At 65.7% G+C, this 113,348-nt stretch carries 99 protein-coding genes and 1 riboswitch (1 of these 100 cut by a window edge); of the genes, 48 read left to right on the top strand and 51 right to left on the bottom strand.

All coding sequences use genetic code 11. The features are described 5' to 3' along the window. Positions 1 to 409, bottom strand: partial view of a TetR/AcrR family transcriptional regulator gene (locus tag ACZ1JC_RS05310; protein ID WP_465138968.1) — the 5' portion only. Its footprint begins 263 nt before the window's first position; the window shows 409 of its 672 coding nt (coding positions 1-409); it begins with the start codon at positions 407 to 409; its stop codon lies off the left edge, out of view. A gap of 176 nt (positions 410 to 585) precedes the next feature. Here ACZ1JC_RS05310 and ACZ1JC_RS05305 point away from each other — a divergent pair, with 176 nt between their 5' ends. Genes ACZ1JC_RS05305 through ACZ1JC_RS05295 form a run of 3 tightly spaced genes read left to right on the top strand, consistent with a single transcriptional unit; the run spans position 586 to position 2,872 of the window. Continuing rightward, positions 586 to 1,143, top strand: coding sequence for a nuclear transport factor 2 family protein (locus ACZ1JC_RS05305; RefSeq protein WP_465138969.1), 558 nt, complete (start codon positions 586 to 588; stop codon positions 1,141 to 1,143). Beyond that, complete coding sequence (locus ACZ1JC_RS05300) at positions 1,140 to 2,456, top strand: aromatic ring-hydroxylating oxygenase subunit alpha (protein WP_465138970.1); 1,317 nt, start codon at positions 1,140 to 1,142, stop codon at positions 2,454 to 2,456. Before ACZ1JC_RS05305 ends, ACZ1JC_RS05300 begins: the two co-directional genes overlap by 4 nt. Continuing rightward, positions 2,453 to 2,872: a nuclear transport factor 2 family protein gene (locus ACZ1JC_RS05295; protein WP_465138971.1), complete on the top strand. Its 420-nt coding sequence runs from the start codon at positions 2,453 to 2,455 to the stop codon at positions 2,870 to 2,872. The genes ACZ1JC_RS05300 and ACZ1JC_RS05295 overlap by 4 nt, the downstream gene beginning before the upstream one ends. A 195-nt stretch (positions 2,873 to 3,067) precedes the next feature. Here the strand turns inward: ACZ1JC_RS05295 and ACZ1JC_RS05290 are convergent, their stop codons facing one another. From ACZ1JC_RS05290 to ACZ1JC_RS05265, 6 genes are all read right to left on the bottom strand, one after another. Next, complete coding sequence (locus ACZ1JC_RS05290; protein ID WP_465138972.1) at positions 3,068 to 3,424, bottom strand: putative quinol monooxygenase; 357 nt, start codon at positions 3,422 to 3,424, stop codon at positions 3,068 to 3,070. 11 nt (positions 3,425 to 3,435) lie between these two features. Continuing rightward, the gene (locus ACZ1JC_RS05285) at positions 3,436 to 3,945 is read right to left on the bottom strand and encodes a VOC family protein (RefSeq protein ID WP_465138973.1); all 510 of its coding nucleotides are present in this window, start codon (positions 3,943 to 3,945) and stop codon (positions 3,436 to 3,438) included. After that, positions 3,942 to 5,603 (bottom strand): FAD-dependent oxidoreductase, encoded by a 1,662-nt coding sequence (locus tag ACZ1JC_RS05280; RefSeq protein ID WP_465138974.1) that lies wholly within the window; start codon positions 5,601 to 5,603, stop codon positions 3,942 to 3,944. The genes ACZ1JC_RS05285 and ACZ1JC_RS05280 overlap by 4 nt, the downstream gene beginning before the upstream one ends. Before the next feature lie 38 nt (positions 5,604 to 5,641). Then, positions 5,642 to 6,433, bottom strand: coding sequence for an SDR family NAD(P)-dependent oxidoreductase (locus ACZ1JC_RS05275; RefSeq protein WP_465138975.1), 792 nt, complete (start codon positions 6,431 to 6,433; stop codon positions 5,642 to 5,644). 226 nt (positions 6,434 to 6,659) lie between these two features. Beyond that, on the bottom strand, positions 6,660 to 7,478 hold the full coding sequence (locus ACZ1JC_RS05270; protein ID WP_465138976.1) for a glucose 1-dehydrogenase: 819 nt from the start codon (positions 7,476 to 7,478) through the stop codon (positions 6,660 to 6,662). Next, positions 7,475 to 8,254, bottom strand: a complete 780-nt coding sequence (locus tag ACZ1JC_RS05265; protein WP_465138977.1) for an SDR family NAD(P)-dependent oxidoreductase — start codon at positions 8,252 to 8,254, stop codon at positions 7,475 to 7,477. Before ACZ1JC_RS05265 ends, ACZ1JC_RS05270 begins: the two co-directional genes overlap by 4 nt. Positions 8,255 to 8,404: 150 nt before the next feature. Between ACZ1JC_RS05265 and ACZ1JC_RS05260 the strand changes: the two genes are divergently transcribed. Then, on the top strand, positions 8,405 to 9,847 hold the full coding sequence (locus ACZ1JC_RS05260; RefSeq protein WP_465138978.1) for an aromatic ring-hydroxylating oxygenase subunit alpha: 1,443 nt from the start codon (positions 8,405 to 8,407) through the stop codon (positions 9,845 to 9,847). Between the two features lie 4 nt (positions 9,848 to 9,851). After that, on the top strand, positions 9,852 to 10,616 hold the full coding sequence (locus ACZ1JC_RS05255; RefSeq protein ID WP_465138979.1) for a ThuA domain-containing protein: 765 nt from the start codon (positions 9,852 to 9,854) through the stop codon (positions 10,614 to 10,616). Between the two features lie 169 nt (positions 10,617 to 10,785). Here ACZ1JC_RS05255 and ACZ1JC_RS05250 read toward each other — a convergent pair whose 3' ends face one another. After that, positions 10,786 to 11,904: an acyl-CoA dehydrogenase family protein gene (locus ACZ1JC_RS05250; protein WP_465138980.1), complete on the bottom strand. Its 1,119-nt coding sequence runs from the start codon at positions 11,902 to 11,904 to the stop codon at positions 10,786 to 10,788. 167 nt (positions 11,905 to 12,071) lie between these two features. Here ACZ1JC_RS05250 and ACZ1JC_RS05245 point away from each other — a divergent pair, with 167 nt between their 5' ends. Beyond that, positions 12,072 to 12,845 carry a helix-turn-helix transcriptional regulator gene (locus ACZ1JC_RS05245; RefSeq protein WP_465138981.1) on the top strand — a complete coding sequence of 258 codons (774 nt, stop codon included), beginning with the start codon at positions 12,072 to 12,074 and terminating at the stop codon, positions 12,843 to 12,845. Positions 12,846 to 13,163: 318 nt separating this feature from the next. Here ACZ1JC_RS05245 and ACZ1JC_RS05240 read toward each other — a convergent pair whose 3' ends face one another. Continuing rightward, entirely contained in the window at positions 13,164 to 13,520 is a 357-nt protein-coding gene (locus ACZ1JC_RS05240) for an Imm8 family immunity protein (protein ID WP_465138982.1), read from the bottom strand. Positions 13,521 to 13,697: 177 nt separating this feature from the next. After that, the gene (locus tag ACZ1JC_RS05235) at positions 13,698 to 15,332 is read right to left on the bottom strand and encodes a GMC family oxidoreductase (protein WP_465138983.1); all 1,635 of its coding nucleotides are present in this window, start codon (positions 15,330 to 15,332) and stop codon (positions 13,698 to 13,700) included. Between the two features lie 139 nt (positions 15,333 to 15,471). Here ACZ1JC_RS05235 and ACZ1JC_RS05230 point away from each other — a divergent pair, with 139 nt between their 5' ends. The 9 genes from ACZ1JC_RS05230 (at position 15,472) to ACZ1JC_RS05190 (ending at position 24,664) form a co-directional block, all read left to right on the top strand. Next, the gene (locus ACZ1JC_RS05230; protein WP_465138984.1) at positions 15,472 to 15,870 is read left to right on the top strand and encodes a Zn-ribbon domain-containing OB-fold protein; all 399 of its coding nucleotides are present in this window, start codon (positions 15,472 to 15,474) and stop codon (positions 15,868 to 15,870) included. Then, the gene (locus ACZ1JC_RS05225) at positions 15,867 to 17,039 is read left to right on the top strand and encodes a thiolase family protein (protein ID WP_465138985.1); all 1,173 of its coding nucleotides are present in this window, start codon (positions 15,867 to 15,869) and stop codon (positions 17,037 to 17,039) included. The genes ACZ1JC_RS05230 and ACZ1JC_RS05225 overlap by 4 nt, the downstream gene beginning before the upstream one ends. Positions 17,040 to 17,044: 5 nt before the next feature. Next, positions 17,045 to 18,253 (top strand): acyl-CoA dehydrogenase family protein, encoded by a 1,209-nt coding sequence (locus tag ACZ1JC_RS05220; RefSeq protein WP_465138986.1) that lies wholly within the window; start codon positions 17,045 to 17,047, stop codon positions 18,251 to 18,253. Positions 18,254 to 18,299: 46 nt separating this feature from the next. Further along, a complete protein-coding gene (locus ACZ1JC_RS05215) occupies positions 18,300 to 19,289 on the top strand; it encodes a thiamine pyrophosphate-dependent dehydrogenase E1 component subunit alpha (protein WP_465140288.1) in 990 nt (329 codons plus the stop codon). Positions 19,290 to 19,305: 16 nt separating this feature from the next. Further along, a complete protein-coding gene (locus tag ACZ1JC_RS05210) occupies positions 19,306 to 20,319 on the top strand; it encodes an alpha-ketoacid dehydrogenase subunit beta (protein ID WP_465138987.1) in 1,014 nt (337 codons plus the stop codon). A 13-nt stretch (positions 20,320 to 20,332) separates the two neighbouring features. Further along, positions 20,333 to 21,763 carry a 2-oxo acid dehydrogenase subunit E2 gene (locus ACZ1JC_RS05205; RefSeq protein WP_465138988.1) on the top strand — a complete coding sequence of 477 codons (1,431 nt, stop codon included), beginning with the start codon at positions 20,333 to 20,335 and terminating at the stop codon, positions 21,761 to 21,763. A gap of 73 nt (positions 21,764 to 21,836) precedes the next feature. After that, the gene (locus ACZ1JC_RS05200; RefSeq protein ID WP_465138989.1) at positions 21,837 to 22,382 is read left to right on the top strand and encodes a VOC family protein; all 546 of its coding nucleotides are present in this window, start codon (positions 21,837 to 21,839) and stop codon (positions 22,380 to 22,382) included. Then, complete coding sequence (locus ACZ1JC_RS05195) at positions 22,379 to 23,593, top strand: acyl-CoA dehydrogenase family protein (protein ID WP_465138990.1); 1,215 nt, start codon at positions 22,379 to 22,381, stop codon at positions 23,591 to 23,593. The genes ACZ1JC_RS05200 and ACZ1JC_RS05195 overlap by 4 nt, the downstream gene beginning before the upstream one ends. A 3-nt stretch (positions 23,594 to 23,596) precedes the next feature. Next, entirely contained in the window at positions 23,597 to 24,664 is a 1,068-nt protein-coding gene (locus ACZ1JC_RS05190; protein WP_465138991.1) for a phosphotransferase, read from the top strand. 14 nt (positions 24,665 to 24,678) lie between these two features. Here ACZ1JC_RS05190 and ACZ1JC_RS05185 read toward each other — a convergent pair whose 3' ends face one another. The 3 genes from ACZ1JC_RS05185 to ACZ1JC_RS05175 form a co-directional block, all read right to left on the bottom strand. Beyond that, positions 24,679 to 25,548 (bottom strand): exonuclease domain-containing protein, encoded by an 870-nt coding sequence (locus tag ACZ1JC_RS05185; protein WP_465138992.1) that lies wholly within the window; start codon positions 25,546 to 25,548, stop codon positions 24,679 to 24,681. A 201-nt stretch (positions 25,549 to 25,749) separates the two neighbouring features. Then, positions 25,750 to 26,706 carry a prolyl aminopeptidase gene (gene pip / locus ACZ1JC_RS05180; protein ID WP_465138993.1) on the bottom strand — a complete coding sequence of 319 codons (957 nt, stop codon included), beginning with the start codon at positions 26,704 to 26,706 and terminating at the stop codon, positions 25,750 to 25,752. Positions 26,707 to 26,976: 270 nt separating this feature from the next. Beyond that, on the bottom strand, positions 26,977 to 27,912 hold the full coding sequence (locus tag ACZ1JC_RS05175; RefSeq protein ID WP_465138994.1) for a DMT family transporter: 936 nt from the start codon (positions 27,910 to 27,912) through the stop codon (positions 26,977 to 26,979). 112 nt (positions 27,913 to 28,024) lie between these two features. Here ACZ1JC_RS05175 and ACZ1JC_RS05170 point away from each other — a divergent pair, with 112 nt between their 5' ends. Continuing rightward, complete coding sequence (locus ACZ1JC_RS05170; protein ID WP_465138995.1) at positions 28,025 to 29,539, top strand: aminotransferase-like domain-containing protein; 1,515 nt, start codon at positions 28,025 to 28,027, stop codon at positions 29,537 to 29,539. Here ACZ1JC_RS05170 and alkB read toward each other — a convergent pair. Genes alkB through ACZ1JC_RS05155 form a run of 3 tightly spaced genes read right to left on the bottom strand, consistent with a single transcriptional unit; the run spans position 29,441 to position 31,315 of the window. Next, on the bottom strand, positions 29,441 to 30,082 hold the full coding sequence (gene alkB, locus ACZ1JC_RS05165; protein ID WP_465138996.1) for a DNA oxidative demethylase AlkB: 642 nt from the start codon (positions 30,080 to 30,082) through the stop codon (positions 29,441 to 29,443). The two genes, ACZ1JC_RS05170 and alkB, sit on opposite strands and share 99 nt — an antisense overlap. After that, positions 30,072 to 30,806: a 2OG-Fe(II) oxygenase gene (locus ACZ1JC_RS05160; RefSeq protein WP_465138997.1), complete on the bottom strand. Its 735-nt coding sequence runs from the start codon at positions 30,804 to 30,806 to the stop codon at positions 30,072 to 30,074. Before ACZ1JC_RS05160 ends, alkB begins: the two co-directional genes overlap by 11 nt. Continuing rightward, positions 30,803 to 31,315, bottom strand: coding sequence for a methylated-DNA--[protein]-cysteine S-methyltransferase (locus ACZ1JC_RS05155; protein WP_465138998.1), 513 nt, complete (start codon positions 31,313 to 31,315; stop codon positions 30,803 to 30,805). Before ACZ1JC_RS05155 ends, ACZ1JC_RS05160 begins: the two co-directional genes overlap by 4 nt. Positions 31,316 to 31,794: 479 nt before the next feature. On the opposite strand from ACZ1JC_RS05155, the gene ACZ1JC_RS05150 reads away from it, so the two are divergent. Beyond that, a complete protein-coding gene (locus ACZ1JC_RS05150) occupies positions 31,795 to 32,280 on the top strand; it encodes a gluconokinase (protein ID WP_465140289.1) in 486 nt (161 codons plus the stop codon). A 99-nt stretch (positions 32,281 to 32,379) separates the two neighbouring features. Here the strand turns inward: ACZ1JC_RS05150 and ACZ1JC_RS05145 are convergent, their stop codons facing one another. Continuing rightward, positions 32,380 to 33,057 (bottom strand): FadR/GntR family transcriptional regulator, encoded by a 678-nt coding sequence (locus ACZ1JC_RS05145; protein ID WP_465138999.1) that lies wholly within the window; start codon positions 33,055 to 33,057, stop codon positions 32,380 to 32,382. A 16-nt stretch (positions 33,058 to 33,073) separates the two neighbouring features. After that, positions 33,074 to 34,420 (bottom strand): GntP family permease, encoded by a 1,347-nt coding sequence (locus ACZ1JC_RS05140; RefSeq protein ID WP_465139000.1) that lies wholly within the window; start codon positions 34,418 to 34,420, stop codon positions 33,074 to 33,076. Positions 34,421 to 34,703: 283 nt separating this feature from the next. On the opposite strand from ACZ1JC_RS05140, the gene ACZ1JC_RS05135 reads away from it, so the two are divergent. Genes ACZ1JC_RS05135 through ACZ1JC_RS05125 form a run of 3 tightly spaced genes read left to right on the top strand, consistent with a single transcriptional unit; the run spans position 34,704 to position 37,107 of the window. Then, the gene (locus tag ACZ1JC_RS05135) at positions 34,704 to 34,964 is read left to right on the top strand and encodes a helix-turn-helix domain-containing protein (protein ID WP_465139001.1); all 261 of its coding nucleotides are present in this window, start codon (positions 34,704 to 34,706) and stop codon (positions 34,962 to 34,964) included. A 26-nt stretch (positions 34,965 to 34,990) separates the two neighbouring features. Then, complete coding sequence (locus ACZ1JC_RS05130) at positions 34,991 to 36,097, top strand: Gfo/Idh/MocA family protein (protein WP_465139002.1); 1,107 nt, start codon at positions 34,991 to 34,993, stop codon at positions 36,095 to 36,097. Between the two features lie 5 nt (positions 36,098 to 36,102). Beyond that, positions 36,103 to 37,107: an SMP-30/gluconolactonase/LRE family protein gene (locus ACZ1JC_RS05125; RefSeq protein WP_465139003.1), complete on the top strand. Its 1,005-nt coding sequence runs from the start codon at positions 36,103 to 36,105 to the stop codon at positions 37,105 to 37,107. 37 nt (positions 37,108 to 37,144) lie between these two features. Here ACZ1JC_RS05125 and ACZ1JC_RS05120 read toward each other — a convergent pair whose 3' ends face one another. The 4 genes from ACZ1JC_RS05120 to ACZ1JC_RS05105 all read right to left on the bottom strand — a co-directional run bounded on the left by ACZ1JC_RS05120 (position 37,145) and on the right by ACZ1JC_RS05105 (position 41,216). Then, positions 37,145 to 37,900, bottom strand: a complete 756-nt coding sequence (locus tag ACZ1JC_RS05120) for an isocitrate lyase/PEP mutase family protein (protein WP_465139004.1) — start codon at positions 37,898 to 37,900, stop codon at positions 37,145 to 37,147. A gap of 28 nt (positions 37,901 to 37,928) precedes the next feature. Beyond that, on the bottom strand, positions 37,929 to 38,966 hold the full coding sequence (pyrC, locus tag ACZ1JC_RS05115; protein WP_465139005.1) for a dihydroorotase: 1,038 nt from the start codon (positions 38,964 to 38,966) through the stop codon (positions 37,929 to 37,931). A 103-nt stretch (positions 38,967 to 39,069) separates the two neighbouring features. Continuing rightward, positions 39,070 to 40,473: an ATP-binding protein gene (locus ACZ1JC_RS05110; RefSeq protein ID WP_465139006.1), complete on the bottom strand. Its 1,404-nt coding sequence runs from the start codon at positions 40,471 to 40,473 to the stop codon at positions 39,070 to 39,072. Then, positions 40,470 to 41,216, bottom strand: a complete 747-nt coding sequence (locus tag ACZ1JC_RS05105) for a response regulator transcription factor (RefSeq protein ID WP_465140290.1) — start codon at positions 41,214 to 41,216, stop codon at positions 40,470 to 40,472. Before ACZ1JC_RS05105 ends, ACZ1JC_RS05110 begins: the two co-directional genes overlap by 4 nt. 193 nt (positions 41,217 to 41,409) lie before the next feature. On the opposite strand from ACZ1JC_RS05105, the gene ACZ1JC_RS05100 reads away from it, so the two are divergent. From ACZ1JC_RS05100 to ACZ1JC_RS05085, 4 genes are all read left to right on the top strand, one after another. Beyond that, entirely contained in the window at positions 41,410 to 42,516 is a 1,107-nt protein-coding gene (locus ACZ1JC_RS05100; protein ID WP_465140291.1) for an efflux RND transporter periplasmic adaptor subunit, read from the top strand. Between the two features lie 4 nt (positions 42,517 to 42,520). Next, positions 42,521 to 45,772, top strand: coding sequence for an efflux RND transporter permease subunit (locus ACZ1JC_RS05095; protein ID WP_465139007.1), 3,252 nt, complete (start codon positions 42,521 to 42,523; stop codon positions 45,770 to 45,772). Positions 45,773 to 45,915: 143 nt separating this feature from the next. Further along, a complete protein-coding gene (locus tag ACZ1JC_RS05090; protein WP_465139008.1) occupies positions 45,916 to 47,331 on the top strand; it encodes an efflux transporter outer membrane subunit in 1,416 nt (471 codons plus the stop codon). A gap of 82 nt (positions 47,332 to 47,413) precedes the next feature. Then, the gene (locus tag ACZ1JC_RS05085; RefSeq protein ID WP_465139009.1) at positions 47,414 to 48,001 is read left to right on the top strand and encodes a DUF4142 domain-containing protein; all 588 of its coding nucleotides are present in this window, start codon (positions 47,414 to 47,416) and stop codon (positions 47,999 to 48,001) included. Positions 48,002 to 48,157: 156 nt separating this feature from the next. On the opposite strand, the gene ACZ1JC_RS05080 is transcribed toward ACZ1JC_RS05085, so the two are convergent. From ACZ1JC_RS05080 to ACZ1JC_RS05025, 12 genes are all read right to left on the bottom strand, one after another. Beyond that, positions 48,158 to 50,449: an acyl-CoA dehydrogenase gene (locus ACZ1JC_RS05080; RefSeq protein ID WP_465139010.1), complete on the bottom strand. Its 2,292-nt coding sequence runs from the start codon at positions 50,447 to 50,449 to the stop codon at positions 48,158 to 48,160. Between the two features lie 91 nt (positions 50,450 to 50,540). Continuing rightward, the gene (locus ACZ1JC_RS05075) at positions 50,541 to 51,422 is read right to left on the bottom strand and encodes a class I SAM-dependent methyltransferase (protein WP_465139011.1); all 882 of its coding nucleotides are present in this window, start codon (positions 51,420 to 51,422) and stop codon (positions 50,541 to 50,543) included. Positions 51,423 to 51,599: 177 nt separating this feature from the next. Further along, positions 51,600 to 52,184: a nicotinamide riboside transporter PnuC gene (gene pnuC / locus ACZ1JC_RS05070; protein WP_465139012.1), complete on the bottom strand. Its 585-nt coding sequence runs from the start codon at positions 52,182 to 52,184 to the stop codon at positions 51,600 to 51,602. Beyond that, positions 52,184 to 53,326, bottom strand: a complete 1,143-nt coding sequence (locus ACZ1JC_RS05065) for a phosphotransferase enzyme family protein (protein WP_465139013.1) — start codon at positions 53,324 to 53,326, stop codon at positions 52,184 to 52,186. The genes pnuC and ACZ1JC_RS05065 overlap by 1 nt, the downstream gene beginning before the upstream one ends. Positions 53,327 to 53,328: 2 nt before the next feature. Beyond that, positions 53,329 to 55,617 (bottom strand): TonB-dependent receptor, encoded by a 2,289-nt coding sequence (locus tag ACZ1JC_RS05060; protein WP_465139014.1) that lies wholly within the window; start codon positions 55,615 to 55,617, stop codon positions 53,329 to 53,331. Between the two features lie 31 nt (positions 55,618 to 55,648). Beyond that, positions 55,649 to 55,758: riboswitch (TPP riboswitch) on the bottom strand. A gap of 80 nt (positions 55,759 to 55,838) precedes the next feature. Beyond that, entirely contained in the window at positions 55,839 to 56,909 is a 1,071-nt protein-coding gene (locus ACZ1JC_RS05055) for a nucleotidyltransferase domain-containing protein (protein ID WP_465139015.1), read from the bottom strand. Beyond that, positions 56,906 to 58,114 (bottom strand): hypothetical protein, encoded by a 1,209-nt coding sequence (locus tag ACZ1JC_RS05050; RefSeq protein ID WP_465139016.1) that lies wholly within the window; start codon positions 58,112 to 58,114, stop codon positions 56,906 to 56,908. Before ACZ1JC_RS05050 ends, ACZ1JC_RS05055 begins: the two co-directional genes overlap by 4 nt. A 65-nt stretch (positions 58,115 to 58,179) precedes the next feature. Beyond that, positions 58,180 to 58,584 carry a hypothetical protein gene (locus ACZ1JC_RS05045; RefSeq protein WP_465139017.1) on the bottom strand — a complete coding sequence of 135 codons (405 nt, stop codon included), beginning with the start codon at positions 58,582 to 58,584 and terminating at the stop codon, positions 58,180 to 58,182. Between the two features lie 152 nt (positions 58,585 to 58,736). After that, entirely contained in the window at positions 58,737 to 59,387 is a 651-nt protein-coding gene (locus ACZ1JC_RS05040; RefSeq protein WP_465139018.1) for a response regulator, read from the bottom strand. After that, positions 59,387 to 60,979: a sensor histidine kinase gene (locus ACZ1JC_RS05035; RefSeq protein WP_465139019.1), complete on the bottom strand. Its 1,593-nt coding sequence runs from the start codon at positions 60,977 to 60,979 to the stop codon at positions 59,387 to 59,389. Before ACZ1JC_RS05035 ends, ACZ1JC_RS05040 begins: the two co-directional genes overlap by 1 nt. 7 nt (positions 60,980 to 60,986) lie before the next feature. Continuing rightward, positions 60,987 to 61,112: a hypothetical protein gene (locus ACZ1JC_RS05030; protein ID WP_465139020.1), complete on the bottom strand. Its 126-nt coding sequence runs from the start codon at positions 61,110 to 61,112 to the stop codon at positions 60,987 to 60,989. A gap of 132 nt (positions 61,113 to 61,244) precedes the next feature. Beyond that, complete coding sequence (locus ACZ1JC_RS05025) at positions 61,245 to 62,423, bottom strand: acyltransferase family protein (protein WP_465139021.1); 1,179 nt, start codon at positions 62,421 to 62,423, stop codon at positions 61,245 to 61,247. Between the two features lie 506 nt (positions 62,424 to 62,929). Between ACZ1JC_RS05025 and ACZ1JC_RS05020 the strand changes: the two genes are divergently transcribed. Both ACZ1JC_RS05020 and ACZ1JC_RS05015 read left to right on the top strand, forming a co-directional pair. Continuing rightward, complete coding sequence (locus ACZ1JC_RS05020) at positions 62,930 to 63,205, top strand: hypothetical protein (protein WP_465139022.1); 276 nt, start codon at positions 62,930 to 62,932, stop codon at positions 63,203 to 63,205. 328 nt (positions 63,206 to 63,533) lie between these two features. Beyond that, on the top strand, positions 63,534 to 65,117 hold the full coding sequence (locus ACZ1JC_RS05015; protein ID WP_465139023.1) for a sulfotransferase family protein: 1,584 nt from the start codon (positions 63,534 to 63,536) through the stop codon (positions 65,115 to 65,117). 95 nt (positions 65,118 to 65,212) lie between these two features. Here ACZ1JC_RS05015 and ACZ1JC_RS05010 read toward each other — a convergent pair whose 3' ends face one another. After that, positions 65,213 to 67,594 (bottom strand): TonB-dependent receptor, encoded by a 2,382-nt coding sequence (locus ACZ1JC_RS05010; protein WP_465139024.1) that lies wholly within the window; start codon positions 67,592 to 67,594, stop codon positions 65,213 to 65,215. A gap of 266 nt (positions 67,595 to 67,860) precedes the next feature. Beyond that, complete coding sequence (locus ACZ1JC_RS05005) at positions 67,861 to 68,874, bottom strand: sterol desaturase family protein (protein WP_465139025.1); 1,014 nt, start codon at positions 68,872 to 68,874, stop codon at positions 67,861 to 67,863. A 437-nt stretch (positions 68,875 to 69,311) separates the two neighbouring features. On the opposite strand from ACZ1JC_RS05005, the gene ACZ1JC_RS05000 reads away from it, so the two are divergent. From ACZ1JC_RS05000 to ACZ1JC_RS04940, 13 genes are all read left to right on the top strand, one after another. Beyond that, on the top strand, positions 69,312 to 69,794 hold the full coding sequence (locus ACZ1JC_RS05000) for a CopG family ribbon-helix-helix protein (RefSeq protein ID WP_465140292.1): 483 nt from the start codon (positions 69,312 to 69,314) through the stop codon (positions 69,792 to 69,794). A 150-nt stretch (positions 69,795 to 69,944) separates the two neighbouring features. Next, on the top strand, positions 69,945 to 70,991 hold the full coding sequence (locus ACZ1JC_RS04995) for a putative urea ABC transporter substrate-binding protein (protein ID WP_465140293.1): 1,047 nt from the start codon (positions 69,945 to 69,947) through the stop codon (positions 70,989 to 70,991). A 39-nt stretch (positions 70,992 to 71,030) separates the two neighbouring features. Continuing rightward, entirely contained in the window at positions 71,031 to 71,846 is an 816-nt protein-coding gene (locus ACZ1JC_RS04990) for an ABC transporter permease (RefSeq protein ID WP_465139026.1), read from the top strand. Then, positions 71,843 to 72,625, top strand: coding sequence for an ATP-binding cassette domain-containing protein (locus tag ACZ1JC_RS04985; protein WP_465139027.1), 783 nt, complete (start codon positions 71,843 to 71,845; stop codon positions 72,623 to 72,625). Before ACZ1JC_RS04990 ends, ACZ1JC_RS04985 begins: the two co-directional genes overlap by 4 nt. Positions 72,626 to 72,637: 12 nt before the next feature. Then, a complete protein-coding gene (locus ACZ1JC_RS04980) occupies positions 72,638 to 73,114 on the top strand; it encodes a CopG family ribbon-helix-helix protein (RefSeq protein ID WP_465139028.1) in 477 nt (158 codons plus the stop codon). Beyond that, positions 73,114 to 73,938 carry an urea amidolyase associated protein UAAP1 gene (locus tag ACZ1JC_RS04975; RefSeq protein ID WP_465139029.1) on the top strand — a complete coding sequence of 275 codons (825 nt, stop codon included), beginning with the start codon at positions 73,114 to 73,116 and terminating at the stop codon, positions 73,936 to 73,938. The genes ACZ1JC_RS04980 and ACZ1JC_RS04975 overlap by 1 nt, the downstream gene beginning before the upstream one ends. 17 nt (positions 73,939 to 73,955) lie before the next feature. Continuing rightward, positions 73,956 to 74,588, top strand: a complete 633-nt coding sequence (locus ACZ1JC_RS04970) for an urea amidolyase associated protein UAAP2 (RefSeq protein ID WP_395336054.1) — start codon at positions 73,956 to 73,958, stop codon at positions 74,586 to 74,588. Beyond that, positions 74,585 to 78,181 (top strand): urea carboxylase, encoded by a 3,597-nt coding sequence (uca, locus tag ACZ1JC_RS04965; protein WP_465139030.1) that lies wholly within the window; start codon positions 74,585 to 74,587, stop codon positions 78,179 to 78,181. Before ACZ1JC_RS04970 ends, uca begins: the two co-directional genes overlap by 4 nt. Then, positions 78,178 to 79,971 carry an allophanate hydrolase gene (gene atzF, locus ACZ1JC_RS04960; protein WP_465139031.1) on the top strand — a complete coding sequence of 598 codons (1,794 nt, stop codon included), beginning with the start codon at positions 78,178 to 78,180 and terminating at the stop codon, positions 79,969 to 79,971. Before uca ends, atzF begins: the two co-directional genes overlap by 4 nt. Before the next feature lie 41 nt (positions 79,972 to 80,012). Beyond that, positions 80,013 to 80,939: a Vgb family protein gene (locus tag ACZ1JC_RS04955; RefSeq protein WP_465139032.1), complete on the top strand. Its 927-nt coding sequence runs from the start codon at positions 80,013 to 80,015 to the stop codon at positions 80,937 to 80,939. Positions 80,940 to 81,179: 240 nt separating this feature from the next. Beyond that, the gene (locus ACZ1JC_RS04950) at positions 81,180 to 82,118 is read left to right on the top strand and encodes a LysR family transcriptional regulator (RefSeq protein ID WP_465139033.1); all 939 of its coding nucleotides are present in this window, start codon (positions 81,180 to 81,182) and stop codon (positions 82,116 to 82,118) included. Positions 82,119 to 82,373: 255 nt separating this feature from the next. Next, complete coding sequence (locus ACZ1JC_RS04945) at positions 82,374 to 82,766, top strand: hypothetical protein (RefSeq protein WP_465139034.1); 393 nt, start codon at positions 82,374 to 82,376, stop codon at positions 82,764 to 82,766. Positions 82,767 to 82,882: 116 nt separating this feature from the next. Beyond that, the gene (locus ACZ1JC_RS04940) at positions 82,883 to 83,224 is read left to right on the top strand and encodes a UrcA family protein (RefSeq protein WP_465169045.1); all 342 of its coding nucleotides are present in this window, start codon (positions 82,883 to 82,885) and stop codon (positions 83,222 to 83,224) included. A 184-nt stretch (positions 83,225 to 83,408) separates the two neighbouring features. On the opposite strand, the gene ACZ1JC_RS04935 is transcribed toward ACZ1JC_RS04940, so the two are convergent. Next, on the bottom strand, positions 83,409 to 83,939 hold the full coding sequence (locus ACZ1JC_RS04935; protein ID WP_465139036.1) for a TetR/AcrR family transcriptional regulator: 531 nt from the start codon (positions 83,937 to 83,939) through the stop codon (positions 83,409 to 83,411). 168 nt (positions 83,940 to 84,107) lie between these two features. Here ACZ1JC_RS04935 and ACZ1JC_RS04930 point away from each other — a divergent pair, with 168 nt between their 5' ends. Next, positions 84,108 to 86,168: a molybdopterin-containing oxidoreductase family protein gene (locus ACZ1JC_RS04930; RefSeq protein WP_465139037.1), complete on the top strand. Its 2,061-nt coding sequence runs from the start codon at positions 84,108 to 84,110 to the stop codon at positions 86,166 to 86,168. 8 nt (positions 86,169 to 86,176) lie between these two features. Here ACZ1JC_RS04930 and ACZ1JC_RS04925 read toward each other — a convergent pair whose 3' ends face one another. Next, a complete protein-coding gene (locus tag ACZ1JC_RS04925; protein ID WP_465139038.1) occupies positions 86,177 to 86,560 on the bottom strand; it encodes a reverse transcriptase-like protein in 384 nt (127 codons plus the stop codon). Between the two features lie 177 nt (positions 86,561 to 86,737). Here ACZ1JC_RS04925 and ACZ1JC_RS04920 point away from each other — a divergent pair, with 177 nt between their 5' ends. Next, complete coding sequence (locus tag ACZ1JC_RS04920; protein ID WP_465139039.1) at positions 86,738 to 88,885, top strand: PKD domain-containing protein; 2,148 nt, start codon at positions 86,738 to 86,740, stop codon at positions 88,883 to 88,885. 76 nt (positions 88,886 to 88,961) lie between these two features. On the opposite strand, the gene ACZ1JC_RS04915 is transcribed toward ACZ1JC_RS04920, so the two are convergent. Then, positions 88,962 to 90,263, bottom strand: a complete 1,302-nt coding sequence (locus ACZ1JC_RS04915; RefSeq protein ID WP_465139040.1) for a sugar MFS transporter — start codon at positions 90,261 to 90,263, stop codon at positions 88,962 to 88,964. Positions 90,264 to 90,682: 419 nt separating this feature from the next. Here ACZ1JC_RS04915 and ACZ1JC_RS04910 point away from each other — a divergent pair, with 419 nt between their 5' ends. Further along, positions 90,683 to 91,675 carry a LacI family DNA-binding transcriptional regulator gene (locus ACZ1JC_RS04910; protein WP_465139041.1) on the top strand — a complete coding sequence of 331 codons (993 nt, stop codon included), beginning with the start codon at positions 90,683 to 90,685 and terminating at the stop codon, positions 91,673 to 91,675. A 22-nt stretch (positions 91,676 to 91,697) separates the two neighbouring features. On the opposite strand, the gene ACZ1JC_RS04905 is transcribed toward ACZ1JC_RS04910, so the two are convergent. The 5 genes from ACZ1JC_RS04905 to ACZ1JC_RS04885 form a co-directional block, all read right to left on the bottom strand. Further along, positions 91,698 to 92,966, bottom strand: coding sequence for a metal-dependent hydrolase family protein (locus ACZ1JC_RS04905; RefSeq protein ID WP_465140294.1), 1,269 nt, complete (start codon positions 92,964 to 92,966; stop codon positions 91,698 to 91,700). Positions 92,967 to 93,084: 118 nt separating this feature from the next. Beyond that, entirely contained in the window at positions 93,085 to 94,245 is a 1,161-nt protein-coding gene (locus ACZ1JC_RS04900) for an NAD(P)/FAD-dependent oxidoreductase (protein WP_465139042.1), read from the bottom strand. A 1-nt stretch (position 94,246) separates the two neighbouring features. Next, complete coding sequence (locus ACZ1JC_RS04895) at positions 94,247 to 95,362, bottom strand: type III polyketide synthase (RefSeq protein ID WP_465139043.1); 1,116 nt, start codon at positions 95,360 to 95,362, stop codon at positions 94,247 to 94,249. Then, positions 95,359 to 96,591 carry a beta-ketoacyl-[acyl-carrier-protein] synthase family protein gene (locus ACZ1JC_RS04890; RefSeq protein WP_465139044.1) on the bottom strand — a complete coding sequence of 411 codons (1,233 nt, stop codon included), beginning with the start codon at positions 96,589 to 96,591 and terminating at the stop codon, positions 95,359 to 95,361. Before ACZ1JC_RS04890 ends, ACZ1JC_RS04895 begins: the two co-directional genes overlap by 4 nt. After that, positions 96,588 to 96,818, bottom strand: a complete 231-nt coding sequence (locus ACZ1JC_RS04885; RefSeq protein ID WP_465139045.1) for an acyl carrier protein — start codon at positions 96,816 to 96,818, stop codon at positions 96,588 to 96,590. The genes ACZ1JC_RS04890 and ACZ1JC_RS04885 overlap by 4 nt, the downstream gene beginning before the upstream one ends. A gap of 346 nt (positions 96,819 to 97,164) precedes the next feature. On the opposite strand from ACZ1JC_RS04885, the gene ACZ1JC_RS04880 reads away from it, so the two are divergent. Beyond that, positions 97,165 to 97,860 carry a methyltransferase domain-containing protein gene (locus tag ACZ1JC_RS04880; protein ID WP_465139046.1) on the top strand — a complete coding sequence of 232 codons (696 nt, stop codon included), beginning with the start codon at positions 97,165 to 97,167 and terminating at the stop codon, positions 97,858 to 97,860. Positions 97,861 to 97,957: 97 nt separating this feature from the next. Further along, positions 97,958 to 98,818, top strand: coding sequence for a TIGR03620 family F420-dependent LLM class oxidoreductase (locus tag ACZ1JC_RS04875; RefSeq protein WP_465139047.1), 861 nt, complete (start codon positions 97,958 to 97,960; stop codon positions 98,816 to 98,818). Between the two features lie 4 nt (positions 98,819 to 98,822). Here the strand turns inward: ACZ1JC_RS04875 and ACZ1JC_RS04870 are convergent, their stop codons facing one another. Next, complete coding sequence (locus ACZ1JC_RS04870) at positions 98,823 to 99,725, bottom strand: LysR substrate-binding domain-containing protein (protein ID WP_465139048.1); 903 nt, start codon at positions 99,723 to 99,725, stop codon at positions 98,823 to 98,825. Positions 99,726 to 99,814: 89 nt separating this feature from the next. Here ACZ1JC_RS04870 and ACZ1JC_RS04865 point away from each other — a divergent pair, with 89 nt between their 5' ends. Genes ACZ1JC_RS04865 through ACZ1JC_RS04855 form a run of 3 tightly spaced genes read left to right on the top strand, consistent with a single transcriptional unit; the run spans position 99,815 to position 103,768 of the window. Continuing rightward, the gene (locus ACZ1JC_RS04865) at positions 99,815 to 101,023 is read left to right on the top strand and encodes an acetylornithine transaminase (RefSeq protein WP_465139049.1); all 1,209 of its coding nucleotides are present in this window, start codon (positions 99,815 to 99,817) and stop codon (positions 101,021 to 101,023) included. A 13-nt stretch (positions 101,024 to 101,036) separates the two neighbouring features. Next, entirely contained in the window at positions 101,037 to 102,467 is a 1,431-nt protein-coding gene (gene astD / locus ACZ1JC_RS04860) for a succinylglutamate-semialdehyde dehydrogenase (protein WP_465140295.1), read from the top strand. Next, on the top strand, positions 102,464 to 103,768 hold the full coding sequence (locus tag ACZ1JC_RS04855; protein WP_465139050.1) for an N-succinylarginine dihydrolase: 1,305 nt from the start codon (positions 102,464 to 102,466) through the stop codon (positions 103,766 to 103,768). Before astD ends, ACZ1JC_RS04855 begins: the two co-directional genes overlap by 4 nt. A 52-nt stretch (positions 103,769 to 103,820) precedes the next feature. Here ACZ1JC_RS04855 and ACZ1JC_RS04850 read toward each other — a convergent pair whose 3' ends face one another. The 4 genes from ACZ1JC_RS04850 to ACZ1JC_RS04835 form a co-directional block, all read right to left on the bottom strand. Further along, positions 103,821 to 105,653: a DUF885 domain-containing protein gene (locus ACZ1JC_RS04850; RefSeq protein WP_465139051.1), complete on the bottom strand. Its 1,833-nt coding sequence runs from the start codon at positions 105,651 to 105,653 to the stop codon at positions 103,821 to 103,823. Positions 105,654 to 105,787: 134 nt separating this feature from the next. After that, positions 105,788 to 106,987: a cell wall hydrolase gene (locus ACZ1JC_RS04845; protein WP_465139052.1), complete on the bottom strand. Its 1,200-nt coding sequence runs from the start codon at positions 106,985 to 106,987 to the stop codon at positions 105,788 to 105,790. Positions 106,988 to 107,450: 463 nt separating this feature from the next. After that, positions 107,451 to 108,353, bottom strand: a complete 903-nt coding sequence (locus ACZ1JC_RS04840) for a glycoside hydrolase (RefSeq protein ID WP_465139053.1) — start codon at positions 108,351 to 108,353, stop codon at positions 107,451 to 107,453. Positions 108,354 to 108,433: 80 nt separating this feature from the next. Beyond that, on the bottom strand, positions 108,434 to 111,367 hold the full coding sequence (locus ACZ1JC_RS04835; protein ID WP_465139054.1) for a TonB-dependent receptor plug domain-containing protein: 2,934 nt from the start codon (positions 111,365 to 111,367) through the stop codon (positions 108,434 to 108,436). A gap of 297 nt (positions 111,368 to 111,664) precedes the next feature. Between ACZ1JC_RS04835 and ACZ1JC_RS04830 the strand changes: the two genes are divergently transcribed. Further along, positions 111,665 to 112,123: a YbaY family lipoprotein gene (locus ACZ1JC_RS04830; RefSeq protein ID WP_465139055.1), complete on the top strand. Its 459-nt coding sequence runs from the start codon at positions 111,665 to 111,667 to the stop codon at positions 112,121 to 112,123. 48 nt (positions 112,124 to 112,171) lie between these two features. Here ACZ1JC_RS04830 and ACZ1JC_RS04825 read toward each other — a convergent pair whose 3' ends face one another. Together ACZ1JC_RS04825 and ACZ1JC_RS04820 are read right to left on the bottom strand one after the other, a co-directional pair. Continuing rightward, the gene (locus tag ACZ1JC_RS04825) at positions 112,172 to 112,417 is read right to left on the bottom strand and encodes a hypothetical protein (protein WP_465139056.1); all 246 of its coding nucleotides are present in this window, start codon (positions 112,415 to 112,417) and stop codon (positions 112,172 to 112,174) included. A gap of 2 nt (positions 112,418 to 112,419) precedes the next feature. After that, on the bottom strand, positions 112,420 to 112,713 hold the full coding sequence (locus ACZ1JC_RS04820; RefSeq protein ID WP_465139057.1) for a DUF899 family protein: 294 nt from the start codon (positions 112,711 to 112,713) through the stop codon (positions 112,420 to 112,422). Positions 112,714 to 113,348 lie beyond the last annotated feature (635 nt).

The following is a 113,348-nucleotide window of genomic DNA, read 5'->3' as shown; positions in this document are numbered from 1 at the left end:
CCGCGAGTTCCAGCCAGGCCGCATAATCGCGCGTCTGCACGGAGCGCCAGTGCGCCTCGCACGCCAGTTCGATCTTCGGTTCGCCGGCGCGGCGGGACAGCGCGTTCAGGTAATCGTCCAGAAAGGCGCGCATCCGGTGATAGACCGCGTGGTCCAGCACGGCCGCCACCAGCGCCATGCGCGAAGGGAAGTGGTGGTGCATGGCCCCGCGCGAAACGTCGCAGCGGGTGGCGACGGCGGCGGTGGTAAGGCCGGGATAGCCATGCTCGACCAGACAGTCGATCGCGGCCGAGACCAGCCGCTCACGCATCCGCGCGCTCTTGCGCTGCTGCCACTTGGCCGGCGGCTCGGCGTGGATTTCCGGGGCCAGGGCGCCCAGGATGCGGTCCTGAAGGGTCTCGCTGTTCATGGCCTCTCCTTGGCGGGAAGGCTGCCTGCCAATGCCGTCCAGCGCCACCTAGCCTTAGTCGCAGGTGAGGAAGATCGCCGCCTCATACCATAAAACCGGCAGGTGAGTCGGTTTCCGATTTGCCGGACCCTCAAGACACGCCGCGAAGCGTGCAGGGGCGGAGAGGAAGGCAGACCATGACCGAGGCGCAACTGGCGCAGGAATTCGATCTCGCGGCCGAAGTGCGCGATCTTGCCGCGCGGCGCGATATTGCCGAAGCCGCGCACCGCTACATGCGCGGGCTGGACCGGCTGGACGCCGCGCTGCAGCGCCGGGCCTTTCACGACGATGCCGTGGTGGACTGTGGGCTGATGCAGGGCAGCGCCGATGAGTTCGTGGCCTTCTGTCAGGACTTTCTGGGCACCATGGAGGCGACGCATCACCTGCTGGGCCAGCACCGCATCGAGGTTTCGGGAGAGACCGCGCGTGGAGAGGCCTATTTCCAGGCCTGGCACGGCGTGCGCGAAGAGGGCGGCGGCGTGCGGGACCTGTTCGTCGCCGGGCGATATCTTGACGAATATGCCTGCCGGAACGGCGAATGGCGCATCACCGCGCGCCTGCTGGTGACCGACTGGGTCAAGGACGATCCCGGCTCACTCGATTTCTTCGCCGCAAACCCCGGCGTCGTGCGCGGCGGCCGTCGCGGCAGCGATCCCAGCGACATCGACTCCAGCCAGACAGGAGCACGTTCATGAACGTTCAGAGCAAGGTTTCCCGCTACTCGCAGGAATTCGATCCGCCGGTGCGCGGGGACACGATCACCGCCGACCGCTACATCTCCAAGGAGTGGATGGCGGGTGAGATGAAGAACCTCTGGCCCAAAGTCTGGCATCTGGGCGGCGTGCTGGCCGATCTGGAGGAGCCGGGCGACGTGATCCGGCACAACTTCGGCAAGGAATCGGTGATCATGGTGCGGCAGGAGGACGAGTCCATCCGCGCCTTCTACAACTCCTGCCCGCATCGCGGGAACCGGCTGATCCTGGCCGACGTCACCAGCGTGCCGCGCATCACCTGCGGTTATCACAACTGGACCTATGACCTCGACGGCACCTTGATCAAAGTGCAGGACCCGGACGATTTCGAGGGCGGCAGCCCCTGCGGCAAAGTCCACCTCTCCGAACTGCGGTGCGAGACCTGGGGCCCCTTCGTGTTTTGGTGCATGGACGACGATGTCGCCCCGCTGCACGAATGGCTTGCGCCTTTCCCGGAGCGCCTGGCCGGCTACGGCATCGACAACTGGGTACGCGTGCTGAACCTCTCGGCCGACTGCGAATTCAACTGGAAGATCATCCGCGACAATTTCAACGAGAGCTACCACCTGCCCACCATCCACCCGGAACTGGCGACCTTCATCAATGATGGGCTGCCGGATACGCTGTTCGAGATGTATCCGTCGGGCCACAACTCGATGTGGATGAAAGGCCATCAGGCCACGACCCGCGTCGACTATCACACTACCGAAGTGCCTGCGCCGCTGAACCAGATCGCCCAGGCCTGGGGCATCGACCCGGCCGATTATGCCGGCCATACCGGGGACTTGCGCGCGGCGGTGATCGAGGCGAAGCGGCGGCTGGGGCCGGAGCGGGGCTTTGCCAACTATGCGCAGATGAGCGACCAGCAACTGGTCGATTACTTCCACTGCACGCTGTTCCCCAACCTGACGCTGACCATGAGCCCGGAACAGCTGCAGGTGCTGCGCACCGAACCGCACCCCACCGATCCCGAGAAGTGCGTGTTCCAGCACTGGTGCCTCTATCCGCCGATCGCGGGCATGCGCGAGGTGGAAACGCCGGTGGGCACGGTGCCGCTGCGCCACGATGCCGTCGCGCGGCATTCGGTCTATGGCGACGGGGTCTCGCTGGGCTTCGTGGCGGATCAGGACTTGTCCATCGGCACCAGCCAGCAGCAGGGCCTCAATTCGCGCGGGTTCAAGGGCTGCATCCTGCCGGGTCAGGAAAAGCGCGTGCAGCGCTTCCACGAATTGCTGAACGACATGGTGCAGGGGTGATCCCTTGCCCTATCGAGGATCGGCTGGCGATCCAGGACCTGATAGTCGCCTATGCGCACGCCGTGGACAGCCTGCATGACATCGACGGGATATGCGATGTTTTCGTGGAGGATGCGGTGTTCGACCTTTCGGGCATCGGCTTTCCCAGCCTTGTCGGCCGCGCCGCGATCGGGACATTCTTTGAGAATACCTTCGCGTCGATGGCCGCCCATGCGCATTACCTGACGAACTTCGCGATCACCGCCTATGAGGGCGACCGGGCCTCCATCCGTGCTTATGTGATCGGCATGGGGAAGTACCGGGCGGGCGGCGGGATCACCGTCCACGGGCGGTATTATTTCGACGTGGTGCGCACGGCGGCGGGGTGGAAGGCGGCGCGTTACACGATGGACTTCTTGATCCCGCCGGAAGGGTGAGGGGGCGCGAAGCCGTCCGTGAGCCGCTGACCGGCACACGCGGCACCCCACGCTCCACACAGCCCCGCAAACCAAAACCTCGTCGCCCCCGCGAAGGCGGGGGCCCCGCTTTCCTTCGCGCCACGGCTCAAGAACAAGCGGGATCCCCGCCTTCGCGGGGATGACGAGAAGGGGCGGGGAGTCGTCGCGCAGGCCCTACAACGTCACCCCGAAAATCTCCTTCCGGGGCCAGCCTTCCTCGTCATAAACCGGCTCGATCCCGGCCACCGAATAGATCTGCACCGCAAAACCCGTCAACTCGTATTCGCCCAGATGCGCGCGCATCGCGGCGTAGGAGGAATGCGCGAAGTGGCCCAGCAGGTCGCGCTCGCTGTCCCATTCCTCGTAGACATGGATCACGCCGGGATCGAGCGGATCGACCGCCCAGTTGTAGGCCGTGCAGCCGTGTTCCTCCCGGCTGGAGGCGATGTGTTCGGCGCCGCCCCGGATGATGGCGGCGCAGAGGGCGTCGTCGCCCGCGAAGCGGAGCGTTCCGGCCACGATGATGCGCATTGGCGGTCCTTTCAGGCGATCGGCCGGATCAGCGGCGTCTCGTGGATTTCCAGGATTTCGAAGACGTTGCCGAAGAAATCCCGGCAATAAGTGCCCGCATAGCCGTGCTTGGTGCCGTCCGCGTCGGTGGTGATCGTCGCCAGTTCGGGCGGGGCGTGGACCGGCAGCCCGGCCGCCACGATCCGCTCGTGAACGGCGGCAAGGTCCTGCACTTGCAGGGCGATATGCGTGTAGCCGTATTCGTTGACGCCCCGGCGCGGATCCTGCGGCTGGCTCTGCTTCGGCGCGGTATATTCGAAGCACTCGATCTGCACATTGCCCAGCCGGCAGAAGAACTGTTCCGCCGCGCTGCCTTCCAGCCCGACGATCTGGTCGATGAAGGGATTGTCCGCCCAACGCAGCGGCTCCACTTCCTCCACCGCGCCCAGGATATCGAGGTAGAAGTGCCGCGCCTTGGCCAGATCGGGCACCGAAACGCCGATGTGGTGGATGCCGATCACGCCGGGGAGGGTGCCGCTCATGCCGCTACCGTGCTTTCCGCGCCGACATTGCGCTGCGCCGCGTGCCGGCCGGCAAGGTAGCCGAAGACCATGCCCGGCCCCAGCGTGCCGCCGCCGCCGCCGTAAGTCATGCCCATCATCGACCCCATGGCATTGCCTGCCGCGTAGAGGCCCTCGATCGGCTTCAGGTCCACGTCCAGTACGCGGCCGAGCGTGTCCGTCTTCGGCCCGCCCTTGGTGCCCAGCGCGCCGGACTTGACCTCGGCCGCGTAGTAGGGGCCGCCCTCGATCTTGCCGAGCGTGGCCTCCTTGCGGCCCTTGCGGTCGGGATCGCCCCAATAGAGGTCGTAGTAGCTGTCACCCCTGCCGAAATCCGCGTCCTTGCCGGTGTCGACCATCTTGTTCCAGCGTTCGACCGTGGCCTCCAGCGCGCCTTCCGGAATGCCCAGCTTGTCCGCGAGTTCGGCAAGGGTATCGCCGCGCGCGATCCAGTCGGCGGGTTCGCGCTTGTGCTCGCCGTCGCCCACGCCGATCAACTGCGTGTCGAGGAAGCCCCACTTGTCGTAGAACGTCTGGTTGAACAGGCACCAGGCCGGAAGATTGGCCCAGGAGCAGGAATTGAGATCCTGCACATGGAACGCCGCGCCGAAGGCGTTGTAGTTCGCCGCCTCGTTGGTGAAGCGCTTGCCCGTGCGATTGACCATGATGGTGCCGGGCAGCGTCCGTTCCCCGGTGAACAGCATCCGGCCCATTTCGTTGAGCGGGGCCTCCACCACCGGCATCCACCACGCTTCCCGCATGGAGGAGAGCATGGCGCCGGCCTTCATCGCCATGCGCAATCCGTCGCCGGTATTGGTGCGGATCGAGACGGGGGAGGTCAGCGGGCCGCGCAGGAAGGCGGCCTTGAACGCCTCGTTATGTTCGAAGCCGCCGGTTGCCAGCATGACGTTGGGCGCGTCGATCAGGGTGCCGTCGTCCAATTCCACGCCCTTGGTTATGCCGTCCTCGATCCGCAGTTCCTTGCCGCCGGTGCCCAGCAGGAACTCCACGTCCCGGTCCAGACAGCCGCGCAGCAGGCGGCCGACAAGGGCGTGACCCAGCCCGCGCTCGTCATTGTCGGCCCGGCGCTTGGCCTCGGCAGGGTCCAGCGGATCGGGCACGGCCTGCGCCAGCGAGGTTTCGCCCACGGTGAAGTAGACGTGCGGCCAGTAATAGGGGGAGACCTCCACCCGGTCCCGCCATTCGCCGAGGTCACCATAGGGATAGACCGCGCATTCCAGCGTGCGCCCCCCGCGCGATGCGGCGCCGGGCTGTTCGGGGTGGTAGTCCGGGAAATCGGGCACCACCATGAACTTCACCGGCGTGCGGCCTTCCAGGAAGGCCACCATCTCCACCCCGCCGTCGATATAGGCTTCTGCCATCTGCGGCTCGATCAGCCCGTTGGACATGGAGGCGAGGTAGGTCAGCGCCTTTTCGCGGCTGTCTTCCTTGCCGAAGGCCTGCTGGTGCGGGTTGCAGGGAATCCAGATCTGCCCGCCGGACCACGCCGAAGTGCCGCCCAGCTTCTGTCCTTTTTCGACCACGAGAACTTTCGCGCCATGCTCGGCCGCGGTCAGCGCAGCCGTCAGCCCCGCCGCGCCCGAACCGAGCACGACGAGATCGTATGCCTTGTTGCTCATTGTCTCTCTCCCGATGGCCTCTTCAGGGCCTCATGAAATCAGACCTGACTAAAGCCTCCGTCCATCACGAGTTCGTCGCAGGTCATGAAACTGGATGCCTCGCTGGCAAGGAAGACCACGCCGCCCGCCATTTCCTCCGGCCGGCCGAGGCGGCCGATGGGGTGGGTGGTGTTCATCGCCGCCAGCGACGCCTCGCGCGAGGGCGAGGCGCCGAGTTCGACGTAGCGGTCCATGATCGATGCCAGCATCGGCGTCTCGATCCCGCCGGGGTGCACCGAATTGACGCGGATGTTGTACTTCAGCGCCGCGAATTCGGCGCCCAGGCACTTGGACAGCATCTTGATCGCCGCCTTGCTGACGCAATAGGCCGCATTGAACGCCGCACCGCGCAGGCCGCCGACGCTGGAGAAGTTGATCACCGAAGCCCCGCCTTTGCGCGCCTTGCCCCCGGCCTTCAGCAGATCGAGCAGGATCTGTGTGCCGATGATGGCGGAATCGACGTTGATGGCGTTTATCCGGTGAAATTCGGAAAGCGGCGTATCCTCGAACTTGGTGACGATCGAGAAGCCGGCGTTGTTCACCAGCACGTCCAGCCGGCCGTAGCTTTCCCGCACCAACGCTTCCACCGCGCGCCAGTCCGCATCGCTGGTGACATCGTGCTTCAGATAGTGGTCGGCGCCTTCGATCGCGGCACTGTCCTTGAGGTCGGTGGCGATTACGGTGGCGCCGGCGGCCCTCATGGCCTTCACGATCTCGCGCCCGATGCCGCCGGCGGCTCCGGTGACGACGGCGATGGTGTCGGGAAGGGCGCCGGGTGAAGGTGCGGTCATGCTGCGTGTTCCTCTATGTCTTCGGTTGCGCCCTGCGCGCCGGGGGCTTCGACAAGCTCAGCCTGAGCGGGAATGGGGGGATCGAACAAGGTCCGCTTGGGCGTATCTAGCAAGCGCTGCTCCCGCTGAATGGGACGGGGCGTATTAAGCAAACCCCGCTCACCCTGAGCTTGTCGAAGGGTCAGGCCGGACCGTGGGCCCTCAGCAAACAGGGCGCCACGCATCGTCACTGCGCGGTCCAGCCGCCGTCGACGACCAGTTCCGCGCCGGTCATGTAGGAACTGTCGCTGGAAGCGAGGAAGAACACCGCGCTGGCGAGTTCGGACGGTTCGGCCAGCCGGCCCATCGGCGTCTTGCCGGACATCAGATCCACCAGATCCTGCGGCTTTTCCGCAACGCCCTTGTCCACCCAGCGCTGGAAGCCTTCCTTCAGCAGCGGCGTCATCACGAAGCCGGGATGCAGCGAATTGGCGCGGATCGGCATCTGCTTGCCGGCGAATTCCAGCGCGATGGACTTGGTGAACAGCCGCACCGCGCCCTTGCTGGCGTTGTATCCGGAAACCTCGCTCATGCCGACAAGGCCCATGATCGAACTGACGTTGATGATCGAGGCACCGCCCGCCACTTCCGCGCCACTCGCCGCCATCAGCGGCACGAACGTGCGCACGCCCAGGAACACGCCGTCGACATTGATGCTCATGATCCGCCGCCAGCCTTCCAGAGAGGTTTCGGCGACCGGGCCGGTCAGGTCGATGCCCGCGTTGTTGACCAGGATGTGCAGCTTGCCATGCCGCTGGGTGACTGCATCCAGCACTGCCTGCCAATCCTGCTCGCTGGTGACGTTGGCCTGCACATAGCTGGCCGCCTGACCAAGCCGGCCGAGTGTCTCGCCCACAAGCGCGCTGTCCTGCGCCTCCAGATCGGTCAGCACCACTTCCGCGCCTTCGGCCAGAAAGCGCTCCACGCAGGCCAGCCCGATGCCGCGAAGACCGCCCGAAACCAGCGCCACGCGGCCCTTCAGCCGCTGCGAACCCAGATCGCTCATACGCCCATCATCCCTGCCGTGGTTGCCCCGTCGATCACGTATTCGCTGCCGGAGACGAACTGCGATTCGTCCGATGCGAACCACGCCACCAGCCCGGCGATCTCGTCCACTTGGGCCATGCGGCCCAGCGGCGACATGCCTTCGTAGGCGGCGCGCGTGGCCGCCGGATCGCCGGAAGTTTCGATCAGGTTGCGGATCATCGCGGTCTCCACCACGCCGGGCAGGATCGCGTTCACGCGAATGCGGTACTTGCGGTTGCCCGCGTGGACCGCCGCCGATTTCACCAGCGCGACGACTGCCGCCTTGGACACCGAATAGGCCACGAAATTGCCCATCGCCCGATGCGCGTTCATGGAGGAATTGACCAAGATCGATCCCGCCGCGCCGTCCGGGTTTTTGGCCATCAGCCGCATCGCGTGCTGCACGGTGAGCATCGCGCCGGTCTGGTTGACGCCGATGACGTTTTCCCAGCCCTCCAGCGTGATATCCTCCACGCTGCCGTCGCCGTGCTCGGTCCCGGCATTGGCGAAAGCGAAGTCCAGCCGGCCGTAGTCGGCGGCGATCCGGGCGGAAAGCGCATCCCAGGCGGCGCCGTCGCGCACGTTGTGGCTGACGAATTCGGCCCCGGTCGCGGCGCAGACTTCGTCCGCGGCGCTGCGGTTGGATCCGGTGAATATAACGCGCGCGCCTTCCGCGCAGAGCCGCCGTACCGCACCCGCGCCGATGCCGGACGTGCCTCCGGTGACCAGCGCCACCTTGCCTTCAAGCCGCTTCACGGCATTCTCCCGTCTTATGCGTTGTTTTCGAACATGGCCGATCTTCGCCGGGGGGCAACCTATGATTAGAGCAAGGTGACTTCGCCTTCCCACCGGTCCAGACATGCCCCAAACAGGGAAAAACGAAACAGGTTGGGAGACCTTGGACCGATGGCCGAACGTGACCCCGAATTGGGCTCTACGCTGGGAGAAGACCGCAGCGAGGGCATCAGCTGGGCCGAACTCATGGCGCAGGATTCGCGGGCGGCCCCCGCGATCCTGACGCAGGAGAGCTACACTTATCGCGGGTCCGACCCGATCCCCGCCACCCGCTACACCAGCGCCGAATTCGCGAAACTGGAGCGGGAGCGGATGTGGCCCTACGTCTGGCAGTTCGTCGCGCGGGAGGAAGACCTGCCGGAGCCCGGCGACTTCATCGTCTATGAGAACGCCGGGCGGTCCTACCTGGTCAGCCGGCAGGACGATGGATCGATCCGCGCCATGCACAACGTCTGCCTCCATCGCGGCCGCAAGCTGCGCACGGAGGAAGGCCATGCGGACAAGTTCGTCTGCCCGTTCCACGGCTTCGCCTGGAAGAAGGACGGCAGCTTCGATTCCATGCCGTGCCAGTGGGACTTTCCGCATCTGGCCGAACAGAACCTCGATCTGCCGGAGGCCGAAGTCGGGCGCTGGGCGGGCTACGTCTTCATTCGCGAGGAGAAGGGCGGGCCCAGCCTGGAGGAATTCCTGGCCCCGCTGCCCGACCATTTCAAGCGCTGGCGGCATGAGGAATGCGCCAGCGTCATGCGCGTGGCCAAGGAAGTGCCGGCCAACTGGAAAGTGGTGATGGAGGCTTTCATGGAGGCTTGGCACACCATCGTCACCCACCCGCAACTGTTGCCGTTCACCGGCGATTCCAACGCCGCCTACTGGACCTGGGGGGACAATGTGAACGTCAACCTCGTCCCCTTCGGCGTGATGAGCCCGCATATCGAACAGGGTCAGGGAGAGCAGTGGATCGTCGACGAGTTCATCAAGTACAACGGCCGCTCCGGAGACAATTACGAGGGCGAGGCTTCGGCCAATCCCATGGCGATCCGGGTGCCCGAAGGCGTCACCGCCCGCGCCGCGCTGGGTGCGGCGATGCGTGCGGCTTATACCGAGAGCACTGGTTACGACCATGCCGAGGCGACCGACGCGGAACTGCTGGACGCGCTAGTTTACAACGTCTTCCCCAACTTCGCGCCTTGGGGCGGGTACATGCCCAACATCGTCTACAACTGGCTGCCAGGTAAGACGCCGGACACTTGCGTGATGGAAGTGCGCATTCTGGCGCGCATTCCCAAGGGCCAGCCGATCCCGCGCGGCGCGCCGCTGAAGATGCTGCGGCTGGACCAGAAGTGGACCGAGGCGCCGGAGCTGGGCATTCTGGGCGACGTGTTCGAACAGGACATGGACAACCTGCCCTTCGTTCAGGAGGGGCTGCATGCCTCGAAGACGGGCAAGGTGAATCTGGGCAACTATCAGGAAATCCGCATCCGCCAGTTCCAGGATACTTTGATGAAGTACATCGACGGCGAACTGGGCAAGACCACGCCCGAAGGGATGGCCTGACCGCATGAGCGAAACCGCTGAAAGCCGCCCGCCGCGCATCGACTGCGTGTTGATCTGCGGCGGGGTCTGGCACGACATGGACTTCGCCCGGCTGGAACTGCTGAAGCTTCTGGCCGAGGATCCTTCGGTGCGCACCCGCGTGTTCGAGGATTACGAGAACCTCGACGCGATCCGCTCCGCCCATGTGCTGATCACTTATACCTGCGACGTTACGCCCTCACTGGCGGCGCAGGAGGTGCTGCGCGACTGGCTTTCCGCCGGCGGGCGCTGGTATGCGCTTCACGGCACCAATTCGGTGCTGCGCCTATTGGAAAACGGACTCTGGGACGCGCCGCGCTGGGCGCCGCTGTTCATGGACCTGCTGGGCAGCCAGTTCGTCAGCCATCCGCCGATCGCGCCCTATACGGTGACGGTGGCCGATCCCGGCCATCCGCTGGTGGAAGGCATCGAACCGTTCGAGACGACCGACGAACTTTACCACATGGAATGCCACGGCGAGTTGCACGTGCTGCTGGAAACCGAATGCGCCGAAGAAGGCACCGGCTTCGTGGAGGCGGCTGACGCCATCGGCACGCATCCGGTGATGTACATCAAGCGTCACGGCAAGGGCGCGGTGCTTTACAACACGCTCGGCCATTGCCGGGGGCATTACGACCTTCAACCGATGCTGGATTGGTGGCCGACCGTGGACCGCTGTGCCTGGGATTTGCCGGTGTTTTATGAACTGCTGCGCCGAGGGATCGGCTGGATCAAGCAGCGGGAGGGGTGAGGTTGTAGAAAGGAAGCGGGGCCCCCGCCTTCGCGGGGGCGACGGGTGTTTTGGCGGGGCGGATTCCAATATCGAGGCAATTGCCCGTTTTGGATACAGCACATCCGATCAAAAACCCCTTCGTCGCCCCCGCGCAGGCGGGGGCCCCGCTTGTTCTTCTCCCCCCGCTTCAATTCAACAACCGCGCATAGCGATCCAGCGCTGCCTCCGGCCCCTCCGGCCAGCGGGAGAGCACCAGCAACCGCTTGTGGCCCGCGCCGATGGCCAGTTCGTCGGTCACGCCCATGCCGCCGTGGAACTGCACCATCTCATGCGCCAGCACGATCGAAGCCTCGCTGATCCACGCCCGCGCGCCGCTCACCGCTTCGGCAAAGCGGTCGCCGCCCCAGGAGACCAGCGCCAGGTTCAGCAGCGCCCGGCTCTGCTCGATGGCAGCATATTGCGCCACCATGCGGTGCTGGATTGCCTGGAACGAGCCCAGCGCCGCGCCGAACTGGTCGCGCGTGCGGACATAGTCCAGCGTGTCGTGGAACATCCGCTCCATGATGCCCAGCGCTTCGGCGCAGCGGGCCAGCGCGGCGACCTGTTGCGCCTCCTCGATCGCGGCAAGGCCGCCATCCAGCCGGTGACTTTCGGGTACGGAGACGCCTTGCAGAATCAGCGAGGCGGCAATCGACCCGTCCGCCAGCGGCCACTCGCGTCGGCACAGGCCAGGTGTGTCGGCAGGCACGAGGAATAGCGCAACGCCCTCCGCATCCGTGGGCGTACCGGACAGGCGGGCGGAGACGAGATAGCCGTCCGCCCCGCCGCCGGCGATGGAGTAGGGCTTCACCCCGTCCAGCCGATAGCCGCCGTTATCGGGCACGGCTGTGGTCTCCACCCATGCCATCCCGTCCCGTGCTTTCGCTTCGGCGTGGGCGAGGGCGAGGCGTTTTTCGCCGGTGAGCAGCCCGTCCAGCCATTCGTCCCGCAGCGCCTCGGGCGCGGTCAGCGCGAACAGGCGGCCGGCGAGCACGGACGCTTCCGCCAGCGGCTCCACCACCATGCCGCGACCCAACGCCTCGAACACCGTGGCGATGCCGGTGGCGTCGAGGCTGAGGCCGCCCAGTTCTTCCGGAAACGGCGCCGCAATCAGGCCCAGTTCGCCCAACAGCGCCCAGTTCTTGCCCGAAAACCCGCTCGGTTCCGCCAGGAACGCGCGGCGCGTGGTGTGGTCGTAAGTATTGGTGACGAAGCGCTCGGTCAGCGCCTTGAGCATTTCCTCGTCTTCGCTGAGATCGAAATTCACATGCCTCTCCCGTCTGTCACACGGGTGTAGCACCTGCCGTGGGACCATCTCCGCTGGGCAAAAGGCTAGTGTGTAAAAGGCTAGGGCAGAACGAGCCGTTTTTCGGCTTTCGGACAATTGTGCACCCCGGCGGGACGCGTTACGCTCTGTCCCAAGAGAGGAAAAACATGTCGCTGTTGTCACAGGAAAACATAGACGCCGTGCGCGTCTCTTCGCCGGCTGACATCCGCCCGGCGGCGGAGGCTCTGCACAAGATCGCCATGGACCTCGGGTACCGGGCCGCGCCGGCGCATGACATTGCCGACAAGCGTACCCCCGTCGATGGCGAGGGCAAGGTGCTGGCCATCGAAGTATTCGGCTGGGGCGATGACGAGCGGGTGTGGTGGCGCAATTCGCGCATTGCGCTCGATTCCCCGCTGACGACGGCTTGCCGCTTCGAAAGCCAGCCGTTCTGGGCCAATGCGCAGGGCTTCCGCACGCGTGAGCCGAACGCCTACCTGCAGTCGATCGACATCGCCAATTTCGAACAGCGCGCCATGACCCGCGCCTGCATCGCAGTGCCGGTGCACCTGCCGTTCGGCCAGATCGGCGCGGTCAGCTTCAACCCGCTGGACAAGGACCGGACCGACCTATCGGAAGACTTCCTGCGCCTGTCGGACGCGCTGGGGCTCTATGCCCGCACCTTCATAGCGACCTATATTCAGGTGATGGGATCCACCCAGGCCCTGCCGCCGGAATCACGCCTGTCCAAGCGCGAAGTGGAGTGCCTGCGCTGGGCGGCGATCGGCAAGACCGATCTGGAAATCAGCATGATCATGTCCCGCAGCCGCGCCACTGTGCGCTTCCACATCCACAACGCGGCGACCAAGCTGAACGCGGTGAACCGCAGCCAGACCGTCTTCAAGGCAGCGCAACTGGGGTACATCTCGCTGCATAACTAGGGTCTGGGCTAAGGCAGTGTGAACGAGGCGGATGGCAGCGTGGCGAAATTTGCGCACGGAGGCGGACGTTCCGGACACGCCGACAAAGCGGTCATACAGTGAAGTGCGACGTATCACGAAAATTGGGCTTTGCTGCAAACGCCGCATTGTCGCAGTGCTGCGGCCTACGACAATCGAATACGATGAAATCAGAAGTCTCGAAATTGATTTCGGCATACCGATAAATTCGAGGATTTCGTCAATAATGGCTAGCATGGTTTTCCATACCTAACGCCTCGAAGATGGCGACTTCATTTAAGCAGGCCGTTAGCTTCCCCTCTATTTTTGATAATCTTCATATTCCCATGCAAAAAATTTTGCCAATATATTGGACGACTCCTCGAAAGTAGGCCGGTCAGATTTGGCGATGATTTTCTCGATGGAGTCCCTAATTTCGCGGGCATCGAACCGATTTACGATCAACATATGCCTTTTGCAAACCGGCCCCTCTCTATCGATGATGTGCATTAATCGCCTTACCGAACAGACGGCTACACTATAGTCATGTGTGCCGTCTTGATCGATGGGGCCAATTCTTAGATTAACATCTATAATAAAATTTTCGTCAATTTCTGGATGATAATCTTCCAATACCTGCCATCCATTAACGTCTATGTGTTTTAAAATTATGTTCATGTCATGGCCACCAATTTCGATTCGATAGTCCGCCTACTACCTCGATACGCGGCTTTGTAAATTGTGCAGATACGTCGGCTTCCCCCAATAAAGCCGACTTTCCGCTGCATTGATACGCCGCTAGAAAGCTGACAGTCGTTCAGCGTCGGGATTTAATCATGCCACCCGGAGATCGAACTAGAACGTAATCCGGTCTTCCAGCATCAGCTTCGCGCCGCGTAGACCCAGCGCCATGGCAGGGGCGTTGGTGTTGCCGGTCACGTGGCCCGGCATCACCGAACAGTCCGCCACCCGCACGCCGGTCACGCCGTTCACCCGCAGGCGCGGATCGACCACCGCTGCGGGATCGCTGCCCATGCGGCAGGAGCGGATGGCGTGGAGGCCGCAACTGGAGAGCCGACGGAACGCGGAGAGAATGGCCGCGTCGCTGTCGATGTCTGCGCCGGGCACCAGTTCCGCGCCCACCATCTGTCCCAGCGGTGCCTCGGCCATGAAAGCGCGCATCTTGCGCACCAAGGCGACGGCGGAGCGGCGATCGTGCTCGGTCGTCAGGAAATTGTGGCGGATGTCGGCAAGGTCGCCGGAGTTCGGGCCGGTTGCCCGCACCGCGCTCTCGCTGGTGAGGCGCAGCAACTGGCCGTAGATGGTGACGCCGGGACGCGGGTCGATCTTGTCGAGCGGGACCGGGTCCTTGTCATCGCCGACCTTGAAAGTGTAGCCGCCCAGATAGAACTGCGCGTCCGTCCGCCCGTCGGGATGGGCGACATTGCAGAACGCGCCGACCTCGAAAGGCCCGGTTGCCAGCACGCCGTCATGTCGCAGCAGATAGCGCAGCATGGCCATGGCCGCGCCCACGCCGAAGAAGCTGCGGTTGGTGCCGCGCCCGTGCTCCAGTCGGTAGGGGATCGAGATCGACAGGTGCTCGATCATCCGCTCTCCCACGTCGGGCGAATGGACGAGCGGGGCGATCCCCGCCGCCTTCAGCCTTTCGGAATCGCCGATGCCCGAACGCTGGAGTAGCAGCGGGCTTTCCATGGCGCCCGCGCTGACCACGATCTCCCCACAGCAGGCGAAGTGCTGCGGTTGGCCGTTCACCACCGTATCGATCCCCGTGGCGCGGGTGCCGTCAAACACGATCCGCTCCGCCAGAGCGCCGGTTACCACCGTCAGGTTCGGCCGCCCGCGCGCTGCCGCCAGATAAGTCCGTGCCGAGGATTCACGGCGGCCATTCCGGATGTTGTGGCTGTAATAGCCGACGCGCGGGCCGGCCGCTGCGTTGAGGTCGTCCACGCGGCGCAGTCCCAGCGCTTCGCCGGATTCGATCATCCGTTCTGCCAGCGGGTAGGTGTAGCAGGCGGGGTCGACATGGACGAGGCCGCCGCTGCCGCGCATCGGTGAGGCGCCGGCGGCGTGGTCTTCCAGTTCGAGGAAGGCGGCGGTCATGCTCGCGCCGTTCCAGCCACTCGCGCCCGCGTCGCTTTCCCAGGCGTCGTAGTCTGCTGGTTCGCCCCGGCTCCAGATCATGCCGTTGATCGAGGATGAGCCGCCAAGGCCCTTGCCCCGGATCCAGACCTCGCCGCCCGCCTCGTTGGCGCCTTCCTCGCGCGGCTGGCTGACTGGATAGGCCCACATGTGTTCGGGCTTCTTCACCAGCTTTGCCACGCCCTTGGGCAGGGTGACCCAGAAGCTGTCGTTGGTGCCGCCCGCTTCCAGCAGCAGCACTTGCGCGCGGCCATCCGCGCTCAGCCGTTCCGCCATGACGCAGCCGGCCGAACCGGCGCCGACGATGATGTAGTCCCAGCTCTTTGCCATGGCTTCGTTCTCCCGCCCCACTGCGTCGCACGAACTGGCACATTGGCTACCCTAGCGTTTTGGTGAGTCACAAAGCCGGGGCGGGCACGCTTAAATCATTCACATCAACGGACTCGAAAGCCGAGAGATGGGGAGAACGATGCGCGCCATTGCCGAAGGCCTGTTCACCGACGAAACGCCGCCCCGGCTGCTGGGCGGCCGTGAGCGGACCACCGGGCGCGTGGTGTTTCCCTGCCCTGCCGGCGACGCTTGCGATCCCGTGCCATTGGCGCGCGAGGGTCGGCTCTGGTCCTACACCGTGCAGCGCTATCGCCCCAAGACACCGCCTTACGCGGGGCCGGAAGCCTTTGCGCCGTGGATCGTCGCCTATGTCGAGTTGCCGGGCGAGGTGATCGTGGAGGCGCGGCTGGTGGGCGTGGCGTTCGATGCCGTGGAGATCGGCATGCCGCTGCGCCTCGTGCAAGTGCCGCTCGACCCCGATGCGGTCGAGCCGCTGGCCATTCCGGCCTTCGCGCCGATCGAGGGAGGCAGGGCATGAGCGACGTCTGCATCGTCGGCATCGGCATCCATCCCTTCGGGCGCACCGATGGTCTGTCGGGCGTCGATCAGGGCGTCTTCGCGGTGCGGCAAGCGCTGGCCGATGCGGGCGTGGACTGGCCGCAAATCCAGTTTGCCTATGGCAGTTCGGACGCAGCCGGAAACCCGGATACGATGGTGGACCGGCTGGGGCTGACCGGCGTACAGTTCATCAATGTGCGCAACGGCTGCGCGGCGGGCGGATCGGCGCTGTTTTCGGCGCAGATGGCGATCAAGTCGGGCGAGTTCGAGCTTGGCCTTGCCGTCGGGTTCGACAAGCATCCGCGCGGCGCCTTCAACGCTCTGCCCAGCGAATACAACTTGCCGGACTGGTACGGGGAGGCGGGCTACATGGTCACCACCCAGTTCTTCGCGGCGAAGATCATGCGCTACATGCACATGTTCGGTATCTCCCACCAGACGCTGGCCCGCGTGGCGGAAAAGGCCTTTCGCAACGGCGCCCATGCGCCGCACGCCTGGCGGCGCCAGCCGGTGCCGATCGAGGAGATCCTCTCTGCCCCGCTCGTATCGGATCCCTACACCAAGTACATGTTCTGCTCTCCGGCCGAGGGCGGTGTTGCGCTGGTCCTCGCCAGCGAGAAGAAGGCGCGCGAACTGGGCAAGCCGCTGGTCCGCCTGAAGGCAGCGACCATGCGCACCCGCCCGCCGCACAGTTTCGAGGTTTTTGCGCCCAGCGTGGACGTGGTGGCGGACGACAGCGCGCCGCGCGGCACCGCCACGCGCATCGCCTCCGCCGATGCCTTCCGTCTGGCCGGGATCGGTCCGGGCGACATCGACGTGGCGCAGCTTCAGGATACCGAGGCGGGTGCGGAGATCATGCACATGGCCGAAAACGGCTTCTGCGCCGATGGCGATCAGGAACGCTGGCTGGCCGAAGGATGGACCGAGATCGGCGGGACGCTGCCGGTCAACACCGATGGCGGCTGCCTTGCCTGCGGAGAGCCGATCGGCGCTTCGGGTCTGCGGCAGGTCTACGAAAACGTGGTGCAATTGCGCGGGGACGGCGGCGGCCGTCAGGTGCCCGGCCACAGGCGGGGCGGCCCCAAGACGGCCTACAGCCACGTCTACGGCGCGCCGGGCGTATCCGCGGTGACGATTCTGGAACGATAGAACGGATGGACATCGAACTCTCCCCCGCCGACGAAGCTTTCCGTGAGGATGTGCGCGCCTTCCTGCGCGATCATCTGCCCGATGCGGTGAAGGCCGGCGCCGCCGCCACGCCTTCGGTCTTCGTCGAGCCGGACATCGGGCAGGCCTGGAACGCGGTGCTGGCCGCGAAGGGGTGGCTGGGCTATCAGTGGCCGGTCGAACATGGCGGCACCGGCTGGACGCCGCTGCAGCGTTACCTGTTCGAGAAGGAATGCGCCGCCGCCGGCGCGCCGAACCTGACCGTGCTGGGCCTGAAGCTGCTGGCCCCGGTGCTTTGGACGTTCGGCAGCGCGGCGCAGAAGGCCCGCTATCTGCCGCGCATCCTTTCCGGCGAGGATTACTGGTGCCAGGGCTTTTCGGAGCCCGGCGCGGGGTCCGACCTTGCCAGCCTGAAGACGCGCGCGGTGCGAGACGGCGACCACTACGTGGTCAACGGATCGAAGATCTGGACCACCCATGCCCACCACGCCAACGGTATGTTCACGCTGGTGCGCACCGATCCGGAGGTGAAGAAGCAGGCGGGCATCTCGTTCCTGCTGATCGACCTTGCCAGCCCCGGCGTTTCGGTGCGGCCGATCCTGACGACGGCGGGCGACCATGAGGTCAATCAGGTCTTCCTGGAAGACGTGCGCGTGCCCGCCGAGAACCTGGTGGGCGAGGAAGGGCAGGGCTGGACCATCGCCAAGTTCCTGCTTGAAAATGAGCGCGGCGGATCGTGCCATGCGCCCAAACTCGGCTACGACCTCGCCCAGATCGAGGCGGCGGCCAAAGCGGAAAGCGACGGGAACGGCGGGGCTCTGGCGGACGGCATCGAATGGCGCCGCCGCATGGCCAAGGCGCGGCTGGGCGTGGAAGCGCTGGAAATGATCGAGCTGAAGATCATCTCCGAAATCGCCAAGGGCCGGAAGCCGGGGCCACAGACCTCGCTCACCAAGCTGCTGGCATCGAACTTGCGGCAGGAGATCGACCTGCTCGCGGTAGACCTGTTCGGCATCGCCGGGCTCCAGCTGGAAACCTCACGCCCGCTCTATGGCGCCAATGCGCCGGAGCCGGTTCACTCACGCGCCGCGCAAGTCGCCGCCGCCCGTTATCTCAACAGCCGGGCCTGGACGATTTTCGGGGGGACAAACGAGGTGCAGAGCACCATCATCGCCAAGTCCGTATTGGGCCTTTGAAGGGAACCGTGAAGACATGCGGACCACAATGGGAGAGGAAGCCGGGATGCAACTGAACCGCGAGGCGCTGACGCGCGCCTATCGGCAGATGAAGCTGATCCGCGAATTCGAGGAACGCCTTCACGAGGAGATCCAGACCGGGGAAATCGCCGGCTTCACGCACCTCTACTGCGGGCAGGAAGCCGTGGCGGTCGGCGTGTGCGAACACCTGTCGGAGCGGGACAAGATCGTCTCCACCCATCGCGGCCATGGTCACTGCCTGGCCAAGGGCTGCGACGTGACCGGGATGATGAAGGAGATCTGGGGCAGCCAGGAAGGCCTGTGCAACGGCAAGGGCGGCTCCATGCACATCGCCGATATCGACAAGGGCATGCTGGGCGCCAACGGCATCGTCGGCGCGGGCGCGCCGATCGCGGTGGGCGCGGCGCTTTCGAACAAGATCGACGGGCCGGACGAGAATGGCAAGCTGGCCGTATCCATCGCCTTTTCGGGCGACGGGGCGTGCAATCAGGGCACCACGTTCGAGGCGATGAACCTGGCCGTCGTCACCAAGGCGCCGGCGATCTTCGTCTTCGAGAACAACCACTATTCGGAACATACCGGCGATGCCTATGCCGTGGGCACCGCGCAGGACATCGCCAGCCGCGCCGAGGCTTTCGGCATGAAAGTCTGGCGGGCGGACGGGACGGACTTCTTCTCGGTATTCGACACTTTCGGCGAAGTGCTGGAATTCGTGCGCACGCCCGGCAACGGCCCGGCGGCGGTGGAATTCGATACCGAGCGCTTCTTCGGTCACTTCGAAGGCGATCCCCAGCGCTATCGCGGGGAAGGGGAGCTGGACCGGCTGCGTGCCACGCGCGACTGCCTGCGCAAGTTCCGCGAGAAGGTGACCGGGGCGAAACTGCTGACCGACGCCGATCTGGACGCGGTGGATAGCGATGCGCTCGGCACCATCGAGCAGGCCGTCACGGCATCGCGCGCGGCGGCCCGGCCGAGCCCTGAGAACGTCCTCGAAAACGTTTACATCAGCTACTGACGGCGGAGCGAAACACATGGCTAAAATGATGTATCGCGACGCCATTCGCGGCACGATATTCCAGGAAATGCAGCGCGATCCGCGCGTCGTCGTGCTGGGCGAGGACGTAGTGGGCGGCATGGGCACGGCCGGAGGTCCCGAGGCGATCGGCGGCATCTGGTCCACCTCGACAGGGTTCTATGATGCCTTCGGGCCGGATCGGGTAATCGATACGCCGATCAGCGAAAGCGCGATCATGGGCGCCGCGGGCGGCCTCGCTCTGGCGGGCAAGCGGCCGGTGGCGGAGATCATGTTCGCGGACTTCATCGGCGTTTGCATGGACCAGTTGTGGAACCAGATCGCCAAGTTCCGCTACATGTTCGGCGGCAAGTCGGTCTGCCCGGCGGTGATCCGCATGCCCTGCGGCGCGGGCTACAACGCCGCCGCGCAGCACAGCCAGATGATCAGCCAGTTCGTGACCTCCATGCCCGGCCTGAAGGTCGTCATGCCCGCGACCCCGGCCGATGCCTGCGGACTGCTGCGGCAGGCGATCCGGGACGACGATCCGGTGGTCTTTTTGGAGCACAAGTTTCTCTATGCGATGACCGGCGAAGTGCCGGACGATCCGGACTTCGTCATCCCCTTCGGCCACGCGCGGCTCGCGCGGGCGGGTGAGGATGTGACGATCGTCGCCTCCGGCATGATGGTCGGTTATGCGGAGACCGCCGCCGACGACCTGGCGCAGGACGGCGTGGGCTGCGACGTGATCGACATGCGCACCACCTCTCCGCTCGATGAGGAAGCGATCCTCGATTCCGTGGAGGCGACCGGGCGGCTGGTGATCGTGGACGAGGCACCGCCCCGCTGCAGCCTTGCCACCGACATTGCCGCGCTGGTGGCGAACAAGGCTTTCGCCAGCCTCAGGGCCCCCATCGAGATGGTCACCGCGCCGCATACCCCGGTGCCGTTCGCCCGCGAGTTGGAGGGCGCTTACCTGCCCAGCCCCGCGAAAGTCGCCGCCGCCGTCCGCAAGACGCTGGCATACCGTTGAGGAGGGCGCCGTCATGAGCAGGATCCGCGCTTTCACGATGCCCAAGTGGGGCATCGAGATGACGGAAGGGACCGTGGCCGAATGGATGGTCAAGGAAGGCGACAGCTTCACGCGCGGCCAGACGCTGTGCCTGATCGAGACCGCCAAGATCACCAACGAGGTTGAGGCCGAATACGACGCCACCGTACGCCGCATCATCGTCACCGGCGGCACCGAGGCCGAGCCAGTGGGCGCGCTGCTGGCCGTGTTCGACGAGGGGGCGCACTCGGATGACGAGATCGACGCCTTCATAGCCGGTTTCACGCCCGCCGAGGGCGGCGTGGCCCAGGGCGCGTCGAAGGCGAAGGTGGCGGAGCCGATCGGCGCCATCGCTGGCACGCCCGAACGCGTGCGCGTGCCGATAGAGACCAATCGCCCGATCAGCCCGGAGGCGCTGCGGCTCGCGGAAGAGGAAAGCGTCGATATCGCTGCCATCGAGGGATCGGGGCGGGGTGGCCGCATCACTCATCAGGACGTGATCAAGGCCATGCGCGGACCGGCCAGCCCGGTGCTGAAGGGCGCTTTGGCGCTGCCCGAGGACGACGCGAAAGTCTTCGCATCCCCGCTCGCCCGCCGCATCGCCGCGCTGCACGGGATCGTGCTGGCCGGGGTCACCGGAACCGGCCCGCGTGGCCGCATTTCCAAGGCTGACGTGCTCGCGCTGGTTCCCGCGCCGGCCAATTCGGATGGCTTGGCACCGCCCGCTTTCGTCGCCGGCGCCAACCAGCCGGAGATCTTTCCCTTCGACCGCATCCGCAAGATCGTCGCCCAGCGGCTGACGCAGGCGAAGCAGGAAATCCCGCACTTCTACTTGCGCCTGTCCGCCCGCGCCGATGCGCTGCTGGACTTGCGGGGGAGCGCCAATCTGGTGCTGGGCTGCAAGGCTTCGGTGAACGACTGGGTGGTCAAGGCTTGTGCCATGGCGCTCGTCCGCCATCCGGAGGTCAACGTGCAGGTCCACGGCACGGACATCTACCGCTTTCCCCATGCCGACATTGCGATTGCGGTGGCCGGCCCCAAGGGCCTCGTCACCCCGGTGGTGCGGCAGGCGGACCGGATGCGGATCGACCAGCTTGCGGCCGAAACCCGCCGCCTGATCGACAAGGCGCAAGGTAAGGGCCTCGGCATGGAGGATATGGAAGGCGGCACGTTCTCCGTCTCCAATCTGGGCATGTTCGGGGTCGAGAACTTCGATGCGATCATCAACCCGCCGCAGGGCGCGATCCTGGCCGTCGGCGCTGCGCAGCGCCAGCCGGTGGAAACGGCCGCTGGCGGCGTGGCGTTCGAAACGCGGATCGCGCTCACGCTCTCGGTCGATCACCGCGCCATCGACGGCGCTGCCGGCGCGCAGTTCCTGCAGACGCTGAAAACCCTCATCGAGGAGCCGCAGGGCCTCTTCGCCTGAGCGCTTTTATTTGTCGCATTTTCCGAGTCGTCAGGTGTGCCACCTGACTTGAAAACGCTTTAGAGGACAAGCCATGACAAGTCCGGCCAAACCGGGACCGCTCAAAGCACTGGGGGACGTGATCCAGCTGGCCTACTTCCCCAGCGATTTCGACGCCGCGCTGACGTACTGGATCGAAACCGTGGGCGTCGGCCCGTTCTTCGTGCTGAACGACGTGCGATTGGGCGAGATGAAGTACAAGGGGCAGCCCACCGATGCCACCTTCTCGATGGCGATCGGCTACTGGGGCGATATCCAGATCGAGCTGATCCGCACCGAGAGCACAGCCCCGTCGCTCTACACCGGCGAATATGCGGTGCGCGACCGACTGCACCACGTTTGCGTCTTCGTGAAGGACATTGCCGAGGCACGCCGCGCCTGCGCCGAAGTGGGCGCCGAAGTGATCGTGGAGGGCAAAGTGGGCGACGATGGCGAGGTGATCTACGTCGATCCCGGCCAGGGCCCAGGCTTTGTGATCGAATACCTGCAGCCCATGGCCGGATCGGAGGGCCTGTTCGAGATGATGAAGGCCGCCGCGCGCGACTGGGACGGCAGCGATCCCGTGCGGGTGCTGCAATGAGCGCGCCGCTCTCCCCCTACGCCGCCGCCATGGCCGACCGCGTCGAGGCGTTCGTGCGCGAAGTCGTGGTGCCTTACGAGAACGACTCGCGCCGCGACCATCACGGCGCGCCGACCGACGATCTCGTCATGGAAATGCGCGGCAAGGCGCGCGCGGCGGGTGTGCTCACCCCGCATATCCGCGCCGACGGCAGCCACCTGACCCAGCGCGAGACGGCCGAAGTGCTGATCCGCTCCGGCCTCTCTCCGATGGGCCCGCTAGCCTGCAACACCATGGCGCCCGATGAGGGCAACATGTACCTGATCGGCCATGTCGGCTCGCCCGAATTGAAGGCGCGGTTCCTGCAGCCGCTGGTGGAGGGCAAGGGCCGTTCCGCCTTCTTCATGACCGAACCGGCCGACTGGGGCGGCGCCGGGTCCGACCCGTCGATGATGAAGACCACCTGCCGCCGCGATGGCGACCACTGGGTGATCGACGGGCGCAAGACTTTCATCACGGGTGCCAAGGGGGCGATGGTGGGCATCGTCATGGCCGCATCGGTGGATGAGGGGAGCAAGGGCGGGGCCTGCATGTTCCTGGTCGACCTGCCCGATCCCGCCATCGTGATCGACGAAGTGCCGAACACCATCGACAGTTCGATGCCCGGCGGCCATTCCACCGTGACGATCCGCGATCTGCGCGTTCCCGCCGCGCAGATGCTGGGCGAACCGGGTGAGGGCTTCAAGTATGCGCAGATCCGCCTCAGCCCCGCGCGCCTTTCGCACTGCATGCGCTGGCTGGGCGCCTGCATCCGCGCGCACGAGATCGCCGTGGACTATGCCTGCCGGCGCGAGGCTTTCGGCAAGACGCTGATCGATCACGAAGGGGTGGGTTTCATGCTCGCGGAAAACCGCATCCTGATCCAGCAGTGCCGGCTGATGATCGACTGGTGCGCTGGCGTGCTGGACACCGGATCGCTTGGCACCGTCGAAAGCTCGATGGCGAAAGTCTCGGTCAGCGAGGCTTTGATGAAGATCGCCGACAACTGCGTGCAGGTGATGGGCGGCACGGGGGTTACCGACCGGACGATCGTGGAGCAGGTGTTCCGCGAAATCCGCGCCTTCCGCATCTATGACGGGCCGACCGAAGTGCACAAATGGTCGCTTGCCAAGAAGATCAAGCGCGAATGGAAGCAGGCGCAAGAGGCCGCCCGCGCAGAGCAGGCGGCGTAAGCGATGGCCGTCGATCTCGCTGCCGACAACGCGGGCACCGTGCCCGTCCGCGAAGGCTATCGCTTCGACGAGGCGGCGCTGGCGCGCTGGATGGCGGAGCATGTCGAGGGTTTTGCCGGGCCGCTCATGGTGGAGCAGTTCAAGGGCGGGCAGTCCAACCCGACCTACCGCCTCTCCACGCCTGCGCGCAACTATGTGCTGCGCCGCAAGCCGCCCGGAGACCTGCTGCCCGGCGCGCATGCGGTAGACCGCGAGGCGCGGGTGCAGATGGCGCTGGGCACGGCGGGCTTTCCGGTCGCGCGCATCCATGGCCTGTGCACGGACGATGCGGTGATCGGCACCTGGTTCTATGTGATGGACATGGTGGAGGGGCGCATCTTCTGGGATGCGACTTTCCCTGAGGTCTCTCGCGAGGAGCGGCCGGCGTATTTCGATGCAATGAACGGGACGATGGCGGCGCTGCATGCCATCGATCCCGATGCGGTGGGGCTGGGCGATTACGGCAAGCCGGGCAATTACTTCGCGCGGCAGATCGGCCGCTGGACCAAGCAGTACCAGGCCGACGAATTAGCCGGTCGCAATGCCGACATGGACGCGCTGGTGGAGGCGCTGCCCGCGCTGATCCCGCCGGGGGATGAGACCTCGGTGATCCACGGCGACTGCCGCTGCGACAACATGATCTTCCACCCCACGCAGCCGCGCGTCCTGGCGGTGCTGGACTGGGAGCTTTCCACGCTGGGCCACCCGCTGGCGGATTTCGCCTATCACACGCTGATGTACCGGATGCCGCCGGAGATCGTGCCGGGCCTGATCGGTGCCGATCTTGCCGCGCTGAACATCCCCTCCGAGCAGGACTACGTCGCGGCCTATTGCGCGCGCACGGGGCGGGAGGGCATTGCCAACTACGAGTTCTATGTGGCGTTCAACCTGTTCCGCCTGGCCGCGATCTTCCACGGCATCAAGGGCCGGGTGCTGCGCGGCAATGCCGCTAATGCGCAGGCGGCCAGCCGGGCGGAAAGCTTTCCCGCCCTCGCCCGCATGGCCCGCGAAAGCATGGCTGCGATAGAGTGAATTCTGCGCCTGTCCTAAAGACGGGCGCGCAGTTCCGCTTCGGTGACGATTTCCAAGCCTGCGCCAGTGTTGCGCAGGCTTTCGGCCTTGCGATACTCCGCGTGAGCAGCCGCCCAGCGACCGAATGGCTGGCGCGCGCTGATGACCAGCATCGTCGTGGTCGTGCCGACGCTGGACACCACGCGCGCACCGTGCGCGGCCAGAAATTGGGCCAGGCCCTCGTCCCGCCGTTCGCCCAGGATCGCGATGCGTTGGCCCTTCAACGTGCCGGTGGAAGCGGCGCGCGGGGCCTTTCCGGGTTTTGCGGGCTTGGCCAGCCAGCCTTGCAGATCGATGCCGGTCTCCTCAATGGCGCGGAGGATGACCATGCCCGCCGCCCGCGCATCGCTGAGCGCGTCGTGATGCCGGTGGCGGACTTTCAGATGGCTGGCGAGCGTGTTGAGGCGGTGATTGGGCAATTGCGGCCACGCCCGCTTGGCCACGCGCACGCTGTCCAGCCAGGTGGTTTCGATGAAGGGCAGGCCGCCGATCCGGCAGGCCGCGGACAGCGCACCCTTGTCGAACCCGGAATGGGCGACCGTGACACGTCCGGCCAGGTGCCCTGCGACGATGCCGTGGATATCGCCAAAGGTCGGCTTGCCCGCCACGTGTTCGGGCGAAATGCCATGGATGCCGATGTTGAATGTGGAGAAGTCGTCGAGCGGATCGATCAGCGTTTCGTAGGCGAAGACCTCCTGGCCATTCCTAAAGCCGACGATGCCGATCTGGCAGATGCTGCTGACCCGCGCGCAGGCGGTCTCGACATCGACCACGACGAAGTCCGGGTTTTCGGCAGCGGGGGCATCGTCCAGAGCGAAAGGGGCGTTCGAGTCAGGAAGCTTCATGGCGATCCTGTAGCAGGTCGCCCCGGAAAGCGCGATGCGCGTGGGCTACCCATCGGGCTTGAGAATTTCCCAATGGCGACGTGCAGGAGAGTCGTTTTGCCCGTCAAAAAGGCCGCGATGGTCCTCGAGCCCGAATTACGCTTGCGTGGCTATTGCCGCTGCTTCTGGTCGGGTCGATGATGTCATTTATGGGTCCTGATCCTAGTCGCCACCCTTGTTCGCATATCGGTCCGTCGCGCGGATCAAACGATCCAGGATGCCCGGCTCCGAATAGGCATGTCCGGCGCCTTCTATCAGATGGAAATCCGCCTCGGGCCATGCCTTGTGCAGCGCCCAGGCGTAATGGGCCGGACAGGGCATGTCGTAGCGTCCGTGGACGATCGTGCCCGGAATCGCGCGAAGCTTGTCCGTATCGCGCAGAAGCTGGTCCGGTTCGAGCCAGCAGTCATTGACGAAATAGTGCGTTTCCAGACGCGCGAACGCCAGCGCGAAATGGCCATCGTCATGCTGCTGCGACGTGGCGGGATCCGGCATCAGGGTGATCACTTCACCCTCGTACAGGCTCCAGGCCCGTGCCGCCTCGATCTGGTCCTCGGTCGATCCGGAAGTCAGGCGGCGATGGTAGGCGTGCAGCATATCGCCCCGCTCGGCCTCGGGGATCGGCGCCAGGAAGCGTTCGTACTTGTCCGGGAACATCTGCGATACGCCGAACTGGTAGAACCAATCTAGCTCCGGCCGCGTGCACATGTAGATGCCGCGCAGGATCAACTCGCTCACGCGTTCAGGATGCGTCTGCGCATAGGCGAGCGCGAGCGTGGACCCCCAGGACCCGCCGAAAACCAGCCATTGGTCGACACCGGCGAGTTGCCGCAGGCGTTCGATATCGGCCACCAGATGCCAGGTGGTGTTGTTTTCCAGCGAGGCGTGCGGTGTGGACCGGCCGCAGCCGCGCTGGTCGAACAGCAGCACATCGTAGAGTTCCGGATCGAACAGGCCCCGATGCGCCGGTGAAATGCCGCCCCCCGGGCCGCCATGCAGGAAGACTGCCGGCTTGGCGCCTGGTGTTCCGCAGCGCTCGTAATAGATGCTGTGGCCGTCACCGGTATCGAGCGTGCCGGTTTCATAGGGTTCGACGAGCGGGTAGGGTTGACGTAGCATGTCCTGATCCTCGACGATTTTCCTGGCGAAGGGAAGGGTGGGGTGCCTTCGTCGATCTTTATTGGATCGGGCTCGGAGTCCGTTTGAAAAATGCCCGCAGGGGCATTTTTGAGGCGGCACCGGCCCTCTCCCCCACCCTACCACCCGCAGGATACTACCGATGGGTGGTAGGCCCCCTCAGCGAAAAGGTCCCCCGGACCTTTTCGTGTTCTTCGGAACGGGAGAGGGCCGGTGCCGCAAAATTCGCATTTCGCGAATTTTCAAACGGTCTCAGGCGAAGCGCTTCGCGCCGGCCACGCAGGCGACCACGACCAGGGTCGCAGCCAGCATCGCCGGGGCAACGTGTTCCCGCAAGAGGAAGGCGGCTAGCCCCAGTCCCAGGAACGGCTGCAGCAATTGCAATTGTCCGACCCTGGCTATCCCGCCCAGGCTGAGCCCGCGGTACCAGAACACGAAGCCGACAAGCATCGAAAAGACGGAGACATAGGCCAGCCCCAGCCAGCTTGAGGCATGTACGCCGGCCATGCCGCCCGCCGGCCAGAACGCGATCGCGCCTCCTGCGGCCAGTGGCGCGCTGAGTACCAGCGCCCAACAGATTACCTGCCACCCGCCCAGTTCCCGGCTGACCACCGCACCTTCGGCATAGCCGAGGCCGCAGACGGCAATGGCCAGGATCATCAGGCCATCCCCCAGCGCGGATGTCTCCCCGCCCTTCAGGAGAGCGAAAGAGGCGACCGCCAGGGCGCCGACGAGAGCGAAGATCCAGAACGCGTGCGAAGGGCGCTCTCCCCCACGGATCACGCCGAAGATCGCGGTGCTGAGCGGCAGCAGGCCCATGAACACCAGTGAACGCGCCGAGGACATGTGCAGCAGGGCCAGCGCCGAAAACAAGGGAAAGCCGATGACGCAGCATGTCGCCACCACACCCAGCTTCGGCCAATGGCCCCGCGCGGGGAGCGGCTGGCGCCGGCCGGCCAGCAGGAGAAATGCCAGTCCGCCCGCGATCAGGGCGCGCACGCTGGTCAGCAGGAGGGGGGCGATGTCCAGAACCGCAAGGCGCGTTGCCGGCATCGATCCGCTGAAAATCGCCACGGCCAGCAGACCGCTGCTCCAGCCGCTGCCGCGGAAATCCGCCCATCTGCTTGCGCGACCGTCTACCTGACGGCTGCTTCTGGAATTGATCTGCCCTTCGCACTGTTCCTGCACAACTCTTCCTTCGCGATCCGATGCGTGTCGATTTTAGGCGAAGGCGCTGGCGATCCCAGTGACAGAACGATACAGTATGGACAATCTGTATTGGTATAGAGAGTAACACAAAATGGGCCAAGAGACACAGACCGGGCGCGTGATGGAGGGGATTCGCAGCCGGATTGCCGCGCGTCTGCTGTGTTCGGGGGATCGCCTGCCATCGGTGCGGGCCAGCGCGGCAAGTTTCGGTGTCTCGCCGGCGACGGTGGTCGAAGCCTATGACCGGCTGGTTGCCGACGGGCTTATCGAGGCGGTTCCACGCTCCGGCTTTTTCGTCAGCCCGCTTGCCGGCGCGCCGCAAAGCCCCGCCGCACGGACGCCGCAGCGCGAGCACGCGATCGATCCGTTCTGGGTATCGCGGCAGTCGCTCGATTTCACGCAAGTGTCGGACAAGCCGGGCTGTGGCTGGCTGCCGCCGGACTGGATGCCGCAACCTGCCCTGCAAAAGGCGCTGCGCGAGGTCAGTCGGGATCCCGAACTGCTCGCTCTCTACGGGACCACGGCCGGCGATCCGGTGCTGCGCCGCCAGATCGCGCTGCGCTTTGCCGCGGAAGGGCTGACATGCGAACCGGACCGCATCCTGCTGACTCATTCAGGATCGCAGGCGCTGGACCTGATCTGCCGCCTACTACTGAAGCCCGGAGATACTGTCCTTCTGGATGACCCGTGCTACTTCAATTATCAGGCGCTGGTTGCCGCACACGATGTGCGCGCGGTCAGCGTGCCGTTCACACCGACCGGCCCGGATCCGGACCAGTTCGAGGCGATCGTCGCCGCCGAGCGGCCGCGCCTCTACATCACCAATTCGAACCTGCACAATCCGTCGGGCGCCAGCCTCAGCCTGGTTACCGCGCATCGGCTGCCGGGAATTGCGGCGGCGCACGGCATGGTGATCGTCGAGGATGACATCTTCGCCGATTTCGCCCCCGGCGCGCCGACGATGGCCGCGCTGGACGGGCTTTCGGGTGTGATCCGCATCGGCAGCTTTTCCAAGACGCTGTCGGCGGCGCTCCGCTGCGGCTACATCGCCGCGCGCCCCGAATGGATCGAGGCGCTGACCGACCTGCAGTTGGCGACCGGCTTCGGCGGGCCGAGCCCCATCGCCACCGCCGCCATAAGCCGGGTGCTGGCCGGCGGCGGTTATCGGCGGCACATGGAAAATCTCCGGCGCAAGCTGACCAAGGCACGCAAGGCGCTGGCGGAGCGGCTGGCGCCGATGGGCATTGTTCCGCAAGGCAACCCCGTTGGCGGTTTCACTTTGTGGTGCCGCTTGCCGGGCGGAGTAGACAGTGCCGCGCTGGCACAAGGCTGCCTGTCGCGCGATGTGGTGCTGGCCCCCGGCAACGTGTTCAGCCCCAGCCAAAGCGCCGCGCCCTTCATGCGTTTCAACGTCGCGCAAACCAGCGAGAACGCATTGCGCGTGATCGCCGCCGTGCTTCAGGAGCGCGCGCCGATCACGGGCCCCCAAACTGGGCCTTCCGGCCAATCACCGGGCTTTCCGGAAGGTAAGGTTGTAGCGCAAGGCGCCGGTTGCGGGATGGACACCGTCCTTCAAGGCGTCGATGCCGTGGAAGACCATGCGTGACCGGCCGCCCCACACGGCAACGTCACCGTGGACCAGACGATGCCGGGCGGGGCGGTCGCTGCGCTGGAAACCACCCCATAGGAACGTGGCGGGCAAGCCGAGCGAGACCGAGACGATAGGCGCCGCCTTGTCCCGCTCATCCATGTCCTGATGAAGCGACAGGCGCGTTCCGGGCAGGTAGCGGTTGACCAGGCAGGCGTCGGGCACGAAGCCGGCAAAGCCCAGCGCGGCGGCGGCGCGACCGGCCAGGTCGACGAACAGCGGCGGCAGCGCGGGCCACGGCGCGCCCGTTTCCGGATCGATCGCGGTGTAGCGATAGCCGGATTGATCGGATATCCAGCCCACCGCGCCGCAATTGAACATCGCTACCGACAGTCGCCGGCCGCCCCGCGTCTCCATGTTCCGGAACGGGGTATCGGCATTCATCCGCCGGATTTCCGCGATCAGCCGATCGGCGATATCCAGCGCGAAGCCGCCCAGAATTCCCGCATCGGGCCCTAGAGTGGCATCACGCCGTTCATGGGCGAACAAGTCAGGCAGCATCGTGGAAGATGATCCCCAAGGCATGTCGTTTGCCCGAGCGCAGCGTGCTGACGCCGTGGCGCAGCATGACGCGATAGTCGCCGCGCGTGCCGCGCTGCGGGCGCATGTTGACCGCGAACACCACGCCGTCGCCCTTGCCCAGCGGCACCACCGTCGCGCGCGACTGCATGCGCGGGCGCTGCTCGGTCAGCACGAATTCGCCGCCGGTGAAATCGGTGCCCGGCGCGGAGAGCAGCACGGCGACCTGAAGGGGGAACACATGCTCACCATAGAGATCCTGATGCAGGCAGTTGTAATCGCCCCGTCCGTATTGCAGCAGCAATGGCGTGGGGCGGCGCTGGCCGGCGGCGTGGCAGCGTTCGAGGAATTCCGCGTGATCGGCCGGAAAGCGCACATCGATTCCCATCCGTTCGTGCCAGCGGTTCGCGATCGGGGCAATGTGCGGGTATAGGGAGGTCCGCGCCGCCTGCACCAGCGGCGGCAGCGGATAGGCGAAATAGCGGTATTCACCCAGGCCGAAGCCGTGGCGCGCCATGTGGATGTGGCTGCGAAACACGGGAGTCGGTCCATAGAGATCCGCCATGGCATCGCATTCCGCGCCGTCCAGCAGGCCCGGCAGCACGGCCCAGCCATCGCGATCGAGGTCGGCCGCCAGGGCCTGCCAGTCATAGCCGGCGATGCGCGTTTCCAGCGTGGCCCTGTCCACTTTCATGTCGTCTTTCATGCCACCGCTTCCATATTGATGAGCTTGCGCTTGCGATGGACGCCCCAGCGATAGCCGGAAATGCCGCCGTCGGCCTTGACCACGCGGTGGCAGGGAATGGCCACCGCGATGCGATTGGCGGCGCAGGCCGCGCCCACTTCCTGTGCGGTGATCGCCATGTCCAGCGTTTTCGCCAGCGCGCCATAGCTGCGCGTTTCGCCGGGCGGGATCGCCCGCAGCGCCTGCCACACGGCCAGTTCCTGCGCATTCCCGCGCATGTCGAGCGGCAACGGGAAATCTCCCTGGGGCGCATCGACCAGCGCGATGGCGGCGGCGAGCGCCGGGCCGGCCGTTTCCCCGTCGGCGATCAGCGCGGCCTCCGGAAAGGCGGCGCGCAAGTCGCGCAGTGCCCGCGTCGCATCGTCGGCCATCAGGATGGCGGCAACGCCGCCCGCGCTCGTCGCGGCGATCACTGTGCCCAGCCGGGCGGTACCGATCGCATAGTGCAAAGTCTCTTTCCCGGTATTCATGATCTTCGTCCTTCATCGCCTGCCTTGCGCGTTAGGGCAGGCGATGATCGCCAGCGATCCGATCCTTGCGTTCAAAACCACTTACTGCGCGCCGGATTATGGGTGAAGCGCTGGCAGAGTCCGTTTGAAAAATGCCCGCAGGGGCATTTTTGAGGCGGCACCGGCCCGCTCCCCCACCCTACCACCCATCGGTAGTATCCTGCGGGTGGTAGGCCCCCTCAGCGAAAAGGTCCCCCGGACCTTTTCGTGTTCTTCGGAACGGGAGAGGGCCGGTGCCGCAAAATTCGCATTTCGCGAATTTTCAAACGGGCGGCAGAGGCACCTGCGACGAAGGTCGTAGTATTCGGCGGCAGGCTGCGGCTCTATACCTTGGGCCGCGACAGAAGCGATGCGCCCGCCGGGCGTGTTCGGACAGCAAGGACCGCGTTTTGCCAGGATCTTCCGTAAACTCCGGCCAGCCAGACGGCGCCGTGATCGTGATGGGCGTCAGCGGTTGCGGGAAATCGACGCTGGGCGCGATGCTGGCAGAGGCGCTGGATTGCGATTTCCTTGAAGGCGATGCGTACCATTCGGCCGATGCGGTGGAGAAGATGCGCGCCGGGCAGGCCTTGACGGACGAGGATCGCTGGCCCTGGCTGGACCGGTTGGGAGAGGCCGGGGCCAAGGCGGTTTCGCTGCGCGGCCGGGCGGTGATCGCATGCTCCGCGCTGCGGCTCATCTATCGCGACCGTTTGCGCGCGGCCATCGGCGAGCCTGTGCGCTTCGTGCTGCTGGAAACCGATCGGGAAAAGCTGGTCGCACGCATGGAGAACCGCCCCGGCCATTACATGCCGGCAAGCTTGCTCGACAGCCAGCTGGCCACGCTGGAATACCCGCTGGACCGTGAGCAGGCGCTGATTCTGGACAGCGAGCAGCCGCCTGAAATCCTGCGCGACCGGGTGCTGCGCGATCTTCGCATCACTTAGAGCAGCTTCCGATCCGATTGCATCGGATCAACTGCTCTAAGCTTCTGGTTTGACGCATTTTCCGAGTCATCAGATGATTCCATCTGATTGGAAAATGCTCTAAGGCATCAGGCGGCGGCGGCCTTCCCACAAGTGCCAGCGCATCGCCAATGCAGCGCCTTCGGCATCCTGCGCGCGGATCGCCGCCACTATCACCTCATGTTCGCGCAGCATCGTGGCGATCACGTCCGGTGAGCGGGAGCGGGAGATGTCCACGCCGGCGCGCATGATCTTCTCGACATCGGACCACAGCGCATCGAAGGCGATCAGGAAGGCGGGATTGCCCGTGGCCGCGGCGATGCGGCGATGCAGTTCCCGGTCCTCGACATGGGCCGGCGCGTTCGACAGCAGGGCGGAACGCAGCATTTCCAGCCCTTCCTCCACATGGGCCATTTCCACCGACGTGCGCCGGGTCGCGGCAAGACGCGCCGCTTCCGCTTCCAGCACGAAGCGCACCTCATAGCTGCCCAGCGTCGCGGGCAGCTCGGTCATCGGCATGAAGGCGGCGAGCCGATCGGAAGGGCGGCTCTTGACGAAGGAGCCGGCGCCGCGCCGCGCCTCGGTAATGCCGTCGGAAGCCAGGCGCACCAGCGCTTCGCGCACGATGGCGCGCGATACGCCGAACCGTTCCGCCAGCCGCGCTTCGGACGGCAGGCGCGCGCCAACCTCCAGATTCCCGGTCTTGATGATCTCCACGATGCCCGCATAGGCATGATCGGAAAGGCGCGGCTGGTTCATCGAAGCTCCTATACGCCTAGAACAGGCTGCTGCCGGCCAGCACCAGCAGCAGGCCCACCACCGCGACAACGGTTTCCATGATCGACCAGGTGCGGAACGTGCCGGGCATGTCGGTGCCGAGGTAGCTCTTCACCAGCCAGAAGCCGGGGTCGTTGACGTGGGAGAAGAACACCGAGCCGGCGCCGATCGCCAGCACCATCCATTCGGGCGCGACGCCCGAACTGGCGACCAGCCCCTCCATCACGCCGGCCGTGGTGATCGTGGCGACGGTGGCCGATCCGGTGGCGAGGCGGATGCAGACGGCGATGCCCCAGGCCAGCAGCAGGGGAGAAATCGCGCCCCCGCCGGCAAGGCGCACCAGCATGTCCGAAAGCCCGGCACTGACGAGCACTTGCTTCAGCGCGCCGCCAGCGCCGATAGCCAGCAGGATGCCGCCGGCCGGTTTCATGGCTTCCGCCCAGATCGATTCCTGGATGCGGCGTTCGCCCAAACGGTGCCCGAACAGCAGCGGCAGGGCGAAAAGGTTGGCCAGCAGCAGGGCGACGACTGGATCGCCCGTCCACGCCACCCATGCCAGCCGTGCCGCGAGGGCCGGCGGGGCGAGGGCGAGCGCCTGCCCGGCGGCGATCAGCAGCACCGGCAGGAGAACCGCGGCCAGCGCGCGGCCGACCGAAGGCGTTGCCACGTCGATGGTCGCGGGTGCCAGCAGCGGCGGACTGAGCCGGACCCCGCGCGCCGTGAAGCGCGCCAGCACCGGGCCAGCGACGATGGCAGTGGGAATGCCCACCAGCAGGCCATAAGCGAGCGTAAGGCCAAGGTTGGCGCCCAGCGCGTTGACCGCCAGCAGCGGCCCCGGATGCGGCGGCACCAGCGCGTGAATGACGGTAAGGCCGGCCAGTGCCGGCAGCATCAGCCGCAGCTTGGCATCGTCGTCGTCTTGCCCCTTGGGCAGCGCCGCCGCCGCGGAGGCGACGATCGGCAGCAGCAGCACCAGCCCGGTCTCGAAGAACAGCGGCAGGCCGATCAGCAGCGCGGTAAAGAGGCTGGCCCAGGGCGCCCCCCTGACTCCGGAGACGCCCAGCGCCGCGCGCGCCAGCCCGGCAGCCCCGTTCGACAGTTGCAGCATGGCGCCAAGGCCCAGCCCCAGTGCCACCACCAGTCCGGTGCCGCCAAGGATCGTGCCGGCGCCTTTCTCCACGGCCTTCACGGTCTCTTCCAGCGGGATTCCGGCCAGAATGCCCACCGTGAAAGCGCCGCACAGCAGCCCGACGAAGGGATGAAGACGGCCGCGAACGATAAGCGCGATGGACAGCGCAATGCCGGCGACGGCGGAAAGGACCAGCCTTACGTCTTCCGGAGTCACGTCTCGTCGGCTCCCGGCGGTGCGACCCTGTCGGTTATCCTTTTGCCGAGCGGTCCTGCCCGATGAAATGACGGCGTCATTCCCCGCCTCTCCCCTTATTGTTTCCGTTTGACGGGCGTGCATCCCGTGAAAACCTGTTGGACAGGTTATAGCTGGCGCGCGCGCATATTCCACATGATTTCGTGCCTGACGGCAGAATCCGCTTGAACCTGTCAGACTGATTCCCGTATCACCGCGCTCAACGAACGGCGCCGCCAAGAATTGGGTCAAGGGAGAGAAGCCGATGCACCACGCTGCAGATCCGTGCACGATTCCTGCCAGCCGGCGAGAGGCACTGGCGGAAGCACCCCATTTCACGCCGACGCAGCTGAAGGTTCTGCGCTGTGTGCGGTCCGGCCTGCTGAACAAGCAGATCGCCTACGAACTGGGCATGGCCGAAGCCACGGTGAAGGTTCACATGACCGCGCTGATGCGCAAGCTGAACGTGCGCAACCGCACCCAGGTGGCCATTGCCGCCGGGCGGCTGGCGCCTTCGGCATTCTGATCCTTAAGGCGGCAGGGGAGACGGACATGGGATCGCGGCGAGAGGTTCTGGGCGGCATGGGGGCAGGGCTGGTGATGGCGGCAGGCTTGCGGGTGCCCCCGGCCATCGCGGCACCGCGCAAGATCGGCTATGCCGTGGTCGGCCTTGGCTACTACGCCACGCGGCAGATCATGCCGAACTTCGCAGGGTGCGAGCATTCCCGTCTGGTCGCCCTCGTCAGCGGCACGCCGGCGAAGCTGGAACAGTACGGCGCGCAATACGGCATCCCGCCATCGCATCGCTACAGCTACGCCGATTTCGATCGCATCCGCGACAATCCGGATATCGACGCCGTCTACATCGTGCTGCCCAACAGCCTTCACGCCGAATATACGGTTCGCGCGGCCCGCGCTGGCAAGCATGTCATGTGCGAAAAGCCCATGGCGACTTCGGTGGCCGAATGTCAGGCGATGATCGCCGCCTGCCGGAAGGCGGGGACCAAGCTGATGATCGGCTATCGATCGCGGTTCGAGCCTTACAACCGGCTGGCGATCGAACTGGCGCGCGGCGGCCATGTCGGCCCGACGCGCCTCGTTACCGCAGAGCATGGGTTCTCCATCCAGCCGGGCCAGTGGCGGTTGCAGCGCGCCATGTCCGGCGGCGGCTCGATGATGGACATCGGCATCTACAGCCTGAATGCCGCCCGCTATCTTACCGGCGAGGAGCCCATAGAGGTGAGCGCGGTGGAATCGACAGACCGCTCCGACCCACGGTTTCGCGAGGTGGAGGACAGGGTCAGCTTCGTCCTGCGCTTCCCCTCCGGCATCCAGGCCAATTGCATTTCCAGCTATAGCTCCGCGCACAACGGCTACCGCGTCACCGGCACGCAAGGCTGGATCGCGCTGGAGCCGGCCACGCCCTATGCGGGGCAGGCGATGACGATCAACAAGGACGGCACCACCGCGCCCAGAGTGCTGCCGCCGCCCGCGCGCAACCAGTTCGCGGCACAGCTGGACCATCTGGCCGAATGCATCCAGACCGGCGCGACGCCGATCGTCGCCGGTGAGGAAGGCCTGAAGGACATGCGGATTATCGAAGCGATCTATCGCGCGATGGCGGAACGCCGCCACGTTGCATTGACGGAATTGGGGTGAGGGACATGATGAATCGTCGCAGTCTTCTGGCGGGAATGGCCGCCGCGTCCATGCTGGACGCAGCGCCGCTGCTGGCGGCGAAGGAGGCCAGTTTCGGCAATGTCCGCCGCCTCGATCCCGGTCTGGACAAAGTCATCGCGCCCGGCGCGCAAATCCGCCGGCTCGCCACCGGCTTCCAGTGGACCGAGGGCCCGGTGTGGGTTCCGCATGGCAATTGCCTGCTGTTCACCGATCCGCCCGCCAACACCGTGCATCGCTGGAGCGCGCGCAAGGGGGCGGAAGTCTTTCTGCGCCCATCCGGCCTGCAAACGCCGGTTCCTGCCAGCATTCGGGAGCCCGGCCTCAACGGTCTGGCACTGGACGCCCACGGCGCGTTGATCGCGGCGGATAGCGGATCGCGCGCGCTGGTGCGGATTGATCTTGCCACGCGCCGCCGCGAAACGCTGGTGGATCGGTACGAGGGCAAGCGCTTCAACAGCCCCAACGACCTTTCGATCGCCGCATCGGGCGCGATCTACTTCACCGATCCGACTTATGGGCTGGCCGAAGGCGACGATTCCGCGCTGCGCGAAGTGGCGTGGTGCGGCCTCTACCGCCTCTCGCCCGACGGCAAGGTTACAGTGCTGGACCGCGATCATCGCCGGCCCAACGGCGTTGCGCTGTCGCCCGATGGGCGCACGCTCTATCTCTCGCTGTCGGACGAGGCCCAGCCCGAAGTTCTGGCCTATACCCTCGACGCGAACGGCATGCCCACTGATCGGCGCCGGTTCCTGGACTTGCGCGCAGAGCTGGCCGAAGGGCGTCTGGGCCTGCCGGACGGGATGAAGGTGGACCGCGCCGGCCACGTCTTCGCCACCGGCCCCGGCGGGATTCATATCTGCACGCCCGACGGGCAGGTGCTGGGCGTGGTGGAGACAGGCAAGGCCGTTTCGAATTCCGCGCTGGGGCAGAACGGCAAGATGCTGTTCCTGACGTCTTCCGACAGTGTGGCCGCAGTTCCGCTGGTATGATCCGCCGCGAAAGGGCTGACCGTGCCAGCGGCGCGGATCAGCCCTGCGCGATGCCCGCCAAATGGGCCATGGCGGCGAGATAGGGCGCCGGCCCGCGACTCACGCGGCGCACGCCGGCCTGCACGAAGGGCTCCAGTGACGCCGTCAGGTCGGTGACCATGATGTTGACCGGCAAGTCCACGGCAGCGCAGAGATCGGTGATCAATGCGGCGTCCATCAGCCCCGGCACGAACAGGCCGGATGCGCCAGCGGCCTTGTAGTCGCGCGCGCGGTTCTTGGCTTCCGCGATGAAGCCGGGGTGCTCTGCGCCGTCGCTGTTCAGGAAGAAGTCGGTGCGCGCATTGATGAACAGCGGCACGCCGCGTGCTTCCGCGCGGTTCCGCAGGGCGGCGATGCGCTGGGCCTGATCGGCGGCGGGGCGGCATTCGGTGGTGCCGGCAAGGCCGTCCTCCACATTGATGCCGACGATGCCCGTCTCCAGCATCCGCTCAAGATTGTCGGCCGCAAGCTCCGCCGTTTCCGCGTAGCCGCGTTCGAAGTCCACCGTGACCGGCGCGGAAACGGTGGCGACGATCTGGCTGACAGTCGCGGCGAGCGTGTCGAACGTCAGCAGCTCTCCATCGGCGTGGCCGAGCGATGCGGCAATGGCCCAGCTGCTGGTCGCGATGGCTTCCGCGCCTGCCCCCGCCACGGCCTTGGCGCTGCCGGCATCCCACACGTTGGTCAGGACCAGAGGATGTCCAGGCCGTTCATGCATTGCGGCAAAGCTGGCCGCGCGTGCCTTCTGATCCATCCTCGTCTCCTTCCAAACTTGCGAGCGTTCAGCCCGCGAAGCGCCACCGCAGCGTTTCGCCGGCGTGATAGGGAACCACGCGAAGATCGCCTTCGCCCATCGTATCGGGCACGGTCACATCTTCGCGCGTCAGCGTTACCGTGCCTTCGTTCAGCGGCAGGCCGTAGAAATTGGGGCCATGCTCGGACGCGAAGCCTTCCAGACGGTCCAGAACACCTTCGTCCTCGAACACCTGGGCATAGCTTTCCAGCGCGAAAGGCGCGTTGAAGATGCCGGCGCAGCCGCAGGCCGATTCCTTGCGATGCACTTCGTGCGGCGCGCTGTCGGTGCCGAGGAAGAACTTGGGCGATCCCGAAACGGCCGCCTTGCGCACGGCAAGCCGGTGCTGTTCGCGCTTGGCGACGGGCAGGCAATAGGCATGGGGACGGATGCCGCCATCGAACATCGCGTTGCGGTTGATGATCAGGTGCTGCGGCGTGATCGTTGCCGCAATCTTGGGGCCGCTGGCCGCCACGAACTCGGCCGCTTCGGCGGTGGTGATATGTTCCAGCACGATCTTGAGTTCCGGCATGTCCGCCACCAGCGGCGTCAGGATGGTGTCGATGAACACGGCCTCACGGTCGAAGATGTCGACTTCGCGGCTGGTGACTTCACCGTGGACCAGCAGCGGCATGCCGATCCGCTGCATGGTTTCTAGCACGCCGGTCAGCTTGCGGATATCGGTGACGCCGTGCGCGGAATTGGTGGTGGCGTGGGCGGGATAGAGCTTGCAGGCGGCAAACACGCCCTGCTCATAGCCGCGCTCGATTTCCGCCGGATCGGCGCCGTCGGTCAGATAGCAGGTCATCAGCGGCGTGAAGTCCGAACCTTCCGGCAGGGCATCGACGATTCGCTGGCGATAGGCCTCTGCGCCGGCGACGGTGGTGACGGGCGGCGTCAAGTTGGGCATCACGATGGCCCGCGCGAACTGGCGCGCGGTGTGGCCGACAACGGCTTTCAGCATCGCGCCATCGCGAAGGTGGACATGCCAATCGTCGGGGCGGCGGATCGTGATCTGTGCAGTCATGTCAGCCGCTCTAGCGGCCAGAATGCGCCCCGTCGATGCCGTGCTTGGCAAAATTGCGGACCCGCATCCGTTGCAGCGTTGCATGGCAAACGATGCGCGGTGCCTATCCGGTGTAGCCCTCGTCCCTGCTCCGAATGGCGCTGCCGGGAATGCGGATTTCCGCCAGCAGCCCGCCCTGCGGTGCATTGCGGAGCTGGAGCGTGGCGCCGAACGTGCCCACTTGCGCCAGCGCGATGGCAAGGCCGATGCCGGTGCCATTGCCCTTGCTGGATGAAAGCCGGCGGAATGGCTGCATGGCCAGCGGCAATTCGTCTTCGGGAAGCCCCGGCCCTCGGTCCGCCACGCGGATCACCAGATCATCGCCTTCGCGCAGACAGCTGAGTTCCGCGCTGCCGCCGTATTTCAGGGCATTGTCCACCAGATTGCCCAGCGCGCGGGCCAGGGCATTGGGTTTCACCCGCGCCTCCGCCCCGCAGCCGCGCACGAAGGCGACGCGGTGGCCGAATTCGGACGCATCCTCGGCAATGCTGGAGAGGATGGAATCGATGTCCAGCACCGCCCAGGGCTCACGGATCTCGCTGCTGCGGGCAAGGTCCAGCCCGTCGCGCACCATCTGCTGGGTGATCGCCAGATCGGCCACCAGTCGCTCGCGCAGATCCTCGTCCTCCACCTGTTCCAGCCGCAGGCGCAGCCGGGTGAGGGGGGTCTGCAGATCGTGGGTGACGGAGGCGAGGATCTGGGTCCGCTCTCGCAAGCCTTCGCGCACGCGTTCCTGAGCCAGATTGAAGGTTTCCAGCGCGGCGCGCACTTCACTGGGGCCCTTGACCGGGATCGGTTTGAACTCCCCGATCAGCGAAAAGGCGCGGGCCGCGCGTTCCATGCGGCGCAGCGGGGCGGTGGCAAGGCTGGCCGCGAGCAGGCCCAGCAGGGCGCCGGCGATGATGATCAGTTCCAGATAGGGCGGGCCGATGCGGTGCCGATCCCACCCGCGATCGGGCCAGAGATCGACGACATAGCGCAAGTCCGCGCTTCCGGGGCGGGCCACTTCGATGAACCAGCAATCCGGCAGCGGATCGGTGTTCATGCCGGCCGCGTGCGGATAGCGCGTGAGCTGCGCGAAGCACTCTCCATTCAGCAGCGGCATGACGCGGGCCGGGCGGCCGAGCCGTTCGGAAAGGCTTTGCGAAAAGGCGGGGTCCGGCGCGGTCATCCGCCATGCCGGATTGGCATCATGCGCGCCCAGGATCACGCCGCGCGACAGCAGGCGGTCGGTCTGTTCGGGCTGCCTTTCGAAGCGGTGGGCGATATCCTCGGCACTGCGCAGCGCGGCGGCGACCTGTTCCTTGCGGAACATGGAGTGCCGCAGGCTGTCGGAAGCCTGCAGCGCCAGCAGCGCGGAAATCGCCATGCCCAGCGACAGCACCAGCGTCAGCCGCCCGGCCAGCGAGCGCGGATAATCGCGCAGGCGCCGCAGGAAACTGCGCTTTGCGGGTTCAGCAGCTATCATTCGAAAGCGACGGGGCCGGGCAGGACATAGCCTTCGCTGCGCACCGTCAGGATCAGTTCGTCACCGCCCGGCACGCTGGCGAGTTTATGGCGCAACCGGCTGATCTGGATGTCGATGGAGCGATCGAAGGCGACCGTGGCGCTGCGTTCGGGCAGCAGTTCCTCGCGCGAGAGCACCTGGTTGGGCGCCTCTATGAAGCGGGAGAGCAGGCGATATTCGGCAGAGGAGAGCATGACCAGCCGCTCGTCATCGGTCACCAGCCGGCGCTGGTGCAGGTCCAGCCGCCATGGTCCGACACGCGCGAAGCGCGCAAGGCGAGGGCGTGCACCGGCTTGCCCTTGCGGGCCGTCGAACACACGGGATCGGCGCAGCAGGTTGCGCACGCGCGCCAGCAGTTCGCGCGGCTCGAAGGGTTTGGTGAGATAGTCGTCGGCGCCCAGTTCCAGCCCCAACACGCGGTCGATCGGGCCTTCGCGGGCGGTGACCATCATGATTGCGCCCTGATGCCCGGCGGCGCGCAAGTCGCGGCAGATGTCCAGCCCGTCGCCATCCGGCAGGTTCAGGTCCAGGATCAGCAGGTCCACCGGACCGCCTTCAAGGCTGCGGCGCAGTTCGGCCACGGAGCCGACCGAATCCACGCGCTGCGGTTCGCGCGAAAGCTGCGCGGCGATCAGTTCGCGAATATCGGGATCGTCCTCCAGGACGATGATGCGGCCTTCGGGCGCATCGCTCTGCGGGATCATGAAAGAGGCCATAAACGCGCTGCCCGGTGAAGTCTGCCCTGCCGATACACGATGAAACAATAGGCTACCGCCGGCAACTTGACGATACGCACCGTTCATTGCCGATCCGCGCTGCGGCGCACAATTGCACGTCCCAAACCTGCAATCGTGCACAGGAGCCCCCCGCTTGCGCCAACCCTTCCAACATCTCGCCATGGCATCCGCGCTGGCGCTGGCCACGTTGAGCCTTGGTGGTTGCGGCCAGAAACCCGCCATGCCGCAGATGGACGTCGAAGTCGGCATCGTGACGCTCAAGGCGGAGCCGGTGACCGTTTCCACCACGCTTTCAGGACGTACCGCCGCCACCATGGTTGCCGAAGTGCGCCCGCAGGTGGCCGGCATCATCCAGTCCCGCCTGTTCGAGGAAGGATCGCTGGTTCACGCGGGGCAGCCGCTCTACCAGATCGATCCGCGCCTCTATCGCGCCTCGCTCGATACCTCGCGCGCGCAGTTGGAGAATGCGCAGGCCACGCTCTACAGCGCCGAGGCCAAGGCCCGGCGCTATCGCACGCTGGGCGACAGCGAGGCGGTGAGCGCGCAGGACAAGGACGAGACCATCGCCGCCGCGCGCGCCGCGCAGGCCGCCGTCCACCAGTACCAGGCCAGCAGCCGCAGCGATGCGGTGAGCCTTGAATTCACCCGCGTGTTGGCGCCGATCACGGGACGCATCGGGCGTTCCTCGGTCACCAAGGGCGCGCTCGTCACCGCCAGCCAGACCGATGCGATGGCGACGATCCAGCAGCTCGATCCGATCTTCGTGGACATCACGCAGTCTTCCGCCGATCTGCTGCGGCTGCGCAGCGCGCTGGCCAAGGGCAGCATCCTGCCGGGCAGCACCAAGGTCTCCCTCACGCTGGAGGACGGGACGAAGTATCCGAGCGAGGGCACCATCGAATTCAGCGAGGTCAGTGTCGATCCCGAAGCGGGCACGGTGACCATCCGCGCGCGCTTCCCCAATCCCGATGGCCTGCTGCTGCCGGGCATGTTCGTGAAGGTCGATGCGCCGCAGGGCGTAATGCAGAACGGCATTCTTGCCCCGCAGCAGGGCATCTCGCGCGATGCCAAGGGCAACGGCACCGCGCTGGTGGTCAATGCCGAAGGCAAAGTGGAGCAGCGCAAGGTCACCACCGGGCAGGCGATCGGCGACAAGTGGCTGATCACCAGTGGCCTGCAGGCCGGTGACCGCCTGATCGTGGAGGGCACGGACAAGGCGCATGCCGGCGCCAAGGTCAAGGCCGTCACCGTGAAGCTGGGCGACTGATCCGATGAACCTCAGCCGCTATTTCATCGACCGGCCGATCTTCGCCTGGGTCATCGCCATTATCGTCATGATGGCCGGCATTGCCGGGATCATGAGCCTTCCCGTCGCGCAATATCCCGATGTTGCGCCGCCGTCCGTCACTGTCAGCGCCACCTATCCGGGCGCTTCGGCGCAGACGCTGGAAAACTCGGTCACCCAGGTGATCGAACAGCAACTGACCGGCATCGACAACCTGCTCTACTTCTCGTCGAGTTCGGACAGTTCGGGCTCGGCCTCCGTCACCGCGACTTTCGCCAAGGGGACTGACCCCGACGTTGCGCAAGTGCAAGTGCAGAACAAGGTGCAGCAGGCCAATTCGCGCCTGCCCACCCAAGTCCAGCAGCAGGGGCTGACGGTCACCAAGTCCAGTTCCGACATGTTGCTGGTCGTCGCGCTCTATGACGAAAGCGACAAGACCACCGACAGCGACGTTGCCGACTACCTCGTCTCCAACTTCCAGGACGATCTGGCCCGCGTGAACGGCGTGGGCGGCGTGCGCGTGCTGGGTTCGCAATATGCGATGCGGATCTGGCTGGATCCCGCCAAGCTGATGGCGCGCCAGTTGATCCCCTCCGACGTGGAAAGCGCGATCACGGCGCAGAACGTGGACCTTTCGGCCGGCCAGTTGGGTGCGGAGCCGCTGGTGAAGGGGCAGATGCTCAATGCCGTGGTCAAGGCCAAGTCGCGCCTGCAGACTGCCGACCAGTTCCGCCAGATCGTAGTCAAGACGCTTACCGACGGTTCGGTCGTCCGTCTGTCCGACGTCGCCCAGGTGGAGATGGGGCAGGAAAGCTACATGATGTCCGCCCGCATGAACGGGCATCCGGGGGCGGGCATCGGCATCGAACTGGCCTCCGGCGCGGATGCGCTGAAGACCGTGGCCGCCGTGAAGGCGCGCGTGGCCGAACTGTCGCAGGACCTGCCGCAGGGCTACAAGATCGCCTACCCGCGCGACACCAGCGACTTCGTGAAGCTGTCGATCCATGAAGTGATCGAGACGCTGGTCATCGCCATCGTGCTGGTCGTGCTGGTGATGTACGCCTTCCTGCAAAGCTGGCGCGCCACGCTGGTGCCGGCGATTGCCGTGCCGGTGGTCTTGCTGGGCACTTTCGGCATCCTGGCGCTGTTGGGATATTCCATCAATACGCTGACGCTGTTCGCCATGGTTCTGGCCATCGGCCTGCTGGTCGACGACGCCATCGTCGTGGTCGAAAATGTCGAACGCGTGATGCACGAGGAGGGGCTGAGCCCCTATCGCGCCACGATACGATCGATGGACGAGATCGGTTCTGCGCTTGTCGGCATCGCGCTGGTGCTGTCGGCGGTGCTGCTGCCAATGGCTTTCTTCGGCGGCTCGACCGGCGTGATCTATCGCCAGTTCTCGATCACCATCGTTTCGGCCATGGCGCTTTCGGTGCTGACCGCGCTGGTGCTTTCGCCCGCACTCTGCTCCACGCTGCTGAAGGCGCGTGACGAGGCGGACCATGCGCAGGCGCCCGCAACCGGCCTGCGCGGCGCGATGTCGCGCCTGCAGCACCGATTGGACGGTGGCTTCGGCGGCTTCAACCGCTGGTTCGACCGCATGACCGGCCGCTATGTCGATACGACAGAGAAGCTGATCGCCCGCCGCCGCGTCTGGCTGGTGGTCTATGGACTGGTGATCGTCGCCCTCGTCGTGATCTTCACGCGCCTGCCTACCGGCTTCCTGCCGACCGAGGATCAGGGGCAGGTCATGGTCGTGTACCAGCTTCCCGCCGGCGCCACCTCCGAACGGACCGACAAAGTGCGCGCGCAGATCGAGCAGGCTTTCCAGTCCGAAGGCAGCAATGTGCCGATCCGCTTCACCGTCGGCGGTTTCAGCTTCAACGGCTCCGGCCAGAACGCGGGCATGGGTTTCGCCAATCTCGCCCCGTTCGATGAGCGCAAGGATTCCAGCAAGAGCGCCAATGCCATCACCGGGCGGATCATGGCCAAGCTGTCGAAGATCCGCGATGCGCAGGTCTTCGTGATGACGCCACCTTCGATCCAGGGTCTTGGCCAGTCGAACGGTTTCACGTTCCAGCTGCTCAATTCCACCAACATGGACCGCGCAAAATTCGTCGCCCTGCGGGACAAGCTGATCGCCGCGGCCAATCAGGACCCCAAGCTTTCGCAGGTCCGCGCCTCCACCCTGCCGGATACGCCGCAGTTCGACGTCCACTTCGACGATGCCAAGCTCTCCGTGCTCGGCCTGTCCGTTGCCAATGCGACCGATACGCTCAGCACCGCCTGGGGCGGCACGTACGTGAACGACTTCATCGACCGTGGCCGCGTGAAGAAGGTCTATGTGCAGGGTGAGGCAGAAGCACGCATGTTGCCCAGCGATCTGGACAAGTGGTTCGTCCGCTCCACCGCAGGCACCAATGCGGATGGTACCAGCAAGATGGTTCCCTTCTCCGCCTTCACGACGATGGGCTGGGAAACCGGGCCGAACAGCCTTTCGCGCTTCAACGGGCGATCGTCCTACACGATCCAGGGCGATGCCGGTTCGGGCTACAGCTCGGGCGATGCGATGCAGGAGATGGTGGCGCTGCAACAGAAGATCGCGCCCGGCACCAGCTATGCCTGGAGCGACCTGTCCTACCAGCAGAACCAGTCCAGCGGGCAGGCGGTCTATCTCTATGCGCTGTCCATCGCGGTCGTGTTCCTGTGCCTTGCCGCGCTCTACGAAAGCTGGTCGGTGCCGCTGGCGGTGCTGCTGGTGATCCCGCTGGGCGTGATCGGCGCGGTGATCGCGGTGGCCGTGCGTGGGCTCGAAAACGATATCTACTTCCAGGTCGGCCTGCTCACCACCATCGGCCTTGCTGCCAAGAACGCCATCCTGATCGTCGAATTCGCCGAGCAATCGTGGCGCGACGGGCGCGACATGCTCCACGCCGCGCTGGAGGCGGCGCGCGTGCGCCTGCGGCCGATCATGATGACCTCGATCGCCTTCATGGCCGGCGTCGTCCCGCTCGCCGTGGCCACCGGCGCGGGCGCGCAGGGCCGTATCGCCATCGGCACCGCCGTGCTGGGCGGCATGCTGACCGCGACGGCGCTGGCGATCTTCTACGTGCCTATGTTCTTCGTCGTCGTTGCCAAGCTCTTCCACCGAGGAGGTGACGACGACGCTGCCCGGGACCTGCGGCAAGGGTCGCATGCCGAAGTTCCGGGCACCCCATCCGAAGGAGAGGCCTGACCGGTAGCCGCTGCCGCCAGCCCGCCTTTGACCCCCATTCACCGGCCCGGAGAATATCGCACCCTCCCGCGCCGGTGAAGCCCGGGGCCCCGCCGATCCGCCATCGATCGGGGCTCCGGGCACCTTCATCGAGGACCATGCCGATGCGCCGCACCCTGATCCCGCTCCTTATTGCCGCGACCGCCCTGACCGGCTGCAATCTGGCGCCCAAGTACATCCAGCCTGAGGCCGCCGCCCCGGCGCAGTGGCCGCAAGGCGCGGCCTATGCGCGGGCCGAAGCCCGAGAGGCCGGGATGCCCTGGCGCACGCTGTTCGCCGATCCGCGCCTGCAGACGGTGATCGAGCGGGCGCTGGCGAACAATCAGAACCTCCAGGCCAGTCTGGCCAATGTCGCGTCGGCGCGGGCGCAGTATCATGTGGAGCGGTCGTACCAGTTGCCGACGCTGGCGGGGACGGCGAGCGCCGTGGGCACGCGCGGCCTCAAGACCTCGCAGGCGGACAGCCAGACTTATGATGCCAATGTCGGATTCAGTTCCTTCGAACTCGATCTGTTCGGCCGCGTGAAGAACCAGAGCCGCGAGGCGCTGGAGACGTATCTTTCGACCGAATCCGGCTATCGCTCCGCCCGACTGACGCTCGTGGCCAATGTCGCGACGGCCTACGTCACGCTGGCGTCCGATCGGGACCTGCTGACGCTTGCAGAGCAGACCCGCGCCAGCGGCCAGCGCTCGGTCCAACTGACGCAAAGCTTGCTCAAATCCGGCCTTGCCGCCGCCGGCGACCTCGCCTCTGCCGAGACCGTGCTGGAGCAGGCCAATTCCGATGTCGCCGCCCAGACGACATTGGTGGCGCAGGATCGCAATGCGCTGGAACTGCTGGTCGGCGGATCGGTGGAGGATGCGCTGCTGCCTGCATCGCTGGCCGAACTGGATGCACGCATCGGACAGGTTCCGGCCGGGCTGTCGTCCGAAGTGCTGCTGCGCCGTCCGGACGTGGTGGAGGCCGAACACCAACTGAAGGGCACATATGCCCAGATCGGCGCGGCCCGCGCGGCATTCTTCCCGACGATCTCGCTGACCAGCGCCCTCGGCCTCGCCAGCACCGCGCTGGGCAACCTGTTCACCGGCGGCGCGACACTTGCCAGCGGCACCGCCAGCGCGAGCGTGCCGATCCTGGGCGGCACCAACAAGGGCAATCTGGAATACGCCAAGGCGCAGCGCGAATACTACCTCGCCACCTACCGCGCGGCGGTGCAATCGGCCTTCAAGGACGTGGCCGACGCGTTGGCCCGGCGCGGCACCATCACCGATCAGCGCACCGCGCAGGACCGCTTGGTGACGGCGGCGCAAAAGAGCTACGACCTTGCCGATGCGCAATATCGGGCGGGGACGGACACTTACCTCAACGCGCTTGTCGCCCAGCGTTCGCTCTATGCCTACCAGCAGACGCGGATAGCGACGATCCTGGCCGATCTGACCAACCGGGTCACCGTCTACAGCGCGATCGGCGCGGACGAGACGCTGGGGAATCCGGCCGAACCGGTCGCGACGGGCGGTTGACGGAACAGAATGAAGCATCGCGGGAACGCAAGGCGGGGATATCGGTTCACGAAACAGCAATGGACTGGAAGAGGAATACAACATGAGGCTTCAGGTACTTTGGACTGTCTCGTTCGCGGCGCTGGCTCTGGCCGGCTGCAAGAAGGAGGCTCCTGCTGCTAACGAGACGGCGACGACCGCGCCGGCCACACCGATGGCACCGGACATGATGCCGGGCGCCGAAACCCCTGTAGCGGACGCCACGCTGGATCCGGCGCAGACCTTCGTCAACACGGCGGCCGCGAGCGACGCTTTCGAGATCGAGACGTCCAAGCTGGCCATTGCCAACAGCCAGTCTGCGGCAGTGAAGCGTTTTGCCACCAAGATGATCGATGCGCATACCCAGTCCACCGAAAAGCTGAAGCTGGTGACCGGCAAGATGTCCCCCTCGATCACCCCGGACGCCGATCTGAGCGACGCGCAGCAGCAGGCGCTGGACGCGCTGAAGGACCTGAAGGGCGCCGATTTCGACAAGGCCTATGCCAAGGCGCAAGTCGATGGGCATCAGGCGACGCTTGATGCGTTGAAGGCTTACGCCGCCAGCACCGATGCCGCGGCCCCGCTCAAGGATTTCGCGAAGTCGCTGATCCCCACGGTCACGGCGCACCTGAACATGGCTAAGGCTCTCTAAGGGCCTCTCACGCAAGCGAGTGACAAGGCGCATGGCCGGTGGCCATGCGCCTTTTCTCATGCCTCCACGCTTAGAGCAGTCGACCCGACTGCCCTAAGCTTTTGGTTTGGCGCATTTTCCGAGTCATCAGGTGGTTCCACCTGATTAGAAAATGCTCTAGTCGGCGGGTTCGGCGATGCGGTTTGTGCCGTCCTGCGCGGTGCGATCGAGGTCCTCCGCCGCAAAGTCATCGACGGCGATCACGTCGGCCACCGCCGCATCGGCGGCACGCAGGCTCGCGAGTTCTTCGTCGGTGATCAGGCCTTGCGCGTGTGCCTTGTCCAGATCGCGAATGCGCGCCTTGCGCAGGCGGTCATGGACCGGCTGGGTCGCCACCGTCTGCAGGAATGCGTCGGTCAGACGGCCCACCGCCTCGTCCGCGCCGCCGATATAGACGTTCTCCACCAGACGGTCGCGCGCGGGGCAGGGGTCCAGGATGATGTCCGCGCACTGGCGGATCGTGCGGTCGGACGGGCCATTGCGGCGGCGGCCGAAGGGCTGGATGAACAATCGCAGCATCCAGCCGACCGGGCGCGCGGGGAAATTGGCGATGATCTCCGAAAAGCGCTGCTCGATGGTGGCGAAGCCGCTTTCCATGCACCAGGCCAGAAGCGGCAGATCGTCATCCAGCTGCCCTTCATCCTCCCAGCGCTTGAGTGCGCCGGACAGCAGGTAGAGTTCGGAAAGTACGTCTCCCAGCCGCGCGGAGAGCAGTTCGCGCCGCTTCAATTCGCCGCCCAGCGTCAGGAACGAGATGTCGGACACGAAGGCGAAGGCGGCGGCATAGCGGCTCATCTGCCGGTAATAGCGGGCCACCCGTTTTGCGTTCCGGTTCGTCCGCCCATCGGCCTTTGGCGCGGGGGCGAAGATGCCGCCGCTCCAACTCCGGACGAAGGCGCGGATGGCGGTTTTCAGCGCATGGCCGATGTGCTTCCACAGCACCTGATCGAAATTGGCCAGAGCCCGGCTGCGATCGGCCTCGCCCACGGCGCGGATTTCCTGCAACAGGTAAGGGTGCGACCGGATTGCGCCCTGGCCGAAGACCATCAGGCTGCGGGTGAGGATATTGGCGCCTTCCACGGTGATGCCCACCGGGATCGCGCGGTACTGGTTGCCCAGATAGTTGCGCGGCCCCTCTATGATCGCCTTGCCGCCGTGGACGTCCATCGCGTCGTTGATGACCACGCGCATGCGCTCGGTAGCGTGGAGCTTGAGGATCGAGGAAATCACCGCCGGATGGTTGCCCTGATCCAGCCCCGCGCAAGTCAGGCGCCGCGCCCCGTCCAGCAGATAGGCATTGCCCGCGATCCGGGCGAGGCGTTCCTGAATGCCTTCGAACTTGCCGATGGGCAGGTTGAATTGCGACCGCACCCGCGCATAGGCACCGGTGGTATGCGTGGCAAAAGCCGCCGCCGCTGCCGAGAGCGAGGGCAAGGAGATGCCGCGCCCGGCCGCCAGTGCGCTCATCAGCATCTTCCAGCCCTGGCCTACCCGGTCCGGTCCGCCGATCACATTGTTCAGCGGGATGAAGACGTCGTGCCCTTCGTTCGGGCCGTTCTGGAATGTCTGCATGGAAGGGATGTGCCGACGGCCGATGGTGACACCGGGCAAGTCGGTGGGCACCAGCGCCACGGTGATGCCGATATCGTCCTCTCCGCCCAGCAGGTGATCGGGATCTTGCAGTTTGAAGGCCAGACCCAGGATCGTCGCCACCGGGCCCAGCGTGATGTAGCGCTTGTGCCAGTTGAGGCGGATGCCCAGCACTTGCTCTCCATCCCATTCGCCGTGGCAGACCACGCCTTCGTCGATCATGGCGGCCGCGTCGGACCCCGCTTCCGCGCTGGTGAGCCCGAACGCCGGCACCTCGCGCCCGTCGGCGAGGCGGGGCAGCCAGTATTGCTGTTGTTCCTGCGTGCCGAAGCGCAGGATCAGTTCGCCCGGCCCCAGCGAATTGGGCACCATGGCCGTCACCGCCGTGGAGACCGAGCGCGTGGCGATTTTCCGCACGATCTCGCTATGCGCGAAGTTGGAAAAGCCCAGACCGCCGTGTTCCTTGGGAATGATGATGCCGAAGAACTTCTCCCGCTTCAGGAAGTCCCAGGCTTCCGGCGGCAGATCGCGGGTTTCCCAGGTCATTCGCCAATCGTCGATCATCGCGCAGAGCGTGTCGACCGGGCCGTCCAGAAAGGCGCGCTCCTCTTCGGTCAATGCTGCGGGAGGGACGGCGAGCAGCTGGTCCCAGTCCGGGTTGCCGGTGAACAGCGCGGCATCCCACCAGGTGTTGCCCGCGTCGATCGCCTCGTTCTCCGTGGCGGACAGCGCGGGCAGCGCCGATTGCACGAGCGAGAGGACCGGCCGGGTAAGGATCTCGCGGCGGGCGGTGGTGGCAAAGTCGGCGGCAAGCGACATCGGACAGGCTCCTTTTCCTGCCCCAACAACGCCTGCGCCCGCCGAATTGCTCCCGCATCATCGGGCTCGCGCGATCAATGGTAGCTCGCGATCAGTGATAGCTTGCGACCGGGCGCCTGACCTCGTCCTCCGGCGCCTCGTCGTCCTGCGCTTGCGGTTCGCCCTGCGCGGGGCCGTACTTCACATGACGATAGACGCGGCGGCACCGCGCAGCGAGGTCCGGGGCCAGATCCTGTCCCCATTCGAGCATGCGCGAGCGAAGCCGCTGGATCCGGTTGGCCGATGCCGACTGGAACACCAGTTGCCGATAGACCGCCAGAGCATCGCCCGGGTCGATGATCCGCGCGGGGTCGCCAGTCAGTTCGCCGAAATAGGTGTCTACCAGCCGCTGGCCGCTGCTCAGCTTGCCTGACGAGATCAGCATGTTCGTCAGCAGCCATGACAGCCGCATCTTGCTGTCGATCCGGTAGGTTGCGCCCCGGCGCTTCACGCGTACCCGGTCCGCCACGTCATCGATGATCATCGCACAGTCCGCGGCGCAGCGCCCGTGCAGGACATGCAGGTCGCGGTCGATCCGGCCATCCGCGTCCAGCATCAGGACGGACACGTCCTCGCCCGCGGGCAGCGCGTCCACGCCGCTGACCAGATCTTGCGGCGTTATGGTGACGCGGTCCGCCACGCCGTAATGGGCAAGGCTTTTCTCGATCCGGGCGATGCGCTGTTCCGCCGTCTTGATCGATCGCCGGGGGCCGCCGGTCATCGGATCGAAAGTGAACACATGCCCCGGTTTTCCGGAATTGCGCAGGCCCAGCGCCAGCGCCACCGTGGCCGCGCCCAGCGCCGTGCCCACTTCCACGATCACCCCGCCGCGCTGCGCGGTCTCGTAAACCCGGGCATAGACTTGCGGGGACAGCATTCCATCGCAGGTGACGATCAGTTCGGAAAACAGCTCGGCATTGGCACCCTCGAGCATCGGCCTCCTCCCGATAACTGCCGCCATAGTCGCCCGGATGGCGGGCGGTGAGGCAACGCTATTGAGGGTTAATCCGGGATAACTACCGGGCCGGTTGCCCCTCTGGCTTCTAAGGACCTGAGGGACCTGCCGATCGGCTTGCAATGGGGCGGCCCGCTTATGCCATTGGGGGCATCGTCAGGCCGCGCCGGCGTATCCTGCCGTCTCGGACAGCGCCGCCTGCCGCCAGCGGACGTAGCCCAGCACCGCCAGCCCCACCATCGCGGCGTAGAGCCCGGCCGTCAGCCACAGGCCCTTGAACACGAACATCCCGACGTAGAGAACGTCCACCGCAATCCAGAGCAGCCAGTTGGCCGCGTGGCGCCGGGCCGTCCAATATTGGGCGACAAGGCTGAAGCTGCTGAGCCCCGAGTCCATCCACGGCAGCGCCGCGTCAGTATAGTGGCTGGTGAACCAGCCGATGGCGATTGCGCCGATCGCGCCTGTCGCCAGCCCCAGCCATGCCTTCGTGGGGGACAGGGGGCTGACCAGGACCTCGCCGGTCTGGTCCTTCCCCCGCGCCCAGACGATCCAGCCGTAGACGATGGCAATGCCGAACAGCGCCTGCAGCACCATGTCCGAATAGAGCCGCACGTCCAGAAACAGCTTGAAGTAAAGCGCGCAGGCCAGAAGGTTCACCGGCCAGCACAGCAACCGGCGCTTCGCCGTCAGCCAGATCCCCGCGAAGCTGACGATCACGGCGATGATTTCGAGCGCCGACATCAGGCCTGCTCTCCGTTCTTGAGGTCTTGCAGAAAGGCCTGCCCGGGCGGGGAGAGGAACCAGTCGGCATGGTCGATCAGGTAATCCTGCCAGGCCATCATCGCCTGATCGGGATCGGCAAGGATGCCGGCGAAGTAATCGGCTTCGGACAGTGCGAATTCGATGTGCACCAGCGGCAGCAGGCGGATCACACCCTCGATATCCGCAGCGGTCAGCGGCAGAATGGTCCGGTACCCGGCAAGCAGGGCCAGTGCGGCTTCGGCATCGGGCGGGCCGGCGTCCATTTCCAGCCAGGGAATGGCGGTTCGCTCGATGGCAGTCGCAATATCGTGCAGCGCGCAGGTTCGGGTCGCCAGTCCGAAGTCGAACACTGCGCTCACCGTGCCTTCGGGCGACCACAGCAGGTTGGACGGATGCCAGTCGTTATGTGTCCAGAGCGGCGGCTGGGTTGCCAGCAGGTCCGAAAGCCCTTCGCCCAGAGCTGCGAACAGCCGGGTCAGTTCGCCGCGCCAGTTCTTGTCCGCCAGAAAACCGGCCAGCGCCGGCCGGGCCGCCACGTAGGCTGCCGCCGCCGCCAGCGGGTCGCGGGCGGGCAGGATGGTGAGGCTGGAGACAAGCGGATGGTTCCCGCGCGCGGGCGCCGCGAAGTCGCGGGCGGCCCGGTGCAGCCGCGCCAGCGCGACGCCCGCTTCATGGGCATGGCCTTGCGAGAGGAACGGCGTCCACGATTGCCGGTCGCGGTAGAGATCGCTGCCCGGCGCGCGGCTGTGCAGTTCGTAGCTCCATTCGCCGCTGGCGATGGCGCAGGTTCCATCGGTTGCGGTCAGGACATCGGGCACCGCCAACCCTGCCGCGCGCAAGTGCGCCATGAACGCATGTTCCTCCGCCAGCGCGGCGAGGCTACGCAGGCGGCGGTGGTGGCGCTTCAGAAAGAACGCGCCGCGGTCCGTCTCCACCAGCGTCGCGGCCGAGAACGGGCGCGGGGAATGCCAGCGCAGCCCTGTCAGAGCGCTCGCAGCCGGGAACCGGGCCAGCACCATCTCTGCCTCTGCCGTCGTGATCGCCGGCCAGACCGGCGCTTCCAGCGCCGTGCCCATGCCGTGCACGAAATGCGAGGCAAGATCTGGCGCCGTGCCGCTCATCGTCAGAAGGCCCGGCTGAGCGACACCACGAAGGCGCGCCCGCTTCCCACATAATACGTCGGTGCGGAGCCGGCGATCACCGTGCCGCCCCGGCCCACCGTATCCAGCGCATTGCTGCTGATCGCCTGCACGCCGGACAGCACGTGCGGGTTGGTGACGTTGATGGCATTGAGCCGCAGGTCCATCCGCTGCGCATCGATCAGCCCGGCAAGGTGCACGCCCACCGACAGGTCCAGCGTGGCATAGCCCTTGATGCTCTCGTCATTCATGAACGTGGCATATTGGCGGCCTACGTATTTCAGCGCGGTGCTGCCGAACAGGCGGCCATCGTCATAAGTGCTACCCAAGGCGAACTGCACTTTCGGGCTGGCCACCGCGCGTTTGCCCTTGGTCGGCAGGTAGTCGTCGCCGATGGCCAGATCGTCGCCTTGGCGCGTGTGCAGGTATTCGCCGGAGAGATAGACGCTGACGCCCTTCGCCGGGCGATAGTCGATCTCTCCGTCCAGGCCGTAGGAGGTCTGGCTGCCGGCATTGACGGTGGAATTGACCAGCGCGCCGCCGCTGTCGATCACTGTCGCCACCTGACGGTTGCGGAAGTGGTAGTGGAACGCGGTCAGCGAGAACGACAGGCTGGGGCCGATATAGCGATAGCCCAGTTCCTCCGAGACCGAATATTCGTTCTTGAGATTGTCCGCCCCCTGGCTGACCACCTCGCCGCCGTAATAGCTGTTGTAGAGCGCGAACTCGTTCGGCGTGCGGAAGTTGGTGGTCACGTTGGCGAAGACCTGCTGGCGGTCGTCCAACTGGTAATGCGCCGCCGCGCGGGGGAGGGCGGCGAAGCTGCTGCTGCGCACGGTCGATTGCGGGCCGGGCAGGTAATTGCGGCCGTTGCGCAGGACGTCCACGCCCTTGAAGCCCAGATCGATGCCAAGGCGCGGCGTCACCTGAATGCAGTCGGCCAGGAAGAAGCCCTTGGTCACCGTTTCGGTGCGCGCATTTTCATAGGCGAGCAAGCGGCCGTCGGCGGTTTGGATCGCCTGGCTCTGGTGCCCCCACTGGTCGACCGGGTGGCCGTCCGCGTCGATCGAGGTGTAGGACTGGGTGACGCGGTCGGTGCCGTAATCGAACCAGAGCCCGGCGGTGATCCGGTGTGCGCCGGCTTGCAGGGTCAGCTTGCTGACGTCACCCACGCGCATCTGCTTGCCGGTCCAGTTGCCCAAAACTGTCGCCACGCCGTCCACCGCACCCGGCAGGGCGATCGGCTGGGTCAGTTCCTCAGTGCCGAGGAAGTTGCCGGTTTCGGTCAGCTGCGTGGCATAGGGGGCATTGCCGTATCCGAACTGCAGGTAGCCGGTGCTGTCGAAGGAGAGCCGGTCGTTCAGCTTCAGGTGCAGCGGCGCGGCCATGTAGACGTTGCGGAACGGCGCGCGATAGAGCCGCCAGTAATTGAGGTCACCCTCGGTATAATGCTTGTCGTAATTGAAGCCGCGGCCATAGGCCTGCCAGTCCGCCAGCGTGGGGCTGGGGTAGGTGGAGGTCTTGGCCTGGTTGAACGAGACCGCGATGCTGGCGCGGTTGCCGTCGCCCCACTCGTTCAGCAGCTTTGCATCGACGTGCTGGCGCGTATCGAAGCCCGCGCCGCGCCAGTTGTCCGCGCGGTTGTTGGAATAGGAGACGAAGGCCTTCAGCCCGGTCTTCCCGATGGTGCCGGTATCGAACCGCACGAAGGCGCGCCGTTCGTTGTAGGAGCCCAGCGAGAGATTGACGAGGCCGCCCATCGCGGCCTTGGGATCGTCCAGCGAGAGCGAGAGCAGGCCGCCTGCGGCCGCCACCACCGGCGCCTCGATATCCGCCGCGCCTTGCGCCAGTGTGACCTGCCGAACATTCTCGGCATCGGCGAATTGCGAGGGGTAGGCGTAGTAGTAACCGATGTCGTTCTGCGGCGCGCCTTCCATCAGCACGCCGATCTGGTCCTGCCCCAATCCGCGCAGGGTCAGGCTGGAACTGGTCGACAGACCATAGGGATCGCTGGTGGAAACGTTCGCGCCGGGCAGCAGGTTCACCAGCTGGAAGGCGTTCAGCGTCGGCGCCTGCTTGACGATGAAATCGCTGGAAATGGCGCTGACCGCCTTGGGTGCGGTCTGGTCCGGCAGCAGACCTTCGGGATCGGGATGGCCAATCACCTTGATATCGGCAGGCGCGGCGTCATCGGCAAGGGCCGTCGTCGCCCATCCGGCGAGCAGGGCCGGCACCAGCATGGCGCCGCTCAGATATCCGTACTTGAAAGGCATTCTAACGCGTCCACTCCACTGGAGGGACAACGGATCTGCCGCCGGCCCTCCCTACGCCGGTGTCAACCGGATCAGGTTCAGCGGGTCGTGGTCTGCTGACCACCTCTCAGCCGCGCGTAAGCGGCCCCCCGGGGTAGCGGCCGTTTAGGCTGTCGGATGACGTGTGAAAAGCCCTATCGCGAGCGCCCTGCCGATTTATGGCCGATTTGTGAAAGCGGCGTTCAGCAGAACTTGCCGGGACCGGGGGAGCGGACGGCCTTGCGCGCCATGCTGCCGCCGCGAAGCAGCGACGCGGGCATGAAATGCCGGCGTTCCTGGCGGGCGGAGGGGAAGTCTTCGCGAACCCCGCGCGGCCATTCCACCGCCAGCGTGGCCAGCGTCAGCGGCCAGCGCAGCCGGGGCCGATCGGCCTGCAGCAATTGGCGGCGATGCTGGAGGCGCGGCCACACCCCGCTGCAGAATCGGCGCGGGACGGGCACGCCGAACAGGGTCTTCAACGCCAGCAACTGGGTGCGAAGCGCCCGCTGCGCCTGCCGCGTGATGAACAGGCTATCGAGGACCTGCCAGTCTATCCCGTGCTCCGATCGGGCCAGTAGCGCCAGATCGTGGAGGTGGCGCATGTCGATCAGGCCGCGCCAGTAATCCAGTTCCTGAAGCTGGTCGTGCGATGTGAGCAAGGCAGCCTGGGCGGCGGGCGAGGGCAGAAGCGCCTGCTTGCCGCCGATCCGCACGGGCCGGCAATGCGGCGCCAGCAAGGCATAGTCGAAGCGGGGATTGCTACCCTTCATGCGGCCGTGAAGGTCGATCATGCCGACGTCGCTGTCGCGAAACAGGACGATGGGCGCATCTTCCTGCCCGCTGTCGGCGTAGACGTGGAAGCCGTGATCCATCAACCGGTTGCGCGCCTTGCGGCTCGCGCCGGAGGGAAGCATCAGGTCCAGATCGCCCATGATGCGCCCCTGCATGGCAGGTTCGCCCAGCGAGACCAGTAGCGCCGCGCCTTTCAGCAGGATCGGTGTGACGCCGATCTGGGCAAGCAGGTCCAGCACTTCTTCCAGCATCGCCATCAGCCGCCGGTTGCGTTCCCGGTTCGCCTCCACCACGCAGGTCAGATAGGCCCGGGCATCCTCGGGAACGTCGCGGTTCATCGGCGTCAGGCGGGCGCCGAGGCTGGCAATCGTCATCGTCCGGTTGGCTTGGCCGATCAGCCGTTCCCAGTCGTCCCCATCCGGACCGCCGATTCTGCCATCCAGCGCGGCGGCGAGCGCGCGCACGCCGATCTGTACCGTCATCCTGCCGATCCGGCGCGATCAAGCAGTTCGACCGCTTCGGCCAAGCTGGAATAGGTCAGCCGCAGGCATCGCGCGCCTGCGACAAGTTCGCTCATCATCCGAACGTCGGCGGTGCTCGATCGCCCTTTGCGGGCATAGGCGCCGCGAAACAGGGTCTGAAGTGCGGTGATCGGATCGATGGGGGTGAGTTCGGCGCGCGCTTTGGCATGCCTGTCCAGCACAACGATCCAGCCGACCGGATAACGGCCGGTCTGCGGATTGGGCATCGGCACATAACGCAGGAGCGCGCCGTCGAGCCGGCGATGCACCGGCGCCTGTGCGATGGCGGCGCGACAATGCGGTACAAGATCCCAGGAGCCGGCTTTCAGCGTCGGGAAGAACGGCAGGCCCTGTGCTGCGCCATCGGCATCGATCAGGGTCACGTCATCGGCGGCATAGCCGTATCCCGCTTCCGTCAGCGCAACGCAGAGCGTGCTCTTGCCCGCGCCGGGATCGCCGCATAGCAACAGCGTGCGCCCCTGCCGGACCAGCGACGCGGCATGAAGGGCGATGCGTCCGCAGCCGGCCAATGCCTCTTCCACCAGCCGTGCCTTCAGCGTCGGCACGGCCTGTTCCGCCGTGACGATGCGGGCAGGGCGTCCGATTCGCGCAATCGTGATTTCCGCCGTGATTTCCGCCGCCGGTCCGGCCGGGCCCTCACCCAGCAGATGCCAGCAGGGTTCGGATGAGGTCGTCACGCGCGTCAGGCTGGGAACCGGAAGAACGATAGAGCCGCATTGGCGATCGATGGCCACTTCCGTTTGCCGGCCGGCCAGATCGAAGCGAAAACGGCGGGTTGCCGGGTCATCGGCTTCGGGAACGGTGGTGGCGAGCAGACCGGCGCCGGACCACAGCCGCAGCCGTGCCCGGATCGCTTCGGATGCCAGTTCGGCGTCCATGCCGTGCCGGATGCAAAGTTGGACAAGGTTTTTCAACGGGGCGGCGCCCGCCGTCAGCTCATGGACCACCAAGGCGCCCAGCGGATCGATCTCGTAAAGCTCTTGCGTCGCTTCGCAAAACAGTGCCTCTCGCCCCGGCAGGGCGATCAGACTGACGCCGGGCGCCAATTGCCATGATCGATCCGATTTTCGATTTGCCGGGTTGGAGGGTGTTGCATCGACGGCCCCGCGACGAGGCGCGCCATCGTCGTTCTGCGCCGATGCCATGCCACGCGCCAAGAGCGGTGCCGGAGCGATATCTGTCGATCGATCGTCCCGCACCGCCAGCTCGATCAGCCTTTTTCGTGCCTTACGCCGCTGTCGCGACTGCCGCCTGCGCTCTCGTGACTTCCGCCGCCAGTGTCGCCGTGACCTCCGCCGCCGGTGTCGCCGCCACCGCCGCCACCCGTGTCGCCGCCGCCGCCAACGCTGCCGCCGCCATCGCCGAAGCCGCCGCCGCCTGAATCGCCGCCGCCAATACCGCCACCTCCGGTACCGCCGCCGTCACCGCCACCTCCGCCGGAACTGCCGCCGCCGCCCCCACCACCGCCGCCTGAAGCGGCAATCGCCGGGGACGATAGCGAAGTCGAAAGAAGTACCGTCAAGGTTGGCGGCACGGTGAGCGCAAAGCGGCCGGCCGTCTTGAGGAAGTTCCGCCGGTGCGATTCACCGAACAGGTCGGGGCTCTGATCGTCCATCGCAGGATCCCTCTGCTGCTGATCGAGACTGTCCCGCCGCATCCACGCCGGAACGTGACTTGGTGATACACCTCTACGCCCGCACGGGCATCTATCGGGGGATATAGCTCTCTAGAGTAGCCCGGCATCGTTTGAGCAGCGGCAACGGGGTTTCAACCGTCGGAAGAAGGCCCCGCACTGCCATGTCGCGCAACCATCAGGGCAACCGTGGTGCGGTTGTCGGCGCCGAGTTTCGAATAGATGCTGTGCAAGTGGATCTTCACCGTGCCCAGACTGATCGCCAGGTCGGCGGCGATATCGCGGTTGGCCTTGCCTTCGGCCAGCAGGCGGGTGACTTCCCATTCGCGCCGCGTCAGGCTGTCGAAGGGGGAGACGTCCCGCTCTTCCACCCGGTGCCGGCTTACGGCCGAAGCCACCAGATGCGGTGGCAGCCAGCGTCCGCCGCGGGCCACTTTCCTGAGGCATTCGATCAGCGTGGTGGAAGCCATGTCCTTCAGGATGATGCCGGCCACCCCGCCGGCAATCGCTTCCACCACCTGACTGTCGGAAATCGTGGCGCTGAGCAGGACCACGCGAACCGGCCAGCCGTTCTGGTTGATCCGCGCCAGCACCCCCAGCCCGTCCAGGCCGGGCATGCTCACATCCACCAGCGCGATATCCGGGCGATAGTGCTGGATGTGGCGCAGCGCCGTTTCGCCATCGCGCGCGGTAGCAACCACGTTCAGATCCGCATCGTCGCCAAGCAGGGTCTGTATGCCGCTGAGGATCAGGTGGTGGTCATCGCATACGACAATGTTGACCATCAGGTGCCCGCCTCCACCGGCAAAGTCAGCAGCAGGCGATAACCGCGCGGGCTGTCCGTCGCGTCAAGCGCACCGCCGAGATCGGCCATCCGCTCGCACAGCGATTGGGGCAGGGCGGCGCGGCCTTCCAGCCCGCAACCGTCATCCTCGATCTCCACATGAAGATCGCCGTGGCGGGCGCTGACGTCGATCCTGAGCGCGCCCGCGGATCCGTGCCGCACGGCATTTGCGGTGGCTTCCGACAGGGCGAGGCACAGTTCGGCGGCGGTCTCGTCGCTCACCTGAAGGCTTTCCGGTTCCACCGAAACGTCCAGCCGGCAGGCCCATTGCGAGGCAAGCGGCTCGGCCAGGGTCAGCAACTGGCGCTTCAGCGAACCGGGCGCGACGGGGCTTGCGCGAGTGCCGTTGACCAGGGTGCGCAGGCGGGCGTGCTGATGTCGCAGCAGGTTGCGCACCTGGTCCATTGGCGCCTGCGCGTCGGGCGGCAGCGCCGCCGCGGTGGAATCGATCTGCCACAACGCGGCGGTCAGATCCTGCAACAGGCTGTCGTGAACATCGCGCATCACCCGCACGCGTTCCTTCAGGCTGGCGGCGGCAACCAGGCTGGCGGCTATCGAGAACTGTTCCAGCGCCAGCGCGATCCGCGCGCCGATGATCCGGGTGAATGCCTCCACATTCTCGTCCCGGAAGGCCGGGTCGATCACGATGACCAGTCCGTGATAGCGGATGCCCTGAAACTCGGCCAGGTGCAGCGATTGCCGCGCGGCGCCCAGCAGGTCGGTCCAGGCGGCGTTGTCGACTTGCGAACCCAGCCATTCGAGCATGCCGTGGGGATCCGCCCCGGCCATGGCCTTCATGTCCGCCAGCGCGATCGAGAACGTCACCCCGTCGATGAACTCGCAGCGGCTGCCCGTCCAGAACGCGATCGTCGGCCGGCCGTCTTCCTGATCCTGCCAGACCACAGCGATGCGATCGGTGCCCAGCACTCTGGCGGCATGTTGCAGCGATTCCGCAAGCCAGGGCCGATCGTCGTCGGGCATGACATGGATCGGCCATGCCGCCAGTTCCTGCAGGCGCCGTTCGTTGCGGGCGCGATAGCTGCCGAAGAAGCCCAGCATGAGAGCCGCCACCCAGGCATAGACGAACCGCATCAGCAGTACGTTCATCGACCAGTCGCTGCCTTCGCGGATGTCCGAAATGGTAACGGCGACAAGCAGGAATTGCAGCAGCAGCGCGGTGGCCAGAACCCCGGTCCAGCCCCAGCGCATCGTCGCGCTGATCAGCGCGAACGTGAAGAACACGAAAAACGGGCTTTGCAGGTCGTCCGAATAATGGGCCAGCACGCCCAGCGTCACGATATCGATGCCGGTCTGCACGATGCGTGAGGTTTCGCGCCATCGCGGCGGTGCGGGCACAAGCAGGAAAACCACGCTGACGACGACATACCCGCACAGGACCGTGTAGGTCTCCGTCACGTTGGCGCGCGGGGTGGTGGGATCGAGATAGACCGCGACGAGCGACAGGCTGGAGGCGAGCAGCCGCGCGGCGGCGATCAGCATCTCCGGATCGGCCTGATTGATCCGGCTCGGCAAGCCGGGGCTACCGGCGAATTTTACGCCGGAACGGGAAGCAGGCCGCGAACTTGGCCAAGTGGCTGTCCGTGGGATTGATCGTGCCTTCGACATCGAGATCGCGGGTCCAGAATGCCGGCTGGAAGCGGACCATGGCCGTCCGCATCCGCGCAGCGTGAATGCCCTGGTCCTGTCCCGCCCCATCAGCCTCGATGGTGCAAGGTTGCGCGCCGGGCGCCGCACAGGGCAAGGAGGGAATGGGCGTAATACCAAATCGACCGCCCGATCAGCCCTGCGCCTCGATCGCCGTCGCGGTAGGCGGGCGGAGGTCCTGCGGGAAGGCGGCTTGGGTGCGGCCCCCATGGCGACGGCGCATGGTCCTGACGGCGCGGGTAATCGGCAGCTCGATGCCGGTGTGGATCAGCGATCCGGCGGCCAGGCACACGAGCCCCGCCGCGATCATGAATGTGCTGCCATGGCCCTTGGCAAGCCATGGCGCGGACAGGGTCGCCAGGAAGTGCATGATCGGGGCGTGGAATAGATAGGTGCTGAAAGAGGCATTGCCGATATGAAGCAACAGCCGCCGCGCCGGAATATCGCTGCGGTGCCCGTTGCCTGCAGCCAGCAGCGCCACGCACGTGCATGTCAGGAAAGAGATCGCCTGCCAGACAAGGCTGCCGTTCTGCAGCCTGAATTCCCAGTAGCCCGTCAGCGCCGCCACCATCAGCGTCAGCGAACCGCCGATCGCAACGGGGCCGGGCACTTGCGGCACGCGGCGAAAGCCGATGGCGATCGCGATGCCGACGGAAAAGAACAACATGTTCTTGTAGGAATAGAACGCGACGATCCGGCGCAGTTCGGCGTCCTGCACGTGCCCGATGGCCAAGGCCCCGCAGGCGACCATGCCGACGATGATCGCCATGCAGGCCGCCGGCCCGATCTGGCGGGGGAACAGCAGGCACAGCGCGAAGAGGCTGTAGAACAGCATTTCGTAGGTGATCGTCCAGCCTACGCCGACGATGGGCGTCATCCTGGGATCCACGGCATCCTCGAAATTCGGCAGGAACGTGAAGGATGTCAGGATGTGGCCGGTGGTGTAGTGAAACCCTTCCATCGCGCCCACGGCGATCATCAGCAGCGTTGCCAGCCAGTAGAGCGGCACGAGCCGGGTCAGGCGTTTCCAGGCGAAATCGGCGAACCTGTACCGGGGGCGATAGCTGCGGGTCGGCTCCGTCGTGTACATCATGATGAAGCCGCTGATCACGAAGAACAGGTTCACGCCCATCTTCCCGATCGTTCCCGCAAAGTCGCCCACCAGGCCGAAATGCGGATCATACGGGATCACCGCCAGCATGGCGTGATCGATCACCACCATGACGGCGGCGATGCCGCGCAGCGCCTGCAATCCGTCTAGCATGTCCTGCCGTCCATCGGCGGCGGCGTTGTGCTGGCGGGTCGTCATCATGCTTCGTCTCTCCCCGGAGACCATCGGCGCAATCGACGAAATAGTACGGACGGCGAGAAGGGCGGCAATGGTGGCAAATAGGAGCGGAGTACTTCGGGCCCGCCGGCCCGTTCTGGCGGTCAGTTGGTCCGATCAGGCGCGATTGTCGGCGTGGGCCGGTTGCGGCGTGCCCCGCGTGATCGCGGTGGACAATAAGGCGTGAAAAATCTGTGAAAAACGCAGGCGCAGCGATCGTGGCAGGCGTGGAAATCGCCGGTTGTTAAGCACGATTCTGTTAGGCAACAGTATTATTGGCCCAAGATTTTTTGATCGGCGCCAAGATATTGTGGCCTGTATACAGAACGTTGTCGGCGCTAGTGAGCGGATCCAGGTGCGCTGGAGCATCCGTTTGGGTCGTCATCGGGCAATATCAAGGAATCAATAGGCCTGCTCCCCTACCTCAATAGCGCAATTGCAACCCTGGGCCGGCCCGCGCATTTTCCTTCAGGCAAGTAAGGAGATTGCGCATGGCAAACGAATGCATCGCCTATCGGGATTCGAAGGGCGGCCTTCATGGCAGCGCCGAGAAAGCCACGCTGGAAGATCTTGCCGGCGTGCTAGGGCGCGTTGGCGATGAAGGCGGGATGACTGCCGGCGTCGCGCGGATGATCTTCGACAAGCGCGCGGAAATCGAACGCGTATTTGCCGAGCACGATGCGATCATGGCCTCTGCCATAGGGAGAGAGGAAAAGGGCGCGCCGGTACCGCGCAGCGATACGCCGGCGATCCATGCGGTGAACTGAATCGGCGGCCTGACAAGGCGGCGCAGGCGGGGCGCTGCGACTGAGCCGGTCATTCGGTAAGGCACGCCTTTCGGCAATGCAGCAATTGCCAAGGCGTGGCCGAGTGACTAGGCTCGTTTCCCAAGCAAGCGACGGCGTCTTGGGGCACGCTCTGGCGAAATGATCTTACCTTCACCGATCTTCCTGATTGCGAACTTGCGCCTTTCCGCCCGCTTGCGGCTGCCGTCCTGTTTCGGCCCGCAAATCGGTACGGGGCGCGCCCGTGAATCGGTACGGGGCGCGCCCGTGAATCTTGCCCCCCTGAATCTGACCTCATGAATCTGGCCCCATGAATTTGGAAGCCCAGGCCAGAGCCGCCTTGCGGCGGGGCGACTTGCCCGCAGTCGCCGATGCCGCAAAGGCGCTTGTGCAGGCCCGTCCCGATCGGCCGGAGGGGTTTTTCCTGTTGGGCATGGCCGCGGCCGAAGCGCGGCAGATGACCCACGCCATCTCCTTGATGGAAGCCGCCGTGAAGCGCGGGCCGCAGCCGGAGCATCTGGCACAACTGGCAAGGCTGCTGGTGCTGTTGCGGCGTGAGGGCGAGGCGGGCGACGCGGCGCGGGCGGCATTGGCCCTGGCCCCGCGCGATGCGCTGACACTCGATACCATCGGCTGCGTGCTCACGCGGCTGGGCGATCATGAAGCGTCGATCGCGCCGTTTTCGGCGGCGGTGGCGGCGGAGCCCGGCAATGCCGAATATCGCTACAACCTGGCGGCTGCGAGCGGTTTTACCGGCCGCGTGGAGGAAGCGCGCGGGCATTATGAGGCGATCCTTGCCGCCGATGCCGGCAATGGGAGAGCGCATTATGCGTTGGCCATCCTGTCCCGCCAGACGGCGCAGGCGAACCATGTGCCCCGCCTTGAAAGCGCCCTGGCCGCGGCGAACAATCCGAGCAACGCCCTGCGCATTCGCTACGCCCTGGCGAAGGAGATGGAGGACATCGGCGATGCGGCAGGATCCTACCGCCATCTGTCCACCGCGAACGCCGCGCAGAAGCAGGTGCTGGGGTATGAATTCGGCCATGACCGCGCGATCTTCGATGCGATCGAGGCGGTGTTCGGGGGTGGCGGCCTTTGTGGCGGGTTGGCCGAGAACGCCTCGCCGGAAGCGCCCATTTTCGTGGTAGGGATGCCGCGCACAGGAACCACGCTGGTCGATCGCATCCTGTCATCGCATCCCGATGTAGAGGCGGCGGGCGAACTTCAGGCCATGCCGCTGGCGGTCAAGCAACTTTCCGGAACAGTGTCGCGCCGCATCATCGATCCGGAGACGGTTGCAGCAAGCGCCAAGATCGATCCGGTCGCCGTCGCCGATGCCTATCTGGCGCGCGCCGCGCATCACCGGCGGACAGAAAGGCCGCGCTTCACCGACAAGTTGCCGGCCAATTTCCTCTACATCGGCCATATCGCGCGCGCTTTTCCCAATGCCCGGATCGTCTGCCTGCGCCGCAACCCGATGGACACGATCTGGAGCAACTACAAGAACCTCTTCGCCAGCCAGTCCGCCTACTACGCCTATTCGTATGATCTGATGGATACGGCGCGCTATTTCGCGCGTTTCGATGGGCTTATGGCGCTTTGGGAGCGTTTGTGGCCGGGGCGCGTGCTGCAATTGTCCTATGAGGCGCTGGTTGCCGATTTCGAAGGGCAGGCGCGGCGCCTGATCGATTATTGCGGGCTGGACTGGAACGAGGCGTGCCTTTCGTTCCACGAGAATGGCGCCGCCGTCGCCACCCCCAGTGCGGCGCAAGTGCGCCGCCCGATCAATTCCGATGGACTGGGCAAGTGGCGCGCCCACGCCGAAGCGCTGGAACCGGCGCGCGCATGGTTGGCGGAGCGGGGGTTGGTAGAACTGGGGATTCCGGTCGAATAAACCGCTGCATTGGTGACGATAAGCGGTTGTACTGCATGCAATTGAGGCGCTTTCCCGATCTTGCGGGAAAGCGCCTCAATCGTTTCAGCCGAACATCAGTACTTGATGCTGGCCTCGATGCCGATCGTGCGGGGATTGAGCACGGATTGGCGGTAGTAGCGAACGACAACGCCGTCGTTGATGCCGATGCGCGACCGGTCGGAACCGACCGAGACGACGGCGTACTTGTCGAAGATGTTGTTGGCGAACAGGCTGACGCTGTACTTGTCGGTCTCGTACGTCAGCGATGCGCGGTGGAGCACGTAGCTGGGGATCTTGTCGCCATAGCCCCGATCCCAGCCAAGGCGGGAAACCACGTTGCCGCGATAGGTTGCGGTCCAGTTCGCGATCAGGCTGCCGTCCTTCATCGGCGCGGTGTAAGTGGCGCCCAGGCTACCCGAATTCTTCGCGGAACCGGGCAGACGATCGCCCGAAAGGGCGTCGAGCTGCGTGAACTTCGGCCGCGCGTCGTAATCGTTCGGCGTCGTGCGGATGGTGATGATGCCGGGGATATCCTCGGTCAGCTTGGCATCGGTGTAGGAATAGGTGCCCTGGATCGCCAGTTGCGGCACCGGCCGGAACTGGAACGAGGTTTCGAAGCCCTGCGACTTGGCGGAACCACCGTTCACGGTGATGCCGGTGGCGCCGTAGAGCGTTGCGGAATCGACCTGGATGCCGTCCCACTTGATGTGGAAGACGTCGAAGTTGAACATCAGCTTGCGGTCGAACAGCTGCATACGCATGCCGATTTCGGCGTTGCGCGTCTTGTCCGGGCCGTACTGGAGTTCATTCGGCAGGGCGCAGGCATTCTGCTGGTTGGCCGGTACCGGATCGGGGCAGGGGGCAACCCTGTTGGGTCCGCCGATGCGATAACCCTTGCTGTACGTGCCGTAGAGCATCAGGTCCGGGGTGAAGTTGTACGAGGTGTTGAACTTCCACACCCAACCGTCCTGCTTCGCGTGGCCGCCCGCCGCAGCGACGTCATAGGGGCTGAGCGGATCGCCCAGCAGCGGCAGCACCAGCGCACCCTGAATGTCAGAGGTGTACTTGAAGTAGCGCGCGCCGCCGGTCACCTGCCATTCCGGCGTGATGTGGAAGGTGCCTTCGCCGAAGATCGCCTTCTCCGTCACCTTCGACTTGGTGTAGCTGACGTATTCAAGATCGTCCGGATTGCCGGTTACTCCGTAGAAGTCCGAGAGACCCGGCACATGCTCGGCATAGTCGTTGTGCATCTTCTGCTGGTTGTAGAACCCGCCGAGCACCCAGTTGAACGGCCCGCCATGGCGCGATACCAGGCGGATTTCCTGGTTGAACTGCTTGCGGCGGTTGTCGGATTCGTTCCAGCTGGAGAAGGCGGGGAACAGTTCGTAATCGTAGTCGAGGTCGAGCAGCAGGTCGGTATTGTCGCTCTGGCTCTTCGCGCGGACATTGGTGTAGGCGGTGGTCGAAACCAGGTCGGCGATGTCCGCGATGTTCGCGTTGATCTCCATGCTGGCCAGGTGCGCGCGGCGGTTGGTCGGCTCCTTGTAACGGCTGGCATTCTCATACTTGCCGGTGCCGAGCACGCCCGCGCTGTTGGACTGCGAACCGTCCGACCGGGTGCGCTGGAAGGCGTACGTGAAGATCGCCTTCAGGTCTTCGCTGGTCTGCAGCAGCAGCTGGTTGCGGGTGGTGAAGGTCCGCTCGAAGTTGAGGTCGCGCCGGCTGGTCAGGTTTTCGCGATAGTCCTCCGGCGTAACGCCGGTGGTGCCGCTGGGCTGGGGCAGCGAAACGCCGGGCTGCTGCAGGATCAGCGGATAGTCGATGAAGCCGGGATCGTAGTAGTATCCAGTGGAGGACCGAAACGCGATATGGTCCTTCACGATCGGGATGTTGATCATGCCGTCCAGCTGATAGCCGGGATCGCTGGCGTGCGCCTTGTCGTAGAACCGGCCGTGGACGGAACCTTCGAAGTTCGACACGTCGGGACGGTTCGGGATGTAGCGGATCGCGCCGGCCAGAGTGCCCAGGCCGTAGAGCGTGCCTTGCGGGCCCAGCAGCGTTTCCACGCGCTGGATGTCGAGCAGCTTGAAATCGTAATAGAGCGGCACTTCGCCCAGATAGATGCCCAGCGAATCGTCGTAGTTGGAACCGTCAGAGCCCACGTCGGATGCATTCAGGCCGCGCAGAACGATCGTGCCGGTCGATCCGGGGCCGGTGTCCGAAATCGTCATGCCGGGGGTGAAATCGGCAAGATCGCGAACGTCGTTGATCCGCATGCGGGCCAGTTCTTCGGAACCGATCGCCGAAATGTTGATCGGCGTGTCCATCAGCGTCGTGCTGCGGCGGGTACCGGTGACGATAATGGTGTCACCCTGGTCGGTGGCCGCCGAGTCCTGCGGGGCGGTTGCAGCCACTGCCGACGAGGATTGTGCAAGTGCCGGAACGGCGAGCGTCATGGTTGAAAATACGGTTGCGGACAGAAGCGCCGCCCTCATTTTTGCGCGATGTGACATAGGCTTCCCTGTTATCTGGTCGTTGTCTTTGCGCCGTGGCCTGCTCCTGCCAGAACTCTATGGCCGTTGCGTTTTTTGGTAGAATGGACGTGCCGGCCATCGCTTTGCGGATGTTGTGTCGGCGCGCTTTTTGGGTCTCGACGAAGTCGAATGACGGTCGAGGTAGGCTTGTTGTCGTTATCGGGATGCGATGTGGATCAAGGAGCGGATCAAGGGACCGCCGGTTTCGCCCTTAGCCGTGCGAAGATGGGTTGGAACGGAAACAGGAATTGCTGCGGGATCGACAGTCGCCTGCGTTCGTCCTGGCCGACCACGGCGGATTCGCCGTTGCGGTAGGTGCCGAACAGGCGATCGATCAGGATCAACGAGTTGGCGTAGTTGCAGCGCGTCTCTTCGTAGCCCACCGAATGGTGCAGGCTGTGGTTCTGGATCGTCGTGAAAAACAGCGAATAGAACTTCGGCGGATCCGACCGCACATTGGCATGGGCGAAAGTGGAAATGACGCCCAGCACATTGAGGGCGCAGAACACCGCCGCGTCCGGAAGGTCGAACAGCGCCACGACGCTCAGGCTGATCAGGAACAGCTCGATCGGGTTGCCGACATAGCCCTTCATGGCGTTGAGCTGGGTGATGTGGTGGTGCGGCGCATGGGTCAGCCACAGCGGCGTCCAGTTGTGCATCGCCCGGTGCATCCAGTACTGGCCGAACTCGATCAGGAACACCACCAGCGCCACTTGCGCCACGAAAGGCATGTGCATGGCCCAATCGGTGGTGATGCCCAGCGATTGCTTGAGCGCGCGTAGCGGATCGTCGGCCAGTTTCGCGGTGCACCAGGCGATCGCGGTGGAGCCCAGCACCACGTAGAACAAGTCCGTCGCGAACTCGCGCCGGTTCAGGCGCCATCCGGGGTGGCGTTCGTTGACGTATTCCAGGCTCTGCACGAACAGACTGATTAGCGCGGAGGTAACCACGATCGACCACGGACTTTCGATCCACGACCGGGGGCCATAGGCCCAGAACAGCACGACCGCGACGATCATGGCCGGCGGGATGAAATTGAAGATCGTGTTTTTCAGGCCGGCGCGGGCACCCGCGCTCTCGCCAGCATTGTCCATTGCGGGAGAGACGTATCCGGAAACGGGATTTGCGCTGGCTTCGGGGAAAGCGATACCGGATCGCCCTTCGCCCGAAAGAATGGCATTGCTGGTCGGCAAGTGCTCCATCGAAAATCCCCCATCGGGGCCGGAAATCCGGCCCAATGCTACAGTCTCTCTCTCCCGCTTGCTTTCGCTCTCATCGGCGACTGGATACACGGTATGGATATTACCTTTCCCGTCAAGAGTATTATTTTCGGACAGGTCCCGCGCGCCGGCAAAGGCTGAAAATGGGGAAATTCCAGTGGCTCGTCCAAAAGGGCCTGCGCGCATCCTGCACAGATGCTCACGGTTCGCGGCAGGACGATCCGCGCCGGGCCGACCGCAAAGCGCCGATTCGCCCGGCGGTGTGTGGAAACGGCAACTGGTATCGGCGCGGAGCTTGATATAGGGCCATAGACCGCCTGAATTTGCCACGCGGCCGCCGCGTTGTCGTGATGCTGCCGTGACGTTGTTGAGAGGATTGCCGCTTGAGCACCGACCCCGCCAGCCTTGCCCGCCTCAGCATGAGCCTTCCGGCCGACCTGTTCCGCCAGCTGGACATGATGGTGGAGGAGCGCGGCCTGCCTTCCCGCTCGCAACTGATCGCCGAACTGATCCGCCACGCGCTGGCCGAGCATGAGGCGATGACCCGGCCGGAGGAGATGTTGGCCGGCACGATCACGCTGGTCTATCGGGGCGATCGCGGGCGCGTGCGGCACCAGTTGGCGGAGAGCCAGGCCGAATACCTGAAGGAAGTCATATCCTCGCAGCACGTGTTCCTTGAGGACGACCAATCGATGGAAGTGCTGCTGGTGCAAGGGCCGGCTGCGCGCCTGAAGGAACTGTGCGATGCGCTGCGCGCGATTCGCGGCGTGCATCAGTTGCAGCTCGTCACCACCACCGCATTGCTGCCGCCATTGCATGAGCAGGAAGGCCCCGGCGCGGCCGAGAAGCCGGACGGCGCCGCCCGCCCGCGCAAGAGCCCGGCGAAAGAGCCCGCAGCCTGACGGAGCGAACGGCAATTTTGCCCGCCAGTATTACAGAGTCGCTATCTCGTAATATTTTGTGATGGACAACCCTTTCAAACGCGGCAATGCTGCATTGCGAAAGGGGTCCGATTCATGATGTCACCGATGCGTAGGGTAGCCAAGATCGCAATGCTTGCGGGGTTGCTCGCAACAACCGCCTGCTCCCAGACTTCGAGCGACGCGGCAAAGCCGCGGACCGAATTCAATATTGGCTGGTCGATCTACGCCGGCTGGATGCCGTGGCCTTATGCGCAGCAGGCCGGCATCGTGAAGAAATGGGCGGATAAGTACGGTCTGAAGATCAATATCGTCCAGGTGAATGACTACGTCGAATCGGTGAACCAGTACACCGCCGGCAAGCTGGACGGCGTGACGGTCGCCAACATGGACGCCCTGACGATCCCCGCCGCCGGCGGCAAGGACACCAGCGCCATCATCGTCGGCGATTATTCGAACGGCAACGACGGCATCATGCTGAAGGGCGGCGGCGATCTGAAGTCGCTGAAGGGTAAGCAGATCAATCTGGTAGAGCTTTCGGTATCGCACTACCTGCTCGCACGCGGGCTCAGCTCGGCGGGCATGGCGCTTACCGATGTGAAGACGGTGAACACCACCGATGCGGATATCGTCGGCGCTTTCGCTAGCCCCGATGTCACCGCCGCCGTCGCCTGGAACCCGCAGCTTTCGGTGATGAAGGCACAGGCCGGCGCGAAGGAAGTGTTCAGTTCGGCCAATATCCCGGGCGAGATTCTCGACCTGCTGGCGGTCGACACCGCTACGCTGAAAGCCAATCCAAACCTCGGCAAGGCGCTGACCGGCATCTGGTACGAAACCGTGGCGCTGATGAAGCGTCAGGATGCCCAGGGCAAGGCGGCGCGCGCGGCCATGGCGAAGCTGGCCGGCTCCACGCCGGAAGCGTTCGATGGCCAGCTGACCACCACCTACCTCTATTCCGATCCGAAGGCGGCCGTAGCAGCAACGGCGTCGCCGGCGTTGATCACCACCATGACCCGCGTGCGCGACTTCAGCTTCTCCAAGGGGCTGTTCAAGGGCGCCACTTCGGCCGACGCGGTGGGCATGTCCTTCCCCGGCGGCAAGACTCTTGGCGATCCGCAGCACGTGACGCTGCGCTTCGACGACAGCTTCATGAAGATGGCGGCCGACGGCAAGCTCTGATCCGCTTCGGCACCGCTTCCTCAAGGTGAAATGACGACAATGCGTTGGATGAATCGTCAAGTTCGGCGAAGCGATCGTCTGCTGCTCGGCGCTGCGCCGATCCTGCTGCTGGTCGTGGTCTATCTGGTGCTGGCGGCCAGCCGCCATGCCGCCAATCCGGCCGACAAGATATTGCCGCTGCCCGACGGGATGGTGCAGGCCATGTCCGCGCTGATCGCCCAGCCGGATCCATTGACCGGGCAGCTGGTGTTCTGGGCGGATACGCTGGCCAGTCTGGAGCGTCTGGGCATCGGCCTTGGCATCTCCACGCTGATGGCGCTCGTCGTGGGCCTTGCCCTCGGCGTGCTGCCACCAGTGCGCGCGACTTTCGGGCCGCTGGTGACCGGCATTGCCGTCATTCCGCCGATCGCGCTGCTGCCGATCCTGTTCATTGCACTGGGGCTGGGGGAAACCGCCAAGGTCGCGCTGATCGTCATCGGCATTGCGCCGGTAATGATCCGCGACATCGCGGCTCATGTCACCGCCCTGCCAAGGGAGCAGATCGTCAAGGCGCAGACTTTGGGGGCCAGCAGTTGGCAGGTGATGATCCGCGTGGCGCTGCCGCAGGCGATGCCGAGATTGCTGCAGGCGATGCGGCTGGCGCTGGGGCCGGCATGGGTCTTCCTGATCTCTGCAGAGGCGATCGCATCCGATGTGGGCCTTGGCTACCGCATCTTCCTTGTCCGCCGCTATCTCTCGATGGACGTCATCCTGCCTTACGTCGCGTGGATCGCCTTTCTGGCGATCGTCATGGACGTGGCGCTGGCGTTCCTGAGCCGGCGAATGTTCCCCTGGGCGCATGGAGAGAGCCATTGAGCGCGCTACTCACCCTTCGCGACGTCTGGGTCGAATATGGCGACAAGATCGTCATCGAGAAGCTGGACCTCGATATTCACGCCCGCTCCTTCGTGTCGGTGGTCGGGCCTTCGGGAGCGGGGAAGAGCAGTTTCCTGCGCCTGATCCTGGGGCAGGAGGCCCCCACGCGCGGGAAAATCTCGCTCGACGGGGAGCCGCTCGTACCCGAGTGCGGGCCCGATCGCGGCGTCGTATTCCAGCGCTATTCGGTGTTTCCGCACCTGTCTGCCCTGCGCAACGTCGTGCTCGGCATGGAATGCGCGCAGGCGCCATTCTCCGCCCGATTGTTCGGCGCGAAACGCCGCGCGGCCGAAGAGGAAGCGGCGGAGATGCTCAAGGCGGTGGGGCTGGGGGACAGCATGCACCTCTATCCCGCGCAGATGTCGGGCGGGATGCAGCAGCGTCTGGCCATCGCGCAGGCCTTGGTCAAACGCCCGCGCATCCTGCTGCTGGACGAGCCGTTCGGCGCGCTGGACCCCGGTATTCGGGCGGACATGCACCTGCTGATCCGCCGTCTCTGGAGCGAATATGCGCTGACCATCGTGATGGTGACGCACGACATTCGCGAGGCTTTCACGCTGGGAACCCGCGTGCTCGCCTTCGACAAGCGCCGCCACGATCCGCACGCCCCGCACCGTTTCGGCGCCACCGTCGTCTATGATTTGGCCCTGCGCGAACGGAACGAGGAAACCGTCGAAAAAATCGACAGTATTACTATTGACGCGATAGGTAATAACTGAGAGGGTCTGTTCATGGGCTCCGAATCTTCCAGCCTGGCAAGGCTCAGCATGAGCCTACCGGCAGACCTCTTCAGACAGCTCGACACGATGGTGGAGGAACGCGGATTGCCGTCCCGTTCCCAGCTGATCGCCGAACTGATCCGCCATGCTCTTGCAGAGCATGAATCGCTGACCCGTCCGGACGAGATGCTCGCCGGTACGATTACCCTGGTCTACCGAAGCGAACGGGGCCGTGTGCGCCATCAGCTTTCGCAAACCCAGGCGCACTATCTGAAGGAAGTGATCTCTTCCCAGCACGTGGTGCTGGAAGACGATCAATCGCTGGAAGTTCTGCTGGTGCAGGGCCCGGCCGTGCGGCTGAAGGAACTGTGCGACGCCATTCGGCGGGTGCGCGGTGTGCAGCAGCTGGGCCTTGTTACCACCACCTCGCTTCTGCCGCCTCTCTACGAGCAGGACGGCCACACCATCAAACCGATCGGAGCCATCTGATGACCGAGATTCTGGCCAATCCCCTGGCCGCGCGGGACCATGCGCGCAGCATGGAAGGTACGGTAGTCGAAACCATGCCGGTGCTGCCGCCGGTTGCGGACGACCTGCCTGCGGGTGTGAGCACCGACGATCTGTTGTGGGAAGAGACGATTGCCGCCGGCGGTTACGCCACGCGCCGCCTGTCGCGCGGAACGCGGTTGCGCCTGATCGATCTGAAAGGCGATGCCTGCGCATCGCTGCTGGTGTTCAACGCCGAAATGCCGACCGAGCGGCTGAACGTGGCCGATACCGTGAAAGTGCAGTGGAACGCCTATCTGGGCGCGGGCAAGCTGCTGCTTTCGGACATGGGCCGTGTGTTGCTGAGCATTCTGGAAGACGATGCCGGTACGCACGACACTTTTGCCGGTACATCCAATGCCGCGACCAATGCAGCCAAGTATGGGGATGGCAGCAATAGCGGTCCTCATCCCAATGGGCGCGATCGTTTCCTGCTGGGCGCCGCCAAACATGGGCTGGGCCGCCGCGACGTCCATCCCTGTGTCACGTTGTTCAAGGGCACGCATATCGAGGCGGACGGCACGATCACGCCTGAGGTCGGCCCCTTCGCGCCGGGCCGCAGTGTGGTGCTGCGCGCGGAGATGGACGTGATCGTGGTCATCGCGAATTGCCCGCACGTGCTCGATCCCCGGCCCGAATGGTCGGTGACGCCGCTGCGCGCGACCGCCTGGCGCGGCCCCGTCACCGGTGAGGACGATGCCGTTCGCACGGCCACGCCGGAAGGCCTGCGCGCCTTCAAGAACGTCGAAGACTACTTCCGCCGCTGAACGAGGGGCAGGCTACTATGACCGATACTCACCTCTCCGGCCTGGCCGGCGCCGTCATCCATGACGAAATCGTGCCCGCCCGCGCCCCGTGGCTGCACCATATCGCGGCCGGCCAGACGCTGCGCATCGTCGATCTGGAAGGCAATCAGGCCGTCGATTTCCTGCTCTATTCCGCCGCCGACGATGCCGAACGATACAGCGCGCAGGATACCGTGGCGGCGCAGGGCAACCTGTTCCTGCGCACCGGAACCGTGCTGCGTTCCAACGAAGGCCGCCCGATGATGACCATCGCCGCCAGCGCGGTGGACTATCACGATACCATCGGCGGTGCCTGTTCCTGCGAGTCCAACACGCTGCGCTACGGCCATCACACCAAGGCCGAACATGCCTGCGTGGAGAACTTCCTTGAGGCGAACCTGACCGAGGGACGCAACAAGCGCGATATTGTTTCCAACATCAACTTCTTCATGAACGTACCGGTCGAGCCGGACGGGTCGCTGGGCATCGTCGACGGAATATCCGCGCCGGGCCTGACTGTGGACCTGCGGGCGGAAATGGACGTCGTCGTCGTCGTCTCCAACTGCCCGCAGGTCAACAACCCCTGCAACGGTTTCAACCCCACTCCCGTCCGGATGATTGTCACCGCATGAGCTTCGACACGGTCCTGATCGCCAACCGAGGCGCGATCGCCACCCGCATCATCCGCACGCTGCGACGCATGGGCCTGCGCTCCGTCGCGGTCTATTCCGAGGCTGACGAAGGATCCGATCACGTATCGATGGCGGACGAGGCCGTGCTGATCGGCCCGGCCAAGGCATCGGACAGCTACCTGAATATCCCGGCGATCCTGGAGGCCGCGCGCAAGACCGGGGCCGGGGCGATCCATCCCGGTTACGGCTTCCTGGCCGAAAACGTCGAATTTGCGGAGGCTTGCGCCGCCGCCGGTATCGTCTTCATCGGCCCGAATACCGACAATATCCGCACCTTCGGCCTGAAGCACAGCGCCCGCGCGCTGGCGGCGGCGCACGACGTGCCGCTGGCGCCCGGCACCAACCTGCTGACCGATGAGGAAGAGGCAGTCGCCGCCGCGCAGGAGATCGGCTTCCCGGTCATGCTGAAGGCCACGGCCGGTGGCGGCGGCATCGGTATGCGCGTCTGCGAGAACGAGGCGGACTTGCGCGAAGGCTTCGCCGCCGTGGCGCGGCAGGGCATGAGCAACTTCGGCGATGCCGGCGTCTTCCTGGAACGCTACATCCGCCGCGCGCGCCATATCGAGGTGCAGCTGTTCGGCGACGGGCAGGGCCGCGTCATGGCGCTGGGCGAGCGCGATTGCTCGCTGCAGCGTCGCAACCAGAAGGTCGTGGAAGAGGCGCCGGCGCCGCAGCTGCCCGAAGCGGTGCGCAGTGAGCTGATCGCATCGGCCATCCGGCTGGGTGAGGCAGCGCAGTATCGCTCGGCGGGCACGGTCGAATACCTCTACGATGCCGATCGCGCGGAATTCTTCTTCCTGGAGATGAACACGCGTCTGCAGGTCGAACATGGCGTGACCGAGATGGTCATGGGCATCGATCTGGTCGAATGGATGGTGCGCGGCGCGGCCGGCGATTACAGCTTCCTCGACCGCGAGACGCCCACGCCGCAGGGCCATTCGGTGCAGATGCGCCTCTATGCAGAGGATCCCTCGCTCGATTATCGCCCCACCTCGGGCACCCTGACCGCGCTGGAATTCCCGGACGATATCCGCGTGGAGACCTGGTGCACTTCGGGCAGCACGGTCAGCGCCTGGTACGATCCGATGCTGGCGAAGCTGATCGTCCACGCGCCGACCCGCGCCGAAGCGGTAGAGGCCGCGCAGGCCGCGCTCGACAAGAGCCGCACCGACGGCATCGAGACGAACTTGCGCTGGCTGCGCGATGTGGTGCGCACGCCGGCCTTCGTCGGCGGCGAAGTCTCCACCCGCGTGCTGGACAGCATCGCCTATGAGCCGCGTTCCATTCGCGTGGTCAGCGGTGGCACCGCGACCACCGTGCAGGACTGGCCGGGCCGCCAGCATCTCTGGGCCGTGGGCGTGCCGCCATCGGGGCCGATGGATGACCAGTCGTTCCGCCTTGGCAACCGTCTGCTCGGCAACCCGGAAGGGATGGCCGGTCTGGAAGTGACCGTCACCGGCCCGACGCTCGCCTTCGTCGCGCCGGCCCGGATCTGCGTGACAGGTGCCGATTTCGGCGCGATGCTGGACGGCGTGGCGATCCCGCGCGGCGTGCCGATCGACATCGGCGCGGGCCAGACCCTGTCGATGGCGCGGGCTTCTTCGGGCGGCATGCGCGGCTACGTTCTGTTCGCGGGCGGGCTGGACATCGCGCCTTACCTCGGCAGCCGCAGCACGTTCGAACTCGGCCAGTTCGGCGGCCATGCCGCGCGCCGGCTGCTGGCGGGCGACACGCTGCATCTGGCCGGCGAGGCGACCGAAGCGCCGCTTCCCGCCGCTGCCCTGCCGGCAATCTCGACCGAATGGACCTTGCGCGTGCTCTACGGCCCGCACGGCGCGCCGGACTTTTTCACGGACGAGGACGTGCAGTCGTTCCTCGCGGCCGAATGGAAGGTGCATTACAACAGCAACCGCACCGGCGTCCGCCTGATCGGGCCCAAGCCTCGCTGGGCGCGCACGGACGGCGGTGAGGCGGGCCTGCACCCCTCCAACATCCACGACAATCCCTACGCCATCGGCGCGGTGGACTTCACCGGCGACATGCCGATCATCCTCGGCCCGGACGGCCCCTCGCTGGGCGGTTTCGTCTGCCCCTTCGTGGTGATCGCGGCGGACCGCTGGAAGATCGGCCAGCTGACGCCGGGCGACAAGCTGCGCTTCGCGCCGGTGACCATCGCCGACGCGGCGGAGGCGGAAGCGATGCAGCGCGCGCTTGTCGGCAACGGCACCGCGCCGGAGGCTTCTCCGGTGCGGGCGGTCGAAACGCTGTCGCCCATCCTTGGCGAGATTGCCGAAGGGCCGGGCCGTCCGCGCACGGTCTATCGCCAGCAGGGCGACCGCAACATCCTGGTCGAATACGGGCCGATCGTGCTCGACATCGAACTGCGCATCCGCGTCCATGCGCTGATGACCGAACTGGAGCGGCTGGCGCTGCCCGGCGTGATCGACATCGTGCCCGGCATCCGCTCGCTCCAGTTGCACTTCGACGGTGCGGCCATGGACCAGAAGGCGGCGCTGGCCGCGCTGATGGCGGCGGAAGAGCGGCTTGGCGATCTTGAGGACTTCGCGATCCCCTCGCGCATCGTCCACCTGCCGCTCAGCTGGCGCGATCCGGCGACGATCGAGACGATCGAGAAGTACATGGCCACCGTCCGCGCCGACGCGCCGTGGTGCCCGGATAACATCGAGTTCATCCGCCGCATCAACGGGCTCTCCGATGAGGCTGCGGTGGAGAACCTGATCTTCGAGGCGAACTACCTCGTGATGGGGCTTGGCGACGTCTATCTGGGCGCGCCGGTGGCGACGCCGGTGGATCCCCGACACCGGCTCGTCACCACGAAATACAACCCCGCACGCACGTGGACGCCGCCCAACGTGGTGGGCATCGGCGGGGCCTATATGTGCATCTACGGCATGGAGGGGCCGGGCGGATACCAGCTCTTCGGCCGGACGATCCAGGTGTGGAACACCTACCGCCAGACCGACGCCTTCACCGAAGGCAAGCCGTGGCTGCTGCGCTTCTTCGACCAGATCCGCTTCTATCCGGTCAGCGCCGAAGAACTGGCCGACTGGCGCCGCGAATTCCCGACCGGGCGGCGTTCGATCCGGATCGAGGAATCGGAATTCCGCCTTGCCGACTATCGCGCCTTCCTGGCCGAGAATGCGGAAGGAATCGCCGAGTTCGAGGAAACCCGGCAGGCCGCTTTCGATGCCGAGCGCGACGAATGGCAGCGCCGGGGCGAGTTCGATCAGGTCGCCGAACTGAACGAGCGCGATACGCCGACGGCGGACGTGATCGAGCTTCCCGCCGGTTCCGACCTTGTCGAGGCCCCTTACGGCGGCAGCGTTTCGACCCTGCTGGTCGCGCCCGGAGACGTGGTGGAGGCGGGCGACAAGATCGCCATTATCGAGGCTATGAAAATGGAATGCCCAGTGGAAAGCCCCGGCCGGGGCACGATCGAGGCCCTCTACATGCGGGAAGGACAGGCGCTGGAACCCGGCGCGCCGATGCTGGCCCTGCGGAGGCACGCATGACCGTGCTCGATCGCCGCAGTGCGGCCGAACTGAATCGTCGCAGCGCGAGCGAAATCGCCGCCGCCGTCAACGCCGGCCGGATCAGTGCCGTCGAAGTGGCGGAGGAGACGCTTGCCCGCGTCACCGCCTATGACGCGGTCCAGCCGCAGATCTGGATCAGCCGGGCGACGCGGGACGATCTCCTCGCCGCCGCCCGCGCCATCGATGCGCGCGTGGCCGCCGGGGAAAGCCTGCCGCTGGCCGGTGTGCCCTTCGCGGTGAAGGACAATATCGACGTTGCCGGGTTCGAAACCACGGCGGCTTGCCCAGCCTTCGCCTATCGCCCTGAGGCTTCGGCGGGCGTGATCGAGCGGCTGACGGCGGCAGGCGCGCTCTGCGTGGGCAAGACCAACCTCGATCAGTTCGCCACCGGGCTGGTCGGCACGCGCAGCCCCTACGGCATTCCGCGCAATGCCTATAACCTTGCCTATGTCAGCGGCGGATCGAGTTCCGGATCGTCGGTCGCCGTGGCGGCGGGGCTGGTGGCCTTCGCGCTGGGCACCGACACGGCCGGTTCGGGCCGCGTTCCGGCCGCGTTCAACCACCTGATCGGGTTCAAGCCCAGCAAGGGCCGCTGGTCCACGCGCGGGCTGGTTCCGGCATGTCGTACGCTCGACTGCATCACCGTCTTCACCGATGACACCACCGATGCGCGGTTGGTGGACGAAGTGGTGGCAAGCTTCGACCCGGCCGACGCCTATTCGAAGCCGCTGGCGGACCGGCCGCTCCAGCCGAAGCGCTTCGGCGTGCCGCGCCGCGATCAGCGCAACTGGTTCGGCGATGCGGAATCCGAATTCCTCTACGACCGTGCGCTGGAGAAGCTGGCGACGCTGGGTGAGATCGTCGAGATCGATCTTGCCCCGTTCCAGGAAGCGGCGCTGCTGCTCTACGGCGGCCCCTGGGTGGCCGAGCGCACGGCGGCGATGGCGCAAATCCTGGCGGACAATCCGGATGCCGTCGATCCCACCGTGCGCACCGTCGTCGAACCCGGCGCGGATGTCAGCGCGGTGGACCTGTTCAACGGCATCTACCGAATGGCCGATCTTAAGCGCCACGCGGACATGCTGTGGACCTCGATCGACATGATGGTCTTCCCGACCACGGGCACGACCTACCGCGTGTCGGAACTTGCAGCCGCCCCGGTCGCGCTCAACAGCAACCTCGGCTTCTACACCAATTTCGTGAACCTGCTGGACATGGCCGCGCTGGCGGTGCCGGCCGGCATCCGGGCGAACGCCACCGGCTTCGGCGTGACCCTGATCGGCCCGGCCGACAGCGACCGCGCCCTGCTCGATACGGCGGACGCGTACCTTTCCATCGCCGATCTTCCATCGCTTCCAACACTCGATCTTGAGGGAAAAATGCAGACAGTGAAACTCGCCGTCGTCGGCGCCCACCTGAAGGACATGCCCCTCCACTGGCAGCTCACCTCGCGTGAGGCGAGCTTCGTCGGCGCCTTTGAAACCGCGCCCAACTACCGCCTCTATGCCATGGCCGACAGCGTGCCGCCGAAGCCCGCGCTGGTGCACAGCGAAGACGGCGGTTCGATCGCGGTCGAAGTCTATGAACTGGGCGTCGCCGAATTCGGCAGCTTCGTGGTAGAAGTGCCTGCACCGCTCGCCATCGGTACGGTGACGCTGGCCGATGGCAGCAGCGTCAAGGGCTTCGTCGCCGAACCGCGCGCGATCACCGGGGCGGAAGACATCACCAGCCTGGGCGGATGGCGCGCCTATATCGCCAGCCGCGCCTGACGATCGAGAGTACGCTTCACGCAAGACCCAAGGGGGGAAACATGCGCACGTTGAAACGGATGGTTCTGGCTGCCACTTTGACTGCCGCCGCGCTGCCTTCGATCGCCCATGCAGAGGGCGAGAAGGTCATGACCGTGCCGGGCTTTGCCGATTTCCTGGCGGTGGACGGGATGACCGTCTGGGCCACGAACCAGGGCAAGGTGGAGCACTGGGGGCGGGACGGCAAGCTGGGCGAAGTGGCCATGACGCACCCCTGCGGCGCCATGGCGGTGGAGCATGGTTCCCTCTGGGTCGCGGACTGCAAGGAAGGCACGCTCAACCGGATCGACATTGCGACGTCGAAGCTGGTCGCATCGATCCCCACCGGCATCGCCAATCCCCAAGGCGAACTCAACGTCGTGGCGGGGGCCGGGTCGATCTGGGTCGCCAGCGATGCGAAGGGCGTGGTCGCGCGCGTCGATCCCACCACCAACAGCGTGATCGCCTCCGTGACTGTGGATCCCGGCACCTGGTACATGGCGTTCGGTTTCGGATCGGTCTGGGCGGTCAGCCAGTCTCAGCAGTCGCTCCAGCGCATCGATCCCGCCACCAATGCCGTCGTCGGCAAGACGCCGCTGGGCAAGGAGCCCGGCTTCCTGGCTGCCGGCGCCGGCGGTGTATGGGTGCAGGAGCAGGCGGACGGCACGCTCGCCCGCGTCGATCCCGATACCGGCCAAGTGACCGGCCGCGTCAAGGTGGGGGCCAACCTGAAGTGGGGCGACATCGATGTGGGCCACAACAAGGTCTGGCTGCGCACCACCGACGATCAGGTCTTCGTGGTGATCAAGGGTCTGAAGATCGAGGAACGCGTCGGCAAGCCGGCCGGAAGCGGCGCGCTGCGCTTCACCGACTATGGCCTGTGGACCACCGCGCATGACGAACATACGCTGACCTGGTGGCCGCCCGCCGTGCTGATGGCCAAGCCCTGAAGCAGCGGATATGAACGTGAAAAGGGGGGCGTGAAGCCCCCCTTTTCTATTCGACCAATTGCAACCCGAGGGCTTCGTGCCCCTCATTACCTGCGCAGATATGCGTAATTGTGTCGGGGCATAGCGACAGACCTTTTCCTTTAATGGCTCGCATAATTTCCATCTATGACTTCGGGCCGAAGATAGGGTAACGAGCTGGAAGACCGCGGATTTCAGGCGGCACGAGGGGACGCATTGGGCATGAGCGACCGCACGCCGTTGATCGACCAGAAGTTCGCAAATCGGGTCGACTGGAACCTGATGCGCACGTTCGTCGACATCGTTCGCGCCGGGGGAATCGGTGCGGCGGCACGGCAGCTCAACAAGCAGCAGCCCAGCATCAGCGCCGCACTGAAGCGGCTGGAGGATCATGTCGGCGCCACCCTGCTGCGGCGAACGGCAACGGGCGTGGAGATGACCACGGCCGGCAAGGCGATGCTGGCCTTGTGTGAGGATATGCTGGAATCCGCCCGAATGATGCCGCACCAGATCGCGCAGGCGACGCGGCACGTGGAAGGCATCGTGCGCATCCAGATCGTCTCCGCCATCGTAAGCCGCGAATTCGACGAGGCGATTGCCAGCTTTCATCGGCGCAATCCCAACATCCACATCGAAATCCGCCTCTCCCCCTGGCGGCAGGTGCTGGACGCGCTGGAACGCGGCGAAGTGGAAGTGGGCATCGGCTATGACAGCAGCGTGCGCGGCAGTCTGGTCTACGAACCGCTGTTCGTGGAACGGCAGCAACTCTACTGCGCCCGCAGCCATCCGATGTTCGGCTATCGCGTCAGCCAGCTGAAGGAATTGAAGGACGAAGCCTTCGTGCTGACCGGAGAGGACGAGGTGGAGGCCATCACCCACTTGCGCCGCCGGTACCGGCTGGGCTCGCGCACGACCGGGCTGGCGGAAGACGTCAACGAGGCCCGGCGCCTGATCTCCTGCGGTGTGGGCATCGGCTTCCTGCCGATATCGGCCGCGCGGGCGGAAGTGGAGCAGGGCGTGCTGTGGCCGATGCTGCACACCAGCTTCGAACCATCCTACGACATCTTCCTGCTCGCCCGGCTGGAGCCGGCGCGCGATACCGCGACGCAGCTGTTCATCGACGAAGTGTTCCGCCGTATCCGGGCTCTGCCCCGGTCATAGTTGCAATCTATGGCTGGCATCGCAAATTTGCGCCTGCCTTGATGACCTCTGCCCGCGCACTCTCCAACAGGCCGGGACAAGAGGGAAAACAGCAATGGGTGCGAGTGCGATCTTCCAGATCATGGGCCGAAACGGACTGCCAAAAGGCGTGTCGGCAGTCGGCGCATTGGCTCTGAAAGCGGTCCGCGAAGGGATTGCGGCACGCGCACAGGCTGTAGGCGGCCTATCCTCGCGAGTGGACGGCAACTGACGGCGATGCAGCGGCGCCGCCTCATCGCTGCATTCTCGCTGGGATTTGCGGCCTTGTCCGCCGCTGGCGCGCCCGATGCGATGGCGGCATCGAAGCCCGCCACACGGCTGGTTTCCTGCGGGAACGATAGCTGCCTGCTGATATCCGGCCATCGCGGCGATGCCGCTGCGGCGGTCAGCATCAACGGGCACGTGGTGCCGGTGGAAGGCGCAAAGGGCTGGAAGGTCCGTCTGCCGGTGAACACCGTGCGCGCCTGGTCCGCACCGCTTGCCCGATCATTGGATATCGCCCTGCACGATCCGGAAACGGGCGCGCAGTGGGCCATGCAGGCCGATCTGCCGATCGGGCTGCTGGGCCACGTCACCGATCTTGCCGTGCTGGAGATTCGCAGCCCCTAAACGCGCCAGGAGGCCCACCGCATTGGGCCGTAAGCACTGATTGTAAGTTCTTCTGCCGAGCGCTATGACGGTGGCAGCCGCCGCAGAGTGGCTGCTCGACTTGTGTGCAGGAGAAGATGATGAAAATTGGACTTGTGGCTCTGGCCTCTGTCACCGTCGCCTTTGCCACTGCGGCGTCCGCGACCACCAGCGAAAGCCCGTTTGCGCGCGACAAGGTGGTCATGCAAATCAACGATCTCGACCTTGCCACCCCCGATGGGCAGCAGCGTCTGGCCATCCGCATGGACAACGCCGCCCGCGCCGTCTGCGGCGATCAACTGGCGAACGTGCACCTCGCGCTGGAGCAGAAGGCGCAGGAATGCCAAGCGGCCGTGAAGTCGGACATTCGCGAGCGGATCGAAGCCCGCACGGCAAGCGCGGCCACCAAGCCGCAAGTCCAGCTCGCCAGCGCACGCTGATTTCATAATCGGCGCATTCCACGGCCCGCATTGGCGGGCTGCGGAGTCGCGCGTGCCGAAGGCGCCGGGTGCCGATCCGGCCTTCTAGAGCAGTTGATCCGATTGCATCGGATCAACTGCTCTAAGTTTTTGGTTTTCCGCGTTTCCCGAGTCATCAGGTGATTCCACCTGATTAGAAAACGCTCTAGTGTTGCGCGTCGCGCCGTCCGGCGTCGACGATGGATTGCAGCGTTTCCGCCACCCATCGCAGCTGTTCAGGCGATGCCTGGCCGGACGCCAGCCCGTGAACCTGCAGCGTTACCCCGGTCAGTACCGCGAAGAGATTGTTGGCGCGCGCCTGTGCCTCGGGCGGGCCCAACCATTCTTCCAGCGGCTCGATCATGTGCGTCCGCCAGACTTTGGCGGCGATGGCATGGGCTTCCGGCTCTGACAGCGCCTGAATCAGCATCACGCTGATGGTCACATTGCTGCGATCGTGGATCAGCCGGACCATGGTCTCGCCGAATTTCGGCTTATCCCAGGCGAAGACTGAATTCTGGCGGATCGTTTCGATCAGCGCGGCCTCGAACAGCGCCGCCTTGGTGCCGAAATAGCGTAGGGGCAGGGAGGGGGCGGTGCCCGCCTTGGCGGCAATCTCGCGCAAGCCCGCCTGCGTATAGCCATGCGCGCCGAACACGTCCACGGCTGCTTGCAGGATCTCGCCCCGCGTCTTCACCGGATCCCTGCGCCTCACTTTCACGGTGCTCGCCATGACAGGGGTTTAGGCGGAGTTGGCGCTGCGGACAAGATAAGTGAACAGTGGATCACTTACAATTGACCACATGTTCAACTATACGAGTCGGCAAGAAGATGGCCTTCAGGAAAAGGCCGGGGAGAGCCAGCCATGCCGGAATCGGTCCGCACGCACTGCCGCATTTGCACCAACCAGTGCGGCGTGACCGTGCAGGTGGAGGATAACGCCATCGGTCGGATCAAGGGTGATTTCGACCATCCGCTGAGCAAGGGCTATACCTGCCCGAAGGGCCGCGCGCTGGGCCGCCTGCATCATCATCCGGATGCCATCGACGCGCCCCTGATCCGGCGCAGGGACGGGTTCGAGCCGGCCGGTTGGGACGAATGCCTGGACGATCTGGCGGCGCGGCTGGGCAAGATCGTGCAGGATCACGGTCCGAACGCCGTGGCCTTCTACTTCGGCAGCGGGCTTGGCATGGACGCCGCCGGCTATCGCATGGGGGAGGCGTTCTACAACGCGCTGGGCACGCCGCCCAAGTTCTCCCCGCTCACCATCGACGGCACGGCCAAAGTTCTCGTTTCCAGTCTGGTCGGCGGATTTCCGGGCCTTTCGGGCAAGACCGACAACGACAACGCCCGGATGCTGCTCTACGTCGGCGTCAATCCGATGGTCAGCCACGGACACAATACCGGCATGTTCAACCCGGCTGGCCCGATCCGCGCCATTGCAGCGCGGGGAGAAGTCTGGACCATCGACCCGCTCCGCACCGAGACGGCAGGGTTCTCCACCCGCCACCTGCAGCCTTGGCCCGGCAAGGACTATGCGATCCTCGGCTGGCTGGTGCGCGAGGTTATCGACGGCGGCCCGCTGGTTCCGGCCCAACCGGTTCAAGGGCTGGACAGTCTGCGCGCCGCGCTGGACGGCTATGATCGCGCCACGGCATCGCGTGTGTCGGGCGTTAGCGAGGACGCGTTGGACGATCTGCTCGCCTCCGTGCGCCGGCATGGCGGCGTCACCGTGGAAACCGGCACCGGCGTCACCATGGCGGAAAGCGCCAATATCACGCAGTGGTTCGCGTGGTTGCTGAACATCCTGACCGGCCGGATGAACCGCGAGGGCGGCGTGTGGTTCCACCCCGGTTTCCTCACGCAGTTCGACAGTTTCGAACTGCCGCTGATGAACAATCCCTTCACGCCCGGCGCGCCGACGATGCCGCATGCCTCCGGCCTGATCGGCGACTGGCCCTGCGCGGCACTGCCGGGAGAGATCGAGGCGGGCAACATCCGCGCGCTGGTCAATCTGGGTGGCAGTCTGGTCCGCTCCTTCCCGGACGCGAACCAGCTGGTGCCCGCGCTGCGCAAGCTGGATACTTTCGTCACCTTCGAAATCCTGCGGAACGAGACGACGGCGCTGTCGACGCACGTGCTGCCCACCAAGGACCAGTTGGAGCGGCCCGATATCTCGTTCTGGGATACGCTGAGCGGCAGCCTGTCGATGCTCTATTCGCCTGCGGTGGTGGAACCGATGGGGCGGCGGCGGTCGGCATGGTGGATCCTTTCGCAGCTGATGCGGCGGATGGACCTGCCGGTCCCGGAGGGGCTTCCGCAGAGCGACCTCGATCCGGGTGCCGACGATGCCATGCTGGCGCGGCAGATGGCGGGCGCCCGCTGCACGTTCGAAGAATTGCGCGATGCCGGCACGGTGTCCCGCCCGCTGGAATTTCCCGGGCAATGGGTAGACGATCATATTCGACGGATCGGCGGCTGGTTTCTGGCCCCCGACGCGCTGCTGCAATCGTGGCAGGGAACGCGCGCGCGTGACCGGCAGGCGATCGCGCCGCCGCTCTCTTTCATCCCGCGCCGCCAGCGCCGCAAACTGAACGCATCGCTTTCGTTTCTGGGCAGCCCGGCCGATGTGATCCTGAATCCGCAAGATGCGCAGCGCCATGGGATCGAACACGGCGCGCCGGTTCGGGTGCGCACCACGCGGGGGGAAATCGTCCTGACGGCCTGCGTGGACGATGCGATCCGTCCGGGTGTAGCCTCGATCCCGCACGGGCACGAAATCGCCAACGTCAATCTTCTGACCAGCGTGGAATCCGTCGATGCGCTTACCGGGATGGTGCGCTATTCGGGCATTCCGATCGCTATCGAGCCTTGCGGCACGATCGACGCGGAACGCCGCGCAGACCTGCTGATTCCACCTGATTAGAAAACGCTTTAGCGCGGATGCCGAGCGGCCAGCGCGATGCCGGCCAGGTTCTGTTCGCGCTTGATCCAGCGGATGCGTGCCGGCGGCGCGGGGGTTGCCAGCGCCAGGAATCTGGCCGCATGGCCCGGCGCTGCCTGCCCGCTTTTCATCGCGGCACTCGCCTGATCGACGATCTCCACGGCGTCGCCGATCAGTTCGACATCGGACAGACCCAGCGCTTGCACCAGTTCCAGCGCGTGGATCAGCGCCAGCCATTCGGCATCGCGGTTGGAGCCGGGGCCAAGCCCGTCGAAAAGATGCACGTTACCGCGCACCACCACGGCCACTTCGATAGGGCCGGGATTGGGGCGGCAGCCACCGTCAAAGAACACTTTTACCTTGCGACGCGCCATGCCGCCCTGTGCCGCAGGGCGCACGGGCAGGCAAGCGCCGCCTGTGTCGGGCGGGGCGGTCCACCGCGCTGGATGATCGGCGGGGCGATGGGCTGACCCGCTGCACGCGGCGCGGCGCCGTGCCACAAGTCTCCCTTCCGGCCCGATCAGAGGCGCGGCTTGAGGGGATGGTGAACGGTGAGCGTGCAAAGGGCAGCAGGAAAATGGGCGGCAAGTCTGGCGATCATGGCCACGGTGCTTTCGGTTCCGGTCCCCGCCATGGCCGATGAACCCGCCGCTAAGGCGGCTTCGACGGCGCTGTCGACGCAGGGGTACGGCGATCAGGACGCGCTGTTCGCCCGGCCCTTCATCGACCGGGACGAGCCGCGCACGAACAACGGCACTGCCTATCGCTACGTCCACGGCGGGTTTGAAGGCACCGATACGCGTTTCTCGTTCTACTTCCCCGCTTCCAAGGCGTGGCAGGGGCGCTTCTTCCAATACATCACCCCGGTTCCCGACAGCGAAACCCTGTCGCAAGGGCTGACGGGGGAGGAAGACCGGATCGGTGCCGCCATGGCCGGCGGGGCCTATTTCATCGAAACGAACGGCGGCGGCCCGAAGGCGGCGGACCCGATGGGGGGCGGAGATCTGACGATCGGTGCTTTCCGCGCCAATGCGGCCGTCGCCCGGTTCTCACGCTTCGTGGCGGGGCAAGTCTATCCGGCCCGGCCGCATATTTACGGCTATGCCTATGGCGGCAGCGGCGGCGCCTATCGCACGCTGGGCTCGCTGGAGAATACCAAGGGCGTGTGGGACGGCGCGGTGCCTTATGTCCTGGGTTCCCCGATGGCGATCCCGAACATGTTCACCGTGCGCCTGATGGCCATGCGCGTGCTGGGCGACAAGCTGGACGGCGTGGTCGACGCGCTGGACGCGGGCGGCAGCGGCGATCCCTATGCAGGGCTGACCGAGCAGCAGAAGTCCGCCCTGCGCGAGGTTACCGCGATGGGGTTCCAGCCGCAGTCGTGGTACGCGTGGCGCACGATGGGCCCGCATGCCTTTGCGCTGCTGTTCGGCGGCATCCGCATGGCCGATGCGTCCTATTTCACCGATTTCTGGACCCAGCCGGGGTACGAAGGGCATGACAGCCCGGAACTGCTTCAGGCCGACCGCGTGCAAATGCCCACGCGCGTCGTCGAAGTGATCAGCGCGGACAAGGCGAAGTCTCTCGGCATCGATCTTGGTCATACGCCCGGCACTGCAAAGGGTACGGCGGACCTTGCGTGGCAGGCGATGGGGCTGCATTCGGCAGGCGAGATGCCCGTAGCCGTGCGGCTGGCGAATGCGTCCGGTTCGAAGGCGCTGTTGCTGTCCGATCTGGTGCTCGCTTCCGGCAAGAAAGTGGTCCTGTCGGACGTCCACGGCGATCTGGCCATGCTGGGCATCAACGATCCGCGATTGCTGGCGACGATCAAGGCGGGTGACGAGGTGCGGCTGGACAACAGCGATATCCTTGCGGTGCAATATTATCATCGCCATCAGGTGCCGGACCTGGCCGAATATCCCGTCTGGAAACAGTTCGCCGACGCGCAGGGCAAGCCGCTCTATGCGCAGCGCCGCATGTTGCTGGGCCCGCTGTTCACCAAGAACGCCGCCGGCGCGGTGCCCACCGGCCAGTTCGACGGCAAGGTCATTCTGGTGGAGAACCTCTGGGACCGGGAGGCTCTGCCGTGGCAGGGTGACTGGTATCGGTCACGCGTGAAGGCCCATGCCGGGGAAGCCGCGGATGAACGGTTCCGCATCTGGTACACCGACCGGGCGCTGCATGGCGACCAGAGCAAGCAGGACGATCCTTCGCGCGTGGTCTCCTACATCGGCGTGTTGCAGCAGGCGCTGCGCGACCTGGCCGCCTGGGTGGAGCAGGGCAAGGTCCCGCCGGCCTCCACCGCCTATCGCATGGACGGCGGTCAGGTGGTGGTCCCGGCCGACGCGGCGGCGCGCAAGGGGGTGCAGCCGGTGGTGGCGGTCACCGCCAATGGCGGGGCGATCGCGACAGTCGCGGCGGGCACCCGCGTCAGCTTCAAGGCGAAGGTCGATGTGCCGCCCGGCACGGGTTCGCTGGTCGCGGCCGAATGGGATCTGAATGGCGACGGCACGTTCGAAACGCCCGCCACGATCCCGGCCGGGCACCCGGCGACCCTCACGCTATCGGCCAATCACGTCTATGATCGGCCGGGAACGTACTTCGCCGTTATCCGCGTAGCCTCGCAGCGCGAGGGCGACAGGAAAACGCCTTTCGCGCGGATCCAGAATCTGGCGCGAGTGCGGATCGTCGTGAACTGATCAGAAGGTTGAGGCAGACTTTGGACGGAAACCCCCACCCCGGCGTGCTGATCGCGCCGGGGTGGGGGTTTCGTGCTTATGCCGGCCGACGGGCAAAGAGGCCGAAGCCGGCGATCACGGCGTAGCAGATCGCCGGCAGGACCAGAGCGATGCCCAGGTTGCCGCCGGTAACGTCCGCCAGCGCGCCGGTGGCGAGCGGGACGAGCGCACCGCCGCAGATCGCGACGTTGATGATGCCCGACCCGTCCGCCGCGCGGGCGCCCAGCTTTTCGCAGGCAAGGCTGAAGATGGTGGGGAACATGATCGAATTCATCAGGCCCACCGCCAGCAGCGAATAGCCCGAAACGGCGCCGGTGCTGGTCATCGAAATGCCCAGCAGCGCGATCGCGGCGCAGGCATTGAAGGTGAGGACGAGGCCGGGGTTCAGCACGCGCAGCACGGCCGATCCGATGAAGCGACCCACCATCGCGCCGCCCCAGTAGAGCCCGATCAGCTTGCCGGCGGACTGTTCGGGCAGGGCCATGACGTGATCCTGCATCAGATAGCTGACGATCAGCGAACCGATCGAGACTTCGGCGCCGACGTAAAGGAAGATGCACAGCGCGCCATAGCCGAAGCGCATGCGCTTCAGCAGGTCGAATCCGGCGAACCCGCTGTCTTCGCCGTGCTGTTCGGGAGGCAGGCGATCACGGAACTTCCAGACCGCGGCGGCCACCAGCGCCAGCGCGACGGCGATGGCAAGGTAGCCGTGGACGATCGCCTGGCTTTCCGCGCTGCGATAGGCGTCCAGCGCGGGGCCGGCCAGATCTTGCGCGGTCACCTTGGCCAGGCTGCCCAAGATCAGCACGGAACCGGCAATCGGGAAGATCGTGGTGCCCAGCGAGTTGAACGCCTGCGCGAAAGTCAGTCGCGAACTGGTGGTTTCCGGCTTGCCCAGCAGGCTGATCAGCGGATTGGCCACCACTTGCACGATCACCACACCGGCCGCCAGAACGAAGTAGGCGGCCAGGAACAGCCAGTAGGTCGCGGTCTGCGATGCCGGGATGAAGGCCAGACAGCCGACGATCATGATCGCGAGGCCGGCAGCGGCCCCGCGCATGTAGCCCACCTTGCGCACCAGCATCGCGCCGGGAATGCCGATCACCGCATAAGCCGTGAAAAAGCAGAACTGCACCAACATCGCCTGCGTGTAGCTGAGCGTGAACAGCTCTTTCAGCTTTGGGATGATGACGTCGTTCAGGCTGGTGATGCCACCGAAGATGAAGAACAGCGCCATGACGAAATAGCGCAGTTCGGGGGCATCGACATAACCGGCGGGGACTTCCTCGGCCGTATCGGCATTGATGGCGGGATTCGGTATTGCGGACGTAATGGCCATGATGTGCTTGACCTGCGCTGCCTGACGCGATGGAACGCGTCGATCCGGAATGAAATGAAGGTTTCGTAAGCTCTTACGCGCGGATGACGAAATCAATCCGTAAAGTGGTCAATCCGTATGGATGACGCTGGCGTTGAAGAGCACCGGAAATCTCCCACGATGTTTTTTGTTTTTGGTGACATCCCGGGTGTGAAGGAAAGAGCTGAGATCAATCCGCTCACACCCGGGATGCGCAGCGCTGTCGCTTTAGGAGGAGATGACAACGTTGTACCGGCCGTTTAGCGCGCATTCGGAGTCGGATCAAGTCGATCTTGCATCCACCATGAAAGGGTCCCGAAAAAGGACGCGGCGGCGGTTACACTCCGAACATCGTATACAAGACCGTTCTCAGCGCCGCGCTTGTGTGGCAAAGGCTGCAGATGACCAGCATTCGTGACGTTGCCGCCGCATCCGGCGTATCCATCAAAACGGTGTCCCGCGTTGTCAACAAGGCGCCGAACGTCAGCGAAACCGTGCGTGAGCGGGTGTCCGCCGCGATCAGCAAGCTTGGTTATCGCCCCAACCAGTCCGCCCGGCGGCTGGCGGGCGGTCGGTCTTTCATGCTGGCATTTCTCTACAACAACCCCACGCCGGGCTACACGGCGGCGCTGCAGATCGGCGCGGCCAATCGCTGCCGCGATCTCGGCTATCATCTGGTGGTGGAACCCATGCCGCTTTCGGGCGAGGCACGCTTCGAGATTCTCGACCGGCTGGTGGCCGCGCTGCGCCCGGACGGGGTGTTCGTGGCGCCGCCGCTGTCGGACGACAAGGCGCTGCTGCAGAAGCTGGCGGAATTCAAGCTGCCCTGCGCGCGGCTGGCCGGCTCCATCGTGGCGGAAAGCTTCAATATCCCGACGCCGGAACGCGCGGCCGGGCGCATGATCGCCGATCACCTGATCGGGCTGGGGCACCGCCGCATCGGCGTGATCACCCCGCCGGCGGACCACCGCGCCGCACTGGCCCGCGTCGAAGGGTTCAAGGACGGGCTGGCGGCTGCCGGTCTTCCCTTGGCGGACGACATGTTCGTTCGCGGCGGCTTCGATTTCGCCTCCGGCCTGGAAGTGGGGGAGGCGATGCTGAAGCGCGATGCGCCGCCCACCGCGATCTTCGCCACCAACGATGCGATGGCGCTGGGTGTGCTGACTTATGCGCACCGCCAGGGGCTGAGCGTGCCGGACGATCTTTCGGTGGTCGGGTTCGACGATACGCCCGCCAGCGCCACTGCTTGGCCGCCGCTGACCACGGTGCGTCAGCCGCTGGAGGAGATGGGCCGCGCCGTCATCGATGCGCTGGTCGCCGAACCGGACGAGGCGCCGGTGTTCCGCTTCGAACTGATCTGCCGGGAAAGCAGCGGCCCCGCTCCCCAAAAGTGAAGGGGCCGCTGCTGCGAGGCGATCAGATCAGCGGCTTGCCCCCGGCCTTGACGACCGTACCGCCCTTCATGACGAAGCCGACGTGCTCCAGGACTTTAACGTCGTTCAGCGGATCGCCATCGACGGCAATGACATCGGCGTAGCGGCCCGGCTGGATCGTGCCGACATCACCGCTGCCCAGCAGATCGGCGGCATTGCCGGTGGCGGCCTTGATCGCGTCCATCGGCGTCATCCCCGCGGCCACCATCAGCGCGAATTCCTGCGCATTCTCGCCATGGCTGGAAAGGCCGAAGGTGTCGGTGCCGAAGGCGATCTTCACGCCGGCGGCATAGGCATCGTGCAGGTTGCGGCGCAGCAGCGGGGCAATCGCCAGCGCCTTTTCCGCGGTTGACGGGTTCAGCTGCTCGGGATGTTCCTTCGCGCGCTGGTAGACTTTCTCACCCACCAGCATCGTCGGCACCAGATAGGCGCCGTACTGCTTGAACAGCTTGTAGCTGGCGGCATCGGCGTAAGAGCCATGCTCGATCGAATCGACGCCCAGCGCGATGGTGTGATCGATGGCTTCCTTGCCATGCGCGTGCGCGGCGACTTTCATGCCCAGCGAATGAGCGGTGTCGATCACCGCCTTGATCTCGTCATCGGTCATCAACTGATGCTTGGGATCGTCACCGATGGACATGACGCCGCCCGAGGGCATGATCTTGATGAAATCCACGCCTTCGCGCTTCAGCCGGCGCACGGCGAGACGCGCTGCTTCGGGGCTGTCGATCACATTGTCGCTGATATGCGGAATGTCCGCGAATTCCACGCGGAGGCCGTTCGTGGCATCGCCGTGGCCGCCGGTGGGGCCCAGCGGCGTGCCGGCCACCCACATGCGCGGGCCGGGCACGACACCGCCGTCGATCGACTTCTTCAGCGCGACGACCACTTGCGTGTTGGCGCCGCAATCGCGCACCGAGGTGAAGCCGGCCAGCAGTGTATTGCGGGTGAATCCGGTCGCCTCGATCGCGTCTTCGAAATCGCTGCGGGTCACGCTGTTGCGGATCGGATCGCCGGCGTGCCAGCCGGCAGTGATGTGATCGTGCGCGTCGATCAGGCCGGGCAGCACGGTCTTGTCCGCCAGATCGACCACTTCGGCGCCCTGCGGCGTTACGAAGCCGGCCTGGATCGCGGTCACGCGCTGGTCGGTGATCAGGATCGACACATTGTGCCGAGGCGCGGCGCCGGTGCCGTCGATAAAGGTGCCGGCGTGGATCACCACGTCCTTCGCCTCTGCGGCGGTCCATGGCATGGCCGCCGCGACGAGCACGCCGCACACCAACTTTGCCGCGTCTTTCAGAAACTTGCCTTTGTGCATGATCGCCCCTTTTCCCTGTCTGGCCGCAAACTTGCGCGGGGCGGCGGCGGCGTCAACGCCTTTGCGGATCGCCGGACGGTTTGTTGTCGAAAGGCTGGGAAGGGGGGGACCATTCAGGCAGCCGCGTCGCCCGCGCGGCGAAGCGCAGGCCGGCGGGGAAGGCGGCCGCCAGCCGGCAGGCGATCGGCCCCATCATGGGCAGCGCCAGCAGGTTCTGCACTGCCATCGCGCGCCGGATCTGGCCCCCGGCCTGCCGGCGGAGCGCCGCATGATAGGCGCGGCTGCCAAGGCCCGCATCCACGCAGCGCGCGGCGATGAAGCCGCTGCGCAAGGCTATCGCCATGCCGTCCCCCGTCAGCGAGGCGGTCATTGCCCAGCGGTCGCCCAGCCGCAACACGCGGTCGTCCGTGGGCGGTGCGGCGAAGGTTCCATAGGCAATGTTGGCGATGGAGACCGGGCGCGGAAACAGCGGCTCCGCATCGTGGAGCAGCGCCGCCAGTTCGGGCGCGTCGCGCAGCCAGTCCTGCAGGCCGTCCCACTTGCCGCCAAGGTCGGCAAGGCGGGACTGGCGGATTGCGAGGCAGAGGTTGGCGCGGCCGTCCTCGATCAGTTGCAGGCCCGCATAGCCGCCTTGCAACAGCACCAGCAGGATCGTTCCGCGAAGCCGCCGGGTGGCGGCGGGGGCGAGGCGGTAGTGTATCTTGAAGCCGACGAAGGCACCCAGCGCGCGGGGCGGCGGCACGGCGCTGTCTTCCCGGATCGGCAGTTTCCCGGTGGCCAGCAGCACCGTCTCGGCCGCGATCTCGCCCCGGTTGGTCATGGCGCGCGTGCCTTCCAGCCGCGATACCCGCAGGCCGCGCTCCACATGCGCGCCTGCCGCCTGCGCCCGCGCGATCAGCGCTTCGTCCATGGCAAGGCGGCTGAGGCCGACGGCGCGAAACGGCAAGGCCGCCTCCGCGCCGATGCTCGCGCCGGCCCGGATCAGGCGGATGCGCTCAATCGGCACGCCCCCTAGAGCCAGCGGATCGACGCCGAGTTCGGCCAGATGGGCCGTCGCTTCGACCGAGAGGAACTCGCCGCAGACCTTGTGGTGCGGCCCCGTCTCCTTCTCGACCACGTGCACTGCGTGGCCGGCGCGGGCGAGAAGGCAGGCGGCCGCGCTGCCGGCCGGCCCAGCGCCGATCACCAGCGCGCTTGTCCGGCGCGGCGTCATATCAGGCCGCCAGCGTGAAACGGAAGCTCTCGGCGGCCATGCCGGGGCCGAAGGCCAGCGCCATGCCCCAGCCTGAGTTGAGGCCGCTATCGATGCCGTTTGCGCCATCGGCCAGAACCCGCGCAAGGATGAACATCAGCGTGGCGGACGACATGTTGCCGTGATCGTGCAGCACGGCGCGCGATGGGGCCAGCGCCGTACCGTCCAGCGCGAAGCCATGCTCCACCGCGTCCAGAATCGTGCGCCCGCCCGCATGGACCGCCCAGAGCCGGAAGTCCCCAACGGATGCATCCCGCAGCAGTCCGCCGCCGTCCGTCCGCTGCGCCTCGACGGCGAGCGCCTCGGCAATCCGGGCGGGCACTTCGCCGCCCAGATGCATGTCGAAGCCCTGATCGCGGATGTTCCAGGTGATCGCATTGCCGGTTCCGGGAATCGTCGCCGCGCGAAAGTCCCGCAGGGCGATGCCTTGCGCATCGGCCGTCACCAGCGCGGCGGCGGCGCCGTCACCAAACAGCAGCATCGCCAGCAGGCTGGCGACATCCAGATTGCGCTGGAAGTGGATCGTGCACAGCTCCAGCGTGACCACCAGCACGCGCGCGGCAGGGTCCGAGCGGACGATGTGATGCGCCAGCCGCAGCGAATTCACCGCCGCGTAGCAGCCCATGAAGCCGACCACCGTGCGCTCGACATCGGGCGAGAGCCCGGCCGCCGCCATGATCACCTGATCCAGCCCCGGCGCCATGAACCCGGTGCAGGAGGCGACGATCAGGTGGGTTATTTCCGCGCGCTCCTCCGCGTCGATATCCAGCGCATCGATGGCGGATAGCGCCAGACGCGGCGCATCGCGTTCATAGCGGGCCATGCGCGCGCCGGTGGTGGGCCATGCCTCTCCGCCGTAGAACCCGTCGGTATCCCTGATCGTGCCATCGCTCAGAACCACGGGCTCCAGATAGGAATAGCGCCGGGCGATGCCGGACCGGCCGACCATCCGTTCGAACAGCCTGCGCGTGCGCGGATCCTCCAGTTCGTCGGCGACATAGCGGACGAAAGCGTCATGCACCTGAAACGGCGGATTGGCGGTGCCGATCCGGTTGATATGGGCGATCGCAGCGCTCACGGCAGACGCCCCACCAGCACGGCGTTGAGCCCGCCGAACGCGAAACTGTTGGACAGCAGCACATGCGGCGCGAACGTTTCCGGTTCCAGCACCAGCGGCAGGTCGCAGGCCGGATCGGGGCCAAGGAAGTTCAGCACGGGCGGGGCGCGTCCTTCGATCAGCGCGGCGATGCCGATCAGGAACTCCATCGCGCCGGCCGCGCCGATCATGTGGCCATGGGCGGACTTGGTGGCGATCACGCGGTGATGGTCCAGCGCCGGGCCGCAGACGGCGCGCAGCGCGGCGGCCTCCGTCGGGTCGTTGAGCGCGGTACCGGTGCCGTGGGAGGAGATCAGCATCGGCTCGTGCGCCGCGATGCCGGCGTCCTCCAACGCCGCGCGCATGGCCATGGTGATGCCGGCGCTATCCGGCGCGGTCATATGCGCGGCGTCGGTAGAGAGGCCATAGCCGGCCAACTCGGCCAGGATCGGCGCGCGCCGGGCCAGGGCATGGGCCTCGCTTTCCAGCACGAGCACCGCCGCCCCTTCGCCCAGCACCATGCCGCGCCGGTCGCGCGAGAACGGGCGGCAGGCGTCGGGCGCCAGCACGCCCAGCGAGTTCCAGCCGGCCAGCGATCCGCGCGTCAGGCACGCCTCCGCCCCGCCCGCCAGCGCCACGTCCGCGCGGCCGGACCGGATCATGTGCATCGCCTCTCCCAAGGCATGGGCGGAGGAGGCGCAGGCGCTGGACAGCGTGAAGACCGGCCCATGCGCACCCAGCAGGATCGCGATCTGCGCGGCGGGTGCGGTAATCATCGAACTGGGAATGGTCTGCGGATGGGCTCTCGGCTGGCCTTTGGCGAACAGGCGTTCGTAGGCCACTTCGCGCGTCTGGTTGCCGCCGCTGCCGCAGCCGAGCATGATCGCGGTGCGATGGTCGAGCGAGGGATGGCCCAGCAGGCCGGCGCTTGCCACCGCTTCCAGCGCGGCCTCGATCGCGAAGGAGGAGAGCGGGTCCAGCTTGCCCAGCCGCCGCAATCGTTCCGGATCGACATGGGCGAGCGCACCGTTTTCCCCGGCAGGCGGATCGACCCATGCGCCGATCCCGCCGGTTCCGCTTTCCGCCAGCCTGTCATCGGGAAGCGGGCGGATAGCGCCGTCGCCGTCCCGCGTGCGGGTCCAGTTGACCTCTACCCCGCGGCCAAGGCCGCTGACGCAGCCCATGCCGGTGATGACGATGCGCTTTTTCATTGCGGTGCCGGCACGCCGATGCGTTCCAGCAGCTGCTGCATCGTCGTTTCGCGCGAGAGTTCTTCCGGCTGTATTTCCACGCCGAAGCGGTCTTCCAGTTCGAACAGCATGCTGACGATATCGATGGACGAGATATCCAGCGTGGCCAGCGTGGCATCGGGTTGCAGACGTTCGGGGGGAAGGCCGGTTTCCTTTGCGATCAGCGCGATCACTTCTTCATAGGTCATCGGCTCTTCTCCTAGACGTTACGGGTCCGACGCTGGCCCGTCACAGGCGTTCGGCGTTCGAAGTGCGGAATTGGGGTGCCACGGGCCGTGGTGGCCACGTCCGTGCGGAGAGGACAACGGCATGGGCCGGAAGCGCTGGAGCCGATCTCGTGCACATGCCTATCATCGCGGCGTCCCGGCTTGATTTTATTGGCGAAGAGTGCGCCTTTTCAGGGCCGTCCGCAAGTGAGCCAGTGGGATGAGAGCGCTTTGATCAAAGGGGCGCAAATGCGATAGTCATTCCCCGCGCCCCGCTGGCGATGCACGAATCGCGCGCATCGAAAGGGGGTGGATTGGGAGGCTGCCGATGATGCTGCTGCCGGTCAGAACGCGGCAGGAAGAGCAGATGGATGCGCCGGATCTGGACCCGCGCATCTACGATCAGGTGCTGCGCGATCTGGGGCGGGTCAACCGCTGGACCTTCACCCACCATGCAGCGCTGGCCTATCTTGCGCGCGCGGTGGGCGATGCACCGCGCTTCACGCTGATGGACGTCGGCTTCGGCTATGGCGATATGTTGCGGGCAGTGGCAACCTGGGCGGCGCGGCGCGGGATCGAGGCGCGGCTGGTGGGTGTGGACCTCAATCCGGCCAGCCGCGCGCTGGCGCAGGCGGCCACCCCGGCGGACCTGCCCATCGAATACCGCACGGGGGACTATGCGGATCAACCCGAACGGTTCGATTTCATTATCAGCAGTCAGGTTGCGCACCACATGGACGATGCGCAATTGACCCGGTTCCTGCGGTTCATGGAACATGACGCGCGGCGCGGCTGGCTGATCTGCGACCTGAACCGCCACGTGTTTTCCTATCACGGCTTTCCGTTGCTGGCGCGGTTCATGGGCGTGCACCGGATCGTGCGCGAGGATGGGCAACTGTCCATCGCGCGATCGCTGCGGCCGGGTGAGTGGCCTGCTGAACTGGCACGGGCGGGGCTCGATCCTGCACAGGCGCGCGTGGTGCGCCGGTTTCCGTTCCGGATCGCGGTGGAACGGGTGTTCTGATCTGCTGGGGTATCGCCGGGGCGTTGGGCGAGCGGCTTCCGCGCGGGGCGGGACCGACCCTATGATCGGCGCAAAGTCATGCATGGGGAGATCGCGGATGCCAGCGCTGGGACGGATCGGCATATGGTCCATGGAATTGCGGTTCGGCGATCCGCAGGCGGCGGCCCGCTCGGCCGCTGAGCTTGATGAGATGGGCTATCGCGCGCTGTGGATTCCCGGCGGAATGGGCGGCGATATCACTGGCGACATCGACCGGCTGCTGGATGCCACGACCCACGCCACCATCGCGACCGGCATTCTCAACATTTGGATGCACGATCCGGCGGAAATCGCATCGTGGTGGAAGGCTTTGCCCGATGCGCGGCAGCAGCGCGTTCTACTGGGGCTGGGCGTCAGCCACGCGCATATCGTGGGGGAGGCGTACGCAAAGCCGCTTTCCGCGATGGAGGCCTATCTCGACCGGCTCGATGCCGAGGGGCTGCCTGCAGAGGCGCGGTGCCTCGCGGCTTTGGGGCCGAAAATGCAGGCGCTGGCGCGGGAACGGTCTTGCGGCATTCATCCCTACCTCGTGCCGCCCGCCCACACGCAGTCCGCACGCGCGGCGCTGGGCCCGGGCAAGCTGCTGGCGCCCGAACAGGGCGTGGTGCTGGACACCGATCCCGAAACGGCCCGCGAAAAGGCGCGCGGCGCGCTTTCGCACTACCTGCAGTATCCCAATTACCGGAACAGCTGGATCCGGCTGGGTTTCGATGTGGAAGAGATCGACGCGATGAGCGACGCTCTGGTGGACAGGTTGTTTGCCTGGGGCGATGCCGCCGCCATCACCGCGCGGCTGGAAGAGCATTGGGCCGCCGGCGCGGATCACGTATGCATTCAGGCGATCACCGGAAAGGGCCTCGATCCGGTCGCGCCGATGGAGACGTGGCGTGCTTTGGCGGCGGCGGGTTCGCTGGTCTGACCGATCAGTCCGGCGCGCATTCCCGCGCCAGCCATTCTCGGAACAGAGCCAGCGCCTTCGTGCGTTTTCGGGCGGGCGGATAGGCCAGCCAATAGCTGCGATCCTCGCTCAGCGCGCGGTCGACCGGGATCACCAGTTCGCCCGCCTCCAGTTCCGGCGCGATCAGGAATGAGGGGATCAGCGCCGCGCCGCCGCCCGCTTTCACCGCCTGCGCCAGCATCAGGAAGTGGCTGACGCCGGGCAGCGATTGCGCATCCGGCCCGGTCATGCCGAACATCGCGAACCAGCGGGACCACGCATCGCGGCGTGAGGACTGCACAAGCAGGGGCACACGCAGCAGATCCTCCGCCGTGGTGACGCCTTGGGCGGTCTGGAGCGCTGGGGAGATCACCGGCACGACATGTTCGTGGAACAGCAGGTCGTGCTCCGCGCCCGGCCAATCGGGCGCGCCGCCGACATGGATGGCGGCATGGAACGGCTCGCGCGCGAAATCGAACACGTCCACCCGCGCGGCGATGTTGACGACGAGATCGGGGTGCAACTGAGTCAGGCGCGGCAGGCGCGGTGCCAGCCAGCGCATGCCGAAGCCGGGTAGCACGGCCAGTTCCAGCACATGTTCTGGCTCCGGATCCATCAGGCGTCCGGTCGCGCGCCGGATCGCCGCCAGCGCGGGGGCAATATCTTCCAGAAACTGCTGCCCGGTGTCGTTCAGCACCACCCGGCGGCCGTTGCGATCGAACAGCGGCGCCCCCAGCCACTGCTCCAGATTGGAGACATGGCGGCTGACCGCGCTCTGCGTCAGCCGCAGCGCCTCCGCCGCGCGCGAGAACGAGCCGAGCCGGGCTGCCGCCTCGAAACAATGCAACATCGACATCGGCGGCAGGCGGCGGCGATCGTCGTAGTTCATTCCAAAAACTCACAAGCTCATGCGCAATAGATGGCTTCATAGGCCCGTCCATATCGGAAATCATGCGCAATCAGCATGAGGAGTTGCCTGTGTCCGATCACGTCCTGCCCGTTTACGCCCCCGCGCCGGTCAATCTCACCCGCGGACGCGGCGTTTGGCTTTTTGACGAGGAAGGGCAGGATTGGCTGGACTGCATCGGCGGCATCGCCACCAATGCGCTGGGCCATTGCCATCCCCGGCTGGTGGAAGCGCTGCGGGATCAGGCGGACAAGCTTTGGCACGTGTCCAACGCGCTCGCCATCCCGGGGCAGGCGGTGCTGGCAGAGCGGCTGGCATCGGCGTGCTTTGCCGATCTGGCGTTCTTCACCAACAGCGGCGCGGAAACGGTGGAATGCGCGATCAAGATGGCGCGCCACTATCACGCCCATCGCGGCGATTCCGCACGGATCGACGTCATCGGCTTTGCCGGCAGCTTCCACGGCCGGACTTATGCGGGCCTGAATGCGGGCGGCAATCCGGCGCATCTCGACGGGTTCGGGCCGCGTCTGCCGGGCTATGTCCACCTTTCGCTGGACGATCACGCGGCGCTGGAGCGCGCAGCCTCCAGCCCCACGGCGGCGGCGGTGATCGTGGAGCCGGTGCAGGGTGAGGGCGGCGCGCGTGCGCTGTCGGACGCGGACCTGCTGCGCCTGCGCGAAGTGACGCGGCGGCACGGAATCCTGCTGATCCACGACGAAGTGCAGAGCGGCATGGGCCGCACCGGCCGCCTGTTCGCGCATCAGTGGGTGGACGGTGCCGCGCCGGACATCATGGCGCTGGCCAAGGCGCTGGGCGGCGGTTTCCCGGTCGGCGCCTGCCTTGCCACGCAGGAGGCGGCGGCGGGCATGACTTTCGGCACGCATGGCAGCACCTTCGGCGGCAACCCGCTGGCCATGGCGGTGGCGCTGGCCGCGTTCAACGAGATCGCCAAACCGGAACTGCTGGAGCACGTTCGCGTCATGTCGCAGCGTCTGCGGGACGGGCTGCAGGACCTCTGCGCGCGCTATCCGCAAGTGGCGGAGGAAGTGCGCGGCAAGGGCCTGCTGGTCGGCGTGCGAATGGCCAGGCCCAACAAGGCCTTCATCGCGACCGCGCGCGAGCATCGCCTGCTGCTGGCGGGCGGCGGCGACAACTGCGTGCGGATGCTGCCCGCGCTGATCATCTCCGCAGAGGAAGTGGACGAGGCGATCGCCCGCTTTGCCGCCGCCTGCGAAACCGTGCTGCGCGCCGAGGCCTCGGCCGCTGCGGTTCCGGCCTGAGGGCATGGCGACCATGCTGCGATCGACCTGCCCGGCGACGGGAGAGCTGGTCTGGGAAGGGCGCGCGGACGAAGCGGCTGACGTTGCCCGCGCGCTCAGTCAAGCCCGCGCCGGCTTCGCGCGGTGGGCGGCCACCGATCTGGACGCGCGCAAGGCGGTGCTGCGCCGCTATGCCGAACTGCTGTCCGCATCGGCCGCCGACATGGCGGCAACCATCGCGCGGGAGACCGGAAAGCCGCTGTGGGAATCGCGGCAGGAAGCCGCCTCGATGATCGGCAAAGTGGACATTTCCATCCGCGCGCAGGCCGAACGGGCGGGCTATCGCGCGGAAGGGCAGGGTTTCGGGCAGGCGGTGCTGCGGCACCATCCCCACGGTGTGATGGCGGTTCTGGGGCCGTACAATTTCCCCGGCCATCTGCCGAACGGCCACATCGTGCCGGCCCTGCTGGCAGGCAACAGCGTGGTGTTCAAGCCCTCCGAAGAGACGCCCGCCACGGGTGAACTGATGGCAAGCCTGCTGCGCGAGGCAGGCCTGCCCGATGGCGTGCTCATGCTAGTGCAGGGCGGGCGGGAGACCGGCGCCGCGCTGATCGCGGGCGATATCGACGGGCTGCTGTTCACCGGTTCTGCCGAGACCGGCATGGTCCTGCGCCGGGCCATGGTCGACCGGCCGAACGTGATCCTGGCGCTGGAACTGGGCGGCAACAATCCCGTCGTCGCGTGGGATGGCGATTCCGAAGCCGTCGCTTCCGTCGTCGTGCAATCGGCCTTTGCGACCGCCGGGCAGCGCTGTTCCTGCGCGCGCCGGCTGATCGTTCCCGAAGGCGATGTGGGCGACCGCATCGTCGAAGCCGTGGCTGCGCTGGCCGGGCGGATGCGGATTGGCGTATGGAACGCAGTGCCCGAACCCGCCATCGGCCCGCTCGTCTCGGTCGCCGCGGCGGACAAGGCACGCGCCGAGATCGCGCGGCTTCTGGCACTGGGCGCGCGGCCTTTGCTGCCGCCGCGCGCGCTTCCCGGTCTGTCACCGGCCTTCGTGGCGCCGACGATGCTGGATGTGACTGGCATCGCCGCCGCCGACCGGGAGATTTTCGCGCCGGTCCTGCAAGTGCTGCGCGTCGCGGATTTCGATGCCGCCATCGATGCGGCCAATGCGACGGCTTTCGGCCTTTCCGCCGGACTGGTCTCCGAAAGCGATGACTTGTGGCGGCGCTTCCTGGCGCTGGTGCGCGCGGGCGTTGTCAATCGCAACCGCCCGACTACCGGCGCCAGCGGCGGGATGCCGTTCGGCGGGCTGGGCGCCTCCGGCAATCACCGTCCCAGCGCCTATTACGCCGCCGACTATTGCGCCTATCCGGTCGCCAGTTTCGAGGCGGGCGTGCTGGCGGACCTGACCGGTGAGATGAAAGGCATCGACGCCCCCGCCGAGGAGCAGGTGCTGTGAGCCAGGAGGCGCAATTCCGCGAGATCAATTTCGACGGGCTGGTCGGGCCAAGCCACAACTATTCCGGCCTCTCGCTGGGCAATATCGCCTCTGCCAGCAATGCCGGTGCCATTTCCGCCCCGCGCCATGCCGCGCTGCAGGGGCTTGGCAAGATGCGGCGCATGATGGCGTTGGGCCTGCCGCAGGGCTTGCTGTTGCCCCACGACCGTCCGCACGCCGGCTGGCTGCGCGGGCTGGGCTTCACGGGGACCGACGATGAGGTGCTGGGCGCGGCGTGGCGGCAGGAACCGGCGCTGCTGCGCAATGCGTTCTCGGCATCGGCGATGTGGACGGCGAACGCCGCCACCGTCTCGCCCGCGCCCGATACGGCGGACGGCCGCTGCCATTTCACCGTCGCCAACCTGTCGACGATGCTCCACCGCAGCATCGAGCATGAGCAGACCTTGCGCCAGCTTCGCCTCGCCTTCGCGGATCAGCGCCATTTCGCCGTTCACGCCGCGCTTCCGGCGGCTCTGGGTGACGAAGGCGCGGCCAACTTCATGCGGCTAGGCCCCAGCCACGGCGAGCGCGGGCTGGAACTCTTCGTTCATGGCGAGCGCGTTCCCGGATCGCGGTTCCCCGCGCGCCAGCATCGTGCCGCCAGTGCTGCTGCCGCAAGGTTGCACGGGCTGATGGATTCGGCGCTGGTGCTGCAGAACGAGGTGGCGATTGCCGCTGGCGCCTTCCACAACGATGTGGTCGCCGTCGCCAACGAGCGGGTGCTCTTCACGCACGAACAGGCCTTCGCGGACCGCGACGCCGTGCATCGCATCGTGATGGAGCGTGTGCCCGGCGCGGTCATCGTCGAGGCGCCGGCCGCGCGGATCGGGCTGGACCTGGCCATCCGATCCTACCTGTTCAACTCCCAGCTGGTCACGCTGCCGGAAGGCGGCATGGCGCTGATCTTGCCGCATGAAGCGCGCGAGGCGCCCGAAGTCTGGGCATGGCTGGAAGAGCTGCGCGCGGGCGACAATCCGATCAGCCGGCTGGAAGTGGTGGATGTGCGGGAATCGATGCGCAACGGAGGCGGCCCCGCCTGCCTGCGGCTGCGCGTTGCCGTCAGTGCCGAGGCGCATGCGGCCATCGATCCGCGCTTCCTGCTGGACGACCGGGCCTGTGACCGGATCGAAGCGGTGATCGAACGCGAATGGCCCGAACGCATCGCGCCGGGCGACTTGGGGGAGCCGGACCTCTGGCATCGTTGCCGTGCGGCCCGCGCGGCGCTGCTGGATACCTTGGGCTTCGCGCCGGGCGAACTCTAATCCAAAACGTGGCGATGGGGATACGAAGCGATCCCCATCGCCAGTTTAGTCATTAAGCGGCCGACTTGCGGGTGGCCACCCAGTCGTCGACCACGCGTTCCAGCACCGTCAGCGGCATGCCGCCACCGGCCAGCGCGGTATCGTGGAAGCCGCGAATGTCGAAGCGGTCGCCCAGTGCCGTCCGCGCCTTTTCGCGCAGGCGCACCCACTCGTTATGGCCCACCTTGTAGGCGCAGGCCTGACCCGGCCAGCTGCAATAGCGATCGACTTCGGAAGTCGCGCCGCCTTCGGCCCGGCCGGTATTGTCCAGGAAGTAGCGGATCGCCTGTTCGCGGCTCCAGCCCTTGGCGTGGATGCCGGTATCGACCACAAGGCGCACCGCGCGAAACAGCAGGCTCTGGTAAAAGCCCACGCGGCCCAGCGGATCGTTGTCGTAGGCGCCCAGTTCGTCCGCCAGCTGTTCGGCATAGAGGCCCCAGCCTTCGGAATAGGCGGAGAAGAAGATCAGGTTCATCAGCTTCGGCGCGGCCGGGCTTTCCTGCTGCAGCGCGATCTGCAGGTGGTGGCCCGGAATCGCCTCATGATACGTCAGCGTCGGCAGCCCGAACTTCGGCCAGTTGGCGGTGTCGGTCAGGTTGATCCAGTAGATGCCGGGGCGCGTTCCGTCGAGACTGGGCGAGTTGTAGTACCCCTGCGATGCGCCTTCCTGAATCTCGGGCGGCACGCGCTTGATTTCCACGCCCGCCTTGGGAAGACGGCCGAAAGCCTTGGGCAGCAGGGCCTGCATCGCCGCCATCTGCTTGTTCAGATGCGCGACCAGTTCGACCTTGGCGGCGTCGGTATTGGGATAGACGTTGGCCGGGTTGGCGATCAAGGCTGCCATGCGTTCGCCGACGGTTCCTTGCGTGTACCCTTGTGCCTTCAGCAAGGCGTCCGACCGGGCGGTCAGGTCGGCGACCTGCTCCAGCCCGATGCGGTGGATCTCTTCGGCGGACATCTTGGTGGTGGTGATGTAGTTCAGGCTGTTGGCGTAGTACTGCGCGCCCTGCGGCAGGCGCGAGACCGAGGCATCATGGCCGGCCTTCGGCAGCGTGGCCTTCAGCAGGTCGTTCTGGCGCTGCAGCGCGGGATAGACCCGCTCCGCCACCAGCTTTTCGACCCGCGCGGCCCAATCGCCGGGGATGGATTTCTCCTTCGTGCGGCGATCGATCGACTTGACCAGCGTGGATTCGCCGGCAGCGGTGCCCAGCATTCCCGCCTGAAGGCCGATGGTCTTGTTCAGGATGAAATCGGGCGGGATGACGCCAAGGGCGTAATCCTCGCGCGTGCGGTCGGTCTCGGCAGCCAGCACATCGGCGAAGTCATTGATGCGCGAGACATAGGCCTCGGCGTCGGCGGCCGTCTTGATGGTGTGCTGGTTGTCGAGAAAGTCCCCCGTGCTCAGATAGGCGCCGCCGCCCTGGCTGACGCGATAGACCTGCGGCCAGCCGCCCTGGCCATAAGGAATGGCATAAGTCCGGATAACGGCATCGAGGTTCGCGGCGATGGTATCGTAGTAGATCGCGTCCTGCGCATTCAGCCCGGCGCGGTTGACGGTGTTCAGCTGCGCGCGCGCGGTGCGGACGAGGTTGCGGTTCTTTTCCTCTTCCTCACGCGTGGGGATGGTCAGGTGCGATTTCAGGCCGGCGCGGGCGCCGGTGTCCAACCCAAGCTGCGTCGCTGTCTCCGGCGAGGCATCGACCTGGGCATTGAAGTACTTGTCCATGAAGGCGGCAAGCGCGGGGTTGGCACTCGCCGGTGACGCGGCTGCCCGCGCCAGGGTGGGCCCGGCAACCACGGCGGCGCCCGCCGAAGCGGACGAAAGGAAATGACGGCGGTCGATCATGAAAGCTCCGACGATTGTCTATGGCCGGAGCCTACGCCATGGTCGCAAGCGAATGCAATCAGGGCGCAAAATCGTTCCCAAGCGGCGTGGGATTACCCGGCAAGTCGGAGCGGGCGGAAGGTTGGCCGGCCGGCCTATTGCAGGGTCGTAGCCGGATCAGGTTTCTGGGGATTTGCGCTGGCCGGCCCGGTCTTGGGCGCGGTTACCTTGCGCAGGCATTCCGCGGGATCGTTGCGGGGAAACAGCTTGCAGTCCCAGGCGATCATTTCGCGGTGGCTGTTCTGATCGCGCAGATAGAAGAACGCCATGGAGCGGCGGGCGCCGACCGGGATGGGGTAGCTGCGGGGTATGTCCGCGCCGTCGACCCAGCCCGCGACTTCGCAGAAACTGCGCCCGCGGCACAGATCGAGCGCAAGCGTTCCGAATGAAGCGGGCGCGGTGCGTGGCAAAAGCAGCCCGAAGCCGTCGCCGCCGGGCTTCAGAAGTTTCACTCTGGCGCCGTGCAGGTCCACGGTGATGATATCCGGAGAGGTGGCATCGGGCGGATCGGCAGCCGCTGCAACTGCCACTGCGGGAATGAGCTGGGGGGCAGCGTCGGCCGCAAGCGGCGCCGGTTGCAGGGTGCCGGTAATCCGCGCGGAGCCAGGGGCGGCTGCGAAAGGAGACATCGCCGGTTCGCCCGGATCGGCGCGCTGGCGAAAGATCGCGGGGCGGCCCCAACCGCCGCGCCAGCGGAAGAACAGGTGCGGCCCCACGCGTGCGATCTTGTCGAGTTCGCCGCTCCAGGGCGGGGCGACCCAATCGGTATGGTAATGCGTGGCGTGGCCGACGGGCGCGTAGACGGCGCCGTCCAGCGCCCGTGCCGCGACGGCGCGGGCCTTGTCCCACAACCAGGGCATCGGCCGCCGCGCCAGGGCGCCGTCGCACGTGAAGGTGAACTGGCAGCCGGTCGCGCGCTCGGATCCCTGGAACACCACGCCGCAGGCGCTTGCCGGGAAGGCCGGATGGCGCATCCGGTTGAGCACGACTTGCGCGACGGCGCGTTGCCCATCGAGATCGCCGCCGGCCTCGTAATAGGCGGCGCTGGCGATGCAGTCTATCGCGCGCAGGCGGTCGTCCTGCGATCCGGCAAAGCGAAACGGCGCTGCCGGCGTATCGCGCAGGCTGGCAAAGGGGATGGACGCATTGATCCGCCGCGCGGCGTCGCGGGCGGCGTCATCGGGTATCCCGGGCAGCACGGCGACAGGCATGACGGGCGGCGGCAGGAGAGAGGGGATCGTGGGAGAATGCATCGTCAGCGAGGTAAGGGCGAAAACCCCCCAGCCGGACGTCATTGCGGCACTCCCGTGCGCCGCCGGGCCGGCGCTTTCGGCCATGTCTGCGGCAACGGCCCCGCCCAATGCCGAGGACCCGGGCAGCAATCCGAGCAGAAGTGGCGCGATCAGCCCCCCGGCCCGGAGCTGTGGGTTTGCCGAAAGCTCCGCCATCGGCGGGCATATACCCCGCCCATGGTGCAGCGCGAAAGACCCTTGCGGGCGCAATGCCGGTCGAACCGTGGCGATTGCGCGCCTGCCCGAGCCGCCGGCCGGCGCGAAGTCCCGATGGGCGCCATGCCCGCAAGGCCTTTTTCAAAGCGACTCTTAGAGTCCGTTTGAAAAATGCCCGCATGGGCATTTTTGAGGCGGCACCGGCCCTCTCCCCCACCCTACCACCCGCAGGATACTACCGATGGGTGGTAGGGTGGGGGAGAGGGCCGGTGCCGCAAAATTCGCATTTCGCGAATTTTCAAACGGTCTCTCAGCAGGCCGCCTTCGCCGGCTTGGGCGGCAATGTCAGCCTGGCCGGATGGTTGTAGAACGCGTCCGCGGCGATCCGGTGGCTGGGCGAATAGACTTCCGCCAGCACGGCATAGAGCAGCGGATCATAGTCCTGCAGGTCGGCAGACGTGACGATGACCCTGCCGTCGGTGCGATAGGCCTTGTTGGAATTGAACCAGAACTGCGTTCCTTCGGCCCAGTATTCCTGCACCGTGACCGAGGCGTAGTCGTCCTTCCACAAGCCACGCTCCAGCGCATGGCGATAGGCCGCCTCAACCCGCGCATAGAGCGGCGGATCGACGTGCTCGATCGCGGAAAGTATGTTGTGCGAGAATTCGTGAACCAGGATGTTCTCACCGAAATAGCGCGTTCCCGGCACCGCCAGCAGGTTCTCGGCCGCGCCGGTGGTATAGAGCCCTCCCATTCCGCGCGCCCGGCTGTTCCAGTATTCGGCGTCCGTCATGGCGGCGATCCGGGCGTAGTTCTTTCGCTCGCAGGGGGTAAGCCGTTCGTCGTCGATGGCCGGCTTCTTCCAGTCCCGCTGCTCGGGCAGGTCCATCGTGCCTTCGTCGATCGCCATCACGCCGACGCGCGCGCCGCTGCGGACCAGTTCGCGGCGGATGTCCGGGCGTTCGCTGGTTTCGGCCAGCACGATGTCCCGCGCGATCAGCAGGGCCTTGTCAGGCACTTTCGCGGAGGAGACGACCGGGATGCCCCCGGCGTCGATAAACTTGCGATAGAACGGATCGAGCCCCAGCGAAGCCGGAACCGGGCCGACCGCGTCGGCGTGAATTGCGTGGTCCGTTTCTGCCGGAGCGGCAGCGGCGGACAGGGTCCAGATGGAAAGCGCCAGTGCAAGCCGTCGTGCAGGGGTGGCGATCATGCGGAGGGACTCCCGGTAAAATGGGAAACCCCGGATCCGACAAGGCGGATCCGGGGCTCGATCGATGTGTCCGGCCGCGATCAGCGGTGGAAGCGCAGGCTGAGGAAGAAGGTGCGCCCGATCACGTCGTAAACGCCGGACTGATAGCTCAGCTCGAAGTTCGCGCCGCCGGCTTCCGCGCCCGGAATGCGCGGCGGCTTGCGGTCGAACGCGTTGTTGAGGCCGCCGGACAGTTCCAGGAAGTCGGTCAGCGGGACGGAGGCCGAGAAGTCGTTGTAGAAGACGTTCGGCGTCCAGACCTTGCTGTACTTGTCGGCCGTGATCGAGGTGCTGGCCTTCATCGGAGAGAAGTGGCGCAGCGTCCACGTGAAGTTGAACCCGTCACGCGAATAGTTCGTGCGGACCACGCCCTTCCACTTGGGCGAGCCGAACACGCCGGCATATTCGGTGATCGAGTTCGGATCGGTGGGATCCAGCGTGTAGCGGCGGTTGAGCAGGCGCGTGTAGTTCGCGTCGATGGACAGTGTGCCCGCATTGGCGCCAAGGCCGATGCGTTCCAGCGGCAGCGAATAGGCCAGGCCGAAGTCGATGCCGCGCGTCAGGTATTGCGCCAGGTTCAGCTTCTGCGTGTTCACCGATTCCAGATTGCCATTGGCATCGCGCTGGATCAGCGGGCAGAAGATGTTGTCCAGCGTCGGCTGGTCCACGCACTTCTCGATCAGCGTCTGCGCACCGAAGGCGTCGATCGCGTTGCGCAGGTCGATATTGTAATAGTCGACCGTGAACGAGAAGCCCGGGATGAAGCGTGGCTGCAGCACCGCGCCCACAGTCAAGGTCTTGGCGGTTTCCGGCTTCAGGTCGAGGTTGCCGCTCGAAATGATGTCGCGATAGAGCCAGTAGCTGGCGGTATCGGCCGGGTTGATCGCCGCGCAGTTGGCGGCGGTGTACTGGGTGCGCGTCGCGCGGTTGGCCAGATTGTAGGTGTTGCACGGGTCGGTGATCCACAGGCCCGAGATGCTGTTGGCGGTATAAAGCTCGCCGATGTTCGGTGCGCGCACCGCCTGGCCATACGTGGCGCGGAAGCGGATGTCGCGAATGGGGGCCCATTCGCCGCCGAACTTCCAGGTCGTGGTCGATCCGGCGGTGCTGTAGTCCGACAGACGCAGCGCGCCGTCGACAGACAGCGTTTCGAAGAACGGCACGGCCTTCAGGATCGGCACGTGGAGTTCGCCGTAGACTTCCTTGACCGAGTACTTGCCCACCAGCGTGCCGGCGGTGGTGCCGATCGAGGGATCGTAGAGCGGGCTGTCGGGATTGTATTCGGGGATCGCGCCGATGTCGTTGCGTTCCTTGCGGTATTCCGCGCCCAGCACCATCTGCACCGCGCCGCCGGGCAGATCGAACAGCCCGCCCGAGACGTAGCCCGACAGGACCTGCTGAGTCAGCGTCGATTTCGACCAGTGCGAGGTATAGGTAACATAGTCGATCATTTCCGGGGTCAGCGTGACCAGCGGATTGATCGGCACGCAGCCGTTGCCCGGATCGTCCAGCGTGCTGCGGCAGATCGCATTGCCGTTGGCGTCGGTGGTGCTGTCCAGCCCCATGTACCAGCGGTCGTAGGCGGTGGAGTTCACGTCGCGCACGCGCTGCGTGGTCTTGCCGTAAGAGTAGTAGGTCGAATAGTTCCACGGCTTGTTGAACAGCGTGAAATCACCGTCTGCGCCGGCCACGGCCTGGAACAGCGTGCGGTCGTAATCGGTGCGCGGCGCCGGCAGTTCCATGAAGCGGCGGGCGAACTGGACGCCGCCGTCGGGCACGGTGCCGCCGCTGGCCGCGCGGATCGCGTCGGTGATGTAGGGGCTGTCCGCCGGCACGACATCGGTGCCGAAGGCGGTCATCTGCAGGAAGCCCGCCTGCGACGTGTTGTGCGCATACGTCGCGTTGGCATAGAGCTTGAGCGCGTCGCTCACCTCGAAACTGGCCGAGGCGCGGGTGTTGATGCGCTGCGAGGGGACGGAGAGGAACCAGCCGTCATAGCGGCCATTGTACTCGCCGCCGTCGGTCAGCAGGGTGCCGAGCGGATCGGTGGCGGTATTGAGATTGGTGGGCACGGCGTTGACGAAGCCGCCGGGGCCCAGGATCGGATCGCGCAGCGCGCCGGTGGTGCGATCGACCGAGTAGAGCTTGCCGCCCAGCACCAGCTGCGCCGAGTCCGACGAGTTGATGTTGCGGACGTGGTCCTGAATGAAATAGGGCGTCGAACTGCTGGTGCGCGCATAGATCGGATAGCCGTCCGCCGTCCACGGGCGGTCCGAACCGCTGACGGTGCCGGGCGTGTTCTCGAAGAAACCGTAGACGGTCACATTGCCGCGATTGTCCGCGAAATTGGCGCCGGCCAGAAGGTCGAAGCCGTAGGTATCCATGTCGCCGCGCGTCGATGCGCTGTAGCGGGTATTCGCCTCGATCCCCGAAAAGTCTTTCTTGAGGATGAAGTTGGCGACGCCGGCCACGGCATCCGCGCCGTAAAGCGCCGAAGCGCCGCCGGTGATCACTTCCACCCGCTGGACGAGGCTGGAGGGAATATTGCTGAGGTCGACCGCCGAAGTGCCCGGAATCGCCGCGACCTGGCGGCGACCGTCGACGAGGACCAGCGTGCGCTGCGTGCCCATGCCGCGCAAGTCGAGGGCGTTGACGCCGGCATTGCCCGCCAGGTTGCTGGTCTGGTTGGTCTGGGTGATGGAAAGCGCGGGAAGCTGGTTGACGACGTCCGCGATGTTCTGCGTGCCGGCGGCCTTGATCTGACCGGCATCGACCACGGCGATCGGCGCGGGGCTGTCTGTGGCGGCGCGGCGGATGCGCGAACCGGTGACGACGATGTCGTCGGCCTTCGCTGCGGCGGGGGTTTCGTCCGCATCGGCGGGAAGTGTCTGGGCGAATGCTACCGAACTGATGCCGAAACTGCCCAGCATCAGCAGAGTCCGCAGCCGGGCTGCGGAGGACCTCTGAAAAGCCATTTTATAATGCTCCCTGTTCCACGCGCCTTTCCGCGCAGTACACGGTATACGATATCTTAAATCACAATGTGTCAAGCATGTTTCGCGCTTGCAGCGATCGTGTCGGTGCTGTGCAAAGGATTGCAATCTTGTTGCGTAGGCGTGGGATCGCCTTGGCGGAGGCGTAGGAACTTTTGCTTTGCGGAACGCCGGCTTCCGTTGGCGCTTCCTGCTCCGGCGCCGGCCCGATTACCTCCGGTTGCCAGCGACTGCCTCCGGGCTCATAGTTTCGCGCAAGGGGCTTGAAAGGAGAAGAGAATGAAGCGCATCCATTTCCTGCTTCCCCTTGCCGCTGCGCTGGTCACCACTGCGCTGGCGGCTTGCGCAACCGCGCCGCATGACGGGCAGGGGGCGGTCGGATCAACCGGAACGGGGGCGACGAGCGGAATGGTCACACTCTCCGGCCATGCCACGTATCGCGAGCGGATCGCACTGCCGCCGGACGCGCGCCTGTCCGTGGCGATCAGCAACGTCAGCCTGATGGACACCGCCGCCCCGGTGATCGCCTCCACCGAATTTGCGACCGAGGGGCGACAGGTGCCGCTGGCTTTCACGCTTGATTATGATGCCGCGAAGATCGATCCGCGCGGCCGCTATGCGGTATCCGCCCGCATTACCGATGGCGCCGGACAGCTCATCTGGATCACGGATACGCATAATGCGCTGCCGGCGCCGGGACAGACGATCGAATTGATGCTGGTGCGCGTGCAGCGGTAAACCCGGCGATGGTTTGACACCGCCGCCCGACCGCAACCGGCGTCGCGATCAACAGATCGCGCGCATGGCCATGATGACGATATTGCCGCGATCCAGCCGATGCTCAGTCGGCGGCCCGGCCAGGGCCAGCACGGCCACCGGAAGCGAGAGCAGGACTGCGGCGCAGGCGATCATCACGCCTCGGCGATTGCCGCGCCAGCCCGCGATAAGCCGCCGGTCGAAGCGCAGGTCAAGGTGGCGCCACCACCCGGCCAGCGCCGCGACGAGGCAGGCCACGATACCGCAGCAGAGCACGGTCAGGCCCCTGCGGACGCGACGGCGCGGGTGCGGCCATCGTCGGGATAGCTGTCGTGCCGCTTCACCCAGTCGCCCAGATTGCCGTCCTTGGGCTCGTTGCGGCCCTTTGGCACCATGTCCAGCCAGCCATAGACCGGCAGGGTGGTCTCGTTGCCGCGCGCATAGCTGGAATAGGTGTGATAGATTGCGCCGTCCTCATCGCGCAGGAACACGCTGGAGGTGCGCAGGCGCAGCCAATACTCGACGTTTTCGCGGATCAGGAAGTTCCCGCAGATCTCCGGGCGATGTCGCACGAGTGGAGCAGGTAGTCCTTCGCCTGGCGTTCCAGCGACGGTGTCCTCTCGTACATCATTGTTTTCTGGGCCAGTGATCTTGCCGTTCCCACTGATCCGACACCATTCTCTTGATCACTCCGGGTTAGAGTTTCCCGACCAAGGTCACGGTGACGGGCTGGGGGAGTCACCGGATGGCTATGCGGGTATCGGGTCGGCCCGGGTTTTGTTGCGGGCGCGCAAGTTGGGGATGCCCGAAGGCACGTAATGCTCATGTGGTCCGACAAGGGGGCTGCGCATAGAGGAATTCGTTACACTTCAGGCGTCGGGATTACATCTTGCCATTACACGTTGGGGGACTTGGTGGCGAAACGGTTCTCCGCCTTCGTGCCTAAATTGAGGCATTTCGGCGGAAGTTGGGCTGATCCAAATAAAGCCTGCCGGCCTCCAGCTAGCTTTTGACACGAGAGTGTGGCTGCCTGCAGAAATGTCCGGTTCCTCCAACATTTCTGCCATTCAGGGGAGCAGCCACCATCGAGCCGAAGCATCCACTTTAAAATCCGCAGACTCCGTAAAAGTGGATAACTTTTTGCTCCAATTCGTTGACCGAATCGTGAAGGGGTCTTAGAGGGCCTCTCACCGCAGCGGAACACACG

It is taken from the genome of Sphingomonas sp. BL-S-28 (genome assembly GCF_055521515.1).
This window is presented reverse-complemented; position numbering and strand designations above follow the sequence as displayed.

What these genes read in the sequence shown, in the direction of transcription:
- ACZ1JC_RS05305 (WP_465138969.1), top strand. Translation starts at nt 586, where the DNA reads ATGACCGAGGCGCAACTGGCGCAGGAATTCGATCTCGCGGCCGAAGTG.
- ACZ1JC_RS05300 (WP_465138970.1), top strand. Translation starts at nt 1,140, where the DNA reads ATGAACGTTCAGAGCAAGGTTTCCCGCTACTCGCAGGAATTCGATCCG.
- ACZ1JC_RS05290 (WP_465138972.1), bottom strand. Translation starts at nt 3,424, where the DNA reads ATGCGCATCATCGTGGCCGGAACGCTCCGCTTCGCGGGCGACGACGCC.
- ACZ1JC_RS05285 (WP_465138973.1), bottom strand. Translation starts at nt 3,945, where the DNA reads ATGAGCGGCACCCTCCCCGGCGTGATCGGCATCCACCACATCGGCGTT.
- ACZ1JC_RS05280 (WP_465138974.1), bottom strand. Translation starts at nt 5,603, where the DNA reads ATGAGCAACAAGGCATACGATCTCGTCGTGCTCGGTTCGGGCGCGGCG.
- ACZ1JC_RS05275 (WP_465138975.1), bottom strand. Translation starts at nt 6,433, where the DNA reads ATGACCGCACCTTCACCCGGCGCCCTTCCCGACACCATCGCCGTCGTC.
- ACZ1JC_RS05270 (WP_465138976.1), bottom strand. Translation starts at nt 7,478, where the DNA reads ATGAGCGATCTGGGTTCGCAGCGGCTGAAGGGCCGCGTGGCGCTGGTT.
- ACZ1JC_RS05260 (WP_465138978.1), top strand. Translation starts at nt 8,405, where the DNA reads ATGGCCGAACGTGACCCCGAATTGGGCTCTACGCTGGGAGAAGACCGC.
- ACZ1JC_RS05255 (WP_465138979.1), top strand. Translation starts at nt 9,852, where the DNA reads ATGAGCGAAACCGCTGAAAGCCGCCCGCCGCGCATCGACTGCGTGTTG.
- ACZ1JC_RS05245 (WP_465138981.1), top strand. Translation starts at nt 12,072, where the DNA reads ATGTCGCTGTTGTCACAGGAAAACATAGACGCCGTGCGCGTCTCTTCG.
- ACZ1JC_RS05240 (WP_465138982.1), bottom strand. Translation starts at nt 13,520, where the DNA reads ATGAACATAATTTTAAAACACATAGACGTTAATGGATGGCAGGTATTG.
- ACZ1JC_RS05235 (WP_465138983.1), bottom strand. Translation starts at nt 15,332, where the DNA reads ATGGCAAAGAGCTGGGACTACATCATCGTCGGCGCCGGTTCGGCCGGC.
- ACZ1JC_RS05230 (WP_465138984.1), top strand. Translation starts at nt 15,472, where the DNA reads ATGCGCGCCATTGCCGAAGGCCTGTTCACCGACGAAACGCCGCCCCGG.
- ACZ1JC_RS05225 (WP_465138985.1), top strand. Translation starts at nt 15,867, where the DNA reads ATGAGCGACGTCTGCATCGTCGGCATCGGCATCCATCCCTTCGGGCGC.
- ACZ1JC_RS05220 (WP_465138986.1), top strand. Translation starts at nt 17,045, where the DNA reads ATGGACATCGAACTCTCCCCCGCCGACGAAGCTTTCCGTGAGGATGTG.
- ACZ1JC_RS05215 (WP_465140288.1), top strand. Translation starts at nt 18,300, where the DNA reads ATGCAACTGAACCGCGAGGCGCTGACGCGCGCCTATCGGCAGATGAAG.
- ACZ1JC_RS05210 (WP_465138987.1), top strand. Translation starts at nt 19,306, where the DNA reads ATGGCTAAAATGATGTATCGCGACGCCATTCGCGGCACGATATTCCAG.
- ACZ1JC_RS05205 (WP_465138988.1), top strand. Translation starts at nt 20,333, where the DNA reads ATGAGCAGGATCCGCGCTTTCACGATGCCCAAGTGGGGCATCGAGATG.
- ACZ1JC_RS05200 (WP_465138989.1), top strand. Translation starts at nt 21,837, where the DNA reads ATGACAAGTCCGGCCAAACCGGGACCGCTCAAAGCACTGGGGGACGTG.
- ACZ1JC_RS05195 (WP_465138990.1), top strand. Translation starts at nt 22,379, where the DNA reads ATGAGCGCGCCGCTCTCCCCCTACGCCGCCGCCATGGCCGACCGCGTC.
- ACZ1JC_RS05190 (WP_465138991.1), top strand. Translation starts at nt 23,597, where the DNA reads ATGGCCGTCGATCTCGCTGCCGACAACGCGGGCACCGTGCCCGTCCGC.
- ACZ1JC_RS05185 (WP_465138992.1), bottom strand. Translation starts at nt 25,548, where the DNA reads ATGAAGCTTCCTGACTCGAACGCCCCTTTCGCTCTGGACGATGCCCCC.
- pip (WP_465138993.1), bottom strand. Translation starts at nt 26,706, where the DNA reads ATGCTACGTCAACCCTACCCGCTCGTCGAACCCTATGAAACCGGCACG.
- ACZ1JC_RS05170 (WP_465138995.1), top strand. Translation starts at nt 28,025, where the DNA reads ATGGGCCAAGAGACACAGACCGGGCGCGTGATGGAGGGGATTCGCAGC.
- alkB (WP_465138996.1), bottom strand. Translation starts at nt 30,082, where the DNA reads ATGCTGCCTGACTTGTTCGCCCATGAACGGCGTGATGCCACTCTAGGG.
- ACZ1JC_RS05160 (WP_465138997.1), bottom strand. Translation starts at nt 30,806, where the DNA reads ATGAAAGACGACATGAAAGTGGACAGGGCCACGCTGGAAACGCGCATC.
- ACZ1JC_RS05155 (WP_465138998.1), bottom strand. Translation starts at nt 31,315, where the DNA reads ATGAATACCGGGAAAGAGACTTTGCACTATGCGATCGGTACCGCCCGG.
- ACZ1JC_RS05150 (WP_465140289.1), top strand. Translation starts at nt 31,795, where the DNA reads ATGGGCGTCAGCGGTTGCGGGAAATCGACGCTGGGCGCGATGCTGGCA.
- ACZ1JC_RS05145 (WP_465138999.1), bottom strand. Translation starts at nt 33,057, where the DNA reads ATGAACCAGCCGCGCCTTTCCGATCATGCCTATGCGGGCATCGTGGAG.
- ACZ1JC_RS05135 (WP_465139001.1), top strand. Translation starts at nt 34,704, where the DNA reads ATGCACCACGCTGCAGATCCGTGCACGATTCCTGCCAGCCGGCGAGAG.
- ACZ1JC_RS05130 (WP_465139002.1), top strand. Translation starts at nt 34,991, where the DNA reads ATGGGATCGCGGCGAGAGGTTCTGGGCGGCATGGGGGCAGGGCTGGTG.
- ACZ1JC_RS05125 (WP_465139003.1), top strand. Translation starts at nt 36,103, where the DNA reads ATGATGAATCGTCGCAGTCTTCTGGCGGGAATGGCCGCCGCGTCCATG.
- ACZ1JC_RS05120 (WP_465139004.1), bottom strand. Translation starts at nt 37,900, where the DNA reads ATGGATCAGAAGGCACGCGCGGCCAGCTTTGCCGCAATGCATGAACGG.
- pyrC (WP_465139005.1), bottom strand. Translation starts at nt 38,966, where the DNA reads ATGACTGCACAGATCACGATCCGCCGCCCCGACGATTGGCATGTCCAC.
- ACZ1JC_RS05110 (WP_465139006.1), bottom strand. Translation starts at nt 40,473, where the DNA reads ATGATAGCTGCTGAACCCGCAAAGCGCAGTTTCCTGCGGCGCCTGCGC.
- ACZ1JC_RS05105 (WP_465140290.1), bottom strand. Translation starts at nt 41,216, where the DNA reads ATGATCCCGCAGAGCGATGCGCCCGAAGGCCGCATCATCGTCCTGGAG.
- ACZ1JC_RS05100 (WP_465140291.1), top strand. Translation starts at nt 41,410, where the DNA reads ATGGCATCCGCGCTGGCGCTGGCCACGTTGAGCCTTGGTGGTTGCGGC.
- ACZ1JC_RS05095 (WP_465139007.1), top strand. Translation starts at nt 42,521, where the DNA reads ATGAACCTCAGCCGCTATTTCATCGACCGGCCGATCTTCGCCTGGGTC.
- ACZ1JC_RS05090 (WP_465139008.1), top strand. Translation starts at nt 45,916, where the DNA reads ATGCGCCGCACCCTGATCCCGCTCCTTATTGCCGCGACCGCCCTGACC.
- ACZ1JC_RS05085 (WP_465139009.1), top strand. Translation starts at nt 47,414, where the DNA reads ATGAGGCTTCAGGTACTTTGGACTGTCTCGTTCGCGGCGCTGGCTCTG.
- ACZ1JC_RS05080 (WP_465139010.1), bottom strand. Translation starts at nt 50,449, where the DNA reads ATGTCGCTTGCCGCCGACTTTGCCACCACCGCCCGCCGCGAGATCCTT.
- ACZ1JC_RS05075 (WP_465139011.1), bottom strand. Translation starts at nt 51,422, where the DNA reads ATGCTCGAGGGTGCCAATGCCGAGCTGTTTTCCGAACTGATCGTCACC.
- pnuC (WP_465139012.1), bottom strand. Translation starts at nt 52,184, where the DNA reads ATGTCGGCGCTCGAAATCATCGCCGTGATCGTCAGCTTCGCGGGGATC.
- ACZ1JC_RS05065 (WP_465139013.1), bottom strand. Translation starts at nt 53,326, where the DNA reads ATGAGCGGCACGGCGCCAGATCTTGCCTCGCATTTCGTGCACGGCATG.
- ACZ1JC_RS05060 (WP_465139014.1), bottom strand. Translation starts at nt 55,617, where the DNA reads ATGCCTTTCAAGTACGGATATCTGAGCGGCGCCATGCTGGTGCCGGCC.
- ACZ1JC_RS05055 (WP_465139015.1), bottom strand. Translation starts at nt 56,909, where the DNA reads ATGACGGTACAGATCGGCGTGCGCGCGCTCGCCGCCGCGCTGGATGGC.
- ACZ1JC_RS05050 (WP_465139016.1), bottom strand. Translation starts at nt 58,114, where the DNA reads ATGGCATCGGCGCAGAACGACGATGGCGCGCCTCGTCGCGGGGCCGTC.
- ACZ1JC_RS05045 (WP_465139017.1), bottom strand. Translation starts at nt 58,584, where the DNA reads ATGGACGATCAGAGCCCCGACCTGTTCGGTGAATCGCACCGGCGGAAC.
- ACZ1JC_RS05040 (WP_465139018.1), bottom strand. Translation starts at nt 59,387, where the DNA reads ATGGTCAACATTGTCGTATGCGATGACCACCACCTGATCCTCAGCGGC.
- ACZ1JC_RS05030 (WP_465139020.1), bottom strand. Translation starts at nt 61,112, where the DNA reads ATGGTCCGCTTCCAGCCGGCATTCTGGACCCGCGATCTCGATGTCGAA.
- ACZ1JC_RS05025 (WP_465139021.1), bottom strand. Translation starts at nt 62,423, where the DNA reads ATGATGACGACCCGCCAGCACAACGCCGCCGCCGATGGACGGCAGGAC.
- ACZ1JC_RS05020 (WP_465139022.1), top strand. Translation starts at nt 62,930, where the DNA reads ATGGCAAACGAATGCATCGCCTATCGGGATTCGAAGGGCGGCCTTCAT.
- ACZ1JC_RS05015 (WP_465139023.1), top strand. Translation starts at nt 63,534, where the DNA reads ATGAATTTGGAAGCCCAGGCCAGAGCCGCCTTGCGGCGGGGCGACTTG.
- ACZ1JC_RS05010 (WP_465139024.1), bottom strand. Translation starts at nt 67,594, where the DNA reads ATGACGCTCGCCGTTCCGGCACTTGCACAATCCTCGTCGGCAGTGGCT.
- ACZ1JC_RS05005 (WP_465139025.1), bottom strand. Translation starts at nt 68,874, where the DNA reads ATGGAGCACTTGCCGACCAGCAATGCCATTCTTTCGGGCGAAGGGCGA.
- ACZ1JC_RS05000 (WP_465140292.1), top strand. Translation starts at nt 69,312, where the DNA reads ATGAGCCTTCCGGCCGACCTGTTCCGCCAGCTGGACATGATGGTGGAG.
- ACZ1JC_RS04995 (WP_465140293.1), top strand. Translation starts at nt 69,945, where the DNA reads ATGCTTGCGGGGTTGCTCGCAACAACCGCCTGCTCCCAGACTTCGAGC.
- ACZ1JC_RS04990 (WP_465139026.1), top strand. Translation starts at nt 71,031, where the DNA reads ATGCGTTGGATGAATCGTCAAGTTCGGCGAAGCGATCGTCTGCTGCTC.
- ACZ1JC_RS04980 (WP_465139028.1), top strand. Translation starts at nt 72,638, where the DNA reads ATGGGCTCCGAATCTTCCAGCCTGGCAAGGCTCAGCATGAGCCTACCG.
- ACZ1JC_RS04975 (WP_465139029.1), top strand. Translation starts at nt 73,114, where the DNA reads ATGACCGAGATTCTGGCCAATCCCCTGGCCGCGCGGGACCATGCGCGC.
- ACZ1JC_RS04970 (WP_395336054.1), top strand. Translation starts at nt 73,956, where the DNA reads ATGACCGATACTCACCTCTCCGGCCTGGCCGGCGCCGTCATCCATGAC.
- uca (WP_465139030.1), top strand. Translation starts at nt 74,585, where the DNA reads ATGAGCTTCGACACGGTCCTGATCGCCAACCGAGGCGCGATCGCCACC.
- atzF (WP_465139031.1), top strand. Translation starts at nt 78,178, where the DNA reads ATGACCGTGCTCGATCGCCGCAGTGCGGCCGAACTGAATCGTCGCAGC.
- ACZ1JC_RS04955 (WP_465139032.1), top strand. Translation starts at nt 80,013, where the DNA reads ATGCGCACGTTGAAACGGATGGTTCTGGCTGCCACTTTGACTGCCGCC.
- ACZ1JC_RS04950 (WP_465139033.1), top strand. Translation starts at nt 81,180, where the DNA reads ATGAGCGACCGCACGCCGTTGATCGACCAGAAGTTCGCAAATCGGGTC.
- ACZ1JC_RS04945 (WP_465139034.1), top strand. Translation starts at nt 82,374, where the DNA reads ATGCAGCGGCGCCGCCTCATCGCTGCATTCTCGCTGGGATTTGCGGCC.
- ACZ1JC_RS04940 (WP_465169045.1), top strand. Translation starts at nt 82,883, where the DNA reads ATGATGAAAATTGGACTTGTGGCTCTGGCCTCTGTCACCGTCGCCTTT.
- ACZ1JC_RS04930 (WP_465139037.1), top strand. Translation starts at nt 84,108, where the DNA reads ATGCCGGAATCGGTCCGCACGCACTGCCGCATTTGCACCAACCAGTGC.
- ACZ1JC_RS04925 (WP_465139038.1), bottom strand. Translation starts at nt 86,560, where the DNA reads ATGGCGCGTCGCAAGGTAAAAGTGTTCTTTGACGGTGGCTGCCGCCCC.
- ACZ1JC_RS04915 (WP_465139040.1), bottom strand. Translation starts at nt 90,263, where the DNA reads ATGGCCATTACGTCCGCAATACCGAATCCCGCCATCAATGCCGATACG.
- ACZ1JC_RS04910 (WP_465139041.1), top strand. Translation starts at nt 90,683, where the DNA reads ATGACCAGCATTCGTGACGTTGCCGCCGCATCCGGCGTATCCATCAAA.
- ACZ1JC_RS04905 (WP_465140294.1), bottom strand. Translation starts at nt 92,966, where the DNA reads ATGCCATGGACCGCCGCAGAGGCGAAGGACGTGGTGATCCACGCCGGC.
- ACZ1JC_RS04900 (WP_465139042.1), bottom strand. Translation starts at nt 94,245, where the DNA reads ATGACGCCGCGCCGGACAAGCGCGCTGGTGATCGGCGCTGGGCCGGCC.
- ACZ1JC_RS04890 (WP_465139044.1), bottom strand. Translation starts at nt 96,591, where the DNA reads ATGAAAAAGCGCATCGTCATCACCGGCATGGGCTGCGTCAGCGGCCTT.
- ACZ1JC_RS04885 (WP_465139045.1), bottom strand. Translation starts at nt 96,818, where the DNA reads ATGACCTATGAAGAAGTGATCGCGCTGATCGCAAAGGAAACCGGCCTT.
- ACZ1JC_RS04880 (WP_465139046.1), top strand. Translation starts at nt 97,165, where the DNA reads ATGATGCTGCTGCCGGTCAGAACGCGGCAGGAAGAGCAGATGGATGCG.
- ACZ1JC_RS04875 (WP_465139047.1), top strand. Translation starts at nt 97,958, where the DNA reads ATGCCAGCGCTGGGACGGATCGGCATATGGTCCATGGAATTGCGGTTC.
- ACZ1JC_RS04870 (WP_465139048.1), bottom strand. Translation starts at nt 99,725, where the DNA reads ATGAACTACGACGATCGCCGCCGCCTGCCGCCGATGTCGATGTTGCAT.
- astD (WP_465140295.1), top strand. Translation starts at nt 101,037, where the DNA reads ATGCTGCGATCGACCTGCCCGGCGACGGGAGAGCTGGTCTGGGAAGGG.
- ACZ1JC_RS04850 (WP_465139051.1), bottom strand. Translation starts at nt 105,653, where the DNA reads ATGATCGACCGCCGTCATTTCCTTTCGTCCGCTTCGGCGGGCGCCGCC.
- ACZ1JC_RS04845 (WP_465139052.1), bottom strand. Translation starts at nt 106,987, where the DNA reads ATGACGTCCGGCTGGGGGGTTTTCGCCCTTACCTCGCTGACGATGCAT.
- ACZ1JC_RS04840 (WP_465139053.1), bottom strand. Translation starts at nt 108,353, where the DNA reads ATGATCGCCACCCCTGCACGACGGCTTGCACTGGCGCTTTCCATCTGG.
- ACZ1JC_RS04835 (WP_465139054.1), bottom strand. Translation starts at nt 111,367, where the DNA reads ATGGCTTTTCAGAGGTCCTCCGCAGCCCGGCTGCGGACTCTGCTGATG.
- ACZ1JC_RS04830 (WP_465139055.1), top strand. Translation starts at nt 111,665, where the DNA reads ATGAAGCGCATCCATTTCCTGCTTCCCCTTGCCGCTGCGCTGGTCACC.